The organism is Rhizobium centroccidentale (assembly GCF_030182565.1).
Taxonomy (GTDB): domain Bacteria; phylum Pseudomonadota; class Alphaproteobacteria; order Rhizobiales; family Rhizobiaceae; genus Rhizobium.
The window spans coordinates 57,672-163,026 of sequence record NZ_JAQJCG010000015.1 but is presented as its reverse complement, the minus strand read 5'-3'; the positions used below and the strand labels follow the sequence as shown (position 1 = coordinate 163,026).

Below are 105,355 nucleotides of genomic sequence, written 5' to 3'. Positions count from 1 at the left end.
GGCTGGATACTCGTAAAGCTCCCGCTTCATCGCCCCCGGCATCTGCACCAGCGAAGGCGTGGTTGTGCCCGGCACCATCTGCGGCGTCTCGAAATTCCAGTCCGCGCCGGCGCGCTGGCCTGGAACATAGGCGTAATGCTTCGTCCAATCGCTGATATGATTGCGGTCTGTCGAGCCTTGGGCAAGGCGCACACGCCCCTCTCCCTGCGCAGAAGGAGACGGGCCGGCCCATGAGTTGGCACCGTCGGCAACATGCAGCCGGTGGCTGCCCTCCTCATGCGAAAACCAGTAAAAGAGACCATCTTCCTCGAAGCGGCGGGTCAGGTAATCCAGATCCGTCTCGTTCCACTGCACGGAATAATGCTGCGGTGGCGGTGGCGTCACGACACCGGAAACATCCGGAGCCGGAATGCCGTGTTCGGAAAACAGCGTCTCGACGATATCGATGCTGGTCTTGTCCATCCAGATGCGGCAGTCCGAGCGCTGCGACAGCAGCCACATCTGCGGCTTAATCACCATCGAGTAGGAACGCAGCCCGCGCGTAATTGGCGGTCCTTCCTGAAGTGCGGTGACCAGGCCGTTGAACGGGCGGCGAACGCCATCTCCACCGTCTTCATCCTGCTGGACTTCCAGGGATATATCGATCAGTCGACCGATCAGCTCCTCCGGCTTGATGACTTCACGCTTGGCGCGGACGGAGAGTCGGATGTCGAAAAGCGACGAAACGCCTTCCGTGATCATCACTCGCTCCGGCAGGAGCTGGTCCGTTCCAAGCGGAGATGAAACCCGAAGATTTCGGGTCGCCTGGATGAAATCATTGGCCGAAGGCTGATCGTTCATCTGCGCTTATCCTACGAGTGAGCCTGCCGAGCCTACAGTGCCGGCGCTGCCGATCTGCTGTTTGCGACCGCCAACGAGATAGACGATTTGGAACAGGGTGCCGTTCGGCAGCGTCTCGTGCATGCCCGGCCCGTAAAGCACCTGCGGGGTCAGGATCTTGCCAATATCGGTACGCTTCGGCACCGTGCCAAGCAGATAGGCGCCGCGCGCCATCAGGACGCGCGTTTCGCCATCGCTGACGGAATAATTGAATTGCGCAACGAACACCGAATGATGGTTGGTATCCATTTCGCGGATGATGTGCGCTTCATTGTTGCGCAGCCATCTCTGGAGCCAATGCGTCAGCGACATCTCGTTGGCTTTTTCGGAGAACATCCGGAAAAGCGATGCGGCGGCACCCACGGCCTGGCCGCGTGCCGCGAATTCGCGCGGACCGCTCTGATAGGAAAAATAATCATAGGATGGGCCGCGGCCCGCACGGCGGACGGCCGGAAGATCGGCCTGCTTGACCGGCTCCATCTGCAGCGCCGGCGACGAAACTGAAAAATCTACCATGGCGACCTCGATTAATGGGCGTTTGCCGGCACATGACAATCGCTGCCACCGCAGCGATTTGGTACCGGACACGATTCCGGCGCGCTGATGCCAACGCGCCGGAATGCGATGCTAATGTTAGGCAGCCTTGGTCGTTGCCAGGTCGTAAGACGCGATCATCGGCGACTGCGGGGTCTGCGAGTCGTCGTAAGGCGTGTACTTCACTTCCATCTTGGTGAAGTTGAGCTTGATCGTTTCGACCGGGCGGTCGCCGTTGGAATCGACCGAGTAGCTGGCGATCAGCGTGTTGGTGAGCGTGTACTCGATGTAGGTGTCGCCCGGGTTGCCGGTCGTTACCAGATGGATCACGGCCTGCTTGCCGGTGCGGCCCGAGCATGCTTCCTGGAACAGCTTCGTCGACGAGGAATCGCTGACCTTGGTCAGGATAACTTCCGAAACGGTCGGCTCGGAAGCTTCGCGGTTCGCAGCCGAACCGGCTGACGTCTTCATGTTACGCGAAACATTCCAGTGGATGACTTCGATATCCATCCACTTCTTGTGCTGCTCGTGGGTTGCATCGCCCTGAATTCCGTCGATCTGCAGATAAATCGGCATGCTCTGAACTCTCCTGTTGAGATTTGAATTCGCCCTGTCGCTGCAGGGCGGGGTTACCCTTCCGTCTAATGCCGCATCCGGGCGCTGTGTTCGTCCGGGGCTGCTTTATTCGCCGTGCCGCCTTCCTCGGGGCCAGCGAATTCATGATCGCCCACCGGATTCTCCTCGATGAGAAAGCGGTGATCGTGAAAGCTGATGGTGATGCCGCCAACCTTGCGCCCCGTCGCAACCGCATCGAGGAAAAAGGTCGAAAGCTCTGGCAGAAGATCGCGGCCAATCATGGTTTCGATGGCACGCGCGCCCATCTCGCTCGCCTTGGCGCGGCCGACAAGCGCCTCGCGGGCTTCGGAAGCAAGCGAAACGCTCGTGCCATAGGAGGCGGCGACGCGATCACGGATGCGGCCGATCTGAATGTCGACGATCCCGCTCAGCGTCTCGCCATTCAACGGCATGAAGGGCAGAACGGTCGTGCGGCCGACAAAGGCGGGCTTGAAGTGCTTCTGCAATTCGGGAAGCAGCAGTGCTTCCAGCGCCTCGCCCTCAGGCATGGTTTCCGGATCGGCTGCCAGGGCTGCCAGGAGTTCCGAGCCGGTATTTGCGGTCATCACGATCGTGGTGTTCTTGAAATCGATGTCGCGGCCTTCGCCGTCACGCAGCGTTCCCTTGTCGAAAACCTGGTAAAACACTTCCTGGACGCCCGGATGCGCCTTGTCGATCTCATCCAGTAGCAACACCCCATAGGGGCGACGGCGGACAGCCTCGGTCAACACGCCCCCCTCGCCATAGCCGACATAGCCGGGCGGCGATCCGAGCAGCAGCGAAACCTTATGCTCCTCCTTGAACTCGGACATGTTGATGGTCGTCAGATACTGGCTGCCGCCATAAAGAAGATCGGCCAGCGAAAGCGCCGTCTCGGTCTTCCCGGTTCCTGACATGCCGACGAGCAGGAAGACGGCAGGCGGGCGGCGCGGATCGGAAAGGCCGGCGCGTGCAGACCGCATCGCGGCCGAAATCCGCGCGATTGCATTATCCTGTCCGAGCACACGCTCCTTCAGCCTTGCATCGAGCGTCTTGACGGTCTCGACCTGATCGGACAGCAGTTTGCCGACTGGAATGCCGGTCCAGCGCGCAACGATCCCGGCGATCACTTCCTTGTCGACCACGCGCGGCACCAGCGGCGTTTCACCGGCAACGTCGGCAAGGCTGCGCTCGGCCTGCATGAGGGCTGCGCGAGCGACGTCAACGGACGAGCCGTTGGGCGGGAAGAGAGCGACATTGTCACCGCGCGGGCGAGCGCCATCTTCGGCTTGCGGAGCATTGGGATCGGCGAGCGTGGCTTCGATGCGATCGGCTTCGGCCGACAGCCTGATTTCAGCATCGAGCTTGGCCTGCAACCGCTCGATCTCGCTTGCCACTTCGTGCTTTTCGCTCTTGATGACGGCAAGGCGCTCGAGGATATCCGATGTTGGCGGCTCGGCGGAAAGTGCGGCGGCTTCGACCTCCAGCATCTCCTGCTCGTTGCGCAATCCTTTCAGCGCTTCAGGAACGGTCTGGCGCGCCAGAGAGACAGCGGCTGCTGCGGTATCAATGAGGCTGATTGCCTTGTCGGGCAATTGCCGCGCCGGAATATAGCGAGCCGAAAGGCGAACTGCGGCCGCCAGCGCCTCGTCGCGAATGCGCACCTTGTGATGTGCCTTGAAGCTGCCAACCACACCGCGCAACATGCGGATTGCCGTTTCTTCGTCGGGCTCGAGCACCTGAACGACCTGGAAGCGTCGGGTTAGCGCCGCATCCTTCTCGATGTAGCGTTTGTATTCGCTCCAGGTTGTCGCCGCGATCGTCCTGAGCTCACCGCGCGCCAGCGCCGGCTTCAAAATATTGGCGGCGTCGCCCTGCCCAGCCTGTCCGCCGGCACCGATCAGACCATGCGCCTCGTCGATAAACAGGATGATCGGTTCCACAGAGGCCCGCACGGCCGCGACAACGCCGTGCAAGCGACGCTCGAATTCGCCTTTCACACCGGCGCCAGCCTGCAGCAGGCTGAGATCCAGAAGGAGAATCCGTACCGGCTTCAGCATATCCGGCACGTTGCCGGCGGCAATCTCCAGTGCCAGCGCCTCGGCAACGGCAGTCTTGCCGACACCTGCCTCGCCGACCAGCATCGGATTGTTCTGACGGCGGCGCATGAGGATATCGATGACCTGGCGCAGCTCACGATCACGACCGATGACCGGATCAACACGACCGAGCCTTGCATCCGCCGTCATATCCCGCGTGTACAGGCGCAGGAATTCATTCTCACCGGCAGCGGTAGCGGCTTCGGAATTCTGTGACGGCGAGGATGCGCCGTTCGCAGTGGAAACCGCATTCAACTTTTTTTCGAGCGTGGTGCGATCAATGTTACGCAGCGAAGGTGCCATGCCTCGCGCCATGATTCGCAGCGACTGGTCATCGCTCAGCGCGGTCAGAAGATCCGCGAGGGTGATGCTGTTCCGCCCACATTGAAGCGACGCGACAAGCCACGCCTCGCGCATCAGAGCAAGCAAGTTTTGAGAGAGCACCAACGCGGCACCATCGCCCCTCGGCAAGTCTGCGATGGCGCTATCAAGCTCCGTGCGGAGCGCCGCAGAGGGAACGCTAAGTTCTTCAAACAAAGAGCAAACTTCAGATACATCCAGCAATGATAGTATCCAATGTGCGACATCGACATTTGCATGACGATCACGTGCTGCGAGCGACGCCGCAGCCTCGAGACCGACGCGCAATGCGGGCTCAAGCGTTCTGATCAGACGATTGAGATCGATGTTCGACACCTAGAAGTTTCCTCCTTGTGGTTTCATTTCAACTACACCCTCCAAATCGCGGCAACAACTAGGGCGGTTATTCCCACACGTCCAGATGGACTACAAAGATTTTTTCATGTGGTCAAAAATTGGGATCGTCATAATTCTGTTGCAGAATAGACATGGTTGACAAAGGAATATATCGACCTAACTATCACGCCCTCTAATGATGTAGTTCATGATATGGAGTTAATCCCCTGCTGAACGTTCGCGACATAGAAACTCCACTCGAAGAAAACGCGCCATGCGGAGAAAATGTTCGCGACAATACTTCTACGCGCGAAATATACTATAGAATAAAGGATGCAAGAAACCAGGCTCGCGCTGCAGAACGAGGTATATCGCCAGGCGAAAATATTGGCCTTTCTCCGCTTTGGACAGATGTTAGCAATCTCGGATTGCAGATTATTTCTTCGAAAAGTAAGGATCTCGAAGTATTAGCGTGGCTGGCTGAGGCGGAATTACGTCTGCGCGGTTTCGAAGGGTTGCGGGATGTCTACTATGCAATCGCGTCGCTTTTGGACAAGCATTGGGAGAAATTTCATTCCGTCGGCGCTGACGATATCGAAGAGCGCCTCGCGCCGCTTTCCGGTCTCAATGGCATAGGCGGCGAGGGAACCATCATCCAGGCGATCAGGCTGTCGCCACTCGTTCCGGGCGCGAAATTCGGCCAGTTTTCCCTCTGGGATTTTCAATTGTCGCAACGTCCCAACGAGGTGAAACGGCGTGACGAGCTGAGTCAGGCGGCCCTTGAAGCCGGTACGGCCGCGATGAGTTCGCATCTCGAAATGGTCAATGGTTGCCTTGCTGCTTTTGACCGGCTCGTGTCCGTTCTGAACGAGCGGTGCGGACCGATGGCGCCGCCGAGTTCCAATACGCACAACGTCCTGCAGGAGGCTGCTTTGGCGCTGCGCACTCTTGCTGGCATCGAATCGCAGACGATCGAGAGCGTGGCGGAGCCCCAACAGCAGGAGGGTGCGGGCGAGCAGACGCAAGGCCGTCTCCGGCCCTTGAGCGCCGAACAGATCGGCTCGCGCGAGGAAGCCTTCGAGCTGTTGCTTGCCGTCGCGCGTTACTTCCGCCGCACCGAACCGCACTCCCCGATCTCGATGTCGATCGAGACGATGGTCAGGCGCGGCCGCATGGATTTTTCAGAACTACTGGCCGAATTGCTGCCCGAACAGCAGGCGCGCAATGCCGTGCTGACGGCGGCCGGCATTCAGCTGAAATCGAACAAGAGCGGGTGAGAAATACAACCGATCTTTCGAACTTTTTGCAACCGGCCCTTTCCAAAGTCGAGTTGCGCCACATGTGAAGAGCGAATTTGCCGCTGGCATTGAAGGAGAAATTTTATGGCGAGTGTTCACGAAAAGCTGGAGCGAGTGCGCAAGCCCAGGGTCCACATCAAGTACGAAGTGGAAACCGAAGGCGCCATGGTCGTGAGGGAATTGCCGTTCGTCGTCGGCGTTCTCGGCGATTTCTCGGGCAATCCGACACAACCGCTGAAACCGTTCGGCGAGCGCAAGTTCGTTCAGATCGACCGCGACAATTTCGACGACGTGATGCGCCGCATGACGCCGGGCCTGAACATCTCGGTCGAAAACACGCTCGAGGGCGACGGCTCGCAGCTTCCCGTCTCCCTGAAATTCGAAAGCATGCAAGATTTCGAGCCCGGCTCCGTCGTCAGCCAGGTCCCGGCGCTCAAGGCGCTTCTCGATGCGCGCAACCAGCTTCGCGACCTCATGAGCAAGGCGGATCGCTCGGAAGAGTTGGAGCGACTGCTCGAAGACGTCCTACAGAACAAGGCCGATTTGTCCAAGCTGATGTCGGAGCTCGGATTGGCCGAAAAGCCCGCCGCAAGCTGATCGTCGTCGGCGATCAGCCACTGCCGATCGCCCAAACCCGTTTCAAGCGGCCGGTAGCGACGGATTTCAAGCTCCAACGATATCGCCCGCATTTTCCGCAAGGATCGAAAAATGAGCGCTGAAAGCCAACTGAAGACCAAAGAGGCCGAGTTTGCGCCTGAGGAAAATCTGCTGTCGCAGATCGTGGCCGCAACCCGGCAAACCGAACCCGATCGTGCCCAGGATCTCTTGAGAACGCTGACCGACCAGGCGTTGAAGGGCACGGTCACCTATGACCGCAACCTAACCGTCACGCTCAACAAGGCGATAGCCGAGCTTGACCGGAAAATCTCGCGTCAGCTTGCCGCGATCATGCAGTCACCTGAATTCGCCAAGCTGGAAGGCAGCTGGCGCGGCCTGCAATATCTCGTCAAGAACAGCGAAACCAGCGTCAATCTGAAGATCCGTGTGCTGAACGCCTCCAAGCGCGACGTCTCCAAGGATCTCGCAAAGGCTGTGGAGTTCGACCAGTCGCGACTCTTCAAGTCGATCTACGAAGACGAGTTCGGCACGCCGGGTGGCGAACCCATGGGCGCGCTGATCGGTGACTATGAATTCGACAATTCCTTCGACGACGTGCAGACGCTACAGTCGATTTCGTCGATTGCGGCCGCGGCCTTCGCGCCGTTCATTTCGGCTGCCAGCCCGCGCATGTTCGGCTTTGACGACTATCGCGAGCTTGCCCGCCCGCGCGACCTGGAAAAGATCTTCGAAACGGTCGAATACGCCAAGTGGCGCAGCCTGCGCGAAAGCGAGGATTCGCGCTTCGTGACACTCGCCCTTCCCCGCGTGCTTGCCCGAATGCCCTATGGCCCGAAGACCAATCCGATCGACGACTTTGCTTTCGACGAAACCGATCATTCGAAGACAGGCGAGCTCGATCACAACGCCTACTGCTGGATGAATGCAGCCTACGTGATGGGAACACGGCTGACGGATGCCTTTGCCCAGAGCGGCTGGTGCACGGCGATCCGCGGCGCGGAAAACGGCGGCAAGGTCGAAAACCTGCCGATGCACATCTTCTCGAGCGACGATGGCGACCTCGACCTCAAGTGCCCGACCGAAGTCGGCATTACCGACCGTCGCGACGCCGAGCTCGGCAAGCTCGGTTTCCTGCCGCTCTGCCACTACAAGAACACCGACTATGCCGTGTTCTTCGGCGCACAGACGACGCATAAGCCGAAGCTTTACGACAAGCCCGAAGCGACGGCCAACGCCGCGGTATCCGCCCGCCTGCCCTACATGATGGCTACCTCGCGTTTCGCCCATTATCTGAAGGTCATGGGCCGCGACAAGATCGGCTCCTTCATGGAAGCGCAGGACTGCGAAAACTGGCTCAACCGCTGGATCGCCAACTACGTCAACGCCAATGACGATGCCGGCGAGGAATCCCGCGCCAAATATCCGCTGCGCGATGCCAAGGTGACCGTCCAGGAAGTTCCGGGCAAGCCGGGCTCCTACAACGCCGTCGCCTGGATGCGCCCCTGGCTGCAGATGGAAGAGCTGACCACTTCGCTCCGCATGGTCGCCCGTATTCCGAGCAAGAACTAGGAGAGGTAGCGCGGCGATCTCCTCGCCGCGCACCTTTAGTCAGCGCCATGACCGCGACAACGACGGAACCGAGAGCAGCCTGGCCGCGTCAGGTGCATCGCGTGATCGCCATGATCGACGATGCGCTCAACAGGCAGGTCAATGCCATCCTGCACCACCCCGAGTTCCAGGCAATGGAATCGCGGTGGCGCGGGCTTGCCATGCTTATGCGCCACACCGGCCGATCGGAAGAAGTGAAAGTCAAGATCCTCAGCGTCAGCTGGGCGCAATTGACGCGGCATCTCGAGCGGACGACGGATTTCGACCAGAGCCATCTCTTCGAGCTGATCTACAGCCGCGAGTTCGGCATGCCCGGTGGAGAGCCCTTCGGTCTGCTGATCGGAGACTACGAGCTTTCGCCACAGGGTCCGGCCGGCGGCGATACGATCGGGGCGCTCACTCAGATTGGCATGGCGGCGGCAGCCGCCTTCTGCCCGTTCGTAGCCGCCGCCGCTCCGCAGGCAATCGGTCTGCAGGATTTTGACGAGCTCAATCGCGTCCAGGATTTTTCCTGGCTCGCCTACGATCCCACCCGCATCCGCTGGAACGGGCTCCGCGCCCGAGAGGATTCCCGGTTTTTGGGCCTGGTCGCCCCGCGTATCCTGATGCGTGCGCCCTATGAGGCGTTTTCCCGTGGGCGCGACGATCGGTTCCCGTTCCGCGAAAGCATCGCTGCCGACGGCAGCACCCTGCTTTGGGGCAATGGCGCCTTCGCCTTCGCGATGATCGTCATCCGCAATTTCATCGAATCCGGCTGGTTCGCCGATATTCGCGGCGTGACGCAGGATGCGATCGATGGCGGCATGCTGAGCACGGAGGAACTTGCGCCCTATGATCTCGGCATCGAAAGCAACGGGTTGTCGCAGCAGGCTCCCGTCGAGATACGGCTGACCAGCGGGCAAGAGCAGCAGCTCTGTGAACTCGGTATCGTGCCCGTAGCGACCACCTACCTCTCTTCCTCGGCGATCTTCAATTCCAATCAGTCGCTGCATGCTCCGCCCCATTATTCGAGCGAGCACGCCCGGCAGAATGCCCGCATCGCGGCGATGCTGCAGTATGTGCTCTGCGCCTCGCGCTTCTCGCACTACCTCAAGGTCATCATGCGCGATGACATCGGCAAATTGGCCGATAGAACATCGATCGAACGCAAATTGAATGACTGGCTGTCGACCTATACGCTCGGCAATGACGACGCCGACCTGTCGCTGCGCACGCGTTTCCCGCTGCGTTCGGCTGGCATCAGCGTCGATGAAATTCCCGGCAAGCCCGGCATGTTCGCCTGCACGGTGCGGCTGCAGCCGCATTTTCAGCTCGACGACGTCTCGACAAGTTTTCACCTCATCGCGGAGACCGCGAATGCGACCTACGCGTTCTCCCGCTCCGCCGACGCACCGCAAAGGATGTCCGCATGACGCTCTCCGCCAAGATCGCCGAAGCTCTCAGCGAAAACGCCCTCGATGATGCGATCGAACAGGCGAAGGCACATGTCAAAGCAGCGCCGACGGATAAGGACGGCAGGCATATCCTGATCGATCTCTTGATCCTCGCCGGCGACTACGCTCGCGCCGACGCGCAGTGCAACCTTGCGACGACATTCGCGCCGGAAGATATGATGGGCTTCGCCATGCTGCGCAATCAGCTGCGCGCGATGGCGGCGCGTTCGGCCTGGTTTGACGCGGCGGCCGCTCCGGACTTCCCGAATGGACCGACAGCCCTCGACCAAGCGGCACTGAAGGTAGCGATCGCCCACCGCGACCATGCTTCGGATGCGGCCGCGGCATTGCAATCCCTGGAGGAGATCAGAGGCGAACGGTCGATGCGGTGGAATGGCAAGCTCGTTTCGGACCTTCGCGATCTTGATGATCGCATTCCGCATGCTCTCGAAGTCATCATGACCGGCGGTTCCTATCTGTGGATCGACTTTTCCAGGATTGCGGCCCTCCGTATCGAACCGATCGCCCGCCCCCGCGATCTCGCCTTCCGCAGGGCAGAGCTCGAACTCGTGGACGGTGCAAGCGCCCCCGTGCTCCTGCCTGCAATCTATCACGGCACGACAGGCGCCAAGCTGCTGCTTGGCCGCGAGACCGAATGGGTCGACGAGGCGGCAGGCATTACGACGGGCCGCGGCCAGAAATGTTTCCTGGCAGGCGACGATCTGGTTTCCTTCCACGATCTGAAGTCGCTCGAAGTCGCTCCAACCTCTGCCGAGACGAGGCGTGCCGCCCATGGCTGATCCGTTGGAGCGCTATAGGCCGCGGGAAAGGATCGTCGCGAGGTCGATTATCGATCGACTGATCGACGAGGATCCCGATCGCCTCCAGGATCCGCCGCTGACACCGGCCGAACAGCTGCGCGAACTGCGCGAATGCATTCGCCGCGACCTTGAGGCTCTGCTCAACACGCGCCGCCGCCCGACCGCACCGCCCGCGATCTACGATGAACTGGGTGATGCGCTGGTGTCCTTCGGCGTCGATGGCATGGTCTCGGCAAACCTCGTCACCGATGAAGCCAAGAGCCGTCTCGCTCGTTTGATCGAGCGACGCATCGCGCTGTTCGAAACACGGCTTTCCGACGTGCAGGTAAGCATTCTCCGAAGCCGCGGGAGCGGCGAGCGAGCGCTGAGGCTACGCATCCACGCGACATTCCGCGTGCATGAGGGAATGCCGCCGATCAGTTTTGAATCGACGATCGATCCCTCGACGCAGCGCTTCCTGGTGGAGGCCAATAATGGCTGATGGCTTCCTGCAGCGGTATAATGACGAACTGGCCGCGATCCGCCGGCGTGCCGCGCGTTTTGCCGATGCCTTCCCAAAAATTGCCGGCCGTCTGCGCGTTACCGGCGAGGTCGCGGACGATCCGCATGTCGAGCGCCTCATCCAGAGCTTTGCCTATTCGGCGGCCCGCGTGCGCCAGAAGCTCGACGACGAGTTTCCGGAATTGACGGACGGGCTGCTGGAAACGCTCTATCCGCATTATCTGGCGCCGCTGCCCTCGATGAGCATCGTGCGCTTCACACCAAGCAGCACATTGGCATCCGTTCAAACCGTGCCGCGTCACACCGAAATCTTCGCAGAGCCGATCGGCGGCGAAAGCTGCCGCTTCCGTACGACACAGGATACGCAGGTCGCGCCGATCGAGATCGTCTCGGCTTCGCTGACCGGCCACCCGATCAGCGCGCCGCCGTCTCCTTATACAGGTGCTGCCGGTTGTCTGCGCCTGTCGATCCGGGCGCGGGATGCCAACAAGCCTCTCAGCGAGATCGGCCTCGACAGGCTGCGGCTTCATATCGGTTCGTCCTGGCAGCAGGCCGTCGCCATCCACGAGCTTATCGTCAATCACACGCTCGGCGTCGCTCTTGCCCACCACGCCGACGATCGTGCCCCGATCATGCTGCCGGCCAAGGCATTGCAGGCTGTCGGTTTCGAGCCGGATGAAGCGATCCTGCCCTATCCAAGCTCGAGCTTTACCGGCTATCGTCTGCTGACGGAATTCTTTGCCTTGCCGCAGAAATTCCTCTTCGTCGACATCGCCGGCCTGAAGGCCTGGCGCGGCGAAACGCTGGAAATCTTCCTCTATCTCGATGAAACCAGCGCCAAGCTAGAGCGCGCCATTTCCGCCCGTGATTTCGTCTTGAACGCCACTCCGATCGTCAACCTGTTTCGCCAAAACTGCGAACCGATTGCGCTCGACGGCACACGCACGGAATATCGCGTGCTACCGGACGCCAGGCGGCAGAAGACGCGTGAGATCTATGCGATCGAGAAAGTGGTCGTATCCGCGCGCACCGGGGAGGAGGAACAGTGCCAACCCTTCTTCGGCCGCAGCCTGAAAGGCGGAGCTTCATCGCTTTTCTGGCAGTGCACGCGCCGTTTCGATGCCGACGACCATACCTCGGATATGGAAATCACCTTCGTAGACCGTGCCCGCCGGGCAAGCGGTCCCCTCGACAAGATCGCCAGCATCGACGCGCTGTGCCTCAACCGCGAACTGCCGGAGCAACTGCCTTTTGGCGGCGGTCACCCCTATCTGCAGCTGGCCTCTGGCAGCGAAGCTGTTGGGTCGGTCGAAGCCTTGATGGCGCCTACGCCGTCGGTGCGGATGAATGAGCAGCAAGGACGCAACTGGCGGCTCATGTCGCATCTCCAGCTCAATCATCTTTCCATCTTCGACAATGATGGTGCCGCGCTGAAGGATATTCTGGCGCTCTATGCCTTCAGAGACAGCCGCGAAACCAGGCTGCTTGCCGACGCTCTCGTTCGGGTCGAAGCCAAAAGCTCGATGACGCGGCTTGGCAGCGGCGGGATGGTGACGGGCACAGATATCCGGCTGGAATTCGATCCGGCCGCCATCGACAGGCCCTCGGCTTATCTCTTCGGCGGTGTCCTCGACCGGTTCTTCGGGCTTTACACCTCGATCAATAGTTTCACCCGCCTTTCCATCTCGATGAAGGGGCAATCGAAACCAATAGCTGTCTGGCCGGCCCGCGCCGCTGAACGGCCCTTGTTGTGACGAAGAGGTGATCGCAAGCGATGGACCAGTTCCGGCCAAGTGATAGCGAAATGCTTGCTGCGCTGCTCGAACGCGACCCCGGCCGCTTCGAGCCGTCGACGGCGTTTCGCGTTGCCCAGCACGCAGCTGGCGATCATTTGACAGTGTCCTCACCCGTCGGCGTTTCGCCGGTTCCGCTTGCCGTCAGCGATTTCAAGAGGAAGGGCGCGACAGGATCGGTCAAGGCCAGCATGGCTGGCTTGCTCGGCCCGCTTGGCGCAATGCCCCCAAGTTACAACGAGCTGGTCATCCGCGAACAGCGCAATCGGGCTCATGGCCTCTCGAGCTTCTTCGATCTCTTCACAAGCCGCCTCGCCGAGCTCTTCGTCGATGCAAGCGAGAAATATCGCCTTGCCCGGCGGCTGCGATGGAGCCCGGACAGGAACGGCAATGCCTTCATCAAGACGCTGTTCTCGCTGGCGGGCTTCGGCACGGCGCGGCTGAAGGAAAAGGTTCGCCCCGACGACGAGCTGGTCCTCAGATTTTCCGGTTTCTTTGCGGCACGGACCCGCAATGCGGTCAACCTGCAGGCCATGCTGCAGGAGTTCAGCGGGCTGCCGGTCGCGATCGAATTGTTCAAGGGCAGATGGCTTACCATTCCCGAAAGCGAGCGCAGCCGCATGGGGCCGCCACATGGCGTACAGCTCGGCATCAACTCAATGGCGGGTACAGCAATCCATGATTTCGGCGGCAGCTTCCGTGTCGTTGTCGGGCCTGTCGACTATGAGGATTACCGATCTCTGTCCCCGGACAGCGCCAATATCGATGCGCTGTTTGCCCTGACGCGGCTTTATGTCGATCCCTCGCTCGAGTTCGACATTCAAGTGGTTCTGAAGAAGGAGCATATCCCCTTCTGCCGGCTCGGCGAAAGCGGTGATCCGCCGAGGCTTGGATGGAACAGCTGGGCACGCGTTGCCGTGGCCGATCGCGACAGCGGCGATGCCATCGTCGCAGAGCCACGCAAGGCGCAGGGACAATCCGGCCGGGGAGACCTCCATGCGGCTTGAATTGCGGCAAACAACTGGAGAAGGTTCCAGCAAAGGATGGTTCTTCGAGCGTGGCAAGCGCACGCTTGGGCGGTCGCCGGATTGCGACTGGCAGGTTACCGATCAACAGCGGTCGATCTCGAAGGTTCACTGCGTGATCGAACGCGATCGTGCCGGCTTCCTCCTGCGCGACCAGAGCGCCAACGGGACCCGCGTGGATGGCGTTACCATTCTGGAAGGCGAGACGGCAAGGCTTGCGGATAAATCCAGGATCGCATTCGGCAATATCGCCTTCAACGTCGTCATCACCGGGGAAGCCGACCGCGATATCGAGGATCCGGCAGACGACCTCCGTCTCAGCGATGAAACCATGACGATCTCGTCCATCCTGGCCGACATCGCGCCCGGCGGCAGCGCCGCAACTGGCGTGCTCGGCCAGCGCAGCGGCAACGACTGGATTGGAGCGCTGCCGCAATCGTCAAAAAAGCGCAAGTCGCCAAGCAGGAACGTCGATGTCGGCTGGAATGGCCCGCCCGATGTCAACGGCATCAAGCCGGTACTTCCGGACGATTGGAACTCAGAATTCGAGCTGGGCAGCCAGCTGGAACACGGCGCAGCGACACATGTTTCCGTGGCCGTTGCCCGCAGTTCCGGATCGGAGGCCGCCGAGACTGCCAAAGCGATCATCCCGGCCAACGATATGCGTGTCGCCGATGATGCGGATCAAGGCGCGGACGATACGAGTTTTGCGCTGCAATTCGACCCATTGCGACAGCTTGAAGCGCTCGTCTCGACGCTGGAGCAGACGCTCGACGACGAAGTGTCCATCTTCGGAATTGAAGACAACAGGACTCACTCATCCGCTTCGCTGTTCAGTCGCGAACGGACGGAGCAACTTGCCGATCGTCTTCGATCGCTCATTTCGAGGCAATCCACGCTTAACGCCGGCCTTGAAAACCTTGTTCGCGAGGCGAACCGGATGTTCGAGCCTCGTATGGTCGAGACGCATGTCGATGCTTCCCGACGCAAGGCGCTTTGGCGTGGCGACGGGGATTACTGGAAGGCCTACCGCGCGCAGTTCGAAAGGGGCGGCAAAAGCATTTCAGTCCGTGATCTGCTGGCCGAGGCGTTCAGCGCTTCCGCCGATGGCCGCGACGAAGACGATACCACCAGTTTGGCAGAGAGGACGGGCAACACCCGATGAAGAACGAAAATCGCGTGGCTTGGAGCGAGGGCATGTTCCTTCGCGTGCAGCATTTTCAGCAGGCCGACCGCTGGACGGAACGACTGGTTCGCACGACCGCGCGAGGGCTTGCGCCTTACCCCTGGGGTATTGCAGAAATCGGCATTGATCGCAGCGCGCTCGCGATCGGCCAGTTTGCTTTGTCGAACCTGCGCGGCATCCTGCCCGACGGCACGCCATTCGAGGCGCCTGTTGATGCGGATCTACCGCCCCCTTTGGAACTCGACGATTCAACGAAGAACGCTATCGTCTATCTGGCCCTGCCCAGCCGTCAGCCTGGCAGAGCCGATGTCGCCATGAACGGCAGCGCCGTGCGCAACAGCGTGCGCATCACCGCCTCGCAATACGAGGCACCGGATGCCAATCTGGAGACCGACTTCATGGCACCGATCGATGTTGGCCGCCTGAGCCTGCGTTACCTCAAGACCGGTGACGAACTCGCCGGCTATGATCTTATCGGCCTTGCCCGCATCATCGAGGTTCGCTCCGACCGGGCGGTCATTCTCGATCCGGACTACATCGCCCCTTCGCTGAATTGTGCGGCCGAAGCGCGGCTGAACGAACTCATCACCGAATTGCTCGGCATCGTCCGCCACCGGGCCGAGGCGATCGCCGAACGCATCGGCGATCCCACGGTACGCGGCACTGCGGAAGTGGGCGATTATTTTCTGCTGCATATCCTCAATCGCGCCGACCCCATGCTGCGCCACATTGCGGCAAATGCTTCGCGCATGCATCCGATAAGCTTTTATGAGGAATGCATCCAGCTCGCAGGCGAGCTTGCCACTTTCACCACTGACCGCAAGCGCGCCAGCGACTTTCCGCCCTATCGCCATGATGATCTGAAAGCGACATTTGCAGCTGTTTTCAACGATCTGCGCGCGTCTCTTTCCGCAGTGCTCGAGCAGGCAGCGGTTGCAATCGAACTCATCGAACGCCGTCACGACGTGCGCGTCGGGACCATTAACGACCGCTCGTTGCTCAAGGATGCCGGCTTCGTGCTTGCGGTTCGCGCCGAGATGTCGGCCGAGGATGTGCGACGCAAGCTGCCCGCGCAGATCAAGATCGGACCTGTGGAGCGGATTGCCGAGCTCGTCAATGTCGCGCTGCCCGGCATTCCCGTCCGGCCGCTTCCCGTATTGCCGCGGCAGTTGCCGTACCGGTCCGGCACGATCTACTTCGAACTCGATACGAAGAATCCGCTTTGGAAACAGCTTGATACCTCCGGTGCGATCGCGCTGCATCTTGCGGGCGACTTCCCTGGCCTTGAGATGGAACTGTGGGCTCTCAGAGAATGAACACAACGCGCTCAACACCCTGGCACGAGCTGCCGACGATCATCGAGCTGACCGAGGACGGCGCGCGCAAGAACGAAGCCGCCCGCAAGATGGCCGATATTCTCGATGAAGAGCTGGATAAGCAGCCAAACGACAAATCGGGCAATGCAGCCGGCGGCTGGTCCGTCGATGCGTTGATCCGCGGCTTTCGTTTCGGCGGTGATGATGTTCCGACCATCGTGCGCTCGGCCGCACCATTGCTCAATCTCGCTCACAGCCTGCGCAACGCCGAAGAACAGCCCGACATTGCCGAACTCAGGCGCGTGACGATCGACGCGGTCGGACGTTACGAGCGCGATCTTGCAAGCGCGCGCATCAGCCCGGAACGGGCGCGCGCGGCGCACTATGTCATCTGTGCGACGATCGACGATGTCGTTTTGAGCAAGCCCTGGGGCGTGCGCGCCGGCTGGGCGCGATCCGGCCTGGTTTCGACTTTCCACATGGACGTGACCGGCGGCGATCGGGTTTTTGATCTGCTCGACCATTTCCAGCAGAGCCCGGGTACCAACAAGGACCTGCTGCTTCTCATCTATCTCTGCCTGTCGCTCGCCTTCGAAGGCCGCACGCGCGTTTCGCCGCGCGGATCGCTGGAACTCGGGCGCATCCGTGACAGTCTCTACAAGACTTTGCTCGGTCAATATGGCGTCTTCGAGCGCGAGCTGTCGCCGCATTGGCGCGGCATTTCGGCGCGCCATAAGCCGTTGCGCACCGCTGTTGCGCTTTGGACGATCCTTTCCGTCCTCGCGCTTCTGTTTGCGCTCGGCTACATGTTCTTCACGCTGTCGCTCAACAACGCCTCCGACGCAACATTCGAGCGCCTGGCCAATCTGCCGCCGCGCGATATGCCGAGCGTTCTGATCGACGCGCCCAAGCCGAAAGAAGTCGCACAAACGCCGCCGCCTGTGAGGAAGCAGCCGGAGACACCGCCTCCGGTCAAGGCGCAACCGACGCCGCTGGACAATCTGCTCGCCTTCCTGCAGCCGGAAGTCGACCGCAAGCTGGTCACGCTATCGAATTCCAATGGCAGGCTGCTGGTGCGCATCAACAATTCCGGCCTGTTCGACACGGGCAGCGCCGAAGTCAGCGATAAATTCCGCGATCTCCTCCAGCGTATCGGCGGAGCGTTGGCTTCGGAAAAATTCCGCGCAGTCGTCGTCGGTTATACCGATAATGTGCCGATCCGCACAGCTCAGTTCCCGTCGAACTGGCACCTTTCCGAGGCCCGGGCCCGCGCCGTCGGCGATATCCTTGCAGCCTATACCGGCAAAGATGCCATCCTCACCGAGGGGCGCGCCGACAGCGATCCGCTCGCAAGCAACGACACGGCGGAAGGACGCGAGGCTAACCGCCGGACGGAGATCCTGGTGCTGACCGATCCGACACAACGCCTCGGCGATGCCGCCCTTAATCCGCAAGCAACGCCGCAAACGCCAAGTGCGAATGCACCGGCGACATCTGCGACGACGGGAGGAGCCCGATGAATCCGCTTGGCGCGTTTTATACGCTTCGCTCCTACGTTTCGGCCTATGCCGGCCTCCTCGGCCAGCGCTTCATATCACTGATCTGGGTTGCGGCGATCTGCGTCGTTATCTGGTTCTATGGCTATATGGCCGGCTATGGCAGCTTCAAGCCGCTGGCGAGCGCCACCGCACGGATGATCGCGATCGGCATTATCATTGCCGGCTGGCTGATCTATCTGGTGGTAACAACGCTGCGCGCCCGCAGGCGCGACAAGGCGCTGGTGGACGGCATTGCCGACGATGCCGCCAGCCAACAGGCGGAAGTGGGCGAAATTCATAGCCGCCTGAAGGAAGCCCTGCTGCTTCTGCGCCGTATCAGCAAGAAGCGTTTCGGCTATATCTACGAGCTGCCCTGGTACGTCATCTTCGGTGCACCTGGATCGGGAAAGACGACGGCGCTGACTAATTCGGGGCTGAAGTTCCCGCTCGGCGATGCGATGGGAAGCAATTCCGTGCAGGGCGCTGGCGGCACCCGCAACTGCAATTGGTGGTTTGCCGACGAGGCGATCCTGATCGACACCGCCGGCCGATACACCACGCAGGACGATTTGAACGGTGCATCCAAGGCGGGATGGGAAGGCTTTCTCGGGCTCTTGCGCAAATACCGCCGCTCGCAACCGATCAACGGCGCGCTCGTCACCCTCTCGATCGGCGACCTTCTCGGCCGCGATCACGAAATACAGCTCGAAGAAGTGCGCTCCATTCGCAAACGTCTGTCGGAGCTCGACGAGTTCCTGCATGCGCGCGTGCCCGTCTATGTCGTCCTGACGAAGGCCGATCTCTTGACCGGCTTTGTCGAGTTCTTCGATGGTCTTGCCAAAACCGACCGTGAGCAGGTCTGGGGCACGACCTTTAATCTCGACGAAAGCTATAAGGGCGAGAATCTGCCTGAGCGTTTCATGGAAGAGTTCGCGCTGTTGCAACAGCGGGTCGATGCCATGCTGATCGAACGCCTGCAGCAGGAGCCGAATGTTGAGGTTCGCGGCCGCATTTTCCGTTTCCCGGCAGAGCTTGCCTCCTTGGGAGAGCGTCTGCAGGAGTTGTTGACCGAGCTCTGCGCATCTTCCAACCTCATCGAATCCCCCCTCGTTCGCGGCGTCTATTTCGCCTCCGGCACACAGAGCCGTGAGACGGATACTCCGCGCACCCGGCGCAGCTATTTCCTGTCGCGTCTGTTCAAGGAGGTGATCTTCGGCGAAGCGTCGCTGGTTGCCCGTGACAGGCGCCTGTCCGGCAGGCAAGCCATGATCAGGCGGATTGCTTATGGCGCAGCCGCTATCGCGCTGGCGATCGTCTTCACCGGCTGGACGGCAACCTATTTTCAGAACTCGCGCGCGATCGCTGCAGCCGAACGGCGGATCGACAACTACGAGAAGCTGGCAAGCGGCATTCAGGTTCGCGAGGTGACCGATGCGGATTTCCTGCGGATCCTGCCGGCGCTCGATAATCTGCGCGCAGTCACCAGCGGCTTCGACGAGGCGCGCGTCTGGCCGACGAGTTTCGGCCTCGACCAAGGGGATAAGATCGCCAGCCGCCAGCGCGGAGCCTATCAGCGCGCCTTGAACGCGCTTCTTCTGCCTCGCATGCTCGTCGCACTTCAAAATGAGCTCAAGCAGACATCGAATGTCCAGAAGACTTTCGATGCCTTGAAACTGTACGGCATGCTCGGTGGAATGGGACCGATCGACAAGGATTTCGTCTCTCAGCAATCGGAAGACATGTTTGCAGCGCTTTATCGTGAGGAAGGGCGATCGGCTGCACGCAAGGCACTCCTGGGACATGTCGAGGCGATGGCTGCAGGCGGTCTGCCGCAGATCGAGCTGGACAATGCTTTGATTGCCAAGGCACGGGAGACGATTCACTCGCAAAGTCTTGCAGCCCGAGCCTATGATATCCTCATCCATTCCCGGCAGGCCCGCCAGCTTGATGCCTGGCTTCCCATGGACGCATTCGGGCCGCTCGGAGCCCAGATTTTCCAGCGCAAATCCAAGGCAACGCTGCGGGAGGGCATTCCAGGAATTTTCACGGGTAAGGGCTATCGTGACGTGGTGCTGCCGATGGTCACGACCGCAGCCTCGGAAGCGCTCAAGGAGCAATGGGTTCGCGGCGACAGCGGTGCGGCTCCTTCGGGAATGACCGCTGACGCGATTTCCCAGGCGACGCTGCAGCTTTATTTCGACGCATTCCAGCAGCAATGGTCTTCGTTGCTGGCCGACCTTCAGGTACGCCCGTCGAGCAATCTTGCCGATGCCACCGAGACGGCGCGCATCCTGGCGGCCAATCCAAGCCCCGTGGAGATGGCGCTGAAATCCATAGCAGCCGCCACCGACCTGCGCCCTGTGGCAGGTGCCGAAATTGCCGCGCTTGACGATATTCCGGATGCAGCACTGACTGCCGCCACCACAGGCGCGTTCAGCGCGCCCGATCCTTACGGTCCGTTGCGGGCCGCGCTCGAGGCGAATGCCGCCAATGCGCAACCGACGTCCCAGGATGGTAACGCCAATGGCAGCGACAAGCCGCGCTCCCAGATTCAGAGTCTCCAGCCGATCCTCCAGAATATCTATGGCCAGTTGTCACGCGCAGCGAACTCGACGGCAGAAGTGGCGCGCGTCTTCGACGCCGGTGGCCAGCTCGCCAATGCCAATCAGGATTTGCTACAGCAAGCCCGCGGGCTGCCGGCGCCCGCCGATGCATGGATGGTGGCGGTTGCTGCCGATATAGGCTCGCTGGCGGTCAAGACAGCCCGCGCCCGCATCAACGATCTTTGGGCTGCTGAGGGTGCGGATCTCTGCGCTCGCATCGTTACCGGTCGCTACCCGTTCGACCGAAAATCCAGCCAGGATATCGCCATGGCGGATTTCGTCCGATTGTTCGGACCGCAAGGTCTGTTTCAGTCTTTCTTCAAAAACCGGCTTGACGCATTTGTGGACACGAGCGCCCAACCGTGGGGCTGGCGAGGCACGTTCGGCGGTGACAGCATTCCCAGTCAAGCTATCGCCCAGTTTGAAAATGCCAGCAAGATCGAGCACGCTTTCTTTCCGGCCGGCAGTGAGAAGCCGGCGATATCGATCAATGTTAAGCCCGTAACGCTATCGGATTCGGCCAATGCCGTAATGATAGCCATCGCGGGCGAGCGTGTTTTCTATAATCGCAGCCGAGCAGTGCCGAAATCCATCGCCTGGCCGGCAGCCACCACGGACAGCCAATCCGAAGTCAGGTTCTTTCCCGGAGACTTCCAGCCGGCTATAGCCCAAAGCGGAGACTGGTCGCCTTTCCGCTTGTTCGATGCCGCCGAGGTGACGGTTCAGGCTCCCGATCTCTTCCGGGCGAGATTTGAAGACCAAGGCCGAGAAGCCGAATTCGACGTGCAGTTCGGTTCGGTGCTCAATCCCTTCCGGCTGCAGGCATTGTCCGATTTCAGCTGCCCGGCGCAATTCTGACGGTCCGCCGATGAACGAACCGCTCGCCCGCACTCAATCGCCGATGCAAGTCGACACGATCGGCTTTTTCGGAAAGTTGCCGACGCACGGAGATTTCGTTTCCTCAGCCCTCGGCTCGCGTCTCCAGAGCGAAATCGATCAATGGGTTCACAATGGCCTGATCGCACTCGAAGCAGCATTGGGATCGGATTGGCGCCGGCTGTTTCATGCAACGAGTGCCTGGCGCTTCGTCGTCGGCAAGGGCGTCTGGGCGCCTTCTGCTGTCGCAGGCGTTCTTCTGCCGAGCCGTGACCGCGTCGGCCGAAGTTTTCCTTTGATTATCGCCGCTCAATTGCAGCGCTTTTCCGGACAGCTGCGTGATCTGTGCGAAGACGATAGCTGGTTTACCGCTGCCGAAGCTCTGGCGGAGACCTCTGACAAAGCCGATTTCGAGATGCAACGTTTCGTCGAGGGCATCAAGCGGCTTCGCGCGCCATTCATCGACAAGCGATCGACCACGACACAGCTCGAGACCGTTGGCAATGCCCCGCCACCCGCGTCTCTCTGGTGGCGCATCAATCCCGGCACCCGTCACGGCAAGGGGTTTCGCACGGTGACTGCCCCCGCGGCACAGGATTTCGTCAGGCTCATCACGACAGACGTTCGCAAAGTAGCTGAGACTGCCGAACCAGCCGCACACTCGGCCGCCCCTATTCCGATCGAACCACAACAAAGGACGAAGGCAGCACGGCCAGATTTCGCGATAGCACACAGCCATGCCAGCCATGCCGGAACACGTCTCTCACTGAATGCCGATGCACTCCTTGTGAGTGCAGCACCGCATGTCTACGCTATTGCGGATGGCGTCGGCGATGGCATCGGCGCCATCGAGGCGGCGCGGATCACAACGGGAATCCTCGCCGGCATTCCGCAACGTGAAGCGCTGCCGCTGCTGGTACAGGATATCAAGAGCAAGCTCAGCCATGCCCATGCGATCCTGCGCGCCAAGGCTGCTACCGCCGAACGTGAGCCTCCTATCGCCAGCGTCGTGACCGCAACATTGCTGGATGGCGAGTTTACGGCGATATGGGCGGGAGATGCACGCTGCTATCTGCTGCGCGATGGGATGATGCGGCTGTTGACCCATGACCACATCGACATAGGGTTGCGGCGAACACTTGGCCGAGCTCTGGGGCTGAAGGATCAATTCGTCTCGGAAGCCGTTGGCGACCAGCTTCAAAGCGGCGACCGGCTCCTGCTTGCAAGCGGTCCGCTTTCGCGCACGCTTACCGATCGCGTCATCGCCGAAATCCTGATCGAGACCCCGCTGGAACAAGCCGCCGCGGCGCTGATTCAAGAAGCGCTCATCGCCAATTGCCGCGAGAATGTCAGCGCAATCGTCATCGGCGCGACATGAGTGGGGATGCAAGCGACCAGGGCCTGAAAAGGATTGCGGCCAGCTTTGCTGAGCTACAGCATCTTCTAACCCATGATGGCGATGTCGAACGGCCGAAGGAGATGCGCGATCTGCTGATCGATCGATTGCGCGATGCATTGGACCGGCGCCTGCCTTCCTTGCCCGATAGTGAGCCGGCTTTCATCGCAAATACCTTTCTCGTCGAGGCTATTACGCACAACACCGAACGGACGGAAATCAGCCGATTGCGCCATCGCGATCTCGGCACGCTCCATGCTATGAAAACTATCCCGACGGATCGATCAAGCGAGGCGATCGCCAAAGCTCTGCTGCTGCGTGAGGCAAGCATTGGCATGACGCTTCGCGGTAGCGACCTTGCCTCTGCTCAGTGCGCCATCCGTCTGCCCGATGGACGGCCGGCGTTCATCATGGAATGGGTCGGGCCATCCTTGTCGCAACGATTGGCCGAAGGTTCTCCGTCGGCGGCGGATATCAGGGCGGCGGCGAAATCCATGCTCGTCGGACTGAGTGCGATCCATCACGCCGGTTACGTCCATGGAGATATTTCGCCGGCCAATCTTCTGCTTGGAAATGGTGATCTCAATCGGCTCAAGATCGCCGATTTCGGCACGGCGGTCGAATGTGGAGGCCGATACAGCGATCTCGATATCGCCAAGGCGGTGACGCCAGGCTTCACCGCGCCAGAAGTTTCAAGCAATGTCGCCATGCAATTCAGCGCCGACCTCTTTTCAGCCGGACGCGTCATGAACCTGCTTCTGGAACATTGCGACGAGACCGGGCAATCGATCGCCGCGATAAGGGCAGCCGCCCGGCATCTGGCAGACCCCACTCCTTCCCGGAGGCCGCCAAACGCAATGGCGGCCCTTGCTTTGATAGAGACAGACTAGGTCGAACCCCTATCAGTTCGACGATGAACTGCCCGGCAGCGGGGCAGCAGCCGTCGGCACGCTCTTCTGATAGACGGTCAGCAGCTTGGCAAAATCGACCGTGTCGGCATTGCTGGCGAAAATCGTGTCACCATCCTGCATCTTGAACTGCTGCATCAGCACGAAATTCGAGACTTGCTTAAGGTTGACGCTGTAGATGACCGGCTTGACCGAAACGACAGTCGGCGCACCGGCACTCTTGGCTTGGCTGGATGCAACCTGCGAATAGATCTTCTGGTTCCGGAAAAGATAAAAGTTGCGGGAGTCCGCGCGGTCATCAAGCATGCCGCCAGCGCGGGCAAGCGCCTGCGCCAAGGTGGTCTGGCCGGGTTCCAGCGGGAACTCGCCGACGCTCTTGAAGGCGCCAAGTGCCGTGAAGGTCTGCGACGTGCCATTGACGAATAGCTGATCGCCCGGCAGTAGGCGCACGTTCTGCTTGCTATCCTGAAGGATGCGATCCAGCGGCGCGCTCGCCCTTTGCGATCCTCGGGTCAGCGTCACGGTCGTGTTGGCCGGTGCGGAAGATGCACCGCCGGCAAGGGCGAGGACGTCAAGCACGCGCTCTCCGCGCGCCGTCAGCGGGAAACGGCCGGCAGAACGAACCTTGCCATCGACCGTTACGGCGCTGGACGGCTTGTCGACGACCGTCACGACGGCCTGAGGGTTGACCGAGGAGCCTTTGAGGGCCGTGACGATCTTCGACTGCAACCCTTCCGGGGTCGAATCGATGACGCGCTGTTTGCCGACATAGGGCATGGTGACGAAACCGCGGGAATCCACGGTGAAGCGGCCGAGATTAAGCGATTTGCTCTGCGTGGCGGACAGCAATCCATCCTCGCCGGTATCCAGCACCGTTACGTCGAATACGTCGCCCGGACGCAGACGGGCATCCGAGAAGCCGCCAGAGCGCAGGCTCATAAGCCCCTGATCAGTGGGCGAATAGGACGGCGCAACAGTCTGCGCACCCATCGGAGCTTCGGAGAGCGGCACGACTGGAATCTTCCGCTGCGTATCGGGCATCCTTGCATTGCGAATATTGAGGGCGCTTGGCCCATCAGACGGCCCTGCACAGGCGCTGAGGACAACCAAGGGTAAAATCGCCGCCCATTTCCGCATTCCGGAATCTCCTTCGGATGTTAGAAGCCAAGGAGAAATATCAACCATAAGGCGGGAGGCAATATGCGGAGCTAATAAATAATGAATTGTGACAGTTCGGTTGTTTACCATTGTGTCCAAATGGCAACCGATTGCGGCCGCGCGGGTCAAAACGCTGCTTCTTCGACAGCGTTTGGGAGGCTGTCCTGCACCGAAATATCAGCGCCAATGCGAATCATGGACGGCCGCAGCGATAGGCAACACAGAAAGAAAACGCGCAAACCTTATTGCAATTCGAGCGTGTCGCCCTGCTTCCGCCGACGCTACTTCTACAAGGCACGAGTAACAATTTTTTCGTCGAAATCTTCCACTTTTACGGGTCCTTGCTTCCTCGCGCAAAACGATCACCACATTATTCATTCCCACGCCGAGATTGCCTGACGGTCTCGGACGGCATCTCGCCGAAGGATTGATGGTAAAGCGCTGCGAAGCGGCCCATGTGAGAAAATCCCCAATCGCGCGCGACGTCGGCAACCAACCGCGAATGGTCCGAATCCATCAAGGTTTTGCGCGCACCCTGCAGTCGTATGTTCCGCAAATAGCCAAGAGGCGTTGTGTTCTTGAACTGCTGAAACGCCGCCTGCAAGGACCGCACGCTTGTTCCGGTTTGCCGAGCAATATCGGCCATCCTGATGTCTGCACCGGCATTGGCGTGCATATATTCCATTGCGCGTTTCAACTGCCTCGGGATGGCCGGTGACGCCGGTCGCAGCAATTGTGCCGAATAGTTGTGGGGGACGGTTTCAAGCAAAGCGATCATCATCGTCTGCAGGAGGCTTTCGATGAACGCGGCCGAGGATCGTTCCGCGCCGCCTGCCGCGAGATCCTGCCAGATGAGGTTTGCAAGCGCTGCGATCTGCATCCCTCGCCCCGACATCAGATCGACCGGGCCGGTAAATTTCAGATCCTCTCGAACCGGTGCGTCAAGCAATTCGCTGAGCTGCCGGACCATAGCCGGCTTTTCGAATGCGATGCCCATATGGCCGCGCTGTTCGAACAATGTCAGATGTTCAAAGGATGACATATCGGCCAGCAGGCCCCTGCCCGGCAGCGACTCCAGCTGCCGCCCCTCCGTGTCGATCAGCATCTTGCCCGCGGTGGGCAGATAAAGGCCGTAGGCATCGGGGCCGCCGGACAATTCGACGCTCATGCCGGAATGACATTTGCCACGCCAGATGCTGCAGGAACCTATCGTGTAGTGACGATCCGCCACCGAAATCTTGCCGCGGTCATTGAGAGGCTCGACAATGGCGGGAAACAGAGTTCTCGCATAATGCGCCGTCATCTCCTCGGCATCGGCCTGATCGACTTTGAACACGGAGAGCGTCGCGTAGGTCAAATAATCCTCTCATGTGCCGCATCAGCGGATCATCTTTCAGGCTTCAATTATATTCCTGAAATTAAATCATCGCTCACATTATCGCCCGAAATAACCTCGGATAATAAGCAAAATCAATTCGCCAAACAATAAATATTACAATTGCAACCATATGGATATATAAGCATATCATCGCTATATACATTTTGCTTATACTTATATTATTTCATAATATGATCCGACCTACGGGAGTATATTTTACACCTAAACCAATCCTTCGGTTAATACGTCAATTTTGGCACATGCTGGCGCCAAGCGCCCCGGCATTCCTCAGGTGCCCTTGAGCCTCTTGACGGAATGTTATCGATAACATAGCCTCCTCTCATCGAAGCTTTGGGAGGAGCGGGATGGACGACGAAAAGCTGCTCGAATTTTCCGATATCACCAAGGAATTTGGCGGAACGCGCGCGCTGTCGAACGTATCTCTCGACCTGCGGCGAGGCGAAATTCTCGCGCTTCTCGGAGAGAATGGCGCGGGCAAATCGACGCTCATCAAGACATTGGCCGGCATCTACAAGCCGGATGGCGGGCAGATCCTGTTTCGCGGCAAGCCCTATCATCATCGCCCGCCACAACCCAACCAGCGCCAGCCGGTCGCCTTCATCCATCAGGATCTCGGGCTGATTGAATGGATGACGGTGGGCGAGAATGTCGGCCTTGCGCAGGGCTATTCCTTGCGCGGTAAATTGATCGACTGGCGCGCCACGGAGCGGCGTACCGCCGAGGCACTGAAGCTCGTCGGCTGCGATTTCGATCCGTCGACCCGCGTCCAGGAGCTGACCCGCACGGAAAAGTCGCTGGTCGCCATCGCCCGCGCGCTGGCCGTCGAAGCGGATGTGTTGGTGCTTGATGAACCCACCGCCAGCCTGCCAGCCGATGAGGTCGAGAAGCTTTTTGCCGCCATCCGCCCGCTAAAAGAGCGCGGCGTGGCGATGATCTACGTCTCGCATCGCCTCGACGAGATATTCCGTATCGCCGACCGCGTTGCCGTCTTGCGTGACGGTCAGCTGGTCGGCCAGAAGCCAATTTCCGAGACGACACCGGATGAACTCATCCGCATGATCGTCGGGCGCAAGGCGGACCAGCTGTTCGTCAAGGCAGAAAGAAGCGCTGGGCCTGCGATCGTTTCGGTCAAGGAGCTTTCCTGCCGCGGCGCAGGACCTGTATCCTTCGAGATTCGACAGGGCGAATTGCTTGGTCTCGTCGGCCTGCGCGGTGCCGGCCAGGAACTGATCGGACGCGCGCTGTTTGGTTGCGAGCCATCGCAGGGCAGCGTTCGCTTGAATGGGGCGGCACCTGACCTTTCCAGCACCGTCGCCGCGATGGCTTCAGGTATCGGGTTGATCGCCAGGGATCGGACGGAAGAGTCCGTCGCCATGTCGCTCAGCCTGCGCGAAAACACTTTCCTCAATCCGGGTGCCTCCGGACGAAGCCTGTTTTCGTTCCTGTCTCCACGCCGCGAAGCAGAAGCTGCTTATTCGCTTGGGAGCCGTGTCGGTCTCCGGCCCAACGATCAGAGCCTTGCCATCGAGGCGCTATCCGGCGGCAATCAGCAGAAGGTCGTTGTGGGACGATGGCTGACGACGGGCCGCAAATTGCTCATCGCCGAGGATCCGACTGCCGGCGTCGATGTCGGCGCTAAGGCCGACATCTATCGGCTGATCGCCGAAGCCGTCGAGGCCGGCCTTGCCGTTCTCGTCGTCTCCACGGATTTCGAGGAAATCGCTCACATCTGCCATCGTGCCCTGGTGTTTTCGCGCGGGAGGATCGTGCGCGAACTCAGCGGTACCGACCTTACAACGCCGGCGGTCATCGCCGCCGCATCTGCATCCGAAGCGGCCTGAACCGGAGGAGAACACCATGCAATCGATCGAATCCAACGCGCTCGAGCCGACCCGCGCCGAGCTTTCGGCCATGAGCTTCGGCCAGAAGATCCAGCGTCTGCTGCCCGTCTACGGCCTCGTCATCCTGACGGTCTTCCTGATCCTGCTTTTCTCCATTCTGCTGCCGCAGACCTTCCCGACGATGCTCAACCTGCGTTCGATCATTTCCGACAAGACGATCATCGCCATCCTGTCACTGGCAGCGATGATCCCGATGGCGGCAGGGCGCATCGACCTGACGATCGGCTATGGCATCGTACTCTGGCATGTGTTGGCGATCAGCCTGCAGACAATGTTCGGCCTGCCCTGGCCGGTTGCCGTCCTGATCGTCATCGCGCTTGGTGCGCTCACCGGCTTCCTGAACGGTCTTCTCGTGGAGATCGCCAAGATCGACAGCTTCATCGCGACGCTCGGCACGGGCACAGTCCTCTATGCCATCGCGCTCTGGCATACGGGCGGCCGGCAGGTTGTGGGCATGCTGCCGCAGGGGTTTTATGCACTGAACGGTACGATGGTCTTCGGACTGCCGATCACCGGCATCTATGTTCTGGCGCTTGCCTTCGTCATGTGGATCGTCCTCGAATATCTGCCGATCGGCCGTTACATCTATGCGATCGGCGCCAATCCGAAGGCGGCTGCGCTCAACGGCATCCCCGTCCGCCGCTTCGTCATCGGCGCCTTCGTCACCTCGGGCACCCTTGCCGCCATCGCGGGTGTCCTGCTGGCGTCCAAGCTGCGTATCGGTCAGGCAAGCGTCGGGCTTGAATATCTTTTGCCCGCGCTGGTCGGCGCATTCCTCGGATCAACCACCATCAAGCCGGGCCGCGTCAACGTCTGGGGCACGATGATCGGCGTCATCATCCTGGCGGTCGGCATTGCCGGTATCCAGCAATTCGGCGGCTCCTTCTATGTCGAGCCTCTGTTCAACGGCGTGACCCTGCTCGTTGCCATCGGCATTGCCGGTTACGCGCAACGCCGCCGCAGCCATGCAGGGCGCATGGCACCGGCCCAGGCACCGCAACTTTCCGCCAAGCCGGCGGAGAAATGAAGATCATCTGAAGTTCGAATGTCCAAAGGGAGGAGAAGACATGAACCGTAGACAATTCCTGCAGGTAACAACCGCTGCCCTGGTGCTATGTGCCGGGCAGGCCTATGCCGATCCATTGGCGGATGCGAAGGCTGTCGTCGAGAAATATGCCACGCCGGTCACCAAATGGGACGGACCGACCACGGGGCCGAAGGCGCAGGCCGGCAAAACCATCGTCGTGCTCGCTGGCGACCTGAAGAACGGCGGCATTCTCGGCGTCAGCAACGGTGTCGAGGAAGCAGCAAAGGCGATCGGCTGGGAGGTGAAGGTTCTTGATGGCGCTGGTTCCATCGGCGGCCGCACGGCCGCTTTCGGTCAGGCGATAGCACTGCAGCCTGCCGGCATCATCATCGATGGCTTCGACGCCGTCGAGCAGGCGCCGGCACTGGAACAGGCGAAGGCCGCCAAGATCCCGCTGGTCGCCTGGCATGCCGGTCCGGTGATCGGCCCGGACGACAAGAACGGTCTCTTCGCCAATGTCAGCACCGACGCCATGGAAGTCTCGAAGGCGGCTTCCGACTGGGCCTTCGTCGATGCCAAGGGCAAGCCGGGCGTCATTATCTTCACCGACTCCACCTATGCGATTGCCATCGCCAAGGCGGACAAGATGAAGCAGGAGATCGAAAGGCTGGGCGGCAAGGTGCTCGAATATGTCGACACCCCAATCGCCGAGACGTCGCAGCGCATGCCGCAGCTGACCACCTCGCTGCTGCAGAAATACGGAGACAGCTGGACCCATTCGCTTGCTATCAACGACCTTTATTTCGACTTCATGGGCCCTTCGCTTGCCTCCGCCGGCAAGGGCGGCACCGATGCGCCCATCAATGTCGCTGCCGGCGACGGCTCGCAATCGGCCTATGAGCGCATCCGCGCCGGCCAGTTCCAGAAGGTCACCGTAGCCGAACCACTTAATCTCCAGGGCTGGCAATTGGTCGATGAACTCAATCGCGCTTTCGCCGGCGAGAAATGGTCTGGCTATCTCTCGCCGCTGCACGTCGTGACGGCTGACAATATCCAGTCCGATGGCGGCCCGAAGAACACCTTCGATCCGGATAACGGCTATAAGGACGAGTATAAGAAGATTTGGGGTAAGTGATCCCAGTAACGGGAAGTGGCCTGGCCTAAAGGCCCGGCCACTTAATTCGCTAACAAGACTAAGCTCGACGGCTGCTATCGCGCGCAATCAGTTCAGGCAATATCCTGACATCGGGAACCGGCTGCGTGCCATCGAGAATATCCAGGATCAATTGTGCAGTCCGCTCGCCGATCTCACGCGCAAAGGCGTTGATCGTCGTCAATGTCGGCACGCAGACCTCGCCGATCTCATAATTGCCAAAGCCACCGATGGAAAAGCGCTCGGGCACCGGAATCCCGAGCCGCCGACATTCGGTGAGAGCGCCGTAGGCGGCAAGGTCCGAGACGCAGACGACAGCTTCCGTATCGGGATAGAGTTCGATCAGCTTCGCCATGGCATTGGCGCCTTCCCGCATAGAAATCGGCGGCGATCCAGCCGCGATCAGCCTGGTGGCGTCGAGCCCATGCGCCTGCATGGCAGCAATGAAGCCGAGCCTGCGTTCGCTGCCGCGTGAATCCCGCTGAACGTCACCACCGATGAAGGCGATGCGGCGACAGCCGAGCGCGACGAAATGATCGACCATATCGCGTATGACGGCTCTGTTGGAAAAACCGACATAGTGGCCGATCGGATCGGCCGGCATATCCCAGGTCTCGATCACCGGGATTGCCACGGTCTGCAGGAGTTTACGCGCTCGCTCCGTATGCGTGCCGCCGGTCACGACGATTGCCTGCGGCTTGCGGCGCAGCAGCTGCTCGATTAGCCGCTCCTCCTCTTCGACATCGTAGTTCGTATAGCCGAGCAGGATCTGCATGTCCCGCTTGGACAAGGTGTCCGAGAGGCCACCGACCGTATCGGCGAAGTTGGCATTGTTGATGGAAGGAATGGTGACGGCGACAAAGCCGGACTTTTGCGAACGCAGGTTGGAAGCCGTGCTATCGAAGACGTAGCCCAGCTCCTCCGCCGTTCGCAGGATCGCCTCGCGCGTCTCCGGGCTGACCAGGCTATCGGCCTTGAAGGCGCGCGACACCGTCATCGGAGAAACTCCCATGACGCGGGCTATGTCCGCCATCGTTGGCGTTTTGCGATCGTTACTCATCAATGGCCTATGTTATCGTTACCATCAGAGTAATATGCCTCTTCCCAGAATAGCAAGAGGCCCATTCAGCTATCCCGCCATGCGCGCAAGACGCCACCGGCGCGGCACCTGGGAAAGCGTCCTGCGATGGCGGTCTAAAGCTCAAACTCATGCGCCAGCGTCACATGATGATGGATGCGTCCTTCGAAAAAGCGCGAGAGGACGGCTTCCGTCGCCGCACGCGCCTCGGTGCGCACCGGGCTTGCAAGAGCCTTCTCCACGGCGGCCATGTCCGGATAGTTGACGGCCAAAATCATCGGGAACTCCGGGGCGCCTTCGTCGCGCGCCTCGGCAAAGGTAACCCGCACATCGAGAGCGCCGGGAAACTGTTTCCACTTCGGAAGAATGGTTTCCATGACGGCCGTTCGGAATGCCTCTGCTTCCCCATCCCTGACTTTGCCTTCGAATAATGCGTATCGGGTAATCATCCGGCGATCTCCTTGTTCGGCCCTTTGAAGAATTCCATCAGTGCCGCCTGATCCTCACCGCCAAGCCCGGAAGCCGTCAGCATGCGGTGTATCTCGGCGCAGACCGCCGTCAGCGGCATGGCGGTATTGGTTCGGCGGGCCAGATCCTGAGCGCCGTTCAGATCCTTGACCATGTTGTCGATCCGGCCGGTGCGGCGATAATCCCTGGCGACGTAGCGCGGCATATATTCCTGCAGAATGGCGCTGTCGGCCCGCCCGCCCTTCAGCGCCTGCGGGATTTTCGCGGCATCGACGCCGGCATCGAGCGCCAGTTGCGTCGCTTCCGCGACCGCAAGGAAGTTCAACGCGCAAAGAACCTGATTGATGAGCTTCGTGGTCTGGCCAGCACCGACAGGACCCATATGCGTATAGTTCGAGGCCACATGGCGCAGGACCTGATGCGCATCCGCGACGTCCTGCTCGCTGCCACCGGCCATCAGCGTCAACTGCCCGATCAGGGCCTTCGGTGCTCCGCCGGATAGTGGGCTATCCACCCAGCGCAGCCCCTTTTCTGCCGCTTGAGTAGCAAGTGCCTTGGTGGCATCGGGATCGATCGACGACATGTCGATGATCAGCGTGCCCGCTCTTGCACCCGCGGCAACACCTTCGGGTCCGAAAACAGCGGCATGGACGATCTTCGGCGAATTGAGACTGAGGACGATAAAATCAGAAACGGCAGCTGCTGCCGCTGCACTCGGGGCTGCCGTAGCGCCTTTTGCGGTCAGCACCGCAACCTTCTCCTTGTCGAGATCGAAAACCGTCAGCTGATTGCCGGTCTCCACTAGGCGGGCGCCGATCGCTCCGCCCATAGCGCCGGCGCCGATCAGCGCCACCTTGTTGCTCATGATTACGTCTCCTCCAATGCAATGATGATGGCCGCTACGACTTGATCCAGCGGCTGATCGATATCGACGGTGATCGCCTGCTCGTCGGTGCCCGGCAGCTCGAGCGCGGCAAATTGACTGTCGAGCAAAGCCGGCGGCATGAAGTGATCCCGCCTTGCCTGCAGACGCCTCAGGATCGTTTCCCTTGAACCGGCCAGATGGATGAACGAAACCGGCGCTCCGACCACCTCGCGGATCCGGTCACGATAGATGCGCTTCAGTGCCGAACATCCGATCAATGCCGTTTCATCCGCCAAGGTCAGGCACCGACCGATCTTGTCGAGCCAGGGCCATCGATCGGCATCCGTCAGGGGAATGCCGGCGCTCATCTTGGCGACGTTGGCCGCGGGATGAAGATCATCCCCATCGACATAGATGCCTCCAAGGCGAGCGGCCAGCGCCGACCCGACCGACGACTTCCCACAGCCGCTGACACCCATGATGACGAAGCGGCGCGGCAAAGCGCCATCAAAGCGAAGCCGTGATGCCGCCGTCGACATAGAGCACATGACCGTTGACGAACGAGGAGGCATCGGAAGCAAGGAAGATGCAGGCGCCGACCAATTCATCGACACGACCCCACCGGCCGGCCGGCGTACGCTTTTCCAGCCACGCCGAGAAATCGGCATCGGCAACGAGAGCTGCGTTCAACGGCGTGTCGAAATAGCCTGGCGCGATGGCGTTGCATTGCAGCCCGTACTTCGCCCAATCCGTCGCCATGCCCTTGGTGAGATTGCCGACGGCACCCTTGGTTGCCGTGTATGGGGCAATCGACGGCCGCGCGAGCGCCGTCTGCACGCTTGCGATGTTGATGATCTTTCCGGCGCCGCGCTTGATCATGTGACGGGCGACCGCCTGGCCGACATTGAAGACGCTCGAGATGTTCGTCCGCAGCAGCCGCTCGAAGGCATCGGCGGGAAAATCCTCCAGCGGCGTGCGAAACTGCATGCCGGCATTGTTGACGAGAATATCGATCGCGCCGATATCCGCCTCGAAGGCATCGACGGCCTGACGCGAGGCGTCATGATCGGTGGCATCGAATGGCAGCACATGCACCTTGCCCGCAAAGCCCTCAGCCGCCTTGACAAGCTTTTCCTTGTCGCGCCCGTTGAGCACCAACTCGGCGCCGGCATCCGCCAAGCCGGTGGCGAGCGCAAGCCCGATACCTTGGGAAGAACCCGTCACCAGGGCGCGCCGCCCTTTCAGATCGAAAAGACCGAGAGACATCGTTTCCTCCGTTTTTTATCTCGACATTGGTCGCCTCCCCCGTTTATGTTATCGATAACATTTGATGTCAAGGGAGGATGCATAAGATGAACAAGCCACCGATCCTGCAGATTGGCCCCTACCCGCAATGGGATCAAGAGCCGCTCGACGCAGCGTTTCAGGTTCATCGCTATTTCGAGGCTGCCGACAAGGACAAATTGCTCGCCGAGGTCGGACCATCGATCAGGGGTATTGCGACACGCGGCGAACTCGGTGCCAACCGCGCCATGATCGAGGCCTGCTCCAAACTGGAGATCATTTCGGTCTATGGCGTGGGCTTCGATGCCGTTGATTTGCAAGCCTGCCGCGAGCGCGGCATCCGCGTCACCAACACGCCCGACGTCCTGACCAATGATGTCGCGGATTTGGGAATCGCGATGATGCTCTGCCTGTCGCGCGGCATGATCGGTGCCGAAACGTGGGTGCGTGACGGCAGCTGGGCCGAGAAGGGGCTTTATCCCCTCAAACGCCGCGTCTGGGGACGGCGTGCCGGCGTGCTCGGCCTCGGCCGCATCGGTTTCGAGGTCGCCAAGCGCCTAAAGGGCTTCGATATGCAGATTGCCTATTCGGACGTCGAGGCGAAATCTTACGCATCAGACATGACCTTTGTCGCCGATCCCGTCGAGCTCGCGACAGAATCAGATTTCCTGTTCGTCACGCTCGCCGCTTCCGCCGCGACACGTCATATCGTCGGTCGTAAAGTGATCGAGGCGCTCGGCCCGGAAGGCATGTTGATCAACATCTCCCGCGCGTCCAATATAGACGAAGACGCCCTACTCGACGCGTTGCAAACCGGCAGGCTCGGATCGGCAGCCCTTGACGTCTTCGAAGGCGAGCCAAAGCTCAATCCGCGCTTCCTGACACTCGACAATGTGCTGCTGCAGCCCCACCATGCCTCCGGCACGGTTGAGACGCGCAAGGCCATGGGTCAGCTGGTTCGCGACAATCTCGCCGCTCATTTCGCCGGCCAGACGCTGCCGACACCCGTTCTTTGAGGAGGAAGACATGAAGGCCATCATCGCCCACGCCGCCAAGGATGTGCGGATCGAGGATTATCCCGAGGAAGAACCGGGTGCGGGAGAAGTGAAGCTGAAACTCGCAACTGGCGGCGTCTGCGGCAGCGACCTGCATTACTACCATCACGGCGGCTTCGGCACTGTGCGCCTGAAAGAACCGATGATCCTTGGGCATGAAGTCAGCGCGACCGTCATCGCGCTCGGCTCCGGCGTGCAAGATCTCGAGATCGGTCAGCTCGTTGCCGTCTCCCCCTCGCGCCCCTGCCGGACCTGCCGCTACTGCCTGCAGGGATTACCCAATCAATGCCTCAACATGCGCTTCTATGGCAGCGCCATGCCCTTCCCGCACATCCAGGGTGCGTTCCGCGAGACGCTCGTCGCCGATGCCATCCAATGCGTGCCGGCCGATGGCTTGACGCCGGGTGAAGCGGCCATGGCGGAACCCTTGGCCGTGACCTTGCATGCCACGCGCCGTGCGGGCGAGCTTCTCGGCAAACGCGTTCTCGTCACTGGCTGCGGCCCGATCGGCGTTCTCTCGATCCTGGCCGCACGCCGCGCCGGTGCTGTCGAGATCGTGGCAACTGATCTTTCGGATTTCACCTTGTCGCTTGCCAGGCAAGCGGGTGCAGACAGGGTCATCAATACGAAGGACGAGCCCGAAGCGCTTGCCGCCTATTCCGCCGACAAGGGCACTTTCGATGTGCTCTACGAATGCTCGGGCGCTGCTGCTGCCCTCGCCGGCGGCATTGCCGCGCTGAGACCGCGAGGGATCATCGTCCAGCTTGGTATCGGCGGCGACATGAGCTTGCCGATGTTGGCGATTACGGCCAAGGAACTGGAATTGCGCGGCTCTTTCCGCTTTCACGAGGAGTTTGCCGTCGGCGTCGATCTGATGCGCAAGCGCCTCATCGATGTACGGCCGCTCATTACCCACACGGTACCGCTTGCCGACGCGATCGGCGCCTTCGAGATCGCTTCGGATCGAAGCCGGGCCATGAAGGCGCAGATCGCCTTCAGCTGAACGGACGCGGCGCGAAATCCACTCGATCGAAAGCGAAGATGGATTTCGCGACCGTTCGTTCAATCAAGATCGGCGCCGATCGCTTTGAGCGCGGCGCGGGCAATTTGCTCATCTTGCTCGCCGGACCCCGAACCGACACCGATACCGCCGACAAGCGTGCCGCCGACACGGATTGGCAAGCCCCCGCGCAAACCCGTCATACCGCCATGGGTCGCGATTGCCAGCGGCACGCGCGCATGTTCCGGCAGCGAATGGCTGGCGCCGCCAATCGAAGCAGCCGTCTGGGCCTTGGCAGTGGCGCTTTTCAGCGACTGAAAACGCGAACCGCGCATGCGGAAGCAGCCGAGCGTCACGCCGGATTGATCGACGATGACGATGCATTGCGGCTGGCCCATCGCGGTCGCCGCTGAAATGGCGGCGTTCAACAAGGTCATCACCCCTTCGTCACTCAAGACGCTCGACGTCAAAACGTGGCTCATGCACTATCCTCCTCATTGCGGACTCATTGGGATATGTTATCGATAACAGATCAATCTGCGATCTAACATTATGGGAGGTATTGTCACAATGTCGTTCTTCGAAATCATCGACCCCGCTTTCGGGAAATTCGTTCTTGGCAATGCTCCCGTCAAGCAGATCGCCACCGGTTTCGACTGGGTGGAAGGCCCTGTCTGGTTCGGAGATCTGAACTGCCTGCTCTTTTCGGATATTCCCAACAACCGCATCATGCGCTGGATACCGGGGCTCGGCGCTAGCGTCTTTCGCGAACCGTCGAACTTTTCGAACGGCCATACGCGCGATCGGCAGGGCCGGCTTGTGAGCTGCGAGCACGGGGGCAGACGCGTCACGCGGACCGAATATGACGGCTCGATCACGGTTGTCGCCGACCACTATCAGGGCAAACGCCTGAATTCACCCAACGACGTGATCGTCGCCTCTGATGGCGCCATCTGGTTCACCGATCCGCACTACGGCATTGCGACGGATTATGAAGGATACAGGAGTGAGCAGGAGCTGCCCTGCAATGTCTATCGCGTCGATCCCGACGGCTCCATGCAGGCCGTCCTGACGGATTTCAACTGCCCGAACGGGCTTGCCTTCAGTCCGGACGAGACGAAGCTTTATGTGGCCGATACCGGTCGTATGCATGGTAACGATCCGCAGCATATCCGGGTCTTCAATGTCGGTGAAAACTGGCAGCTGTCCGGCGGAGAGGTATTTCATGCGATTTCACCGGGCTGCGCCGATGGCATGCGCCTTGATAGCGATGGCAATCTCTGGTCGTCAGCGGCCGACGGCGTGCATTGCATCGCCCCCGACGGCCATCTCATGGGCAAGATCCTGGTGCCGGAAACGGTCTCCAACCTCTGCTTCGGCGGCCGCGGCAAGCACAAGCTGTTCATGACTGCGACGACCAGCGTCTATTCGATCTCGCTCAACCGAAGCGGCGCAATTTAACGCCAGGTAGGACCGCATTGCGAAGCGATCCGTAGAGCGGCGCAGCAACAGGGACAGCCTATCGAGGCTTAGGAAAAGCCAGCGATCTTGGGCTGCGTCAACACCGGTAGAAGGTTTATAAACGGAAATGCTGCAACGACAATTGCCAGGATTATCCGGCGATTGTCGCTGTCAGATAATGGGATATCAACGCAAGTCGGCTTGCGGTACGGAACGTGCCGTCACATGTGCAATCGATGCAAGATCGGCCGACAAGGCGCGTTCTTGCCTGCGCGCAGCATCTTGCAGCAGATCCGCCATCCGGGTGACGGATATGCGATCTGCGCGCATGACCTGGCGGATCAGCGGATCTTTAAGAACTTCGGCGATCGTCAAGTCCCTTTGGGTCATGGTTACCTCCTGTTCGCTAGCGCAGAAGATAGACCGCTTAATTAGCAGTGCGATGTCAAAAGCCGGACAAAAACAAGGCAGTTCGTTCAATTTTGTTACAGATTCATTGCAAATCGAACGGAGAGACATATTCCCAAAATACAATAGGACCCTAGTTGTCGGCTGAGGAAGGGTTGATCAATTGCGATCAGCCTTCGTGGGAGGGCCGTTTGCTCAGCGAACGCGCAAGGTTTTTGCAATAATTTAGGCCATAATTTTGCAACTTTTGCGTTTATAGCTCGCGATGCTGGGGGCTCTATAATGTAACACCAACGATCGGCCGCGCGATGTACTCAGATCAGTCCACAGAAGACGAGCGTCTCATCTATCATGCAGATCTTCTCAGCCAGCTCTCCAATCCCAAGCGCCTGGAGGTCTGTATTCATTTATCCGGCCATGAGGAAGATGTGAACAGCCTGGCCAAGAAGCTGGGAATATCGCAATCGGCGCTCAGCCAGCACCTGACCCGCCTGCATCATTCCGGTATCGTGAAAGTGCGCCGCCAGGCGCAGTTCAGATATTATACCTGCGATCATCCGGGCGTCCTTCAGATCCTGAAGACGCTTGCCGGGATTTTCGATGCCGAACTCAAACCGGCGACGGCAAAGACCGGCGACAACGACGATCACGACAAAAAATCATGACATAGGGTCGATTGCCGCTTTGCCGGCTTCGGCCCCCAAATGCGAATTCGGACGTTGACGGATGGCGCAGGCATACTATGGCCCGATTGCAATTGCTCAAACGCCGCGCCTGTTTCCCCATATGATCACGTGCAATTGCGGCAGCACCCTTGCCTCGAACCATCGGTCATTGCCGACCTTTTCCACGAGCCAGCGCATCCGTTCGACGATGCCGTCGATATCGACAAGCGCGTCTTCCGCATCGGCTGGCGGCGGCGTGTGATTGCCGGGTTGCAGATAGACAGGCAGTTGAGGATAGCGAGCGGCCGCTTCCTGCGCATATTGATAATCGAGATCGTCGAATATGACGATCTTCAAAGCGATTTGCGGTCCGTCGCCTGCCATGCGCAGACAGTCGTCGAAGGCGGTCCAGTCCGTCGTCATGCCACTCGAAGGTGGCTTCGGGCTGAGCACCAGCACATCGAGTTCGGCAAACCACTCCTTGGCCAGGCTCCCTTGAGTCTCCAGCGCGAAGCGATATCCCTCCGCACGACCGCGCGCAATCAGCGGGCCAAGCGGTTGAATCGCGGGATTGCCGCCGGAGAGCGAGATGGTGAGCGGCTTGCCGCCGGAAAGCTTCGTCACCTCCTGCCAGATTTCATCGGCCGACATTGGCCGCCATTGATCGCGATAATCGCTGTCGACGGCATGCAGCGTATCGCACCAGGAACAGCGATAGTCGCAGCCGCCGGTGCGAACGAAAATCGTCGGAAGGCCGATCAGGATCCCCTCGCCCTGGATCGTCGGCCCGAAGATCTCGCTGACGCGAATGCGCGCTTCGCTCATGGCCGGTATTCCGCCCAGGTCTTCGGCGTCTCGCTGACCCGCACAGCGGATGCTTCCGGCAATCGTTCCTTGCACCAGTCGTAGAAATGCTTGGCGAGATATTCGGATGTGACGCGATCGTGTCCGAAGACATCGTTTAGATGACGATGATCGAAGGTTTCATCGATATAACGCTTTAACGGCTGTAGCTCATGATAGTCCCGCACGAAGCCGTTCTGATCGAGCTCGGCGGCCGAAAGCTCCACCACGACGATGTAATTATGCCCGTGCATGCGCGCGCACTGATGATCACCGGGCAGATGCGAGAGTTGATGCGAGGCGGAGAAATGGAATTCCTTGGTGATGCGATACATCACTTCACCTCTTCGGTCGAAAAGCCCGATGTCGCAGCAATCCAGAAATCGGCATCCTCGTATTCGGTCGGATCAGCAATGCCGGCGAGATGAAAGGCTTCGCGCCGTTCCACACAGGTGCCGCAGCGCCCGCAATGGTGCTCGCCGCCCTTGTAGCAGGACCAGGTTTCGGCAAAGGGGGTTTCATGCCGGGCACCGTCGGCAACGATATCCGCCTTGGAAATCGTCACATAGGGCGCGTAGAGCGAAACGCTAGCATAGCCGTCGAGCGCATGATTCTGCATCTGCTGGAAGGCGTCGATGAAACCCGGGCGACAGTCGGGATAGATAAAATGATCGCCGCCATGAACCGCGACGGCAACAGCGTCTGCCTTTTGCGCAGCCGCAAGCCCGAAGGCGATCGCCAGCATGATCGCATTGCGGTTCGGCACGACCGTCGCCTTCATGGTTTCCTCGGCATAGTGCCCGTCCGGCACCTCGACATCATCCGTCAGAGCCGATCCGGTCAAATGCTTGCCGATGGCGGTGATGTCGATGATCTCATGCGGCACACTGAGACGCTTGGCGCAGGCGCTGGCGAATTCCAGCTCCTTGCGATGTCGCTGGCCGTAGTCGAAGGAGACGAGTCCGATAAGGTGATGTTCGGCCGCGACCTTATGGGCGAGCGAAACAGAGTCCAATCCGCCGGAGCAGATGACGATAGTCTTCATAATATATGATCCCTTGTTTTGACCGGGTGGGCTGCGACCGGATTTCATGGCTCTTCAAAGCCACGGCCGGCTCCCTAGCAGCAGAACCGGGAGGAAACAAGGCACTCCGCAACATTTCATGGCAACGCGCCGGCGCCTACCGGCACGCTGCGTCTTTCGCGAGGCCGTCAGCTGACACCCGCAAACTTCCCCGAAATATTCAGATCGGGATAGTAACCTGCCGGCTTGCCGCCGACCGTCTGGCCGCCCGTCAGGCTGCCCTGGATCTCGGACCCGAAGAAGGAATAGGGGAAAGTCGCCTGCAGGGCGCTGACCTCGTTCAGGCGCCGCCGTAGTTCGTTCGGTATCGTGAACTCAAGGGCACCAAGATTGTCCTTTAACTGTTCCAGTTTCGTGGCACCGATGATGATCGAGGCAAGGCCAGGTTGGGTCATCGCCCAATTGACGGCCACCTGCGCCATGCTGCGGCCGAGCTCGGTCGCCACCTTCTCCAGCTCGGCTACGATCGCCCAGTTGCGCTCGTTGAATTTCTGGAAGCCTGGATTGGTCGTACCACGCACGGTTTCGAGCCGGCCGGCGGTCTGCCCCTCACTGCTCGGCCGATATTTGCCACTCAGCAGACCGCTCGCAAGCGGGCTCCAGGCCATGATGCCGGCGCCGTAACGCGTTCCGAACGGCACGAATTCATTTTCGATGTTGCGTTCGACCAGCGAATATTCGAGCTGAAGTGCGGAGATCGGCTCGTAGCCGCGATGTTCGGCGACCGCCTGGGCTCTGCTGGCGTACCATGCCGGAACATCGGACAAGCCGACATGCCGCACCTTGCCGGAGCGGACGAGGTCATCGAAGGTTCGCATCACCTCCTCGGGCGGCGTCAGGCGATCCCAGCAATGCATGAGATAGAGATCGAGGTAATCCGTGTTGAGCCGTTTCAACGACCCTTCGACGGCCCGCAGGATATTCTTACGGCCATTGCCGGCAGCATTCGGCGTTTGGGCGGTAAGATTCATGGTGAACTTGGTTGCGATGACGGCGTCGTCGCGAGAGCCACGCTCGGCGATGAACTCACCGAGCCAAGCCTCAGACGTTCCGCCCGTATAGGCATCGGCCGTGTCGAAGAAATTGCCGCCGGCATCGACATAGCCATTGAAGATCGCCCGTGCCGTCTCCTTGTCTGCCCCCCAACCCCATTCCGTTCCGAAGGTCATGGTGCCAAGGGCGAGCCGTGTTACCTTCAATCCGCTATTGCCCAGCGTATAAAATTCCATGCTCATCGCTATGCTCCTCTTTAGCTAACCCGGCGTCTCGACGACCGGCCAGCAATGTGTGATGCGCCCAGAGTCGCTGTTTTCGAGCCATTCGATAAGGTCATATAATTCGCATGCATTATGCGATATGGTGCAGCAATGGATCGCGATCTGCTGACACATTTGCCCATAGTCGCCGCCGTCGCACGCCGCGGAGGATTTGCCGCCGCCGCAAGCGAACTGGGTATGAGCGCATCGGCCGTTAGCCACGCCGTTCGGCTCGTGGAAGAACGGCTCGGCCAACCCCTCTTTGCCCGCACGACGCGCAGTGTGGCGTTGACCGAGTCCGGCAGGAGCCTGATCGCCACCATTACTCCAGCGCTGCAGGACATTCACGACCGCATTGAGCGCATCAAGGCCGTCAAGGGCAGACCAAGCGGCCTGTTGCGAATCAACGCATCGCGCATCAGCCTGCCGCTGGCACTCACCCGCGTGATCGCAGCGATGGCCGAACGCTATCCCGAAGTCGAAGTGGAAATCTTCTCCGATGAAAGGCTGACCGATATCATCTCCGAGGGTTTCGACGCCGGCATTCGCGTCGGCGAAATGATCGCGCAGGACATGGTTGCCGTTCGCCTGACCCCTCCTTTCCGATCCGTCGTCGTCGCCTCGCCCGCATATATCGGGCGTTTCGGGCGTCCAAACACGCTTGCGGATCTCTCCGACCACAATTGTATCGGCTACCGCCTGATCCGCTCCGGAGGCCTCTATCAGTGGGAATTCGTCGAGGATGGGCGGGATGTCGCGGTGGCGGTGAATGGCCAGGCGATCGTCACCGAATCGCATTCGGCTATAGAGTTGGCCATTGCAGGCGTGGGATTGGCCTATGTCTTCGAACCGCTGGTGAAGGCGGAGATCGCATCCGACAGGCTCGTCCACCTTTTAAGCGACTATGCCGTGACGGAAGCAGGCCTTTTTCTCTACTTTCCGCGCCGTGCCGAGCTGGCCCCGAAGCTCAGGGCTTTCATCGACACGGTGCGACAGCTCAATCGCTGAGTCGGCCCCTCGTCTGGGCAAAAAGCGCCATTTGCTTCCCTTCGACATGCTAACGAATGGTCAAATCGCGCAGCCATTGTACCGAATACGCATGAAATGCAGCGCTGGATCGTGATCCAAGTGAATCGCGATTGCCGTCTCCCACCTCACCCGGCAGTCATAGACGGAAAGCTCGCCAATGAGAGGCGCGCGGGGGTCGGGGCATTCATCCTCACCTCCCGTCGGTTCGAGTGGCAGCTTCCCGGTCTGAAAGAGGAACTCGTGCAAGATATTTCGAAGAGAAAGCAGCCAAGCCCCATCGATATCGAAGTCGGCAAACGCATCCGCGCGCAACGGCGCCTGCTGGGCATGAGCCAATCGGCACTTGCCGAAAAACTGGGCCTGACCTTTCAGCAGGTTCAGAAATACGAAAAAGGCGCTAATCGTGTCGGTGCAAGTCGACTGCAACATGTTGCCGACTGTCTTAGTGTCCCGATCTCGCACTTCTTCGAAAATGCAGTCTTCGACAATCCTCTTTCGACCGAGGAAGCAAGAGTGATCCGCAACGACCTCGTCGGCTTCATTTCGTCCGAAGAAGGTATCGAGCTCAACCGAGCCTTTGCAAAGATCAAGGATGTGAGGACCCGCCAGAAGATCGTCGGCCTGCTCAAGTCGCTGGCCTTGACTTAGAGCAACTCCGGAATAAGTGCGCGGCAGCTTTCCGTCCGAATTTACGAACACAGTGATGAAGCGGTTTGGCGGTTCCGTGAAACGCCAAACCGCGTCGGCCTTCATTGCCCAGACAATTCAATGCTTGGCTGTCAGCTTGTAATGCGCGGCGTACGAATGACCTTGAGGAACAAGGCGTTCATTGCGTCGGTGATGCCTTGTGTCGGGCTCACCTCGAAATAGAGGCCGGGTGAGGCGCAAGTCTGCAAATGGGTGCCGATTTGCGATTGGAACGGCGCGATCCATTGATTGTACCAGCCATTTGTCGGCAGGGGAAAATAGGTCGTATAGAGGATTGCGATCTTGATGTTCTGGTTTTTCAACGGCTGACAGAAGGTAGTGTCGAGCGGCTCCTGACAGCGCCCGCCGGTGGTCGGCTTGGTACAAGTGGTGGGCTTGTTGCTGTCGCCGACGCCGTCAGTGACAAGGAAGAGAACCTTCTGACGATCGGAGCTGGTTTTTCCGCTGCCGCCGTTGCCGATAATTGGCGCGAGCTGCGTCAGCATCGTATCGAAACTCGTATCCTGGTCGTTGTTATAGCCTTGTTTGGGAACAGCCATCAGGTCTACCGCACTGGTGGCTTTGCTAACCTGCGTCATATCGGATAAGAGCGGCGATACGTTGGTCAAGCCAATATGGTCGGCGTCGGGACCGAAGGTATAGACGGCCATTCTGTATTGATCAGGTGTTACTCGGTTGTGCACGGCAGTATCGGTCAGCGACTGCGTTGCCTGGCGGACGACGTCGATACGCGTATTGATCTTCAGTACATTCTTCGCAAGATTGTAATAGTCGTTCGTTGAATTTTGAATATGGCATGCAAAGGCGCAGCTATCGGGCGTCTTCGACACCATCGTTTTGATGTCGTCCAAGGTCGCGACAATACCCATGGAAGGTGTATTGTCCAGCAGCATATAGAAATCCATGAAATTCGCCGTCTGATACTGCGCGGATGCCGAACCGCTGACGGGGATGGATGTTTTTCCGATAACCTGGCTCAGCGTCGTCGGCACGTTCGTGGAAAAATTGACCGTCGATGAGACGATATTTCCCGTGCGCGTTACCGCGGCGCTGACGCTGACCGGTATGTTCTGGAGGTCGCTCGAGGCCTGGCCGAGAAAAAGCTTGTTGGCATCGCTCTGACCGATGGTAACGGTGCCGTCGCTCGTCATGGCCATGGCAGCCGCAACCGCCGGAGATGAATCCGCGATTGCACCGACCGCAGCAGCATCGGCGGCATTCTGCAATTCCGTTCTGACGAGCATCGCATTGGTGACATCGAGCGCTAGGCCCCCCACCGCGATCAACGGAACGGCAATCAATGCCGTGGTGATCCCGAAATTGCCCGACCGATCCAGAAACAGCCGTCCCGCGAGCGTGCGCACGACATCAAGCGACTTTGGCGAAATTGTAAATCTCTTCACAAGCAAGCTCTCTACATTACAAGTTGCAGCATCAAAACATTCGTCAAACGAAAGTATTATTACTTTCAAATATACTTATGTATATTATATTCAATAAATATTGAGATTCTCATAAGAGAGAGTTTCCCATTTATACTTACAATATTCAGGAGAAATTTACCAAGAATTCGTAATATATCCGTGGACAATGCAATCACTGGGTGGAAATCGAACGCGATGAATTCTCGCATCCACAAACGAAAAAGACGCGCACAATCAGATACTTCACAAAGAAGACACCTAGCCGGCACGAAGCCGGCGGTTGCAGAAATTGCAATTTCGCGCAAAGTATCTTTACTTGATTTTCAGTGTTTACCTGTGAAAGCAGCAGCCATCGATGTCGGGTTCAGCTGCCCATGTTAAGCATGGCGCCCTGATAGCTATAGTTGGGATCTTTGCGTGCGCGTTCTTTCCTGCATCTTCACGGAACACAATCTGTGGCTCGTTCTTCTCGCAGCGTTCGTCTGCGTCAGCGGCGGATGGATCACCCTCAACCTGCTTCGGCGAGCCGAAAAGACGCGCGACCTTCAACGTGGCGGCTGGATCTTCCTGACCGCCGTGGCTGCCGGTTCGTCGATCTGGTGCACGCATTTCATTGCCATGCTGGCCTATGAGGTCGGCGCGCCGGTCACTTTCGATCCCATCCTGACGATGGCCTCCTTTCTTTTGGCCGCCATCGGCTGTGCCGGCGGTTTTGCGATCGCCTTGTCGCGCCTGCCGCGCATCGCACCGGAATTCGGCGGAGCCGTCGTCGGCCTTGCCATCAGCACCATGCACTATACCGGTATGCTGGCTTATCACGTCGATGGCATCGTTGAATGGAATCAGGGTTATGTTGTCGGCTCCATCGCCCTTTCCGTGATTTTTGCAGCGCTTGCGCTCAATCAGGCGGTACGCCGGCCTTGGCAGTTCTCCCCGGCCGCCGGACTCGCTCTCTTCGTCGTCGCCGTGGTCTCGCTTCACTTTACGGCAATGACGGCCGTATCGGTCACGCCGCTTGCAACTGGCGCTGCGATCGCGGACACCTATGCACTGAAGGCCATGGCGGTTGCCGTTGCCGGCGGCGGATTGCTTATTATCGGTACAGGCGTGGCAAGCTACATGATCGACGAGCGCGCCTCGCGCGAATCCATCGAGAAGCTTCAGCATATGGCCCTCAACGACCTGCTGACGGGCCTGCCCAACCGCAGCAGTTTCGCCGACCATCTGCAGCGCGAGATGGGACATGCCAAGGAAGACGGCGTAAAGCTTGCAGTCATCGGTATCGACCTCGATCGCTTCAAGGAAATCAACGACCTGCGAGGACATAAGGCCGGCGACCAGGCACTGAAGGCGATCGGACGCCGCCTGCTGCGCCTCGTCAGGGACGGCGAGTTCGTCGCCCGTGTCGGTGGTGACGAGTTCGCGGCCGCTAAGCGCTTTCGCGAACAAAGCGAGCTGCTGGATTTCGTAGCCCGGCTGGAGAAAGTCCTGTTTGAGCCCATCCGGATCGACGATTTCGAGACGGTGACAGGCGCCAGCATCGGTGTCGCCGTCTACCCCGACGATGGCGTCGACCAGGAGCGTCTCGTCAGCAATGCCGATCTCGCGATGTATCGCGCCAAAGCCGATATCGGCCGCGCCGTCTGCTTTTATGAATCCAAGATGGATGAAGCGGCCCGTGCCCGCCATACGCTCGCGCAGGACCTGCGCCGCGCTGTCGAGCTGGACCAGCTCGACCTGCACTATCAGGTGCAGACCTCCGTTCGCACCGGGCAGATCTGCGGCTACGAAGTCCTCGTCCGCTGGCATCATCCCGAGCGTGGCTCGGTGCCCCCTTCGGAATTCATCCCCATTGCCGAAGAAAGCGGTACGATCCTTGTCATCGGCGAATGGGTATTGCGCACCGCCTGCAAGGAGGCGGCATCATGGGACCAACCCTACAAGATCGCCGTCAACCTTTCGCCCGTACAGTTCGCTCACGCCGACCTTGCCAAGCTCGTCCACACGATCCTTTTCGAAACCGGCCTGTCGCCGTCGAGATTGGAGCTGGAAATTACCGAATCCACCATCATTGCGGACAAGAGCCGAACACTGCATGTGCTGCGGCAAATCCGGGCTCTTGGCGTGACCGTTGCCATCGACGATTTCGGAACAGGATATTCGTCGCTCGATACGCTCCGCTCCTTCCCCTTCGACAAGATCAAGCTCGATCGCTCCTTCATGAGCGAAGTGGATCACAGCATTCAGGCAAAGGCGATCGTCCGCGCCGTGCTCACGCTCGGCAAGAGCCTGGATATCCCTGTTCTCGCGGAAGGCGTCGAGACCAACCATCAGCTCGAAATCCTCCGGGTCGAGGGCTGCGACGAGGCGCAGGGCTTCTTCCTCGGCCGGCCGAAGCCCGTCGGGCAAATCTTTCAAGTAGAAGCATCGGCAGAGGACGACGAGGCATCGGCTTTTTCCGGCCGGCTTCCGCCCCATCGCATGCGCCGTCGCTAGGAAATTCCACCCCGCGTCGAGGCGATATCTACGGCAATTGTGGGCGCAGACCTGCGCCCTCCTTTACTTAAGCTCGATTTCGTCAGCTGCTGCCGTTCGCAATATCAGATCGAACGATCCGAAACCTCGCCGATCCATTCGCTTGCAAGCTCGACCGTCACAGCTGAGCGGATATCGAGGGCGTTGGCGGCCACGAGAAACTCATAGCGACCGGCGATGGCTCGAAATGCTCCGATCCGCTCGTCGAAATAGCTCAGATCGCGCGGACGAACGACAAGCGAGGCGGTGCCTTTTTCACCCGGCATCAGCCGAAGCTTGGCAAAGGCGCGCAACTCCTTGTCCGGCCGCTCGATAGTGGAAGCAAGCGCGCGCACGTAAAGCTGCACGAGTTCGGAACCGGTTCTATCGCCGGTATTGGTGACCTCGACTGTTACGGTGACACCCTCCGCGCCCATCCTTGTTGCCGAAGCCTGCGCCTCGCCCCAAGAAAATCGCGTATAGCCAAGACCGAAGCCGAAGGGAAACAAGGGCTCGATATCGCGCGTGTCGTGATGGCGATATCCGACGAAAACGCCCTCGGCGTAGCGCACATGTCCATCCTTGCCGGGATAGACGGATGCGTCGCCAACGATTGCGGAATTATCCGACAGGTGTTTCGGAAAGGTCTGCGGCAGGCGCCCGCCGGGCTCGACATCGCCGAAGAGCACATCGGCAACGGCATGGCCGAGCTCCTGGCCGGGATACCACATCTGCAGCACGGCCCGAACCTTGCCGAGCCACGGCATCTCGATGGGGCCACCGGTCTGCAGCACGACAATCGTATTGGCATTGGCGGCCGCCACCCGGTCGATCAATTCCTCTTGCCGGCCCGGCAGGCGCATGTCGGGCAGATCGAAGCCTTCCGTATCCCACTCGCCGTCGCGGCCGACAAAGAGCAGAACGATATCTGCATCGCTTGCCTTTTGGACGGCATCGAGCATGGCCTCTTCGCCAAGCGGCTTCTCCACGCCGAAGCGCACCGCCGTCAGATTGATCCCCTCCTCGGTCGTCGCGGACGAGCAATATTCGACCACCACCTTGTAGCTCTGTCCGGCTTCCAGATGGATGCTTTGCCGCTGCTCGGCATTGGCCGTGCCGAAATAATTGTCTCCTCGAGCCCAGCCGTCATAGCCATTCACGACGAGCTTGCCGTCGACAAAGAGCTTGGCGAGACCCGCATTCGTCATGCCGAATACATGCTCGCCGCTCTCCGTCGGCACATAGGAGGCCGTCATGCGGGCGGAGAATTCGTTGGGATCGAGTTCCGAAGATGGCAGGTCGAACCAGAAGAATTCGCCCTTGCTCGCGGTTTCGGTGGCGATCACCGGTCCTGCAAGCTTGCGGCCTTTAAAATAGTCCACCCGCATCTCGCCGGAGAAGACGCTGATCAGGCGATTGTTGCGGCAGCCGGCGGCATGGTGAATGCTGTTGGCGTTCGATAGTACCTGCCGGATGCCTTCCAATGGGCTGACCCTATAGTGGGCGGCGATCTGGGCGCTGCCCCCACCCATGACACGAGCTTCGGCAGCATTCGGCCCGATAACCGCCACATGCCCGAGCCCGGCCTTGTGCAGTGGCAAGATGCCGTCGTTCTTCAAGAGCACGGCCCCCTCGGCTCCGAGTTGGCGGATCAGAGCGCGATCTTCCAGCAGATCGAGCGCATGCTCGCTCAAATCGGGCGCCTTCTCGAAGGCGCCGACCCGCTCTAGCAATGTCAGAATGCGGCGGGCAGCCTCACGCACCGTTTCCGCCTCGACTTCGCCGTTGCGCACGGCCGCCACCAGCTTTTCGCCACGGTCGCGCGTCGGACCGGGCATTTCGAGATCGAGCCCGGCATTGACGGTCGCCGCCGTCGAATGCGAGCCGAACCAGTCCGACATGACGATGCCGTCGAATCCCCACTCCTCCCGCAAGACTTTGGTCAGCAGCCAGGGATGCTCGCTCGTATAGGTGCCGTTCAGCCTGTTATAGGAGGACATGACGGCCATGACGCCGGCCTTCTTCACAGCCTGCTCGAACGGCGGCAGATAGATTTCGCGAAGGGCGCGTTCGTCGATATCCGACGACATCGTCTGACGCTCGATCTCGGATTCATTGCCTGCAAAATGCTTGATCGTGGCGGCAATACCCTGACTCTGCACGCCCTGGATATAGGCGACGGCAAGCTCGGCCGTCAGCACCGGATCTTCGGAATAGCATTCGAAATTGCGGCCATTCAGGCCGGAGCGGTGAATGTTGACCGTCGGCGCCAACAGCACCGAGGCGCCCTTGCTCTTGGCCTGGCCGGCGAGTGCCACGCCCATTCGTTCGACAAGGGCCGGATTCCATGTCGCACCAAGCGCGATCGCGACGGGAAAACAGGCCGCATTGACGCCGGCAACCAGCGAGCCGGCACCACGGGCTCCGTTCGGCCCATCCGTGACCTTGATCTTCGGGACACCAAGGCGCTCGACCGGCACCGTGGTCCAGAAATCAGCGCCGGACAGCAGCGAAGCCTGTTCTTCAAGCGTCATCCGGTCGAGAATATCGTCGATCATAAAGGCCTCCCGAGCAATTCCGTGGCTGTTCCATCGTCCATCCGCGATGGAGATTCGCATTTAAGACAAACAAATCATAAACACGCCAGATGTTCTTCCGATAGTGGAATATGTGAATGAAATTCCATATCTTTTTTGCCGACATTCAGGTCGTACCCGCTATGGGCACGCTTCGTAACCGATCGGAAATCATAAGTTCGGCACAGGAATGGACGTCCCCGATTGCCGTACCGGTCAAAAGCGCCGGTTCGATAAAATGCGAATAATCTTTTTCCGAATAAATTTGACCGCGTCGGATTTCATGAGCCCAACTCATGGAGCCGAGTATGCGTTCACTTCTCGTCGCTGCAAGCTTTCTCTTCGTCGCCGGCCTGCTGTTTTCGACAGCGACAACGGCAAAACCCGTGGCCAATACCGCCGCGGCACACGCACATCAGTTTGCGCGTGAGGTGACGGAAGCGAGCGTGCCCGTCGGCTGGACGAGCTTCTGTAAGGCGCAGCCAGCCGAATGCGTGGCCGGCCAAAAGAGCGTGGAGTTCGCGGATCTCGATCATGACCGCTGGGAGCAGCTGCAGCAGATCAACAGTCTCGTCAATCATGAGATCGAGGGTGTCGACGACAACGATCATTACGGCATCTACAAGCTCGGCATCATCAACTGGTGGACCTATCCCGATGACGGTGCCGGCAACTGCAATGACTATGTTCTCTTAAAGAAGAAATTGCTCGTCGAAGCAGGTTGGCCACGATCTACCCTGCTGCTGACGGTGGTCCTCGACACCCATAACGAGGGACATCTTGTCCTGATGGCGCGCACGAATGACGGCGACCTCATCCTCGACAATCTCACCGATGCAGTTAAAAACTGGAGCGGAACGGGCTACACTTTCATCAAGCGTCAAACGGCCGATAATCCGAACGATTGGGTTCGGCTGGAATCCGGTCGCACACCCGAAGAGCTTGCCATGATCAGCAAGGCACTGGCGTCTCACTCGCAGTGATTGGCGGCCCAATAGCTGTCGACCAGACCATTGCCGTCCTGATCCAGGATGGCAAAATTGCCAGGGATGACGACGAAGAAGCGTTCTCCGCCCTCCGCGCCGGCGCCGCCATTCGCAGTTTCCGTATCGACACGGCCGCAAACGACGAAGCCCGGCATTCGTTCGCTTGGCTTGGCTGCCAGAATATGGATGGCTGAGGGCGGCACCTCTATGCGCCGCGCGACCGCCGCCTTGGCCAGCGCCGGAACATCCGCCATCGTCGGCAAGGCTTCGCCGGGGGCGGCTGCAAGCAAGATGCTCCCTGCGATCACGAGATGTTGCATCGACATCCTTTCGAAAGCCCGGACCACGGAACGCAACCCTGGACGGCCATATCCCTATGCCTCTACAGCCGAGAGCTGCTTTGATCGAAGTTTATTGTGATTCGTGAGACGGAAGAAGCTTGCGCTCTTGCCTTCGGATAGCGATCGCGTATCAAGATCGTCCCCGCGCAGGGGAATATTTTTGGAAAGCCACTTTGCGAATGCGAACACGCCTGTCGATACTCCCGGCACTCGGTCTTCTTTTTATCTTTGCATTGACGAACGCGGTTTCTGCGCGTGAGCTCGTGCGCGTGCCGCCAGGCAATCGCAACAGCGTTCAGCCACCCATACCCAATACCTCGGTACTGCGGGCTAAGGCCTTCAACACCACCTACGACGAGAAATATCGGAAGATCATCGGCGTGCTTCGCGACGATAAGGAGCTGATGGCCTCGATCAGGAAGGCCGGGCAGACCTACCAGATCGACCCCATCCACATCGTTGGCGCCCTTGTCGGCGAACACACCTACAACATCACGATCGTCAACAGGGTGAAGTCCTACTACGTCAAGGCGCTCGCCTATTCGCAGTCCGATTTCAAGTTCGCCTATAAGGACGTGACGGTCCAGGCCTTCCTGAAGAAGCCGGAATTCGCCCATTGCAATGCCTTCACCGGCAGCGCCGAATTGTGGGAATGCCGTGACGAGACCTGGGACAAGAATTTCCGAGGCAAGGTCGTCGACGGCGTCGCTTACGAAAACATGACGTTCCAGCGCGCCTTCTTCCAGCCTTTCTTTGCCGGCCAGACCTTCGGCCTTGGACAGATCAGCCCTTTGACCGCCCTTGAAGTCACCGATCTCGTCCATGCGACCAGCGGCCTGCCGAAGCTGTCCGTCGACGATCCGCAGGCGATCTATCGCGACATCATGGACCCCGATCGCAGCGTGATCTATATAGCCGCCATCGTAAAGGATGCCATCGACGCCTATCGCGCGGAAGGCTTCGACATCACCGACAATCCCGGCCTGACGGCCACACTTTACAATGTCGGCCAGCCGCGCCGCCGTGCGGCTGCCTTGCGGCAAGCGGCGGATGCTTCGGGCAGTAAGAAACTGCCGGAAGAAAATTATTATGGCTGGCTGGTCAACGACAAATTGCCGGAGCTTCGTGGGCTGCTCGGCAGCGACAATAGCCAGTAAGCCGCCAGACTTTATCCATGAAGAACACCGGTTTGATCAGGCGATCAGGCTGACGCGATCATTGGCAATCTTGTTTTCGGCCCAGCTGCGCTCGCTCTGCCAATCATGCCGCTTCCACCCTTCCCAGCTGAAGCCGCATAGCTTGATGTCCCATTCGGACGCGGGAAACCTTGCGAGGACATAACGGATGCCAAGGAAGCCGGTGCTGGGAAAGACCTTGTGCATGCAGGACCCGGAAATGCCGAGCTCGTCGCAGCCATCCATATAGGTCTGCGGTGGCATGATGCGGATCTCCTTGCCGGCCCTGCCCAGCAACTCGATTGCCTGCATCGTCCAGTCAGCCTTTCGACCCTGCAGACGCTGGAAGATGTTGGGTCGGGGGTGATATTTGCGGATGATATCGGGGTGATAGGCCAGCATGAAGACCTTTGCGGCCTTGAGCGCGGCGTTATCCATGAAACTTGGATCCAAAAGCCGCCGATACAAGATCTTGCTCGAGGCGGCCAGCATGATCATGTCAGTGCGCTCGCCGCTCATGCCTCCGGAAAGGACCGGCTCATTGAAACGCATGACGAATTGCGCCTCGTCCACGATACCGGCGATATCGCGTTCCAGCTTTCCGTTGCCAACAATGATTGCAGTTTTACGCGCCAATACGGTCGTCCAGAAAATATGGGCCGTGCATTAGCAAGCGGTTCTGACAAAGCACTGAACCGTGGATGATGCGGAACTGAAATCCGTCGACCAACCGTTTCCGTGCTCTGGGCGAATTTGATCCGTTTGCCAACAGGCGTATTTGGCGGCATCTGCACAGGGGAACGACAATGAGAGAAGCTTTGCTGGCAGACCACGCCATGTCGCCATAGACTATCGCCTCTCAAGGCCGAGAAGCGGATCGAATGGACAGTCTATGAAGCAATTGGATCGCATGAACTCGACGTCGAACGATTGGGAAGCTGACCCATGGGATGCCCCCGACGAGGTGGCGGACTTACAGTTGGCTGGATTTCAGAAGAGAGCTGCAAAGACGATTATCTGGGCTTCCCTATTCAATGCCGACCATTCGGTATTCGGCATTGAAGCAAGCGACCTTCGCAGCTTAGATGCCGAATTTTATGCGACGTGCGACGGTGAGGACATGCTTTTGATGCGGCTGATTTGGCACGGTTTCCCCGATCCCCCGGAATGGCGGCTGGCGACGCGACCAAGCAATAGAGATGATCTCTCCTGGGCCTCGTGGGGTTATTTTACCGACTTGCCGGAAAGCTGGCAAATACCGGTGTCATCCGGTAATCCCGCATGACAGGCGCTCGGCACGCTCACAAGAAATACCGGAACTTCAACGGCAGCAGAGCCGCGCCGATCGCGCTGGCGTCACCTTTGGTTTCGCTGAGAACCAGCCGCGGTCCCGGCGGTGCGGCGCCATAACGGTGCGGACGCTGCGACGGTAGGCGGGCGCGCGCGATCATCATTCGTCCAAGCTCGGGCGGCAACTGGCCACCGAAGACAATGGCTTGCGGATCGATCACCCCGGCAAGCGTGGCGATCAGACGGTCGAGCATCGGCACGGTCTCGGAAAGCCAGCTCTCGACGCCGGGCCAGGAAGGGTCGAAATTCTGTTTCAGTTCCTCGATGGAGCCTATCTCGACGCCCCTCTCCCGCAATGTGGCGATGAGATATTGCAAAGCTGGCCGGCGCAGCATCTCGTCCGGATCGTAGATGACGCTGAATTCCCCAGCATTGCCGTGGAAGCCCAAATAAGGCCTTCCCTCCAGAACAAGACCGCCGCCAAATCCATAATTGAAGGACAGGTATGCGAAGGTCTTGCACCAGCGCCCCACACCGCGCAGGCTCTCACCGATTGCGCCTGTCGTTGCGTTGTTTTCCAACCAGGCCGGCAATGCGAACACTTGCTCGAGCTCCGGCTGCAGATCGACTAAAGACCAGTCGCGCAGCGGCTCCGGAGCATTGAAGCGACGATCATCGCCGACAAAGAAGCCCGACATGGCAAAGCCAAGTCCGATGAGATTTGCACGCGATATTTCACGGCGCGCCAGGATCGACCCCAGTTTCTCGGCAAGCATTGCCAGCGTTGCCTTGCGATCGGCGGGCACGCCCCTCAACACCTCCTGATCGACGACATCGCAGCCGAAATCGGCGAGCGACAGCGTCACCGCATCGGTATTGACGGAAATACCGACCGAATAGACCGCCTGCCGTTCCAATTCGATCGTCGGGCTCGGCTGCCCGCGTGCGCCCTTGAACGGCGCACCGGCGCGAAGCAAGCCGCGAGCCGTCAGCGCCTGGACGAGACGATGCACGGATTGCTGCGTCAAATTGGTATAGGCAGTAATGGTCGCGCGCGGGATCGGCTCGCGGCTGCGGACAATATCGAGAATGAGGCGCTCGTTCTCGCTTGCCAATGGGGATTTTTCCAGCGCTGCCATGACTGCAATCCCGATACTATGATTCCGACCTAGCCGCTCGCCTGTCCGGGCACAATCCAAATCCCCACCTATTCGCGGCTGCTCGTCATAAATATTACACCTTATGTGTATTAATAGCCATAGCAGCGATCGGCGCCAATACACCGCGTCGGCCATAGCCATTGGCGCTCACATTCGACATCAAACCTCGCATCCGCTCATTCCGCCTGAAAACCGACAGCTCACGAAAGCTTTTCTCATGCATAGCCAGACCGCCATCTCGCCCTCATCCCGCAATGCCGATATTTACGACCTCCTCTCCCTGTCCAATCCAAACATTCTGACGATTGCCCATCGTGGGCTTTGGTCGGCAGCTCCCGAAAATTCATTGGCGGCAATCCGTGCGGCAGCCGAGCTTGGCGTGGAATTCGTCGAAATCGACACGCAGGCGACTGCCGACGGCCATCTCGTCGTCATTCACGACAAGACGCTGGACCGCACCACCTCCGCCGGGGGTGTCGTCGGAGCGAGCAGCTTTGCCACAATCCGCGCGGCCCGACTGCGCGCCGGCGCCGGCGGAGAGATGGCAGCATTGACGGATGAACGCGTTCCCACGCTCGAAGAAGCGCTGGAGGAGGCGCGCGGACGCGTCTTCGTCAATATCGACACGAAATTCCCCCGCGAACTGCCGCAGGTTATCGCTGCAGTGCGGCGGCTGGGTGCTGAGGATCACGTCATCATCAAGTCGGATGTCGAGCCGCAAAGCGGCCGTTTCCCGGTGCTGGACGCCGATTGGTTCGGCTCGATCCCGCATATGCCGATGTTTCCTGTCCGGCCCGGAAAATTCATCGAAGACCTCAGAATGATCGAACCGCTCAAGGCGCCGATGGTCGAAGTGAAATTTACCGACATTGCCGATCTTGCCGCCGGGCGCGAGGAACTGGAGCGTCAAAATATCCGGCTCTGGATCAATACGCTCGATGTCTCCTACAATCTCGACTTCAACGATAGCCGGGCGCTTAGCGACCCTGAAGGCGTATGGGGAGCACTCGTTGACGCCGGCGTCGGCGCCATCCAGACAGACACGAATGTCGAATTCAAGCGGTGGCTCGCGACCAGAAGCGGCAAATAAAGCCCCCTCGGCTTAACGCGCAGACAAGAAGCCCGGGCGGTTTCTCATCGCCCGGGCTTTTGCGTCCTCCGGCGCTGTGAGCAATCTAAAGCGAAGCCTTCGTGCCTGCAGAGGGGGCGTTCTCAGCATCAACCTTACCAATTTTGGTCCTATGAAGGGCAAATGCTGCATCGCAAAGAAAATGATGCGAAAATGAACTAAAACTGACGTGAAAATGAATTGGAAATGTTGACTTAAGGATTCGCTGAACTAGTTCCCGCTCATACGCCGGGGTCCGCCCCATCCATAGCGACCATATGATCCTGTATAATCCTGTGCAGCCATTCCAGCGGTTAAGACGCTGTTATGGCAAGGAATATTCGTGCGGTTAAGAGGTCGCCTCATAGCGCAGTGGGACTTCAGTATCGCATGAGCAGCATCACGGGACGGCTCGTCAAGGGAAGCATGTGGTTAAGCCTGTCTCGAACCATCGTGAACGGGCTTGCAACACTCAGCACCTTCGTACTGGCCCGCTATCTGGCGCCCGCCGACTTCGGCGTGGTTGCTTTGGGCATGACGATCCTCATGATCGTCACGACTGTTACCGAGCTTTCCCTTTCCGAGGCGCTGATCCGCCACGATGCACCGGATGAATCCCATTTCAGTGCTGCCTGGACGCTGAATGCCGCACGCGGGCTGGCGATCTGCATCCTGTTTGCGATCTTTGCCTATCCGGCGGCCGCCCTGTTCAATGAGCCGAGGCTGACGGGTGTCATGTTCGCTCTTGGTATCAGCATGCTGATGGGCGGCCTTACAAATCCGCGGCGCATCATGCTGCAGCGCGATCTGATCTTCTGGCAGGAGTTCGTGCTCGCCGTTTCGCAGAAGTTCGCGGGCTTCGTCGCCTCGGTTGCGATCGCCGTCATCTATCAAAGCTATTGGGCACTAATCGTCGGCACGCTGATCAGCCAGGCGACGAATGTCATCGTCTCCTATCTCGTGCTGCCGTTCCGGCCCAGGATCACTTTCCAGCATATGCGGGAGTTCTTCTCCTTCTCCGCCTGGCTGACCGCAGGCCAGATCGTCAGCACGCTCAACTGGCGCTTCGACTATCTGCTTGTCGGCAAGATGCTTGGCGGCATCCAGCTCGGCTATTATTCGGTCGGCAGCAACCTCGCCATGATGCCGACGCGGGAGGCGACCGCGCCCCTTACCCAGACCATCTATCCGGCTTTTGCTGGCATTCACAACGATCCAGGCAGGCTCGCTGCCGCTTATCAGCGCGTGCAGGCGCTGGTTGCCGCCGTCGCCCTTCCAGCCGGCATCGGCGTTGCCGTGACCGCCGATCCGTTGGTGAGGCTCGCGCTCGGCGACAAATGGGCCCCTGTCATCTTCATCATCCAGTCGCTGGCCTCTGTCTTTGCGCTGCAGACGCTGGGCTCGCTGGTGCAGCCGCTTGGCATGGCCAAAGGCGAGACGCGCGTGCTCTTCGTCCGGGACACGCAGATGTTCTGCCTGCGCGTGCCGATCATGATCGGCGGCCTGCTGCTTTATGGTCTGCCGGGGGTCATTGCCGGCCGCGTCTTCACAGGCCTCTTCAGTACCGCCGTCAATATGATGCTCGTGCGGCGCTTCACCGGCATCAGCGTTGCCAGGCAATTGTCGGTGAACCTTCGGGCACTCGTGAGTGTCGCCATCATGGCGGCAGGCGTCTCGCTCGCCTCGAGCCATCTTGCCTACACGGACGACAAGCTCGTGCTCGTGACGCACCTCGCCATCCTGATCCTGCTTGGCGGCCTGCTCTATTGCGGTTCGACGCTCCTGCTGTGGACGTTGATGAGGCGGCCGGCCGGCCCGGAAACGGAGGTTCGAAACATACTCGGCAAAGTGCTGCCGAGACTTCGTCCTGCCTGAAAACGCGCGGCCGATGTCGGCCGGAGACTGACCTGTCATCTAAACGGGGGAATGGGGAAATGACGTTACAATCAAATCAACAGCTGATCGCGAAACTGGACAATATGATCCACGATTGCCTGAAGGATTACATCAGCAAAGATGAGCCGCTGGCGATCCTCGATTTTCCTGATATCCGCAATTGCGGTGACTCCGCCATTTGGCTCGGCGAAATGGCTTATCTCAACCGGCGATACGGCAAGCGCCCGGCCTATGTCTCGCGAATCGACGACTTCTCGCCCGAGCAACTCGAGCACACCATGCCGACCGGCCCGATCTTCATTCATGGCGGCGGCAATTTCGGCGACATCTGGGATGCGCATCAGGACTTTCGTGAACGGGTTCTGGAACGATTTCCCAATCGGCAGGTGATCCAGTTCCCGCAATCCATCCATTACAAGTCCCAAGCACGGATCGAGGAAAGCGCCCGCGTCATCGGACGCCATAAGCATTTCGTATTGCTGGTGCGCGACGAAGAATCGAAAGAGTTCGCCCATAAGCACTTCGACTGCGAAGTGCGTCTTTGCCCGGACATGGCCTTCAGCATCGGTCCGATCCGGCCGGATGAACCGGAGTTTGACGTCCTTGCCATGTTGAGATCGGATCTCGAGAAGGTCGGAGATGCCAACCTTTCGGCCTATCCTGATATTCCGAAAGAGGATTGGACGACCGAATCCGCCAAGCGTGTACGCATCTCCAAGGCGTTTGGTGCGGCAACGGCTTTGCTCGCCCTCAAGCCGGCCGAGATACGGCTGCGCAAACTCGACGCTGCCGCGCATAACCGGTTGCGGCGGGGCATCCGCCAGATCTCCCGCGGCCGCGCGATCGTCACAGACCGGCTGCATGTCCACATCTGCTCGATCCTGCTTGGACGCCCACATGCCGTGCTGGACAATAGCTACGGCAAGATACGTCGGTTCATGGCGGCATTTTCCGGTGGTACCGATCTCGCCTACCGCGCGACCTCGCTCGAAGACGGTATCGCCTGGGCGCGCCATCAGGCGGCCACGCAATCACTGGCACCAGCTGCCTGACAGGCTGTGACAAGGCAACTCGCCTATCGCGATCCACAATCTCCTCACCGGATGACGAAACCAATCAGGCGAAGGCGCTTTAAGCGCCTTCGCCTGTCGTTTGAGCTCGATCCGGCTGGGAGACGGCCATCCGCGTGGCATGACCTCACTTGAAATCACCCTTAGCGGGCGTTGTACTTCGCATCGACCTCGTTCATGGCCTTGACGTTGCCGGCCGAGCGACCGTTTTCGTCGAAGGTCTGCGCCAGGAAGGCGTCGGCAATCGCCTTGGCGAGTTCGGTGCCGATGACGCGGGCGCCCATGGTGATGATCTGGGCGTTGTTCGAGAGCGCTGCGCGTTCTGCCGAATAGGTGTCATGGGTCAAAGCAGCACGAATGCCCGGCACCTTGTTGGCCGAGATGCAGACGCCGATGCCGGTGCCGCAGACGAGGATCGCCTTGTCATAGGTGCCGTCGATGACGCCGGAGGCGACGCGGTCGGCGAGATTGGCGTAAAACGCATCGGGGCCTTCATCGGTGCGCGATACTTCGCTCACCTCGAAACGCTCCTTCAGATGATCGGCGAGAACCTTGGCGAGACCTTCACCGGCGCTGTCACCAGCAATAGCAAGCTTCATGATATGTCTCCTCAGAGTTTGGCGGCGCACTTGGCGAGGATGTCGAGATAGCCTCCGACGTTCCAGGCGGAGCGGCCGATGAAAAGCCCGTCTACATTCGGGCAGGATATGAGTTCTTCACAGTTTTGCGGATTGACGGATCCGCCGTAGAGGCATGGAATCTTTCGGCCGAGCACCTTTTGCGCGATCGCAATGATCTCGGCCTGGCGCGCATCGGCATAGGAAGGCTCGGCGGGGATCCCCTTTTCGCCGATCGCCCAGACCGGCTCGTAGGCCAGCAGGATTTCAGTCTGCTTCTGGGCGTCGGAGAGCTTCGACAGAGCACCGACGACCTGCTCGCTTAGAATCTCCGTTGCACGGCCGCTTTCGCGATCAGCCAGCGTCTCACCGATGCAAATCAGCGGGATCAGGCCATGACGGACAGCCGCCTCGGTCTTGAGACCGACGGTTTCGTTGGTCTCGCCAAAATACTCGCGACGCTCCGAATGGCCGAGCTCGACGATGTCGAGATTGCAATCCTTCAGCATCAGCGGCGAGATTTCCCCCGTCCAGGCACCCTGATCGGCCCAATGCATGTTTTGGGCACCGACCTTCACGGAGCTTTCCGACAGGATCGACTTGACCTCGCGCACGGCCGTGAACGGCGGAATGATGAAACGCTGAATGCGATCATCGCGCAGGGTATCGGCAGCACGCAGCGCCTCGGCGAAAGCGCGTGCCTCCGCCAGCGTCTTGTTCATCTTCCAGCTCGTGCCGATCCAATAGCGAGGCTTCTCTGTCATGTCATATCCTGGTTCGAGGCGATGGTAAGGGCGATGCCGTCGCGGCGAAATTGCTCGACAATGGCGGCGTCAGGCGTGTGATCGGTAATCACGGCATCGAAATCGCTCAGATCGGCCATCACATGCAGGGCCGTATGCCCAATGCGCTGATGGCTGACGAGGAGGCAGCTTTTTGCCGCCGACGCAATCATCGCCCGCTTCGTGCGCACGACGTTGTCGTCCATATGATAGGCGAGCCTACCGGAAACGGCTGGCGTCGACAGGAAGGCGATATCGGCCCTCAGCCGCGACAGCGCCTCCTCGGTGACGACGCCGAGAAAGGCGTTGAACTTCGCGGAATAGACGCCGCCGAGCGCGATCAGCGTAATGCCGCTTTCGTTCTTCATGCGGTCTATGATCGCGGCATTGTTAGTGATGAGCGTCAGCGGCCGCTTCTGCAACAGCATCTCGCCTAAAACGGCGGCCATGGACCCGTCATTGATCATGACGGTCATGCCGGGCTCGACCAGATCGAGTGCAGCGCGCGCCATGGCGAGCTTTTCGTCATGGCCCTGGCGCTCGCGGAAACGGAAATCGCTTTCGAACTGGGTGCCGGCATCGATGGTCGCGCCGCCGCGAACCTTGCGCAGCACGCCGGCCTGCTCGAGATCATCGAGATCACGGTGGATCGTCATCTTCGATACGGCGAACCGATCCGCCAGATCGTCGAGATCGACGGTCTTATGCTCGATGAGCAGATTGATGATCGATTGCTGGCGCTCTTCCCGTTTCACCTTGCACTCCGACCGTTGGTCCGAAATGGAACTTCGAAAAGTATAACATCAAGATCTAACAATTCAACATTTTTATTGTTACATTGAGGTAAATTCATGTTCTCGCAGGCAGTATCACTCCTCGCTCTTCAACAGTGCCTGCGCTGTTTTCTCGTCCGTGATCAACCCATAGAGACAGCGGCTCTTTAGGACCGCGCGGATGGCCTCGACCTTCGGTAATCCGCCTGATAGTGCCACCAGCCGCTCGCTATTCGTGCGCGGCAAGGAGGCAGACAATGTGCGAGATGTCAGCGTGGTCTCAAGGATATTGCCGTCGGCATCGAAGAAATGGCCGAGAATTTCGCCGACGCCACCGGCCGCAGTGATCTCCTTGATCTCCTTCGGCTCCACCATCCCCGACAAGACGAGCTGTGCATCGGTGTCGACCGTGCCGAGACCGACCAGCTTAAGATCGGCGCCGTTTGCAAGATCGAAGACTTCCTTCACGCCGCGCTGGGCAAGCAGCACGTCGCGGTCTTCGCGGGTATTGGCGAAGAACGGTACCGGCATCACATGCGATTGCATGCCGGTCTTCTCCGCGATGCGATGCATGACGTCATAGGGGTTGGCTGCGTAGTTTCTGGTAAGCCCGCCGAGCAGCGAGACGAAGCGTAAGTCCTTGGCGCTGACGCGCGCCATGTGATGCACGGCAGAGGAGAGCGTTCGCCCGTGGCCGAGGCCGATTACCTTGTTGCTGCCGCCTTCGATCTCACGCCGCAGGAAGCCGGCGCCCGCCTGACCGAGCGCGCGAAACTCGAAGCCTTCTTCGCCGAGATCGGGCGCGACCTCACAATATTGCAGCCCAAACCGTGCCGAAAGCTCGGTTTCGAGCTCGACGCATTCGACGATATCGCCGTCGATCATCACCTTGACGACGCCTTCGGCAACCGCGCGCGCAATCAGGCGATGCGCCTTCACCGAGGGAACGCCGAGACGTTTCGCCACTTCGGACTGCGTCAGCCCGCCGGCATAGTGCAACCAGGCCGCCCGCACGGCGAGCGAAGCATCAGCATCCGTCATCGCCCGTTCCCTTTCAATTCGCTCCGCATAGTCCCTCGCCTGTTCTCTCCAGCCATAGCGCCCCGATCCGGCTACCTCCTCGATATGATTTGGCGTTCAGGGAATCGGCCACCCCACCGGCTAGATATGCAAGTCACCAGCGCCCGTGTCGATATGGGGCGCCCAGAAGGCGATGCTTTCGGCAATCTGCGCGATGACCTGACGATCGTTCGGTTCGCGCTCCTTGAACGACAATTCCAGGCAGATTTCGTTGTCCTTGGCACCACCTTCGGCAAACGCCTTGAGCAATGGTTCGGGCTGGATGCGGCCCTTGGCATTGAACTCCGCCGTGAAGGGGCGATGCCCACCCTTATCCATCAGGCTCTGCTTGATATGGATGATCGGCGAAACCTTCGGCACGGCACGCGCCCAGGCATATGGATCATAATCGTCGGGATTGGACGAGGTGACATCGCCATGGTCGATATCGGCCATCATCCACATCGGGATCGCGAAGGGCGCCTTCGTCAGTCTGTCCTGCAGGGAAAGGCAGGCATCGATCGTCTCGCCGAATTCGCGGCCGATGCTCATCGGCTCCCAGAAGATGTAGGAGAGGCCGGCAGCCCGGGCATGTTCGGCCACCTCGTCCCAGCACTCGATCGCGATCTCGATCAACTCCTCGCGCCGGACCGGGTCGTCATAATCCTTGTAAGTGAAGATTGCGAACTGCGTTCCGACGGAATGACCACCGAGATCGGCGGTGATATCGGCAAAGGTCTTGAACCAGTCGACATAATAGCGGCGAACATCCTTGTCGGGATGGCCGAAATGGTTGAGACGGCCATAAGGACCGGTCATGCCTGAGGTTACGCGAACGCCGGTGCGCTTCAATGCCGCCTGCATGTCGCGCGTCAGGCGGCGAATGACCGGCGCCTGCCAGCTCGGATTGATGAATTCATGCGTCAACTGCAGATCACGGATGCGCAGATCGCGCGCAACCGTCTCGATCAGGTCGGCCGGCTCGGCAAAGCGATTGACAAGCGGGTTGGTGTTGAGTGAAAGCGTCAAGGGCATTTTAGGTCTCCCGGCAAGGTCTGTTGGTTCAGGCGGCCAGCGCCAACTCGGCGTCGAACCATGCCGCGAAATCCGCCTTCTCTTCGGCCGTCATGCGCAGACCCTCCTTGGTGCGACGCATCAGCACGTCTTCGGCCGCCTGCGCCCATTCAGAAGCCACGAGATAGCGAACCTCAGCCTCATAGAGATTGCCGCCGAAATGGCGACCGAGTTCTGCGAGCGACGTCGCATTGCCGACGATCTGCCTGGTGCGGGCGCCATAAAGATGGCCGTAGTGATTGACGAGCGCTCGCGGCATCCAGGGATAGGCCGCCCGCAGGGTATCGGCAAAGGCAACGTAATCGGCATTCGGGATCTCGCCGCCCGGAAGCGTGGCACCCCGCGTCCAGTCGCCGCCCATCTTCGGAAAGAATTTTGCAAGGCGCTGCATCGCGTGCTCGGAAAGCTTGCGGAAGGTGGTGATCTTGCCGCCGAAGACGCTCAGGAGCGGCGCACCGCCAGTCTCATCGAGATCGAAGACATAGTCGCGCGTGACAGCAGACGGGTTGCCCTTGCCATCGTCGAACAGCGGGCGGACGCCGGAGAAACTCTCGAGCACGTCATAGCGGCGGAGCTTCTCCTTGAAATAGCGATTGACCGCGGTGATCAGATAATCGATTTCCTTCTCGTCGGCCTTCACCTCTTCCGGCTTGCCCTCATAGGGAATATCAGTCGTACCGATCAGCGCCTTGTCGCCCTCGTAGGGGTTGATGAAGATCACGCGCTTGTCATGGTTCTGGACGAGATAGGCCTGCTGGCCGGCCCAGAATTTCGGAACGATGATGTGGCTGCCCTTGACGAGCCGGACGCTGCGCTGGCTGTTCGAGCCGACGACACGGCCGATAATGTCGTTGACCCAGGGGCCGGCAGCATTGACCAGCACGCGGGCGCGGACGGTCCGCACCTCGCCGGAACGTTCGTTACGCATTTGAATGAGCCAGTTCCCCTGATCGCGGCGCGCGCTGACGCAAACCGTGCGCGTCAGTATCCGCGCGCCCTTGGCGGAAGCATCGAGAGCGTTGAGAATGACGAGTCGGGCATCATCGACCCAACAGTCGGAATATTCGAAACCCTTGGAATATTGGTCCAGGATCGGCGCCCCTTCCGGATCGCGATGAAGATCGAGCGAGCGGGTACCCGGTAGCTTCTTGCGGCCGCCGAGATGATCGTAGAGGAAGAGGCCAAGACGCACCAGCCATGCGGGACGATCCGTCGGGCTATGCGGCAGTACGAAGCGCATCGGCCAGATGATGTGGCTTGCCGAATTGAGCAGCACCTCGCGCTCGATCAGGGCCTCGCGCACCAGGCGGAATTCGTAATATTCAAGATAGCGCAGGCCGCCATGCACCAGCTTGCCGGAGCGCGAGGACGTACCTTCCGCGAGATCGCCCTTCTCGCACATGATAACCGAAAGGCCGCGCCCAGCCGCATCACGAGCAATGCCGGCACCATTGATGCCTCCGCCGATCACGAAAAGATCAAAGATTTCCGGTTCCATCATCTCATGCTCCTAGGGATGCCCTTGTTCGAATGCTGTGGGCATCATCAATTCAATCTTCAAGAGCGGCGCTCGCCCGCCGCCTTTGTATCGGCTAGTGCCGGGCCAGCTTGTCCCAGGCGGGCGCGAGCGCCTGACGCACGTCCTTGTAGGCATCGAACAGGCGGTCATAGCGTTCGACATTTGCGGGATCGGGCGCCTCGGCCTCGCCCAGCAACGGCGTCACCCAGTCGACAATGCAGCTGTCCATGTCCGGATAGGCACCAATCGCGACGGCGGCCATCATCGCGACACCTGCGGCCCCCGCCTCCTCGCGGTCGGAAATGCGCACCGGCGCCTTGACGGCGGCCGACAGCGAACCACGCAGCGCACGCGAGCGAGCAGCTCCTCCGGTGATGCGCAGTTCCGAAGGCATGTCGCCCATGGCCGCGTAGCAATCGCGCGTTGCCATGCCGAGCCCCTCGACCACGGCCCTCAGCATGTCGGCAAAGCCGTGCCGCGTCGAAAGTCCGGTAAAGCCGGCACGCGCATGTGCATTGACAAAGGGACCGCGCTCGCCGGCCTCGGAAATATAGGGGTGATAGAGAAGGTTCGTCGGACGCGCTTCGGCAAACCACGCATCGATGCGAGGAATAAGGTCGGAATAGGAAACCTCGCTCCCGCCTGCGGACATCAAATCCGCCGCAACCTTGAGAATCCAATCGATATTGATGGTTGCGCCCATGTTCGTCTGGACCTGGGTGACGATACCGGGGATCGGCAAGGCGATGACATATCCCGTCCCCTCTTCGTTGAGCTGGACATCGGGCACCGCCTTGGCGCGCATATGCACGCCGGTCGATCCGATCGTCGAGCAGGCGGCGTTCTGGCCGCCAGTGCGGACGCCGGCGCCAAGTGCGGTCATGACCATATCGACGTAACCCAGGCAGACCGGCGTTCCGGCACGTAAACCGGCGGCCTTGGCCGCAGCCTCCGTCAAGGGATGGCTGATCTCGGTTCCGTCGACAATCTCGGGCAGAAGCGAGCGCCGGCGGGCAAGGCCGAGCGCATCGATGACAACAGGATCATATCGGCGATTGCGGAAATTACCGAAGGTGAAGCTCGCTTCCGATGGATCGGTTGCCCGTATGCCGGTGAGATTCAGGTAGAGCCAGTCCTTGCAATGCAGCGCCGTCTCTGCCCGATCGAGAAGCTCGGGCATGAAGCGGTCCATATGGGCGAGCTGCGCACCCTGCTGGCAGGTATTGAGCCCCGTGCCCGTCGCCTCGAAACGGGCGCGGTTGCCGGCCGTGGCGCTCAGGCGCGTGACGGTGGATGCCGCGCGGGCGTCAAGCCACAGCCAGGCATCACCGACCGGAGCATTGCCGGAGCCGACGAGCCAGGTGCCATCGCCTTGTCCGGTGACCGCGATCGCCGCCGTTCGGGCGGCAAGGTTGCCCACCTTCTCACCAAGGCCGCGCAATGCACTGAGACAATCCGACCACGTCTGGCCGAGCGATTGGGTGACCGATCCGTCTTCTCCCGTCTTATAGCGATTGCGCGCTGAAGCCGAAGCGATCTGCCGTCCGGATAGCTCGAAGGCAACCGCCTTCAGAACCGAGGTACCCGCATCGATCCCGATGATGATCCCGTCGCCTTTAGACATTGCACGCCAGCTCCACCATACGACACCCTGCGGCAGGAGCATCGGCAACCATCACAAACATTTTCATTCCTCCCCACGCGGCCAAGGGCATAATTCTACGCCAGGTCGCATCTATCGTCGCCATCGTACTCCCCACTCCAAGGGAAGGATCGCGAACGAAGCACCGGCGCGCACCCGACATCAGCCACGCAATGGATCCCAAGCATAGCTGCGACCCATCAATCAGCTCGCGGCTTTATAACATAATAATATCGTTGTTACAGTAATATTTTTCTGGCATTGTAATTTTTTTCATATAAAATGGGCGCGGTTGATCGGCGGGCGGCGGCAAGGAAGGACTGCAGCAACGCTTTGGAGGAATACGAATCAACAACCTGGCTCTCGCAGATCGAATCAGGGAGGCTGTTGGGAGGCGTCTCACGATCTCCTTACAATACTTATACATATCAATTTATTATCAAAAAGCTTTAATGCCAAGTCGACCAAAATGATGCCGGTCGGCTAAGCTCGAAATAAAGCCCCTAAAGCGAAAGCTTCGAGTGTGAAAAGGCTGGGAGTGCTGAGGCCCACGGAGGCCGGTCGAATAAAGGGTTTGTTAAATCATGGTTGACACGCTTAAATATTTATAACATATAAAATGCAGAAATTAACATACTTATATCACAAATGTCGCATGGATGCGGCAATTGTGAACCTAAGATGGGCGACTGGAGGAGACAGCCGTCCGCACATTGAGGAGGCTCCTGATGTTGAATTTCCTTTCCGGTGACGGCGCAACCGGAAGCCAAGCGGAGCGCTCAAAGGCGCGAACGCGCAAGCCCCGCTTCCGTTAAGCCGGATCGCGGCACTTTTCTCCCTTTCTTCCATCAGGCACTCCGGCTGACATGCCCAAGGTCGTTTGAACATGAATACGCAAGCTCAATATGCAACTGCCAAGCCGACGGGCTCCAAGCTCAAGATCGTCGCCGGCATCGCCGCGGTGGTGATCGTCATCGGCGCCATCGCTGCCGATACCAAGGTGGTCAAGATCGGCTCCGAACACGACATGCGCGAGCAGGGCTTCCAGCCGGAGACCTATGGCGCCGCCGAATTCCCGAAGGTGCAGACGGATGTCGAGAAGCGCGCCGTCGATGCCGTGACGCTCGCCAATGCGGTTCTGGCCGACAAGAAGGCCGCTGGCGCAAAATACGGCGTTGCTACCACCACCGGACCCGTCCTTCCTGTCTCCTTGACCGGCACCTTCGGCGAGCGCAAGGCCAATCTCAACGAGTTCAAGGTCGACGGCCTGCCTGACGGCGTCACCATACGGGTACAAACAGGCCCTGCGATCAACGGCACCGATCTTCGCGATGCGACGGGCAAGATCGAATTTGGGCAATTTACCAACCAGATCGAATATCAGGACGCCGGCTCCGCCATCAACAACGAGATGAAGAAGGCGACCCTCGGCAGCCTGGACCCCGAAAAGCTCGCGGGCAAGACGGCGACGGTCGTCGGGGTCTTCAAGCTCATCAATCCGAAGAACTGGCTCGTCACCCCGGTAAAGGTCGATGTGAAATGAGCCAGATCCAGCACAATGGCACGACCACGGGCGAAGTCGTTCTCGCCGCCCGCAACGTCGCCAAATCCTATGGCAGCGTCCATGCGCTGAAGGGGGTCAATTTCGATATTCGCCGCGGCGAAGTCACCACCCTCTTCGGTGAAAACGGCGCCGGCAAATCCACCCTGATGAAGATCCTCTCCGGCGTCATCCAGCCGACATCGGGCGAGATCATTCTCGATGGCGCACCGATTTCCTTCGCCTCCTCCACGCATGCGCGCGCCTGCGGCATTTCCATCATCCACCAGGAATTGAGCCTGGCACCCAATCTCAGCGTCCGCGACAACATCTTCATGGGTCGCGAGATCATGAAGGGCGGCGTGGTCGATTTTGCCGAGGAAGAGCGCCAGACCCGGGCGCTGATGGAGGAGCTGGAAGAAAATATCGATCCGCTCACACCCGTCGAGGATCTGCGCCTCGGCCAGCAGCAGATCGTCGAAATCGCTCGCGCCTTGTCGATCAATTCTCGCATCCTGATCATGGACGAGCCGACTTCGGCGCTGAGCGCCAGCGAAGTCGAAGTTCTCTTCAAGGTCATTCGCGATCTGACGAACCGCGGCGTGTCGATCGTCTATATCTCGCATCATCTGGAAGAGGCGCTGCAGATCACCCATCACGCCGTCGTTCTGCGCGACGGCAACATGACCGCCTATGCCGAACGCAAGGACATCGATCTTGAATGGATCGTGCGCAACATGGTCGGCGATAATTTCGACCTCGGCAGCCCGCCGGCAGGCCATAAAATGGGCGATGTGGCGCTGACGATCGACAATCTCACCGTTCCCGGTCCGTCGGGCGCCGCATATAACGCCGTCGACCGTCTGTCGCTTGCGGTTCGCGCCGGCGAGATCGTCTGCATCTACGGCCTGATGGGCGCCGGCCGTACCGAACTGCTCGAATGTGTGGCGGGACGGCTTCGGTCGAGCGGCGGCCGGGTCCTCCTCGGCAACACCGATGTCGGCGGTCTTTCCATTGCCGGCCGGATCGCACAAGGGCTGGTGCTGGTGCCGGAAGATCGCCAGCGCGACGGTCTCGTTCAAACGATGACCGTCGGCTCGAACCTGTCGCTTGCGAGCATCGGCGCTTTCACCAAGGGTCTTTTCACCTCGAGCGGCCGCGAGCGATCGCTGGTCAGCGACTCCATCCGCAAGGTTCATATCAAGACCGACGGCGGCGACGCGGCAATCGGCTCGCTTTCGGGCGGCAATCAGCAAAAGGTCGTCATCGGCAAGATGCTGGCAACCGATCCTCGCGTGATCCTGCTCGATGAGCCGAGCCGCGGTATCGACATCGGCGCGAAGGCTGAGGTCTTCAAGCTGCTCGCCGAGCGCGCCAAGGAGGGGCTGGCGGTGATCTATTCGACGTCGGAAGTCGCCGAGTGCCTGAGCATCGCCCATCGCATCATCGTCATGCACCGCGGCAAGATTTCTGCCGAATTCGGTCCTGATGTCACCAAGGAAAAGATCATGGCCGCCTCGGGCGAAGCAGTGGTCGCGCACTAGCCGCATTCATGGAGCACTGATTATGTCAGTCACGAACATTACAGATAAGAAACCAGTATCCAACGGACAGCGGCGGAATTTCAGTCTCGTGCGGCTGATCCTGGAAGGACGCGCCTTCTTTGCGCTGATCGTCATCATCGCGGTCTTCTCCTTCCTGTCGCCCTACTACTTCTCGCTCAGTAACTTCCTGACCATGGCCTCGCACGTGGCGATTTTCGGCATCCTTGCCATCGGCATGCTGCTGGTCATCCTCAACGGCGGCATCGATCTTTCCGTTGGCTCGACACTTGGCCTTGCCGGCTGTATCGCCGGCTTCCTGATGCAGGGCGTCACGCTGTCGAGCTTCGGCGTTATCCTCTATCCGCCGGTCTGGGCCGTCGTCGTGCTGACCTGCATTCTCGGCGGCGTGGTCGGCGCGGTCAATGGCGTGCTCGTCGCCTACCTGCGCGTTCCAGCCTTCGTCGCTTCGCTGGGCGTCCTTTATGTCGCCCGCGGTATCGCATTGCTGATGACGAACGGCCTGACCTACAACAATCTTGGCGGACGTCCCGAACTCGGCAATACCGGTTTCAACTGGCTGGGCTTCAATCGTCTGGCCGGCGTTCCGATCGGTGTCATCGTCCTTGCCGTGCTTGCGATCATCTGTGGCATCGTGCTCAGCCGCACCGCCTTTGGCCGCTGGCTCTATGCGTCTGGCGGCAACGAGCGCGCTGCCGATCTTTCCGGCGTTCCGGTCAAGCAGGTCAAGATCGCAGTCTATGTGCTTTCGGGCATTTGTGCAGCCATCGCCGGCCTCGTCCTGTCCTCGCAGCTGACCTCGGCCGGCCCGAACGCCGGCACCAGCTACGAGCTGACCGCAATTGCCGCCGTCGTCATTGGCGGTGCCGCATTGACCGGCGGCCGCGGCACGGTGCGCGGCACCATGCTTGGCGCATTCGTCATCGGCTTTCTGGCGGATGGCCTCGTCATCATCGGCGTCTCGGCCTACTGGCAGACAGTCTTTACCGGCGCAGTCATCGTGCTCGCCGTGCTCATGAACAGCATCCAGTACGGACGTCGGACCAAATCCGGCTGACGTTGCATCAAGACTTGTCCCCGGTCGGTGAGATACCGATCGGAGAAAGGACCGCCGGTTCGCCGGCATTACCAGAGCTCATCAAAAGGGAGAGAGACTAATGTTCAAAAAAGGCTTGCGCATCGTCATGGCAGCAGTTGCTGTGGCACCGCTTCTGACTGGGGCCGCATGGGCCGCCGGCCAGATCACCGTCATCGTCAACGATCCGTCCAACCCCTATTGGCTGACGGAAGGGAATATCGCCAAGGCAACCGCCGAGAAACTCGGCTATACAGCCACGGTCGGTGCGCATAAGGGCGATACCAACACCGAGAGCAATCTGATCGATACGGCGATCACCAACAAGTCAGTCGCCATCATCCTCGATCCGGCCAATGCTGATGGCTCGGTCGGTGCAGTCAAGAAGGCCGTTGCAGCCGGCATCCCGGTTTTCCTCGTCAACGCTGAAATCAACCAGGAAGGCCTTGCCAAGGCTCAGCTCGTTTCCAACAACGCCCAAGGTGCGGCGATCGGCGCTCAGCAGTGGGTCGAAGCCGTTGGCGACAAGGGCAATTATGCCGAACTCTTCGGCTCGCCTTCCGACAACAATGCCGCTACGCGCTCGAACGGCTACGAAACCGTTCTGACCCAGTATCCCGACCTGAAGAAGGTTGCGAAGGAAGTTGCCAACTGGGACCGCACCCAGGGCCACAACAAGATGCAGTCGATCCTGCAGGCGCACCCGGACATCACCGGCGTGATCTCCGGCAATGACGAAATGGCGCTTGGCGCGATCGCCGCTCTCAAGGAAGCCGGCAAGCTCGCCAACGTCAAGGTCGGCGGCTTCGACGGCTCGCCGGATGCTGTTGCCGCCATCAAAGCCGGTGAGCTTCAGTACACCGTCCTGCAGCCCGTTGCCGTCTTCTCCGAAGAAGCCGTCAAGCAAGCCGACAGCTTCATCAAGACCGGCAAGACCGGTGCCAAGAGCGAAAAGCAGCTTTTCGATTGCATCCTGATCACCAAGGATAATGTCGACAAGTACACGGCACCCTTCGTTCTGTCCGAGTAATGATATCGGGGGCGCCGCAAACCGGCGTCCCCATTTCTTGACCGCAGTGGGCGGCACCCTGGCTGCACATAAGGCAGAACTTGCAGAAATCCTGACAGCGAACTGTTCTTTATACTTTTTTCCATAGCGTGATGTTCGCTGCAGCAAGCTAATCTCCGCAAGGCTCAATGTCAGAGGCCAAAGTGACAGACAAGACAAGCCCCGTATCATTCCTGCAAGACGAGCTGCCGAGCGACAGCCGGCATTCGCGCCAGATCGCCAGGCGCCAGATGATCGCCGAAGCCGTCATGGCGGAAGGCTCGATGCGCATCGAGGATCTGACCGAACGCTTCGGCATCAGCCTGATGACGGCTCATCGCGATGTCGACGAACTGGTCAGCCGAGGCCTCTTCCGCAAGACGCGTGGCATCGTATCGGCCGCAGCCACCAGCCTGATCGAATCGAGCGACGTCTATCGCGCCAACCGGCAGGCAAGCGAAAAGAAGATGATCGCCGCCGCTGCCATGCAATTCATCGAGCCTGGCCAGGCGATCTTCCTCGACGATTCCACCACCGTTCTGCAGATGGCCGCGCAGCTGCCGGGCAAGGTTCCGCTGACGGCGATCACCAATTCGCTGACATTGATGAATGCGCTGAAGGATATGCACGACGTGACGCTTCTGGCGCTCGGCGGGCAATATTATAATTGGTGCAACGCCTTCATGGGGCGGATGACGATCAACGAAATCAATCGCTTGCGGGCGGATGTGACCTTCATCTCGATGTCGGCCATCATCGACGACGTGGTTTTCCATCAGTCGCCCGAGATCGTCGATATCAAGCGCGCGATGTTCGAAAGCGCCGCCAAGCGCATCTTGCTGATGGATCATACGAAATTCGAACGGCGGGCGCTGCATAGTTTTGCGCATCTGAGCGAATTCGATGTCGTCATCGTCGATGAGAAGACACCCGCAGCCCATCTGGAGCGTATGCGCAACAAAAATATCAACGTTTTCGTCGCCAAAGGCGACAAGGAGCGGTCCTGAGGCTGAAGCCGGCAACGGCCACCTCTTTTCGTTCATGATCAGGAGTCACGGGAATGCCGAGTCTGCTCGGAATTGACAGCGGTTTGACCGTCACCAAAGCCGTCATCTTCGACATTGACGGAACGCCGCTTGCCGTTGCGCGCCGTCGGGTGACCCAGTTCATGCCGAAGGCACGTCATGTCGAGCGGGACATGGACGAACTCTGGAACCAGACGGCCGACGCCATTGCCGAGGCAATCAAGCTCAGCAACCGCCCTGCAAGCGATATCCAGGCGATTGCCGCAACCGCTCATGGCGACGGCATCTATCTGCTCGACAAGGCAAAGAAGCCGCTCGGACGCGCCATTCTTTCGCTCGACAGCCGCGCCGGATCAATCGTCGAACAATGGCTGAAGAGCCATGTTGCCGAAGCATCTTTGAAGCTGACCGGCCAGTTGCCGCATGTCTCGGCCCCATCGGCGCTGCTTGCCTGGATCAAGGTCAATGAGCCCGAGCGCTTTGCTGAAATCGGTCACATTTTGAGCTGCAAGGACTGGCTGCGCTTCTGCCTGACTGGTGTTGCCGGTACCGACCGTACCGAAGCAAGCACCTCCTTCACCGATGTTTCGACGCAGGATTATTCCGCGGATGCCCTGGAGCTTTTCGGCATTGCCGAGGTGACGGGTGCCTTGCCGCCTGTCTCGCGATCCGACGAAATCGTAGGATACGTGACAGAAGCCGTCGCGAAGCGAACCGGCCTTGCCGAAGACACGCCCGTCGTTGCCGGTCTGCATGACGTGACCGCCTCAGCCCTTGGTGCCGGCGGCTATGCGTCCGGTGTCGTCGCCATCATCGCCGGCACCTATTCGATCAACGAGACGCTCTCGTCGGAACCGCGCGTCGACGGCCGCTGGTTCTGCCGCAATGCGATTACACCAGGCCAATGGAACAATATGTCGATCTCGCCTGCATCGTCGGCGAATTATGAATGGTTCCTCGACAAGCTCTGCGCGAGTGAAATTGCAAGCGCCGAAGCAGCGGACCAGTCGATCCATGCCGTGCTCGGTCCCGAGATCGAGGCAGCGTTCAATCGACCATCGAGCGCGCTGTTCCACCCCTATCTCTTCGGCTCGCCCTATGGCGCTAAGGCAAGCGCCAGTTTCTTCGGGCTTGGCGGCTGGCATGATCGCGGCGACATGCTGCGCGCGGTTCTGGAAGGCATCGCCTTCAACCACAAGATCCACGTCGATGCCCTAAGCGACGGTTTTTCCTTCGATCAGGCAAGGCTCGCAGGCGGCGTGTCGCGTAATCCGATCGTTGTGCAGATGTTTGCCGACGTGCTCGGCATGCCCGTTACCGTGACGGAAACCGACGAAGCCGCTGCCTGGGGGGCCGCACTTTGCGCCGGTGCCGGGATCGGCGTCTACGCCGGTCCGCAAAGCGATCCGCGCGATGTCGGCAAGATTGCCAGAACCTATTCTCCGGATCCCGCCCGCACCGCAGATTACCGCATCCGCTACGACCTCTTCCGCGACATCGCTGAAGCGATGACGCCGCTCTGGCCGCGGATCGGCAATCTCTCAACCCAGCACTCCCAAGGCTAGACCGCCACTTGCGTCGCGAAGCCACGGCTATCGCGGCAGTTCACCAGGACAATGACGTTATGACCGATATGGCCGCCGACCTGAAACAACGCTTCTCGCAACTTCAAGACGGAGACATCGATGTCGTCATCCTCGGCGCGGGCGTCAATGGCGCGGGGCTGTTTCGCGATCTGTCACTGCAAGGCGTCAACTGCCTGATCATCGATAAATCGGATTTCGGCTCCGGAACGAGTGCAGCGCCATCCAGGCTGATCCATGGTGGCCTCAAATATCTCGAAACCGGCGAATTCGGCCTGGTCGCACAGTCGGCACTTGAGCGAAACCTTCTGCTCAAGAACGCCCCGCATTATGTCGAAGCACTGCCGACCTTCGTCCCGATCTTCTCATGGACACGCGGCATCTGGGCGGCCCTTCGCACGCTGACGGGCTCGACTACCGCCCCGCGCAGCCGCGGCGCCCTGCTTATAAAGATCGGGCTCGCACTTTACGATTTCTTCGGTTCGCGCAACCGCGTCATGCCGCGCCACCGGTTCCTTTTGAAGCGCCGGGCGCTGAAAGAAATGCCGCATGTCACGCCTGAGATCGTCGCCGGCGGTATCTATTACGATGCCAAGATCAGCCGGCCGGAACGGCTGGTCTATGAACTGGTCAATGACGGACTGGAGGCGAACAAGGCTTCCTTGGCGGCAAATTCGACCCAGCTGGTCTCCGCTGCGGATGGCCTGCTGACCTTCCAGCGTGCGGATGGCTATGCCTTTTCGGTCAAGCCGAAGCTCGTGGTCAATGCTGCCGGCCCATGGATCGATCACGTCAACGCTGCCCTCGGTGCGCCGGCCCATCTGATCGGCGGCACCAAGGGATCGCATATCCTGCTCGATCATCCGGAACTGGTGCGCAGCCTGAACGGCCATATGATCTATTTCGAAGCTGATGATGGCCGCATCTGTCTGGTCTATGGCTATCTCGGCCAGGTGCTTGTGGGATCGACCGATATTCCTTGCGACGATCCAGACAATGTTCGCTGCGAAGAGCCGGAGATCGACTATTTCATCGACAGCGTCAGGTCACTTCTGCCGAGCCTGCGCTTCGACCGCGATCAGGTAACCTACAGCTATAGCGGCATCCGCCCCCTGCCCGCCTCGGACGCCTCGTCGCCGGGCCTGATCAGCCGCGATCACTCCGCACCCGTCTTCGAGCCGCAGCCAGGCCGCCCCTTCCCGATCATCTCGCTGGTTGGCGGCAAATGGACCACATTCCGCGGCTTTGCCGAAGAGGTTTCCGATACCGTGCTGGCTCGCCTTCAAATCCGCCGCAAGACGTCCACGGAGCGGCTTGCGATCGGCGGCGGCCGAGATTTCCCGGTAGACGCCAACGAGCGTGCGAGGTGGATCAAGTCCGTCGCGGCAAAGGCTGGCGTCGAGGCCAGCAGAGCGGATGAGCTGCTCGGCCGATACGGTACGACGGCAGCGGCAATCCTCGCCTATCCTTCAACCTATAGCGACAGCCAGCGCATCAGTGGCGCGCAGCGTTATAGCGCGCTTGAGATCGATTGGATCGCGCGGCAGGAGATGGTCGTGCATCTCTCTGACATCGTCTTCCGGCGTACGACCATGGCGATCGAGGGCCTGCTGACGATCCAGGGCTTGCGCGAAATCGGCGCCATCGCCGCAACAGCCCTGCAGTGGGACGCACAGCGACTGGCCAAGGAGATCGACGATGTCGTTGCATCGCTATCGAAATTCCACGGTCAAACCCTGAGCGAAGAAAGCGTGCGCCGTGCAGCAAGCCCGGCAGCGCGCTGATCATCTAATTCAGGAGAAAATCGGGTCAAGCGAACCGGACTTGTAACGTTTGGCCATTTCGGCAACGGAGAGCGGCTGGATGCGCAAAGCGTGACCGGCCGTGCCAAACTGTTCGAAGCGCTCCTTGCAGAGCTTGGTGAGCGCCGCCATGGCGGGCTTCATATATTTACGGGGATCGAACTCGCTCGGATCTTCCTGCAGCACGCGGCGGATCTGACCCGTCATCGCCATGCGGCCATCGGTATCGATGTTGATCTTGCGCACGCCATTCTTGATGCCGCGCTGGATCTCTTCGATCGGCACGCCCCAGGTCGGCTTCATCTGGCCGCCATATGTGTTGATGATCTCCTGCAATTCCTCAGGCACCGAGGAGGAGCCATGCATGACAAGGTGGGTGTTGGGCAGCTTGCGATGGATCTCTTCGATCACATTCATCGCCAACACAGAACCATCCGGTTTGCGCGTGAATTTATAGGCACCATGCGAGGTGCCCATGGCAATCGCCAGTGCATCGACCTTGGTCTCGCGCACGAATTTCACCGCCTCGTCGGGATTGGTGAGCAACTGATCATGGGAGAGCTTGCCTTCGGCGCCATGACCATCCTCAGCCTCGCCCATGCCGGTTTCCAGCGACCCGAGCACGCCAAGCTCGCCTTCGACGGAAATACCGCCGAGATGCGCCATATCGGTCACCGTCTTGGTCACGCCGACATTGTAGTTCCAATCGGCCGGCGTCTTGGCATCCGCCTTCAGCGAACCATCCATCATGACCGAGGTGAAGCCGGCCTGGATTGCCGTCATGCAGCTCGAGGGATCATTGCCGTGGTCCAAATGCACGCAGACGGGGATATGCGGATAGATTTCCACGACTGCGTCCATCATATGTTTCAGCATGATATCGTTGGCATAGGCTCTCGCGCCTCTCGACGCCTGCATGATTACGGGCGCGTTGACCGCATCGGCCGCTTCCATGATGGCAAGCGCCTGCTCCATATTGTTGATATTGAAAGCCGGAACGCCGTAGCCGTTTTCAGCGGCGTGATCGAGTAACTGCCTTAAGGTGATACGTGCCATTCAACTCTTCCCTGGGTCATGATGGGCGGCTAAGATCGCGTGGATGATGCCATCTGCAGCAAGGCATCCCCACGCGTATATATAACAGCAGAATATGACAAAATCACAGTTTTTATGAGATTTTCTTAGTTTTACAAAAGGAACTCAGTTGAGAACGTGGGGGCAGAGATTACTGTATCTGCGGGACAGATCCGCCGGCGCCGCGGCTCCTAACATATCGTCAACTTGACGCCGACAGCGAGGCATGACTACTCCTTGATAAGCAATCGAAGAATACACGATCAAGTCCGTGTTCCTCGAACTAGTGCTGCATCCCGACCTGCAATTCACTTCCATAAAAACATTGACTGCTCAAGGCTTCGCTGTTTTCTATAGATAAAAAACAGAAACTGGACGGATGTATGAAGGCTGCATGTTGCCTCAGCCAGACGATCCTATTCATCAACATCGAGTATGGGAGGAAAGTGGCGTGAGCTCGCGGATCATCCAGTTTGGCACCAGCCGGTTCTTGCAGGCGCATGCGGCATTCTTCGTGCACGAGGCACGACAATCCGGCCAGGATGCCGGCCCCATTGCCGTCGTTCAGGTCTCAGACGCCAGCAGCCGCAGCGGGCGCGTTGCTGCCTTCGGCAATCCAGAGGGCTATCCCGTCATCATCCGCGGCATGTCGGACGGGCATGCCGTCGATCGCATCGTGCAGGTCACCAGCGTCGATCGCGGTCTCTCCGCAGTCGAACATTGGGAGGAGCTGTCAAGGCTCTTTGCGGAGGATGCCGAATTCGTCATCTCCAACACCGGCGAAACCGGTTACAAGACATGGCCGGAGGAAGACCGCTTCGGCACAAACGGCCAGGTTCCGCGATCTTTCCCCGCCAAGCTTGCCGCGCTCCTCGTCAGACGCTGGCAGGCCTCCGGGCGCCCCATGGTCATCCTTCCTTGCGAACTGATGACGGGCAACGGCCGCGTTCTGAAACAGGCGGTCATCGATTGCGCCCGGCTCAACGATGTGCCGGCTGAATTTTATACGTGGCTCGACGGCCACATCGCCTTCGCCGAGACCCTGGTCGATCGCATCGTTTCCGAGCCGATCGAGCCGATCGGCGCCGTCGCGGAACCTTATGCGCTGTGGGCGATCAAGCGCGCGCCGGGTGTTCGCGCACCATGCCACCACGCAAGCATCGTGCTGACCGACGATCTTGCTCCTTATGAGCGCCTGAAACTGCATATCCTCAATCTCGGCCACACCTTCCTTGCCGAAATCTGGCAGCGCGAAAATCGGCCGGCGGATGAAACCGTGCGCGCCATACTGGCCGACAAAGACATAAGGGCCAGGCTCGATACTCTCTATGAAAGCGAAGTGCTGCCCGGCTTTGCCGCAAACGGCATGGGCGATGAGGCGAAGGCCTATGTCGCAACGACACTCGACCGCTTCCTCAATCCCTTTCTAGACCATCGCATCGCCGACATCAGCCAGCACCACCCCGAAAAGATCGCCCGCCGCATCCACGCTTTTCTGGATTGGGCAGATAAGGCAGGCAACGCGTCAGGCATGGCCACGCTGCGGCAGATAGCGAAGCGCTATCCTTTGGCTGGGGCTACATGACGACGTCCGTTGAGGCAAAGCATCCCAATTAATCTGGACAACAAATTGCCCGTCCACGCAGACGCGCCATCTTACTTGAGAGACCGTTCGACGGGTAATCGACTCAGTGGGTCGATTGCTCTCCGTCAGTGACATTCATTGCAATCGGTTGTCTACAAAGTACCACTGCTCCGGATATTTGCGCACAATCGGTTCGATCATCTGGTTCAAACGGTTTACATCCTCGATGAGCTGACCCTGCGTTTCCGCTGCTTCGAGCCATACGAACGGCTCCATTACTCGGAGCGTGAAATCCGCTCCCTTCTCACGAACGATGTAGAGTGGACATATCAAGGCCTTCGTCCTCCGCGCCATGCGGGCGACGAGCGCATAATTCCCTGCGAGATGGGCTGGCCGGTCGAAAAAAGGCGCCCGGATGTACCCGTTGAAACCCTCGTCACAGAACATCAGCAGGTTGCCGCCATTTTCCAAAATTCTGAGAGCCGGGCGCACGAAGCTGCGGCCGGGTTTCAGAATGCCGAGGCCAGCGCCTTTCCGTAGCCGGTTGACGATATAGTGGCGTGAGCGGCGTTTGGGCGGGTCGTAATTCATGGTGACGTCAAGCCCTATGTCGAGAAGACAATGCCAGAGCACCTCCCAGTTACTGATATGGGGCGCGATGAAGATCACCGGCCCTTTGCTGCAACACTCGACCAGTCCTTCGGTGCCAATCATGCGGACGTGCCGCCGTGCCAGTCTCGGCACGACTGAATATTCCGCCATCTGCCGCCCTTGAGAATCGGCATAAGCCCTGAGAAGCTTCTCGATCTCTGCATCGCCAAGCTCGGGCCTTATCATCTTGAGATTGGCTGCAGCGCGCGCGTAAGCACCCTTGTGGAAGCGGGGTGCCAGCATGCGTCCGAGCCAACCGCCAAGGTCGGAGCAGAGGCTCGCCGGCAATAGCATGAAGGCAAAATAGAGGAAGAGATCTATGGCGTTGTGGACATTCTCGTAAAGCCAATAGCGCAGAAATGCCTTGCGCCGGTCCCGGCCAGCGGCGAAATCGGCAAGGGGCGGAGCTTTCGGAGGCTCATAGGTCCACGCCTTGCGCTTGCCGGCGACGACTTTTTTATCGGTCTCGGTCGTCATCCCCGGCGCCTATGCAATGTCACGGGCATGCCGTCACGGGGACGAAGCGTCAGACGGCATTGTGGCTGGACCTTATGCCCATCCCTGATCCGAACGCGAAAACGCTGAGCCAGGATCGCCAGGCAGAGGATCGCCTCGGTGAGGCCGAATTGCAGACCGGGGCATACGCGTGGGCCGGCGGCGAAGGGAATATAGCTGTAGGGCGCCGGCCGTGCCTCGCCGAGGAAACGCTCTGGATAAAAGCGGTGCGGCTCGGGGAAGAGCGAATCCGTACGATGCAGGATCCATGGCACGATCAGAACTAGCGCCGCCTTGCGGACCCTCACGTCGCCGATCTGGTCCGGCTCGGCCGCCTGGCGTGCCAGGATCGGTACCGGGGGATAGAGGCGCAACGTCTCTTCGATGACCGCGCGGCACCAGTCGAGCTTTGCAACATCATCGATCGAGGGGACCAGATCGCCACAGACAGCCTCGATTTCCGCATGAACCGCCTCCTCTACCCAGGGCGCACCTGCAAGCAGATACCAGGCCCAGGTCAGGGTCGCCGCCGTGGTTTCGTGGCCCGCCATAAAGATGGTGGCAGCCTCGTTGCGAAGCGCCACCACATCGAGTTTCAGCTCGGGATTGCGTTGCTGACGACGGATCAACAGTTCGACCATGGAACTGTTGTCACCCTTGCCGGCCACATGATCTTCGATCACCTGATCGATGATCCGATGAATGCGTTTCACCGATCGGCTCAAGCTCGGCGTCCTGATGATCGGCAAACCCTCATCGAATCCTAGAAAATAGCCGAAATTGACCGAATCGACCAGCGACTGGTAGCTTGCAAAGCCTTCGGTGACCGCATTGGCGCTCTCCTCGCCAAGATCATTGCCGAAGACGCTACGAGAGATGATCTCCGCCGTCAGTCCCGCCATCTCGAACAGGGCGTTGACTTCAGCGCCTTCACCCAGGCTCTGCCATCTATCGGCAAGCTCGCTTGCTGTGCTCTGCATGATCGCGCCAAAGGCCGGCACGCGGTTTTTATGCACGATATCGGAGACCAGCGGCCGACGTTGTTTCCAGGTTTCCTTGTCGGAAATGAACAAGCCGTCGCCCAAAAGATATTCCAGCGCGCGGCGCATCTGCGGCGTCTTACGCTCGAAATTCTCATGGCGTTTGGCCACGACATAACGGATGGCTTCAGGCGAATTGACGATGATGAGCTGGCGGCCCAGAAGCTTGAACTCCGCCACATGCTCGCGATAATCGGCGCGGCGCCAGATCGACAGGAAGTCGCTGCGCGCCTGCAGCATCAGCTTCAACGGCTGGCCGGGTTTCCCGTTATAATAAGCTGCGTGAGCCGGCTCGAAATATCGCGAGGATTGAACGGCGTGTTCGACGATTTCGGTTTTCTGATCAAGCCAGGCCAGCATAGCGGTGCAGAACTTTCGCGCCTTGCGGCCAGAGATGATAAGAGAGCAGTCGGACACGACACATGAACGTGGCCACTATATTCATTTCGCAATCGCGGAAAAGCCCCTGCTTGGCCGAAGTGGAGTCTCTTCCTTCGCGTTGAAATCGGCTGCGCCTAGATTGCTTCCAGCACGAACAGCTCATCCAATGTCTGGCGCCTGCGGATCAATCGATGCGTCTCGCCGTCGATCAGCACTTCTGGCGCATAGAGACGGCTATTGTAGTTCGATGACATGGTTGCGCCGTAAGCACCGGCGCCATGAAACACGAGATAGTCGCCGACATGGGTTTCGGGCAGATCGCGCGTTTCTACCGTGCCATTGTCCGTCTGCGTGAAAACATCTCCCGATTCACAAAGCGGGCCTGCGACGACGGTTGGGAAGAGTGTTCCGGCAGCATCGCGAGGCGTCTTGCCAGGAATGACGGAGATGTGATGGTAGCTACCATACATGGCCGGTCTGGCGAGATCGCTGAAACCCGCATCGACAAGGACGAAGCGGTTGCGGCCCATCATCTTGACGGCCCTGACTTCAGCAAGCAATAGGCCGGAATCGGCGGTCAGGAAGCGGCCCGGCTCGATCTCCAGTCGGATCGGATGGCCGAAATGAGTCTCGATCTCGCGCCGGGCCTTGTCCCAGAGCGAAAAGTAATGAGCAGGGTCGATCTCTTCCTCACCTTCCCTGTACGGCACAGACAGACCGCCGCCGGCGGAGATGGCCTCGATATCGACATCCAGCGCTCGGCAGAAGCCGATCATCGCACCGCAGACACGCTGTAGGTGCCCATAATCGACGCCGGAACCGATATGCATGTGCAACCCGACGAGCGTCAGCGAATATTGCCGCGTCAACGCTACGGCCTCCTGCAATTGCTCGAACCAGATTCCGTGCTTGCTGGTTTCGCCGCCGGTGTTGGTCTTTTTGCTGTGGCCATGCCCGAAACCGGGATTGATGCGCAGCCACACACGATGCCCCGGCGAACGCTCACCCAGTTGATGCAGCATATCGATGGAACCGATATTCACCTCGACCTTGTCGGCAATGACGCGTTCCAACGTCGGTCGGTCGAAGACGTCGGCGGTGAAGACGATCTCCGCATCTCCCGACGCATTGCCGGCAGAAAAACCCGCCCGCATCGCCCGCTCGATCTCGCCAAGCGAAACAGCATCGACACGCACGCCCGCTTTGCGCATCTCTTTCAGGATATGAATGTTCGAACAGGCCTTCTGCGCATAGCGAATGACGTCAAAGGCGGAGAGTTGCGCGATGCGGCGGCGGATCGCGACGGCATCATAGCTCCAGAGCGGCGTTCCATATTCGGCGGCAAGCGCGCTCAGCGTTTCATTGGAAGGGATGGTCATCTTGTCTCGATCGGGTCAGGGCGGGGCGGGAATGGATCAACAATGAATAATAGTATGGGCGGAGCGACCGTGTCACTCCACCCTTTTCTGAATACAAGAGTGCTGCAGCTGGCTAGCGCCCCGCGGTGGCAAGGGCCTTCTCGAGATCGGCAATGATCTCCTTGGCTGAGTGCAGTCCGACGTTCAGGCGGATCGTTCGGTCGCCGACGCCGAAGCGCGCGAAGACGTTGGTCTCCGGCGAGATGCTGAGTGCTGCCTTTGCCGGCACCACGAGGCTTTCCGGTCCGCCCCAGCTGACACCGATGCGAATGAGGCGCAAGGCGTCGACGAAATCGGCCACATCGATGCGGTCCGAAACCTCGAAGGAAAACAGCCCGCCAAAGCCACTGAAGGTGCGCTTTCCGGGATGATCGCCGAGTGCCGGATGCATGACGTTGGTCACATCCGCATGGGCATCTAGCCAGGACGCCACTTCGAGCCCGGCTTCATGATGATGGCGCATGCGGAATGGCAGTATCTCTAAATTACGCAGGACGAGCCATGCCTCGAACGGCGCGAGCTTCGCACCCGTATAGGGGTAGATTTCGCTGTTGATCCGGTCGATATGCGCCTTCGAACCAGTGACCAGACCTGCAACCGTGTCGCTCTGGCCGCCGAGATATTTCGAGGCGGCGTGGATGACGATATCGATACCGACGGAGAGAGGCTTTTGAAAGAGCGGTGTTGCCCAGGAATTGTCGACCATCGTTACGACGCCATGGCGGCGAGCGGCCTCGGCGATCGCAGTCAGATCCTGCAACTCGAAGACCATCGAGGTCGGGTTTTCGAGATAGGCGAGCTTGGCGCCGGGAAGTGCGGCAAGCATAGCCCCCGTATCTGTGCCGTCGATATAGTCGATGACAACGCCGAAGCGCTTCAGGACTTTTTCGAAGAAGCGGAAAGCATCGCTATAGACGTGCCGGACGGTCACAATACGATCGCCGGGTCCGACGAAGGCGAGAACTGCAGCAGCAATTGCACCCATGCCGCTCGAAAAGGCACGCGCCTCTTCCGCGCCTTCCATCTCGGCGATCTTGCGCTCCAGAAGCCGCACGGTCGGATTGTCGCCGCGCGAATAGATCGGCTTCTTCGAACGGCCGGCGAAGACGTCCTCCAGCTCCTTGTAGCTATCGAACAGGAAGAGGGATGTCTGGTAGATCGGCGGCACGGCGGCATCGAAGGGATCATCGCGCGGCGGTATCAGCGTATCGGGAATGGCGTGGCGGTAGGCATCGAATCTCGGCGTCTCGTTCATAGCGTTCCTCTTGGGTCAGGATTGAAGTGTCGATTGGCTAGCAAGGCGGCCGGTTGCATCGGCCGGCAGAATGGCGAGCCATTCCCGCCAGCAGACAAAACCGCCGAGGATGGCAGCAAGGATGGCAGCGGTAGCCACGGCGGCTGAAACGCCGGCAAAGCCCATCCAAAGCGGCAGCAGGAGCAGAAGCGGGATCAGCAGATAGCCCTGCGGCGCAAGCCCCACGAGCGCGGACAGACCCGCCCTGCCCCGCGATTGCAGCATGACGAGCAGGACGGATTGAAAGGCCGCAAGCGGAAAGATCGGAAAGAGGGACCGCAGCCAGGCTGTTGCCTCATCCACGACGTCCTGGCTATCCGTAAACAGGCGCGAGATCGGCTCGGCAGCCAGGAACAGCAGAATAGAATAGAGCAATGCGACCGGTATCGTCACAGCAAGCATGAACCGGATCACGGCTTTCAGGCGCTCGGCATCGCCAGCGCCAAAGGCATGGCTGACGACGCTCTGGGCGCCGAGGCAGAAGCCGAACAACGGAAGCTGTCCCAAAGTCATAAGCCGGATGGCAATCGCCGTTGCGGCGACACCGGTATCGCCACCATGGACAGCGGCCTCCCGCATCAGGACTAGAAAGCCGAGACCTGTGACAATGCTCGTTGCGGCAGCGGGAAGACCGATGCGCGCGATCGGCCAAAGCAGTTGCCAGCATATCGCTCCGCCGGTCACGCTCACCGTTCCCCATCGGCGCAGGAAGTAGACGGCATAGCATGCAAGGGCTGCAAGGGACGACACAATGGTCGCCAGTGCCGCGCCGGACGCGCCGAGCTTGCAGAGGAAGATGAAGACCGGATCGAGAACCGCATTCAAGGCGAAGCTCGCGATCAGCACGATCATCGAGAAGCGTGAATTGCCCTCGGCAATCGCGATGAAATCGCAGATAGCCTGCAAAAGCCCGAGCGTCAGACCGAAAGCAAGCAGCCGCCCATAATCGAGCCCAGGGGCGAGGAGATTGTCGCTGGCGCCAAGTGCGCCGACAAAATCCGGCAGGCCGAGATAGATCAGGATCGACAAGAGGATACCGAGCGGGATCGTCGCCGCGAGCGCTGTCGTTGCGACCGATGCCGCGGCTTTGACATCCCCTTCGCCGAGGTAGCGAGCAAGCAGCGTCGCAAGCCCGATACCGAGCCCCTGACCGGCAGCCGAGACAAGCAGAAACAGCGGCATGACCAGACTGATGCCTGCCAGCACGTCCGGGCCGAGCGTTCCCAGGAAGATCGCGTTGATCGCATGATGGCCGGCACTGGCGGCAAGTCCAGCCACGGCCGGAAGCGCGACCGCCAGAACGAGACGCTTGACGCGCGGATCGTTCATATCGACGGCTGTTTTCATCAGGCGCCTCGCGCCAGCGAGCCAAGGACAGGCTGCCCATCCTCAGTGGACAAGCCGGTGAGATCCGGCAGCAGGAGCCGATCCATGAAGAAGCGCTCGCGCAGGAGCATGACCAGCAGCGCCTTTTTGTGCGGGAACTGAATATGCTTGACCTTGGCGAAGCCGGAACGGTCGAGATTGCGGATCTGCTGGGCGTGATGATGGATCGGCTCGCCGACGATACGGCGGGTGCGCGGATCAGCCAGGAACATGTAGTGCATCAGCGATGGCAGCCAGGCGCTGACGAAGGCCTTTCCGCGGAAATCATCCTCACCAATCGCCACATGCCAGCCGCGGTCGTAGCCGTCGGCGTCATAGTGCGGTCCGATCCTGTCTTCCTTCGCCCAATAGAGTTCGAAGTAACCGAAGGGCACGCCGCCAAAGGTCCCGATCAGCGGCAGAGTGCGGGGATCGGCAAGACGGCCGGCGATGAAATCGCGATGATAGGAAAGATCGCCGCTGTCTTCCCATATGGCGGCGACCCTCGGATCATTCATCCAGCGATGGAAATGCGGAAGATCAGCCTCTATATCGGCGACATGGAAGCCAAGCTGGGTATTCAGCCAGGGAATGAAGCGGCTGTAGACACGGTCGGCGGGCTTCGGCGGCCGCTGCGGATGAAGGGCACCATTCGTCAGGATCGGAAATTCCGGATAGGCCTTGGGCGCACGTCCGAGCCAGGATCTTGCCTGCTGGAAAAAGGATTCCGGCCGCACGATGAGGCGCTCGCCGCTACGTTCGATCGCACCGGTTTCCAGCAGTCGCCTTGCAAGATCATCATCCGCAAGCGCGATCTCGAAGCAAATCAGATGCGGATTGCATGCCAAAATGGCTTCCGACACGGCGTTGACGACATCCTCATCAGAAAGCGGCGGGACCGCCGTCGAGATTGTATCGAAGACCAGGAGATTGGCGGCCGGCCCCGATAGATGGCCTGAGGCCACCTTCACGCCGTGATGCTCGACGCGGAAACTCCCCGGTGCATGCCCTGCCGATATGATGAGCGGCTGGCCGCAGGCAAGCGCGCTGCTCTCAAAGCCCGAGGCCGGCAGCCGCAGATCAAAGGATCTCTCCGCCGCTCTCTCGCTCCTGATCGCCAGGGAAGCATCCATCTTTCATCTCCATATCTTCAGAACCACGCCGGCTGAGATCTGCAGGCCAGACACAGCGTTAATTCTGCGGTGACGAACGACGTCAGCAAAAATTCAAAATATTTTCCAAAAATATTTTTCGAAAATCATCTGAATTTTCCAAAACCCCATTCGTTATGCAGCTACGTCGACGTAATTTTCGGAACATCCGAGTTTATCGACGCCATAAGACATGGATATCGTTCGATTGAACTCAATATTTCTCATAGATATTGAGATGTATACATTATTGTATTTCGATCGATTGGATATGTATTTCACTACATTCAAGGAAAGCGGCGAAGAAATGACTGTCCACGATCGCAACGCCAAGGCAGCAAACGATACGGATTTTCTCGCCAAATGCTCGCTATCGCCGACACAGTCACGTATCTGGCTCTTGTCCGAGACTGGTAACGAAGTCGTCTACGGGCGACAAATACTCGCCATCGCGTTTCCTCCCGTCCCTCTTGCTGTCGCGCATCAGGGGCTGTCAAAGCTATCACGGCAACATCCCCTCATTACCTCGGAATTCGAGGTGAGGGCAGGCGGCGCCGTCCAGCAGATCCTGAGGAACGACCGGTTTGTTGAGATCATCGAGACGAAGTTGACTGCAGGCGAAAACCTGGACGAGGCGCTGACCGCGGCTGCCACGGCAGAACAGGCCCGCCAGATCGACCTTACCGATGGCAATCCGGCCCGCTTCATCCTCCTGACGCAAGAAGGGCGGGCGGCGGGTGCCCTATTCTCTCTCCACGCCATCCTTGCCGACGCTGCTACGCTCGACCTGCTTGCGACGGATTTCCTTCACAACATCGACGGTCATGACCCGGCGGATATCGCAGAGACCGTACTGCCTGACGCCGCTTCCTGGATGATTGCCAATGGCGCACCGCGCCTTGCGGCACCGGAACTGGTCGACTTCTGGTTCCAGCGGCTGACGGCTCAGGAGAACATTGCGTCACTCCCGCCGCAAACATCCGCGGGAAAGAACGCGGTCGACGAGGCCTGGTTCGAGCATATGCTTGAAGTGCCGGTACAATCGTCCGCTGACGCCTCCGGCGACATGCTTGCCGCCCTCGGGATCGCCCTGCGACGCCATACCGGATACGGCGCTCAAAGGATCGGCCTGGTCAAACGTCCGGAAAGGCAGAAAGTTGCCGCCCGCTGCGAGGACGTGTTGATCCTGACGCCGGAACTCGACGGCACCATGACGCTCAAGGACGTTCTAGATACATTCGTCAAGGAAATCGAGACCGTAACTCGGCAATTCCTGCCCTTCGAGGCTCTTGCCGATGCGTTGATAAGACGGGACGAATCCTTCGACACCACCGGCCTCGTCAAGACGCTCCTCGATGTGCGTCCGCCCCTACGTCTCCTGCAAGCAACCTCGAACGAAGTCACGCTGCGCAGCCCCATCGAATCGCCGGCGCGCCGCGATGCCGATCTGGTCGTTACCGTTTCCCCGGCGCCCTTTGGCAAGCTTCGCATCAGCATCGGCTTCGACCCGCAAAAGCATGATCGAAAGCAAATCAAACGCTTCGCCGACGATCTTGCCGTGGCACTTGTACAGCTGCAGGCCGATCCGGGCCTTCAGATCAAACACATCCCCTTCGTGTCGCCGGAGGAATTGGACAGGCTTTCCGCACCCTACCCCGACGCACCCGAAGCGGACGACGGCACGCCGATCCACGAGGTCATCTCCGCGCAGGCGAAAAGGCGGCCGAACGCCTTTGCCGTCGCACAGGGCGAGAAATCCGTGACACATGGGGAACTCGAAGCTGCCGCCAACCGGCTGGCTCATCGGCTGATCGCGATGGGGATCGGCCCGGAAAAGCGCGTGGCTATCGCCCTTGAAAAATCGATCGACGCGATCATCGCCATTCTTGCCGTGCTGAAGGCCGGCGGCGCATTCACGCCGGTCGAGCCGGATCATCCTGAAGCGCGCAATCGTCACATCCTAACGGCCCCGGGCCTCTCGCTCGTCATTTCCCGCGCAAAGCATATCGCCAACCTGCCGAGCGATATCGCGACACCCTATCTCAATCTCGATGTCATCGACCTGTCCACGGAGAGCGCCGACGCGCCGGCAACGATCATTGCCCCACAACAGCTTGCCTATGTGATCTACACGTCGGGCTCGACGGGCGTGCCGAAGGGAGTGGCGGTCGAGCACGGTCCGCTTGCGCATCATTGCAAGGCGACTCTGCGCATTTATGAAATGAGCGAGGAGTCCTGCGAATATCCCGTGCTTCCCTTCACCTCGGACGGCGGCCATGAGCGCTGGATGGTGCCGCTGATGGCAGGCGGCGGTATGGTGCTGACGCAGGACAAGCTTGCCACGCCCGAAGATGCCTTTGCGGCCATGAAGCGGCACGGCGTCAACAATGCCAGCCTTCCGACGAGCTATGTCCGCGGCCTTGCGGAATATGCCGGCGAGAACACCGAAATCCCGCGGCTACGGCTCTATTCCTTCGGCGGCGAGGCGCTGTCGCAGGCGGTGTTCGATATGATCACCGAGAACTTAAAGGCGCAGCTGTTGATCAACGGCTACGGCCCGACCGAAACGATCATGACGCCGATGATCTGGAAGATTCCGGCTGGCACCCGCTTCGAGGGAACGGTCGCGCCGATCGGGCGCGGCGTGGGCGATCGGCGCATCTATGTGCTCGATGCCGACCTCGCGCCCGTTCCGGTCGGCGTGATCGGCGAAATCTATATCGGCGGCAGCGGCCTGGCACGCGGCTATCTCGGCCAACCGGAGCTGACGACGGATCGCTTCATTCCCGATCCCTTCTCGCAAGGCGGCAGGCTCTACAAGTCAGGCGATCTCGGTCGCTGGCGCGAGGACGGCATCGTCGAATTCGCCGGCCGCGTCGATCACCAAATCAAATTGCGCGGCTTCCGCATCGAGCCTGGTGAAATCGAAGCCGTGCTGCGCTCCGATCAGCGTGTCGCCGAAGCGGTTATTCTCCTGCACAATGACGGCGGACGCAGCTCGCTCGTCGCCTATGTGGTGCCGCGCGAAGGCGAGAGCTTGAGCGTGACTGAACTGCGCCGCACCGCCATGACCGCACTGCCCGACTACATGGTGCCGCAGACCATCATGCTGATCGACAGGCTGCCGATGGGGCCGAACAGCAAGCTCGATCGTGCCGCCCTGCCCGCACCGCGCATCGAACGCGAAATGGCGCTACCGGCTAATGACAAGGAAAAAGCAATCCTGGAGGTCTGGAAAGACATCCTCGACATTGGCGATATCGGCGTTACGGAGAATTTCTTCGATATTGGCGGGCAATCGCTGATGGCCGTGCGCATCGTCTCGCGCCTGAAGATGCGCCATCCCGAATGGCCGCTGTCGATCGCCGATATGTTCAACCATCCAACGGTGCGCGATCTGGCACTCGCAATTGACGGCAGCCGCGACGAGACCGGTGTTGACGTCGTCTATCTTCGCCGCAACGGCGACCGGCCGGTGCTCTATTGCTTCCCGGGCCTTCTCGTCAGCACACGCGAATATATGCGGCTTGTCGACTATCTCGGCCCGGAACAGCCGGCGACCGGCTTCATCTGCTATTCGCTGACAGAAACCAAGACGCTGAGTACCCGCGTCGAAGATATCACGGCGCGCTACGCCGAAGCGGTACGCAAAAAGGCCAACGGCCGGCCTTGCGCCTTCCTCGGCTGGTCGTGGGGCGGGCTGCTCGCCTATGAGGCCGCCCGACAGCTCGGCAACGATATCGATCTGCGCATGATCGGCATGGTCGATGTCTGCGACATGGACGAGGAATTTACCGTCGGCATCATGCCGCGCTTCGAGGAAGGCATCCGCGATCGCACTCATGCCGCCGTGCAGAGCTGGCTTGCCACTACGCCGATGCGCGAGGACTGGAAGAGGCTATTTGCCGCCATGAACGAGGAGGTTTACGAACAGTTCCTCCACCATGTCGTCAAGCATAACGTCAAACTGCCGACGGATGGTCCCGATATCGGCTCGGAAGAGCATACGTTTTGGATTCTCATCGACAATGCGATGATCTTCCGAAACTACCGCCTGGAGCAATCCGATTTCCGCATCCATGCCTTTGCGGCCGAGGATTCTCTCACGCGCGCCCTCAACGTCATCGACTGGCGACGCTATTCACCGAATGCCACGGCATCCGAGATCGTCACCGGCACCAACCATTTGACGATCATCGGCAAGACGCCCTTCCACCAGCGTTTCGCCCGGCGGCTCGATCATGCCTTTGCGCCGGCGCCGCTGTCCAAAGACACCGTCAAGTAACCCCCTCTTCGACATCATTCTGGAGCTGCATCATGACATCGCACGTGCTCGACCTCGCCGGGGCCGGTATCGGTCCCTTCAACCTCAGCCTTGCCGCTCAGCTCGATTCCATACCGCAACTTTCCGTCCGCTTCTTCGAGCGACGCGCATCCTTCGCATGGCATCCGGGAATGATGCTGCCGGGCGCAGAAATGCAGACATCCATCCTCAAGGATCTGGTGACGGCCACCAACCCGACAAGTCCGTGGAGCTTCCTCTCCTATCTTGTTGCACATAAACGCTTTTATCAGTTTCTCAATGCGGAATATGAAGCCGTTCCGCGCAAGGAATTCGCAGACTATCTCGGATGGGTCGCGCGCGGGCTGACGTCGCTCCGCTTCGGCGCGAGCGTCCGAGAGGTCCATGCCAATGACGGCTTTTTCTCCATCGCCACCGACGATGGTCCGATCAGCGCCCGCAATCTCTCCGTCGGCGTCGGCAAGATTGCGTCCCGTCCGGCCTGGGCCGAACAGCTGTCCAAATCCATGACCTTCCACAGCAGCGAAGCGACGCAACGTATCGGTGGCGTCAAAGCGCCCCGTGTCGCCGTTATCGGCGGCGGCCAGAGCGGTGCCGAGATCGTCGATGCGCTCCTGGACCTGAACGCCGTTTCGTCCATTCACTGGATCAGCCGCCGGCCAAATTTCGAGCCGCTCGATGCCACGCCATTCACCAACGAGCTCTTCACCCCGGGCTATATGGAGCGTTTCCATGGGCTGCCCGAGGAGCTTCGGCTTATTCATACGCGCCGGCAGGTACTAGCGAGCGACGGGGTTTCCGCCTCCACCTTGAAAAAACTCTATCGCCGGCTCTACGAGCGAAAGCTCGATGCAGGCGGCCACCCCGATCACGGCATATCGCTGCGCCCCTTCCGCAACGTCATCGCGGCCGAGCAGGACGGTCCCGAAATCACGCTGACCATGCGCAACGGCTTCGACGACAGCATCGAAACGCTTGTTGTCGACATGATCGTCTTTGCAACCGGCTATCGCTTTGTCCTTCCGGAGTTCCTGCATTCGCTCGAAAACCGCATCGAGCTCAGCTCCATCGGCGAGCCGGTGCTGGAAAGCGACTTCTCGCTGGCATGGGACGGGCCGCGTGATAACCGCATCTTTGTTCTCAATGCCGGACGCCATAGCCACGGCATTGCCGAGCCGCAGCTCAGTCTTGCCGCATGGCGAAGCGCGGTAATCGCCAACGCATTGCTCGGCCGCCAGCATTTCGATCTCGATCAACTCGATCCCATCGTACAGTGGGAAACGCACGGGCAGCCGTCGAACCTTCCCTCTCACATGGGACAGGCAGCGGAATAGGTGAAGACGGCCCAACCGGGGGAAGAGACAGCGCAGGTAGAGCTTCATAGCCTGCACCTGTCTGACGAGCTTCCCGTACCGGACTCGATTTTGAGCGAGGCAGAAAAAAGCCGTGCCGCAGCATTCAGATCATGCGCGGCGCGGCGCCTTTTCGTTGCCGGACGGGTGCTGTGCCGAAGCGTCATCGCCAATCTGCTTGGCTGCGCCCCGCAAGCACTTTGTCTCGCGATTACCCCTTCCGGCAGGCCCTACCTGCGTGATTACCCCGACATCGACTTCAATCTCTCGCACACGAAAGACCGCGTAGCGCTCGCGATCTGCCGCGGCGGCCGCATCGGCATCGATATCGAGCGCCTCGATGCGTTTTCGGAGAAGGAAGCCTCCGAGATCATGCCGATGATCCTTTCCGAACAAGAACTCAATCAGGTGTATCAATTGCATGGGCGACATCGCCACGATGTTTTTCTCGCCTGCTGGGTTCAGAAGGAGGCTGCGCTGAAAAGCTTCGGCCAAGGTTTTCTGGCCGACCCGCAAAGCGTGATACTGATTCCGGGAAATACAACCCTAGAAGGCAAAAGCCAAATATCGGGCGAAGCGATTTTCATCCATTCCGGCCGGATCAGCGATGAAGAAAGCGGGAATTTTCAATGGGCTATCGCGACATCAATGGCTTCGGCATGGCCGCAATGGCAGCATTACAAAAGCGGGATTTTCTTCTAGATCGGCAAAAAAATTAAAATAAAATCAGGCGGATAAGCCTCGATTTAGGAGATGCTTCACTTTTCGACTCTGCTATCTTGACTATCATTGTCATGTTTTATAGGTTCCCTCTCAAAAAGAGGGGCACACAGAAATGCAACTTTGGATTTCAGCGAGAGCCCGACATGATTGCCACCCATTCGCAGTCGACTTCCAATGAGCAACTCCAAACAGCACTTCACGCCTATCCGAAGCTCCTCTCCGTCGCACGCCGGATCACCGGCTGCATGAGCTTGGCAGAGGATGTGGTGCAAGAGGTTCTCCTGCAGCTGGTCTCCAAACCGCTGAAGGAGGATATAGCGGCACCTGCGCCCTATGTGATGCGCATGGTGCGCAATCTGGCGACGGATCATATGCGGCGACTGCAATATGAGCGCGGCCTTTTCCTTGAGGAGGAAGTCGGCGGCAATACCTCCGCCTATGGAAGTCCCGAGGAACACCTTCACGAAGCCGAAGCCTATAAGGCCTTCCGCTGCACGGTCGAATCCATGCCCGCTAGAACCCGAAAATTCTACGAGGAGCATTACTTCGACGATATCCCTCAGAACATCATTGCCAAGGAGGCTGGCGTGTCCTGCGCCCTCGTTTGCGGCCTTCTGCGAGAGGCGCATTCGCGGTGTCTCGCCGCAATTTCGCTCGAGGCCGATCATGCTTGCGCCGCCGGCAGCGGCCACAGACGAAACCGAACAACACGGGTGCGGGAGATACGGGCCTGATGGTGGTTCGCCACCATCCCCCGCGAGCCGCGCTCCACCGCCAGGAAAGGTAAGCATAGATGCAGGAAGCCATCGAGATAACCAAATCCAAAGGCGTCATCTGTCGTGACATCATGTCGGAATTGACCGACTGGTTTACCGACCCCGCTGTCATCGAAGCCTGCGCCGGCGCGGTGGAGAGCTTGCCGATGTTCGGTTGCGTCGAGGCGAATACCGTGGCCGGATTCGTCTCGCTGCGCGCTCATCCGCCGGCCGCCATGGAGATTGTCGTGATCGCAACCAGACGCCGGCACCATCGCAGCGGCGTGGGCAAGCGATTGCTGGCCGCAGCCGAGACCTTCGCCCGCTCCTCCGATTGCAAGCTCCTGACGGTCAAGACGCTGGCGCCGCGCGGCAGGGACGAACCGCAATATGAAAAGACCCGCGCCTTCTACGATAGAAACGGTTTCATCCGCGCGGAAATATTCCCGACCCTCTGGCGTGAAAGCGATCCGTGCCTCTTCTTCGTCAAGCCATTGACCTCGATAAACTAACCCGGCCACCTGCCGGCTATCGGAATTTCACGAAGCCCGCGCGCTTCAGCAGGAATGATAATGATCATCAAAGACGAAACGATCACCGGAAACGATCAGAGTCACGCAACGGTCTTCACGACGGAAGGCCTGCGTTTCGAGGTCGATGGCAAAACCATTCTTCATCCACTCGACATCAGCTTCAAGGCGGGCGAGATTTCCGGTCTGATCGGCCATAACGGCTCCGGCAAATCCACGCTGATCAAACTGCTGGCCCGACAGATTCAGCCGACCGGCGGGCGCATCCTGTTCGATGGCGTTGCCGCCGGCTCCTACGATATGCGGGCATTTGCGCGCGCCGTCGCTTATCTGCCGCAGGACACCTCATCGGCTGCCGGCATGACCGTCAAGGAGCTTGTCGCCTGCGGGCGCTATCCCTGGCATGGCGCGCTCGGGCGCTTCACCGATCTCGACCGGGAAAAGGTGGAAACAGCGATGAAGCTGACGCATGTCGATGCACTGGCAGGCCGGATGGTGGATACGCTCTCCGGCGGCGAGCGCCAGCGTGTCTGGATCGCCATGCTCGTTGCTCAGGACAGCCGCTGCCTGCTGCTCGACGAGCCGACATCTGCACTCGACATCGCCCACCAGATGGAAATTCTCGGCCTGGTGCGCGAGCTTTGCCGGACGAAGGATCTGAGCGTCATTCTCGTTCTGCACGATATCAATGTCGCGGCACATTTCTGCGATCATCTGCATGCGCTGAAGCAAGGGCGCCTCATTGCGGCAGGCCCGTCGCCGAGCCTCATGAAGGCCGAAACGCTCAATACGATCTACGGCACCAATATGGGCGTCACCGCCCATCCCGTGCATGGAACGCCGCTTGCCTATGTCATCTGAAAGCAGCTTCGAGACCCTGATGCTTTCCCGGCGCACGCTGCTTGCCGCTGCGGCACTTTTTGCCATTCCGCAAGTGGGAGTAGCCGCAGAAACTATATCCGGCCCGATCGTTTCCCTCGATTATGGCCTGGCCTCGACATTGCTGGCGCTCGGCGTCACGCCCGCCGCCATCGCCTCGCTCGCCGATTGGAATACATGGGTCGTCGAACCGAAAATGCCCAATGGCGTCGTCGATCTCGGCACCACAAGCGAGATCAATCTCGAGGTGTTGGCAAGTATCAAGCCGGCGCTGATCCTGACCACGCCCTATCTGGCGCCTTTGAAGACGCAACTGGAGGCGATCGCGCCGGTTCTGGAACTGACGATCTATGCCGAAGGCGGCGAGGCTTTGTCACGCTCCATCGAGGCGACGCGTCGGCTGGCCGACGCCATCGGCCGGCGGCGACAGGCGGAAGAATTCCTTGCCCGGTCGGAACAATTCTTCGATGACCACGCAAACCGCGTCAAAAAGCTCAACCCTCCGCCCTTGGCGCTCATCAATTTTGTCGACGGGCGCCATGCCCGCATCTATTGCGGCGCAGGCCTCTACCAGAACGTCATGACCAGGATCGGCCTCAAAAACGCCTGGACCAGGCCGGGCGATTACTGGGGCTTCGAGACGATCGGGCTGGAGCAATTGGCAACGCTCGATCAAAGCTTGCGTCTGATCGCATTCGAACCGCTGCTTCCGCCCAACGTGCTCGACAATCTGCAGGATAGTCCGCTATGGACCAGCCTTCCCTTTGTCCGAGCCGGACGCGTCTCCGTGCTGCCGGGCACCTTGATGTTCGGCATGGTGCAGGAGGCGCAGCGTTTCGCGCGCATATTGCTTGACCATCTGGAAACATTCGCATGATCCGCACCGAAGCAAATAACGTCCTCGGTGCTCCAGCCGTGGCTCTGACGCTGTTCGTGCTCGCTAGCCTGCTTGCCTGGCATCAACTGGCGCCGGACCTTTCACGCTTGTTCGAGCAGAAAGCAGGTTACGATCCGCAACACCTACTGCTTGTCTATTCGACCCTCCCGAGAATCGTCACCGCCTTGCTGGCCGGTGCCGCACTCTCGCTGTCGGGAAGTCTGCTGCAGCAGGTGCTGCGCAATCCGCTTGCCTCGCCCTCCACACTTGGCATTTCCGCAGGCGCCAATCTTGCGCTTGTTGCCGTCATGCTTGCCTTTCCCGCTCTTCAGGGCCTCAGCCGCGACGCAGTTGCCCTGTTCGGGAGTGCCGCCGCGGCGGCAGTCGTCTTCCTGATCGGCGCAAGACGCGGCTTTTCGCCGTTGGCGCTGGTGCTCGCCGGCTTGATCGTCGGCGTCTGGAGCGGAGCGCTTGCTGCCATTCTCATCTTGATGAACGATCGCTATCTCTCGGGCCTTTTCATCTGGGGCGCCGGATCGCTGGCGCAGCAAAGCTGGACCATTCCGCTATCCCTTCTCCCGAAAATCGCCATCCTGTCTGCCGCGGCCTTGCTGATGGCGCGGCCGCTTGCACTCATGGAACTTGGCGATAGCGGCGCGAGCGGACTTGGCCTGTCGGTCAAGCGCACGCGCATTGCTGCCGTTTGCATTGCAATTGCACTTGCCGCGATCGTCACCAGTGCCGTCGGCGTTATCGGCTTTATCGGCCTCATCGCGCCGCGCATCGCCCAGCTTGCCGGCGCCCGACAGATGAAGAGCCAGCTCATCTGGTCACCCTTCATCGGCGCAGGATTGCTGCTGCTGACCGATGAAGCCCTGGTGCTGCTTTCCGGAGCCTCTTCGACCTTCCTGCCGACGGGTGCCATCACAGCGCTCTTGGGCGCGCCGTTGCTACTCCTGATGCTGCCGCGTTTGAAGACCGTTCAGCGCAGCGCGCCGTCTCCCTCTCAGAATGCGAACCGCGCCTTGCATACGCCGCGCGTACTCTTGCTTGCATCAGTTCCGGCGCTCGTCCTTCTCCTGGCCGCAGCGGTCTTCTTCGGGCGCGCACCGGATGGAACATGGACGCTGCTTGCCTATCTCTATTGGCCCGACGTGCTGCCCTATCGTCTTCCTCGCATCGCCGGCGCCTTTGCTGCGGGTGCCATGCTTGGCGTCGTGGGCGCTATCCTGCAACGGCTCAGCGGCAACGAGATGGCAAGTCCGGAAGTTCTAGGTATTTCGGCAGGCGCCACGCTCGGCGTCACCGCCGCTCTCTTTCTTCTGCCTGCTCCCGGCATGGCCGCTCAACTGGGCTTCGGCGGTATCGGCGCCTTCGCCGTGCTCATCGCCATCTTCCTGTTCGGCATCCGGTCCGGTTTCGCGCCGGAACGGGTACTTCTGACAGGCATCGCGCTCGGAGCCATGCTGGATGCCTTCATCAGCGTGCTGGCCGCGAGCGGCGATCCGCGCGCAATGATCGTGATGCAGTGGATGAGCGGATCGACTTATCTCGTTGATACACCAAAGGCAATCTCTGCGATGATGGCGGCAATAACAGGCCTTGCGCTTGCCTTTCTGGCCCATCGCTGGCTCGACCTGCTGCCGCTTGGAACCCAAGCGGCGCAGGCAATCGGCATTCGCGTCAACTTCGCGCGGGCCTGCCTCTTTGCGCTTGCCGCAGCCATGACCGCAGCCGCTACCCTCGTCGTCGGGCCTTTGAGCTTCATCGGCCTCATGGGGCCGCATCTGGCACGCGAACTTGGCCTGCGGCGCGCTGCACCCCAGCTTACCGGCGCGGCGCTCGCCGGCGGCGGCCTCATGGTGCTCGCAGACTGGTTCGGCCGAATGATCGCCTTTCCCTACCAGATGCCCGCCGGCCTGGTTTCCGCCCTCGTCGGCGCCCCGCTGCTGCTGATATTGTTGATGAAACGGCGCAGAACAGCATAGTCTGACGTAGCAGACGCTCCCGGAGCGCGGCATATATGCAAACGGGATGCTTGCTAGCCGAAAGCGGGCAGTGTGCTTGTGGTGCTGCACGACCTCTTTTAGGAACCAAGCTCAAACCAAAACACTGGCTTCGATCAGACGCGATCCAGGAACTCAAGCACTCGGCTCGTCAACAGTGAGGTTGCACCCGCATCATACGACGGGAGCGAACTGTCGGCGAAATAGTGCTGATCGCCGGGATAAAGAAAAAGCTTCGCGTCCTCGACCTTCGCCACAATCTCTCGGGCGGCATCGATGTCACCCTCGCCTACGAAGATCGGGTCGTTTTCCATTCCGTGAATCTGGACAGGGACTCCATCCGGCCAAGGTCCGAAAGCCCATTCGCCACTGATCGGCAGGCAGGAATGGAAGAAGAGAGCTCCTCGGGCTCCGCGCCGTGTCTGGGCCAGCTTCTGGGCAGGTAGCACGCCGAACGAGAACCCGGCGTACACGAGCGCAGGAGGCAGCTCGTCGGCAACGCCGGCGCCGCGCTCCCGCATATCGTCGAATCCAATCCCCTCGATATAAGCGAGCCCGTCTTCGATGCTCTGGAAAGTCCGCCCGTCGAATAGGTCAGGCGTGTGCACGATGTGACCGGCGCCCCGCAACACATCAGCGAACGCGCGCACACCCGGGGTCAATCCCTGTGCGTGGTGGAACAAAAGGACCTCGGCCATACGGAACCTTCCTCTGGGATGGTCGGGCACATTTTCTGCCAGGCTACAGCCTCATCGCCGCATCGGCAAGAATGTGGATATCCTACGCGATAGCCTCGGGCTGCAAGGTAGCCTTGCTTACAGTAAGGTCGAATTCGGCCGACGAAAGGAGGCTATCGGGCGGAGCGGGCGCCGCGCAAAAACGCAGCGCCCGCGGTAGGCTTACCAGCGATATTTCAACGATGCCGTGATGTTGCGGCCCTGTCCGAGGTAGCAATAGCCCTCGTTGCAGACCGTCAGGCGACGGTTGGCGATGTTGCGGACATCGACGGATGCGATCAGGCCCTTATATTTCTGATCGACCGCTCCGAAGTCGTAGGACACGGCCGCATCCAGATAGACGCTTGCGTCATTCTTGTCGGTGTTGGCCGTGCTGGTATAGGTCTCGCCGGTATAGCGAATGCCGGCGCCGACGGTCAGGCCCTTTGCGGCCGAATCATCCTGGAACGTATAGTTCGACCACAGGCTGGCAATGTTTTGGGGCGTCACCGCCGGTGCATTTCCGGCATTGTCACCCCGCGTGATTTCGGAGTGGTTATAGGCATAGGCGGCAACCACATCCCAGCCATCGGTGATATTTGCCCTGGCTTCCAGTTCGATCCCCTTGTTGGTCACTTCACCGAGCGAGGCATAGATGCCCAACAGCGGATCGACGAGAACCGGCTTGTTCTTCTCCACCAGATGATAGGCGACGGCCGAAAGCAAAATGTCGGTGCCTGGCGGCTGGTATTTTACGCCAAGCTCGTATTGTTCGCCCTTGGTCGGATCGAGGATACTGCCGGAAGCAGACCGCTGTGTGACCGGGTTGAAGGAAGTGGAATAGCTGGTGAAGGGTGCAATGCCATTGTCGAAGAGATAGAGCGCACCAGCCTGGTAAGAAAATGCATTCTTGTTGAAGCTGTCTTTGGTTGTCGTATCAGTGGAGACAATGGTGGTGTCGGTCGACTGCTTCACCCAGGTCTGACGGCCGCCGAGCGTGAAGCGCCACTTGTCGAGTTCGATCTGATCCATGGCGTAGGCGCCGAACTGCTGCAGGCTGGCGTCAACCCGGCTGAAATTATAGGCCGGCGTCGGACCCGATACTCCATAGGTCGGATTGCTTATATCGAAATCATAGGCGGGGCTGGTCGTAGTATCCATCCCGTATGCGAAGGAATCGCTCATACGGGTATAGTCGAGACCGAACAGCATGGTGTGGGCTGCCGGGCCGGTATCGAATTTGGATTCAAGCTGGTTGTCGATCTGGAAGACATTCATCTTGTCGCCGATCGCGGTCGCACCGCGCTGGGCGACGTCTCCGACCCAGCTGTAGGTGCTGAGATAGCGCGACTTCAGATCAAGATGCGAGAAGCGAAGGTTCTGGCGGAAGGTGAAGCCGCCATCGAACTCGTGCTCGAACTGATAGCCGACCTGCTGCTGCTTGGTCCTTTGATAATCGTAATCCGGGTCGCTGTCGCGATAGTCGAGAACATTGCCGTCGGGGCCGATCATTGCGCCGACATTGGCATCCGTTTCCGTGGATTGCGCCGAGCCATAGATCGTGATTTTCGTCGTATCGTCCGGCTTCCAGGTGAAGGACGGCTGGATCAGATAACGATCGTCGCCGATATCGAAATTGGTGTCACCCTTTCGCGCTAAGCCGACAATGCGATACAGCATGCTGTCATCGTCTTGATTGACCCGGCCGCCAAAATCGAACATCGTCTGGGCACGATCCGACGTTCCATAGAGAACACCGACCTCTCGGATCGTCTCTTCCGTCGGCAGTTTCGATATTTTGTTGACGATGCCACCAGGCGATCCGGCGCCATAGAGCACGGACACCGGCCCCTTGATGATCTCGACGCGATCAAGTGCGTAGGGATCGGTCCGGAACATCGCATAATTCATGTAGGGCTGCCGCAACCCGTCTCGGTAATCGCCGTCGGTCGTAACATCATTGCCGCGAATATAGATCTGGTCGAAACGCGGATCGAAGCCATAGGAGCCGGTCTGGACGCCAGCCGAATAACGCACCGCCTCGGTAATGTCCTGCGCACCGCGCTCTTCCAATTCCTTCCTGGTCACCACCGAAACCGAGCGAGGGGTTTCGATGAGGGGCGTATTGATCTTGGTGGCGCCCTGGCTCTTCTTTGCCGCTACGGTCGTATTGTCGCTTGCGTCACTCGATTGGCCACTGACGACGATCGGCGCAAGCTGGGTGGCATTTCCATTGTTCGCATCGGCCGCAGCATCTTGCGCGAAGGCATTTCCACCTAAAGCAAACACTGTCGCAAGTGCGGTGGCGCCGCTTGCAAGATGGAACCTCTTTCGTGTCAAATTGCTGATATAGTTATGGGATTTCTGCTTCATGAGCCCTTCGCGCCTGCCCGTTTCGGAAAAAGATGGCGCAAATTAGTTCGCAGGCGCAGCCGGCGTCAAGAATACATGAGTACAAGAGTCATATTTTTTATTCGTTTCCACTCTCATGTTGCAGAATGGCCCCGGTGGCCGAAAACCGGATTGCGGAAGACACCCGAAATTACGCTTAGCAAAGCTTTTGGCCCGCTTGCCAGATGGCGCCACCAATAATATGAGAGTTTTCATCATCTTTCTGCAAATATCGGCGTGTTGTTCCAGCGCCCCATAATCGGTCAGCCGGAGAGGCCATGTCTCATACATCATCACACAATGCCGCTTCCATTCTGGCGCCGGCCACCCTTCCCGGCTGCACATTCATTGACCTGAAGTTTGACAATGCCGATCATCCGCACAGGATCTTTCTTTATCGCCCGGACAAACCGGCACCGGCGGAGGGTTGGCCGATCCTATACCTGACCGACGGAAACGCCTGTTTTGCGACCGCCGTCGACGCGCTGAAAGTACAGGCGAGCTATCCGAACGGGACCGATGTCGCGGAAGGGGTCATTGTTGCCATCGGCTATCCCACGGACGAGCCATATGACCCGCTCCGCCGCTCATGGGATTTGAGCCCACCGCCCGGGCGCGTCTATCCGCCATTTTTCCCCGATACGCCGGATGTGAAGACCGGCGGCGGCGAACGTTTTCTGGCGCTCATCGAAAACGAGCTCAAGCCGTGGATAGGGCGGCAGGTCCCGGTCGACCGCTCACGCCAGACGCTTTTCGGCCACTCGTTCGGCGGCCTGTTCACGCTGTACGCCCTGTTTTACAAGCCCGATGCCTTCAGCCGCTGGATTTCAGCAAGCCCGGCAATCTACTGGGAAGATGCCGCTATTCTTTCGATGGAGAGAGAATTCCTCGACAGACACAAAGAGCCGCTCGATACGGAACTGCATCTTTCCGCCGGCCAGTATGAAGGCGAAATCCTCGCGCCCTTCCATAAAGGCACCCCCGAAGAGCAAAAACGACAGGAACGGGCAAAGGAAACACGCACGATAGAACTCGCCCGCGACATGGCGGAAAGATGGGCCAAACTGGCGTCATCCACAGGAACAATCACCTTTGAGGAATATGCCGGAGAGAATCACATGTCGGTCCTCCCGGTCGCGCTGAACCGGGCCGTCCAGATCGCATTTCGAAGAAAGAAATCGATCTGATATTCATAGGCTTGCGGCCTAAAGTTGCAGCTTAATCTCCGATTAGGCATCGCCTTTCGTGCATTCAGCGCGAGGGGCGTATTCTATGTGCATTTCTGGCCTCTTACGGCACCACAATCGGCCAAAATTAACCATTGGTTAACCATAACCACCTTTATTTGCTATAGTGAATACAAGGACTTGATTCCAATGATCGTCGCGCAATTTGCCGATGAATGTGACCACACAGGATTGCCGCGATCTAAGAGATGCATTTTTCAAAGACGATAGCGTTGATTATACTGGCCTGCATGGGCGCTGGTTGCTCCACAACCGGCCAAGTTCGCCAATCGATCGGTGTCGAAACGGTCACAAACGACAAGGCGCTGGCTTTTCCGCCACCCGGCGGACCGGCGATCATAAACGTGGTCGAGCGCAGGCATGCCAAGGATGTCGAGCAGACGATCGCGCTTTCCACCTCGTCTTCCGTCTCAGGCCAAAACTTCCTCAAGGTTCAGTTTCTTGGACTAACGGGTTCCAATCCCGGACTCGGAAGTCGGCCGTTCGATACGATCAGCGACCGTGTGATCGCTCGCGAAATGGCGACCGCAGTACCCGGCGTTCGGCTCGCACGCTCGGCAACCTTCGTCCAGAACAATTACGGCCCGTTCGGCTATGCCTCGGGCCAGAGCCGGGCCGGCGATACATGTCTCTACGCCTGGCAGCAGGTGAAGGCCGGCTTTGCGCCAACCCAGGAGCAGCGCAATTTCGGCATGGTACAGGTGCGCATCCGGCTCTGTGACGCTCACGCGAGCGAGCGCCAGCTGTTGAGCACGGTCTATGGCTATACGATTGCCGGCCATTTTGCCGGCGCCGCACTCAACCCTTTTGGCGCGCCGCGTGGCGCGGATGCCGTCCTCGGCAAGCCCGGCGAACCGGTCTATCCAGACGCCACCCCTTATCGTACCGCACCCATCAGCATCGGTTATCAGAACCGCCCCGTCGCACCGCGCCCTACGGTCGTGCGCCGACCGGTCATGATACAGCCCCAGCCGCAGGCGGCGCCAGCTCTGCCGCCGATGATCGGCCCGCGCGTACCGCTGCCGGATGGGCAGACCGATCAACCGCAGACGAATGGTACAGGTGGTGCAAGCTCGATGGCTGCGCCGCCACCTGCAAATACTGCAAGCAATATCGTCGTGCCTTTACCGGACTGTAACGGGGCAACTGGCATATCTCAGGCGTGCCGCTAGCAGGCGGCGCTGCTTGGGGGCGCCAGGATGGCGTCTGGCAATACCTTTGAAGGGACACCGATGCAGACTGCACGCAGCATCTTGATATGGGCCGTGATAGCGCTATGCGGGATCGTGCTGATCACCTTGCCGGTCAACCTTCAAACGCAGCTGATTGCCAGCACGGTAGTCGTCACCCTGATGGCGATCATCAAAATCCTCAAGCGTCAGGGAACTTGGCGGCTGGTGGCCCTCGCCTTCGGCACGGCGATCGTTCTGCGCTATGTCTATTGGCGCACGTCCTATACGCTGCCGCCCGTCAATCAGCCGGAAAACTTCATTCCCGGCCTGCTGCTCTATCTCGCCGAAATGTACAACGTGGCGATGCTGATGCTCAGCCTCTTCATCGTCGCCACGCCTCTGCCGCCGCGCACCAAGCGTGCTTCCGAAACCAAGAACTTCCCGAGCGTCGATGTCTTCGTGCCGTCCTATAATGAAGACACCAATCTTCTGGCCAACACGCTCGCCTCCGCCAAGGCGTTGGACTATCCGGCCGACAAGCTGAGGGTATGGCTGCTTGACGATGGCGGCACGTTGCAGAAGCGCAATTCGACGAAGATTTTGGAATCGCAGGCGGCAATCGCCCGCCATGACGAGCTCAAGCGGCTTTGCGCCGATCTCGATGTCGAATATCTGACGCGCGATCGCAATGAGCATGCCAAGGCCGGCAACCTCAACAACGGCCTCGAACATTCAAACGGCGAATTGATCGCCGTTTTCGATGCCGACCATGCGCCGGCCCGTGATTTCCTGCGCGAAACGGTCGGCTACTTCGAGGATGACCCTAAGCTCTTTCTGGTTCAGACCCCGCATTTCTTCATCAATCCGGACCCGCTGGAGCGCAATCTGCGCACCTTCGACAGCATGCCGAGCGAGAACGAAATGTTCTACGGCATCATCCAGCGCGGCCTCGACAAATGGAATGCAGCCTTCTTCTGCGGTTCGGCCGCCGTGCTCAGCCGCAAGGCGCTGCAATCGCAAAATGGCTTTAGCGGCATCAGCATCACGGAAGATTGCGAAACCGCGCTTGCGCTGCATGGCGCCGGCTGGAACAGCATCTATGTCGACAAGCCGCTGATTGCCGGCCTACAGCCGGCGACTTTCGCAAGCTTCATCGGCCAGCGCAGCCGCTGGGCGCAGGGCATGATGCAGATCCTGCGTTTCCGCTTCCCGCTCTTGAAGCGCGGCCTGACGCTGCCGCAACGGCTCTGCTACATGTCGTCGACGCTGTTCTGGTTGTTTCCGTTTCCGCGCGTCATCTTCTTGTTTGCGCCACTCTTCTATCTCTTCTTCGATCTCGAGATCTTCACGGCATCGGGCAGCGAGTTCCTCGCCTATACGCTTGCCTATATGCTCGTGAACCTGATGATGCAGAACTATCTTTATGGATCGTTCCGCTGGCCATGGATTTCCGAACTCTACGAATACGTCCAGACGGTGCACCTGTTGCCGGCCGTCGTCTCGGTCATGCTCAATCCCCGCAAACCGACCTTCAAGGTCACCGCCAAGGACGAATCCATCGCCGTCAGCCGACTTTCGGAAATCAGCCGTCCGTTCTTCGTCATCTTCGCTGTTCAGATCATCGCGCTGGCGGTCACCATATATCGTATCTATGCGGAGCCTTATAAGGCCGACGTCACGCTCGTCGTCGGCGGCTGGAACATCATCAACCTCGTCCTTTCCGGCTGTGCGCTCGGCGTCGTCTC

General features: G+C 59.6%; 87 protein-coding genes (1 of these 87 running past the window's edge). 49 read left to right on the top strand and 38 right to left on the bottom strand.

Annotation, left to right across the window (positions count from 1 at the left end; all coding sequences use genetic code 11):
* The 4 genes from tssI to tssH form a co-directional block, all read right to left on the bottom strand.
* A partial coding sequence (tssI, locus tag PH562_RS20135; RefSeq protein WP_285175254.1) for a type VI secretion system tip protein TssI/VgrG occupies nucleotides 1-840 on the bottom strand: 840 nt, incomplete at its 3' end.
* Nucleotides 841-846: 6 nt separating this feature from the next.
* A complete protein-coding gene (locus PH562_RS20130; RefSeq protein ID WP_285175253.1) occupies nucleotides 847-1,395 on the bottom strand; it encodes a hypothetical protein in 549 nt (182 codons plus the stop codon).
* A 117-nt stretch (nucleotides 1,396-1,512) separates the two neighbouring features.
* On the bottom strand, nucleotides 1,513-1,989 hold the full coding sequence (locus PH562_RS20125; protein ID WP_069613675.1) for an Hcp family type VI secretion system effector: 477 nt from the start codon (nucleotides 1,987-1,989) through the stop codon (nucleotides 1,513-1,515).
* 65 nt (nucleotides 1,990-2,054) lie between these two features.
* The gene (gene tssH / locus PH562_RS20120) at nucleotides 2,055-4,802 is read right to left on the bottom strand and encodes a type VI secretion system ATPase TssH (RefSeq protein ID WP_285175238.1); all 2,748 of its coding nucleotides are present in this window, start codon (nucleotides 4,800-4,802) and stop codon (nucleotides 2,055-2,057) included.
* Nucleotides 4,803-5,032: 230 nt separating this feature from the next.
* Between tssH and tssA the strand changes: the two genes are divergently transcribed.
* From tssA to PH562_RS20050, 14 genes are all read left to right on the top strand, one after another.
* The gene (tssA, locus tag PH562_RS20115; protein WP_285175268.1) at nucleotides 5,033-6,079 is read left to right on the top strand and encodes a type VI secretion system protein TssA; all 1,047 of its coding nucleotides are present in this window, start codon (nucleotides 5,033-5,035) and stop codon (nucleotides 6,077-6,079) included.
* A gap of 105 nt (nucleotides 6,080-6,184) precedes the next feature.
* Entirely contained in the window at nucleotides 6,185-6,697 is a 513-nt protein-coding gene (gene tssB, locus PH562_RS20110; protein ID WP_285175224.1) for a type VI secretion system contractile sheath small subunit, read from the top strand.
* Between the two features lie 111 nt (nucleotides 6,698-6,808).
* On the top strand, nucleotides 6,809-8,287 hold the full coding sequence (gene tssC, locus PH562_RS20105; RefSeq protein ID WP_113233251.1) for a type VI secretion system contractile sheath large subunit: 1,479 nt from the start codon (nucleotides 6,809-6,811) through the stop codon (nucleotides 8,285-8,287).
* 47 nt (nucleotides 8,288-8,334) lie between these two features.
* Nucleotides 8,335-9,738: a type VI secretion system contractile sheath large subunit gene (gene tssC / locus PH562_RS20100; protein WP_285175220.1), complete on the top strand. Its 1,404-nt coding sequence runs from the start codon at nucleotides 8,335-8,337 to the stop codon at nucleotides 9,736-9,738.
* Nucleotides 9,735-10,559, top strand: coding sequence for a type VI secretion system accessory protein TagJ (locus tag PH562_RS20095; RefSeq protein WP_285175218.1), 825 nt, complete (start codon nucleotides 9,735-9,737; stop codon nucleotides 10,557-10,559). The genes tssC (PH562_RS20100) and PH562_RS20095 overlap by 4 nt, the downstream gene beginning before the upstream one ends.
* On the top strand, nucleotides 10,552-11,061 hold the full coding sequence (tssE, locus tag PH562_RS20090; protein ID WP_285175216.1) for a type VI secretion system baseplate subunit TssE: 510 nt from the start codon (nucleotides 10,552-10,554) through the stop codon (nucleotides 11,059-11,061). Before PH562_RS20095 ends, tssE begins: the two co-directional genes overlap by 8 nt.
* Entirely contained in the window at nucleotides 11,054-12,835 is a 1,782-nt protein-coding gene (tssF, locus tag PH562_RS20085) for a type VI secretion system baseplate subunit TssF (protein WP_285175214.1), read from the top strand. The genes tssE and tssF overlap by 8 nt, the downstream gene beginning before the upstream one ends.
* A gap of 20 nt (nucleotides 12,836-12,855) precedes the next feature.
* Nucleotides 12,856-13,881, top strand: coding sequence for a type VI secretion system baseplate subunit TssG (gene tssG, locus PH562_RS20080; protein WP_285175211.1), 1,026 nt, complete (start codon nucleotides 12,856-12,858; stop codon nucleotides 13,879-13,881).
* Nucleotides 13,871-15,064 carry an FHA domain-containing protein gene (locus PH562_RS20075; RefSeq protein WP_285175208.1) on the top strand — a complete coding sequence of 398 codons (1,194 nt, stop codon included), beginning with the start codon at nucleotides 13,871-13,873 and terminating at the stop codon, nucleotides 15,062-15,064. Before tssG ends, PH562_RS20075 begins: the two co-directional genes overlap by 11 nt.
* Nucleotides 15,061-16,401, top strand: a complete 1,341-nt coding sequence (tssK, locus tag PH562_RS20070; protein ID WP_285175207.1) for a type VI secretion system baseplate subunit TssK — start codon at nucleotides 15,061-15,063, stop codon at nucleotides 16,399-16,401. Before PH562_RS20075 ends, tssK begins: the two co-directional genes overlap by 4 nt.
* Nucleotides 16,398-17,921: a type VI secretion system protein TssL, long form gene (gene tssL / locus PH562_RS20065; RefSeq protein ID WP_285175205.1), complete on the top strand. Its 1,524-nt coding sequence runs from the start codon at nucleotides 16,398-16,400 to the stop codon at nucleotides 17,919-17,921. The genes tssK and tssL overlap by 4 nt, the downstream gene beginning before the upstream one ends.
* A complete protein-coding gene (tssM, locus tag PH562_RS20060) occupies nucleotides 17,918-21,400 on the top strand; it encodes a type VI secretion system membrane subunit TssM (RefSeq protein ID WP_285175203.1) in 3,483 nt (1,160 codons plus the stop codon). The genes tssL and tssM overlap by 4 nt, the downstream gene beginning before the upstream one ends.
* Nucleotides 21,401-21,410: 10 nt before the next feature.
* A complete protein-coding gene (gene tagF, locus PH562_RS20055; protein ID WP_285175201.1) occupies nucleotides 21,411-22,796 on the top strand; it encodes a type VI secretion system-associated protein TagF in 1,386 nt (461 codons plus the stop codon).
* Entirely contained in the window at nucleotides 22,793-23,704 is a 912-nt protein-coding gene (locus tag PH562_RS20050; protein WP_285175199.1) for a protein kinase domain-containing protein, read from the top strand. The genes tagF and PH562_RS20050 overlap by 4 nt, the downstream gene beginning before the upstream one ends.
* Before the next feature lie 12 nt (nucleotides 23,705-23,716).
* On the opposite strand, the gene PH562_RS20045 is transcribed toward PH562_RS20050, so the two are convergent.
* Both PH562_RS20045 and PH562_RS20040 read right to left on the bottom strand, forming a co-directional pair.
* Nucleotides 23,717-24,859 carry a polysaccharide biosynthesis/export family protein gene (locus PH562_RS20045; protein ID WP_350223779.1) on the bottom strand — a complete coding sequence of 381 codons (1,143 nt, stop codon included), beginning with the start codon at nucleotides 24,857-24,859 and terminating at the stop codon, nucleotides 23,717-23,719.
* A gap of 391 nt (nucleotides 24,860-25,250) precedes the next feature.
* Nucleotides 25,251-26,237 (bottom strand): AraC family transcriptional regulator, encoded by a 987-nt coding sequence (locus PH562_RS20040; RefSeq protein WP_285175196.1) that lies wholly within the window; start codon nucleotides 26,235-26,237, stop codon nucleotides 25,251-25,253.
* Nucleotides 26,238-26,623: 386 nt separating this feature from the next.
* Between PH562_RS20040 and PH562_RS20035 the strand changes: the two genes are divergently transcribed.
* From PH562_RS20035 to PH562_RS20025, 3 genes are read left to right on the top strand one after another with little or no spacing between them, the layout of a single operon-like run.
* A complete protein-coding gene (locus PH562_RS20035; protein ID WP_285175191.1) occupies nucleotides 26,624-28,120 on the top strand; it encodes a sugar ABC transporter ATP-binding protein in 1,497 nt (498 codons plus the stop codon).
* Between the two features lie 16 nt (nucleotides 28,121-28,136).
* Nucleotides 28,137-29,207 (top strand): ABC transporter permease, encoded by a 1,071-nt coding sequence (locus PH562_RS20030; protein WP_075855867.1) that lies wholly within the window; start codon nucleotides 28,137-28,139, stop codon nucleotides 29,205-29,207.
* A 40-nt stretch (nucleotides 29,208-29,247) separates the two neighbouring features.
* A complete protein-coding gene (locus tag PH562_RS20025) occupies nucleotides 29,248-30,342 on the top strand; it encodes an ABC transporter substrate-binding protein (RefSeq protein WP_285175183.1) in 1,095 nt (364 codons plus the stop codon).
* 58 nt (nucleotides 30,343-30,400) lie between these two features.
* Here the strand turns inward: PH562_RS20025 and PH562_RS20020 are convergent, their stop codons facing one another.
* From PH562_RS20020 to PH562_RS20000, 5 genes are all read right to left on the bottom strand, one after another.
* Nucleotides 30,401-31,420 (bottom strand): LacI family DNA-binding transcriptional regulator, encoded by a 1,020-nt coding sequence (locus tag PH562_RS20020; RefSeq protein ID WP_285175182.1) that lies wholly within the window; start codon nucleotides 31,418-31,420, stop codon nucleotides 30,401-30,403.
* Nucleotides 31,421-31,554: 134 nt separating this feature from the next.
* Nucleotides 31,555-31,887, bottom strand: coding sequence for a hypothetical protein (locus tag PH562_RS20015; RefSeq protein ID WP_113233234.1), 333 nt, complete (start codon nucleotides 31,885-31,887; stop codon nucleotides 31,555-31,557).
* The gene (locus PH562_RS20010; RefSeq protein ID WP_285175178.1) at nucleotides 31,884-32,771 is read right to left on the bottom strand and encodes an NAD(P)-dependent oxidoreductase; all 888 of its coding nucleotides are present in this window, start codon (nucleotides 32,769-32,771) and stop codon (nucleotides 31,884-31,886) included. Before PH562_RS20010 ends, PH562_RS20015 begins: the two co-directional genes overlap by 4 nt.
* Nucleotides 32,772-32,773: 2 nt before the next feature.
* Nucleotides 32,774-33,310: a gluconokinase gene (locus PH562_RS20005; protein WP_285175176.1), complete on the bottom strand. Its 537-nt coding sequence runs from the start codon at nucleotides 33,308-33,310 to the stop codon at nucleotides 32,774-32,776.
* Entirely contained in the window at nucleotides 33,279-34,037 is a 759-nt protein-coding gene (locus PH562_RS20000; protein WP_285175173.1) for an SDR family oxidoreductase, read from the bottom strand. Before PH562_RS20000 ends, PH562_RS20005 begins: the two co-directional genes overlap by 32 nt.
* A gap of 86 nt (nucleotides 34,038-34,123) precedes the next feature.
* Between PH562_RS20000 and PH562_RS19995 the strand changes: the two genes are divergently transcribed.
* Both PH562_RS19995 and PH562_RS19990 read left to right on the top strand, forming a co-directional pair.
* The gene (locus tag PH562_RS19995) at nucleotides 34,124-35,071 is read left to right on the top strand and encodes a 2-hydroxyacid dehydrogenase (protein WP_113233230.1); all 948 of its coding nucleotides are present in this window, start codon (nucleotides 34,124-34,126) and stop codon (nucleotides 35,069-35,071) included.
* Between the two features lie 10 nt (nucleotides 35,072-35,081).
* Nucleotides 35,082-36,113 carry an L-idonate 5-dehydrogenase gene (locus PH562_RS19990; protein ID WP_285175169.1) on the top strand — a complete coding sequence of 344 codons (1,032 nt, stop codon included), beginning with the start codon at nucleotides 35,082-35,084 and terminating at the stop codon, nucleotides 36,111-36,113.
* Between the two features lie 59 nt (nucleotides 36,114-36,172).
* Here PH562_RS19990 and PH562_RS19985 read toward each other — a convergent pair whose 3' ends face one another.
* Nucleotides 36,173-36,592: a GlcG/HbpS family heme-binding protein gene (locus tag PH562_RS19985; protein WP_285175166.1), complete on the bottom strand. Its 420-nt coding sequence runs from the start codon at nucleotides 36,590-36,592 to the stop codon at nucleotides 36,173-36,175.
* Nucleotides 36,593-36,680: 88 nt separating this feature from the next.
* Here PH562_RS19985 and PH562_RS19980 point away from each other — a divergent pair, with 88 nt between their 5' ends.
* Entirely contained in the window at nucleotides 36,681-37,571 is an 891-nt protein-coding gene (locus PH562_RS19980) for an SMP-30/gluconolactonase/LRE family protein (RefSeq protein WP_285175164.1), read from the top strand.
* A gap of 186 nt (nucleotides 37,572-37,757) precedes the next feature.
* Here the strand turns inward: PH562_RS19980 and PH562_RS19975 are convergent, their stop codons facing one another.
* Nucleotides 37,758-37,961 carry a hypothetical protein gene (locus PH562_RS19975; protein ID WP_113233226.1) on the bottom strand — a complete coding sequence of 68 codons (204 nt, stop codon included), beginning with the start codon at nucleotides 37,959-37,961 and terminating at the stop codon, nucleotides 37,758-37,760.
* A 326-nt stretch (nucleotides 37,962-38,287) separates the two neighbouring features.
* On the opposite strand from PH562_RS19975, the gene nrcR reads away from it, so the two are divergent.
* Nucleotides 38,288-38,644 carry a transcriptional regulator NrcR gene (gene nrcR, locus PH562_RS19970; protein WP_113233225.1) on the top strand — a complete coding sequence of 119 codons (357 nt, stop codon included), beginning with the start codon at nucleotides 38,288-38,290 and terminating at the stop codon, nucleotides 38,642-38,644.
* A gap of 96 nt (nucleotides 38,645-38,740) precedes the next feature.
* Here nrcR and queE read toward each other — a convergent pair whose 3' ends face one another.
* The 4 genes from queE to PH562_RS19950 all read right to left on the bottom strand — a co-directional run bounded on the left by queE (nucleotide 38,741) and on the right by PH562_RS19950 (nucleotide 41,806).
* Nucleotides 38,741-39,469 carry a 7-carboxy-7-deazaguanine synthase QueE gene (gene queE / locus PH562_RS19965; RefSeq protein ID WP_285175159.1) on the bottom strand — a complete coding sequence of 243 codons (729 nt, stop codon included), beginning with the start codon at nucleotides 39,467-39,469 and terminating at the stop codon, nucleotides 38,741-38,743.
* Entirely contained in the window at nucleotides 39,466-39,822 is a 357-nt protein-coding gene (gene queD, locus PH562_RS19960) for a 6-carboxytetrahydropterin synthase QueD (protein ID WP_285175154.1), read from the bottom strand. Before queD ends, queE begins: the two co-directional genes overlap by 4 nt.
* Nucleotides 39,822-40,532 (bottom strand): 7-cyano-7-deazaguanine synthase QueC, encoded by a 711-nt coding sequence (gene queC / locus PH562_RS19955; protein ID WP_285175151.1) that lies wholly within the window; start codon nucleotides 40,530-40,532, stop codon nucleotides 39,822-39,824. Before queC ends, queD begins: the two co-directional genes overlap by 1 nt.
* Before the next feature lie 167 nt (nucleotides 40,533-40,699).
* Nucleotides 40,700-41,806 (bottom strand): aldo/keto reductase, encoded by a 1,107-nt coding sequence (locus tag PH562_RS19950; protein WP_285175148.1) that lies wholly within the window; start codon nucleotides 41,804-41,806, stop codon nucleotides 40,700-40,702.
* Nucleotides 41,807-41,938: 132 nt separating this feature from the next.
* Here PH562_RS19950 and PH562_RS19945 point away from each other — a divergent pair, with 132 nt between their 5' ends.
* Nucleotides 41,939-42,835 (top strand): LysR family transcriptional regulator, encoded by an 897-nt coding sequence (locus PH562_RS19945; protein WP_285175146.1) that lies wholly within the window; start codon nucleotides 41,939-41,941, stop codon nucleotides 42,833-42,835.
* Nucleotides 42,836-43,096: 261 nt separating this feature from the next.
* A complete protein-coding gene (locus tag PH562_RS19940) occupies nucleotides 43,097-43,504 on the top strand; it encodes a helix-turn-helix domain-containing protein (protein ID WP_285175266.1) in 408 nt (135 codons plus the stop codon).
* Nucleotides 43,505-43,635: 131 nt separating this feature from the next.
* On the opposite strand, the gene PH562_RS19935 is transcribed toward PH562_RS19940, so the two are convergent.
* Nucleotides 43,636-44,928 (bottom strand): TadE/TadG family type IV pilus assembly protein, encoded by a 1,293-nt coding sequence (locus PH562_RS19935; protein ID WP_285175264.1) that lies wholly within the window; start codon nucleotides 44,926-44,928, stop codon nucleotides 43,636-43,638.
* Nucleotides 44,929-45,405: 477 nt separating this feature from the next.
* Between PH562_RS19935 and PH562_RS19930 the strand changes: the two genes are divergently transcribed.
* The gene (locus tag PH562_RS19930) at nucleotides 45,406-47,484 is read left to right on the top strand and encodes a putative bifunctional diguanylate cyclase/phosphodiesterase (protein WP_285175143.1); all 2,079 of its coding nucleotides are present in this window, start codon (nucleotides 45,406-45,408) and stop codon (nucleotides 47,482-47,484) included.
* A 104-nt stretch (nucleotides 47,485-47,588) separates the two neighbouring features.
* Here PH562_RS19930 and PH562_RS19925 read toward each other — a convergent pair whose 3' ends face one another.
* Nucleotides 47,589-50,060 carry a beta-glucosidase gene (locus tag PH562_RS19925; protein ID WP_285175140.1) on the bottom strand — a complete coding sequence of 824 codons (2,472 nt, stop codon included), beginning with the start codon at nucleotides 50,058-50,060 and terminating at the stop codon, nucleotides 47,589-47,591.
* Between the two features lie 326 nt (nucleotides 50,061-50,386).
* Here PH562_RS19925 and PH562_RS19920 point away from each other — a divergent pair, with 326 nt between their 5' ends.
* Nucleotides 50,387-51,061 (top strand): transglutaminase-like cysteine peptidase, encoded by a 675-nt coding sequence (locus PH562_RS19920; RefSeq protein ID WP_285175137.1) that lies wholly within the window; start codon nucleotides 50,387-50,389, stop codon nucleotides 51,059-51,061.
* Here the strand turns inward: PH562_RS19920 and PH562_RS19915 are convergent.
* Nucleotides 51,049-51,384, bottom strand: coding sequence for a hypothetical protein (locus PH562_RS19915; protein WP_285175133.1), 336 nt, complete (start codon nucleotides 51,382-51,384; stop codon nucleotides 51,049-51,051). The genes PH562_RS19920 and PH562_RS19915 overlap by 13 nt on opposite strands.
* Before the next feature lie 200 nt (nucleotides 51,385-51,584).
* Between PH562_RS19915 and PH562_RS19910 the strand changes: the two genes are divergently transcribed.
* Nucleotides 51,585-52,562: a DUF1402 family protein gene (locus PH562_RS19910; RefSeq protein ID WP_285175130.1), complete on the top strand. Its 978-nt coding sequence runs from the start codon at nucleotides 51,585-51,587 to the stop codon at nucleotides 52,560-52,562.
* 36 nt (nucleotides 52,563-52,598) lie between these two features.
* Here the strand turns inward: PH562_RS19910 and PH562_RS19905 are convergent, their stop codons facing one another.
* On the bottom strand, nucleotides 52,599-53,216 hold the full coding sequence (locus PH562_RS19905) for a glycosyltransferase family 29 protein (RefSeq protein WP_285175127.1): 618 nt from the start codon (nucleotides 53,214-53,216) through the stop codon (nucleotides 52,599-52,601).
* 256 nt (nucleotides 53,217-53,472) lie between these two features.
* On the opposite strand from PH562_RS19905, the gene PH562_RS19900 reads away from it, so the two are divergent.
* Nucleotides 53,473-53,865, top strand: coding sequence for a hypothetical protein (locus tag PH562_RS19900; RefSeq protein ID WP_285175125.1), 393 nt, complete (start codon nucleotides 53,473-53,475; stop codon nucleotides 53,863-53,865).
* Nucleotides 53,866-53,881: 16 nt separating this feature from the next.
* Here the strand turns inward: PH562_RS19900 and PH562_RS19895 are convergent, their stop codons facing one another.
* The gene (locus PH562_RS19895; protein ID WP_285175122.1) at nucleotides 53,882-55,009 is read right to left on the bottom strand and encodes an ROK family transcriptional regulator; all 1,128 of its coding nucleotides are present in this window, start codon (nucleotides 55,007-55,009) and stop codon (nucleotides 53,882-53,884) included.
* A gap of 238 nt (nucleotides 55,010-55,247) precedes the next feature.
* On the opposite strand from PH562_RS19895, the gene PH562_RS19890 reads away from it, so the two are divergent.
* The 3 genes from PH562_RS19890 to PH562_RS19880 all read left to right on the top strand — a co-directional run bounded on the left by PH562_RS19890 (nucleotide 55,248) and on the right by PH562_RS19880 (nucleotide 59,086).
* On the top strand, nucleotides 55,248-56,120 hold the full coding sequence (locus PH562_RS19890; protein ID WP_285175112.1) for a glycerophosphodiester phosphodiesterase family protein: 873 nt from the start codon (nucleotides 55,248-55,250) through the stop codon (nucleotides 56,118-56,120).
* 408 nt (nucleotides 56,121-56,528) lie between these two features.
* Nucleotides 56,529-58,013 carry a lipopolysaccharide biosynthesis protein gene (locus tag PH562_RS19885; protein ID WP_095436411.1) on the top strand — a complete coding sequence of 495 codons (1,485 nt, stop codon included), beginning with the start codon at nucleotides 56,529-56,531 and terminating at the stop codon, nucleotides 58,011-58,013.
* Nucleotides 58,014-58,072: 59 nt separating this feature from the next.
* The gene (locus tag PH562_RS19880) at nucleotides 58,073-59,086 is read left to right on the top strand and encodes a polysaccharide pyruvyl transferase family protein (protein WP_285175103.1); all 1,014 of its coding nucleotides are present in this window, start codon (nucleotides 58,073-58,075) and stop codon (nucleotides 59,084-59,086) included.
* 161 nt (nucleotides 59,087-59,247) lie between these two features.
* Here the strand turns inward: PH562_RS19880 and derI are convergent, their stop codons facing one another.
* The 7 genes from derI to PH562_RS19845 all read right to left on the bottom strand — a co-directional run bounded on the left by derI (nucleotide 59,248) and on the right by PH562_RS19845 (nucleotide 66,552).
* Nucleotides 59,248-59,703, bottom strand: a complete 456-nt coding sequence (gene derI / locus PH562_RS19875) for a D-erythrulose-4-phosphate isomerase (protein ID WP_285175099.1) — start codon at nucleotides 59,701-59,703, stop codon at nucleotides 59,248-59,250.
* A gap of 11 nt (nucleotides 59,704-59,714) precedes the next feature.
* Entirely contained in the window at nucleotides 59,715-60,485 is a 771-nt protein-coding gene (locus PH562_RS19870) for a triose-phosphate isomerase (RefSeq protein ID WP_285175096.1), read from the bottom strand.
* On the bottom strand, nucleotides 60,482-61,258 hold the full coding sequence (locus PH562_RS19865) for a DeoR/GlpR family DNA-binding transcription regulator (protein ID WP_285175093.1): 777 nt from the start codon (nucleotides 61,256-61,258) through the stop codon (nucleotides 60,482-60,484). The genes PH562_RS19870 and PH562_RS19865 overlap by 4 nt, the downstream gene beginning before the upstream one ends.
* Nucleotides 61,259-61,372: 114 nt before the next feature.
* Nucleotides 61,373-62,317 (bottom strand): sugar-binding transcriptional regulator, encoded by a 945-nt coding sequence (locus PH562_RS19860; protein ID WP_285175091.1) that lies wholly within the window; start codon nucleotides 62,315-62,317, stop codon nucleotides 61,373-61,375.
* Nucleotides 62,318-62,437: 120 nt separating this feature from the next.
* The gene (locus PH562_RS19855; RefSeq protein ID WP_285175089.1) at nucleotides 62,438-63,370 is read right to left on the bottom strand and encodes a sugar phosphate isomerase/epimerase family protein; all 933 of its coding nucleotides are present in this window, start codon (nucleotides 63,368-63,370) and stop codon (nucleotides 62,438-62,440) included.
* A gap of 28 nt (nucleotides 63,371-63,398) precedes the next feature.
* The gene (locus PH562_RS19850; protein WP_285175087.1) at nucleotides 63,399-64,910 is read right to left on the bottom strand and encodes a glycerol-3-phosphate dehydrogenase; all 1,512 of its coding nucleotides are present in this window, start codon (nucleotides 64,908-64,910) and stop codon (nucleotides 63,399-63,401) included.
* 91 nt (nucleotides 64,911-65,001) lie between these two features.
* The gene (locus tag PH562_RS19845) at nucleotides 65,002-66,552 is read right to left on the bottom strand and encodes an FGGY-family carbohydrate kinase (RefSeq protein ID WP_285175084.1); all 1,551 of its coding nucleotides are present in this window, start codon (nucleotides 66,550-66,552) and stop codon (nucleotides 65,002-65,004) included.
* A gap of 904 nt (nucleotides 66,553-67,456) precedes the next feature.
* Here PH562_RS19845 and PH562_RS19840 point away from each other — a divergent pair.
* The 7 genes from PH562_RS19840 (at nucleotide 67,457) to PH562_RS19810 (ending at nucleotide 76,187) form a co-directional block, all read left to right on the top strand.
* The gene (locus PH562_RS19840) at nucleotides 67,457-68,113 is read left to right on the top strand and encodes a DUF2291 domain-containing protein (protein ID WP_113233202.1); all 657 of its coding nucleotides are present in this window, start codon (nucleotides 67,457-67,459) and stop codon (nucleotides 68,111-68,113) included.
* A complete protein-coding gene (locus PH562_RS19835; protein ID WP_285175080.1) occupies nucleotides 68,110-69,654 on the top strand; it encodes a sugar ABC transporter ATP-binding protein in 1,545 nt (514 codons plus the stop codon). Before PH562_RS19840 ends, PH562_RS19835 begins: the two co-directional genes overlap by 4 nt.
* A gap of 22 nt (nucleotides 69,655-69,676) precedes the next feature.
* Complete coding sequence (locus PH562_RS19830) at nucleotides 69,677-70,729, top strand: ABC transporter permease (RefSeq protein WP_285175078.1); 1,053 nt, start codon at nucleotides 69,677-69,679, stop codon at nucleotides 70,727-70,729.
* A gap of 100 nt (nucleotides 70,730-70,829) precedes the next feature.
* Nucleotides 70,830-71,777 carry a D-ribose ABC transporter substrate-binding protein gene (locus PH562_RS19825; RefSeq protein ID WP_069615621.1) on the top strand — a complete coding sequence of 316 codons (948 nt, stop codon included), beginning with the start codon at nucleotides 70,830-70,832 and terminating at the stop codon, nucleotides 71,775-71,777.
* 182 nt (nucleotides 71,778-71,959) lie between these two features.
* The gene (locus PH562_RS19820) at nucleotides 71,960-72,802 is read left to right on the top strand and encodes a DeoR/GlpR family DNA-binding transcription regulator (protein ID WP_285175067.1); all 843 of its coding nucleotides are present in this window, start codon (nucleotides 71,960-71,962) and stop codon (nucleotides 72,800-72,802) included.
* A 53-nt stretch (nucleotides 72,803-72,855) separates the two neighbouring features.
* Nucleotides 72,856-74,385: an FGGY-family carbohydrate kinase gene (locus tag PH562_RS19815; protein ID WP_285175064.1), complete on the top strand. Its 1,530-nt coding sequence runs from the start codon at nucleotides 72,856-72,858 to the stop codon at nucleotides 74,383-74,385.
* A gap of 59 nt (nucleotides 74,386-74,444) precedes the next feature.
* Nucleotides 74,445-76,187, top strand: coding sequence for a glycerol-3-phosphate dehydrogenase/oxidase (locus tag PH562_RS19810; RefSeq protein WP_285175061.1), 1,743 nt, complete (start codon nucleotides 74,445-74,447; stop codon nucleotides 76,185-76,187).
* 9 nt (nucleotides 76,188-76,196) lie between these two features.
* On the opposite strand, the gene fba is transcribed toward PH562_RS19810, so the two are convergent.
* A complete protein-coding gene (gene fba, locus PH562_RS19805; protein WP_285175056.1) occupies nucleotides 76,197-77,261 on the bottom strand; it encodes a class II fructose-bisphosphate aldolase in 1,065 nt (354 codons plus the stop codon).
* Between the two features lie 469 nt (nucleotides 77,262-77,730).
* On the opposite strand from fba, the gene PH562_RS19800 reads away from it, so the two are divergent.
* On the top strand, nucleotides 77,731-78,864 hold the full coding sequence (locus tag PH562_RS19800; RefSeq protein WP_285175053.1) for a mannitol dehydrogenase family protein: 1,134 nt from the start codon (nucleotides 77,731-77,733) through the stop codon (nucleotides 78,862-78,864).
* Nucleotides 78,865-78,999: 135 nt separating this feature from the next.
* Here PH562_RS19800 and PH562_RS19795 read toward each other — a convergent pair whose 3' ends face one another.
* From PH562_RS19795 to PH562_RS19770, 6 genes are all read right to left on the bottom strand, one after another.
* The gene (locus tag PH562_RS19795; protein WP_285175051.1) at nucleotides 79,000-79,992 is read right to left on the bottom strand and encodes a lysophospholipid acyltransferase family protein; all 993 of its coding nucleotides are present in this window, start codon (nucleotides 79,990-79,992) and stop codon (nucleotides 79,000-79,002) included.
* Entirely contained in the window at nucleotides 79,989-81,410 is a 1,422-nt protein-coding gene (locus PH562_RS19790; RefSeq protein WP_285175049.1) for a cytochrome P450, read from the bottom strand. Before PH562_RS19790 ends, PH562_RS19795 begins: the two co-directional genes overlap by 4 nt.
* A 155-nt stretch (nucleotides 81,411-81,565) precedes the next feature.
* Nucleotides 81,566-82,810 (bottom strand): diaminopimelate decarboxylase, encoded by a 1,245-nt coding sequence (lysA, locus tag PH562_RS19785; protein ID WP_285175047.1) that lies wholly within the window; start codon nucleotides 82,808-82,810, stop codon nucleotides 81,566-81,568.
* A gap of 112 nt (nucleotides 82,811-82,922) precedes the next feature.
* Nucleotides 82,923-84,104: a PLP-dependent transferase gene (locus tag PH562_RS19780; protein ID WP_285175044.1), complete on the bottom strand. Its 1,182-nt coding sequence runs from the start codon at nucleotides 84,102-84,104 to the stop codon at nucleotides 82,923-82,925.
* Nucleotides 84,105-84,119: 15 nt separating this feature from the next.
* On the bottom strand, nucleotides 84,120-85,490 hold the full coding sequence (locus tag PH562_RS19775) for an MATE family efflux transporter (protein ID WP_285175041.1): 1,371 nt from the start codon (nucleotides 85,488-85,490) through the stop codon (nucleotides 84,120-84,122).
* Entirely contained in the window at nucleotides 85,490-86,641 is a 1,152-nt protein-coding gene (locus tag PH562_RS19770) for a GNAT family N-acetyltransferase (RefSeq protein WP_285175038.1), read from the bottom strand. The genes PH562_RS19775 and PH562_RS19770 overlap by 1 nt, the downstream gene beginning before the upstream one ends.
* A 325-nt stretch (nucleotides 86,642-86,966) precedes the next feature.
* On the opposite strand from PH562_RS19770, the gene PH562_RS19765 reads away from it, so the two are divergent.
* The 8 genes from PH562_RS19765 to fhuB all read left to right on the top strand — a co-directional run bounded on the left by PH562_RS19765 (nucleotide 86,967) and on the right by fhuB (nucleotide 98,066).
* Complete coding sequence (locus PH562_RS19765) at nucleotides 86,967-90,944, top strand: amino acid adenylation domain-containing protein (protein ID WP_285175035.1); 3,978 nt, start codon at nucleotides 86,967-86,969, stop codon at nucleotides 90,942-90,944.
* A 32-nt stretch (nucleotides 90,945-90,976) separates the two neighbouring features.
* Nucleotides 90,977-92,296 (top strand): lysine N(6)-hydroxylase/L-ornithine N(5)-oxygenase family protein, encoded by a 1,320-nt coding sequence (locus PH562_RS19760; protein ID WP_285175033.1) that lies wholly within the window; start codon nucleotides 90,977-90,979, stop codon nucleotides 92,294-92,296.
* Complete coding sequence (locus PH562_RS19755; protein ID WP_285175029.1) at nucleotides 92,297-93,016, top strand: 4'-phosphopantetheinyl transferase family protein; 720 nt, start codon at nucleotides 92,297-92,299, stop codon at nucleotides 93,014-93,016. It abuts the gene before it with no gap.
* A gap of 164 nt (nucleotides 93,017-93,180) precedes the next feature.
* Nucleotides 93,181-93,771 (top strand): sigma-70 family RNA polymerase sigma factor, encoded by a 591-nt coding sequence (locus PH562_RS19750; RefSeq protein ID WP_285175027.1) that lies wholly within the window; start codon nucleotides 93,181-93,183, stop codon nucleotides 93,769-93,771.
* 59 nt (nucleotides 93,772-93,830) lie between these two features.
* Nucleotides 93,831-94,304, top strand: a complete 474-nt coding sequence (locus tag PH562_RS19745) for a GNAT family N-acetyltransferase (protein ID WP_285175024.1) — start codon at nucleotides 93,831-93,833, stop codon at nucleotides 94,302-94,304.
* Nucleotides 94,305-94,364: 60 nt separating this feature from the next.
* The gene (locus PH562_RS19740; protein ID WP_285175021.1) at nucleotides 94,365-95,183 is read left to right on the top strand and encodes an ATP-binding cassette domain-containing protein; all 819 of its coding nucleotides are present in this window, start codon (nucleotides 94,365-94,367) and stop codon (nucleotides 95,181-95,183) included.
* Nucleotides 95,173-96,078 (top strand): iron-siderophore ABC transporter substrate-binding protein, encoded by a 906-nt coding sequence (locus PH562_RS19735; RefSeq protein WP_483315365.1) that lies wholly within the window; start codon nucleotides 95,173-95,175, stop codon nucleotides 96,076-96,078. Before PH562_RS19740 ends, PH562_RS19735 begins: the two co-directional genes overlap by 11 nt.
* Nucleotides 96,075-98,066, top strand: coding sequence for a Fe(3+)-hydroxamate ABC transporter permease FhuB (gene fhuB, locus PH562_RS19730; RefSeq protein ID WP_285175018.1), 1,992 nt, complete (start codon nucleotides 96,075-96,077; stop codon nucleotides 98,064-98,066). The genes PH562_RS19735 and fhuB overlap by 4 nt, the downstream gene beginning before the upstream one ends.
* A 134-nt stretch (nucleotides 98,067-98,200) precedes the next feature.
* Here fhuB and PH562_RS19725 read toward each other — a convergent pair whose 3' ends face one another.
* Together PH562_RS19725 and PH562_RS19720 are read right to left on the bottom strand one after the other, a co-directional pair.
* Complete coding sequence (locus PH562_RS19725) at nucleotides 98,201-98,782, bottom strand: dienelactone hydrolase family protein (RefSeq protein ID WP_285175016.1); 582 nt, start codon at nucleotides 98,780-98,782, stop codon at nucleotides 98,201-98,203.
* A 201-nt stretch (nucleotides 98,783-98,983) separates the two neighbouring features.
* On the bottom strand, nucleotides 98,984-101,173 hold the full coding sequence (locus PH562_RS19720; protein WP_113228852.1) for a TonB-dependent siderophore receptor: 2,190 nt from the start codon (nucleotides 101,171-101,173) through the stop codon (nucleotides 98,984-98,986).
* Between the two features lie 296 nt (nucleotides 101,174-101,469).
* On the opposite strand from PH562_RS19720, the gene PH562_RS19715 reads away from it, so the two are divergent.
* The 3 genes from PH562_RS19715 to bcsA all read left to right on the top strand — a co-directional run.
* Nucleotides 101,470-102,378: an alpha/beta hydrolase gene (locus PH562_RS19715; RefSeq protein ID WP_113228851.1), complete on the top strand. Its 909-nt coding sequence runs from the start codon at nucleotides 101,470-101,472 to the stop codon at nucleotides 102,376-102,378.
* Between the two features lie 248 nt (nucleotides 102,379-102,626).
* The gene (bcsN, locus tag PH562_RS19710) at nucleotides 102,627-103,610 is read left to right on the top strand and encodes a cellulose biosynthesis protein BcsN (RefSeq protein WP_285175011.1); all 984 of its coding nucleotides are present in this window, start codon (nucleotides 102,627-102,629) and stop codon (nucleotides 103,608-103,610) included.
* A 60-nt stretch (nucleotides 103,611-103,670) separates the two neighbouring features.
* Nucleotides 103,671-105,355: the 5' portion of a UDP-forming cellulose synthase catalytic subunit gene (gene bcsA / locus PH562_RS19705; RefSeq protein ID WP_285175008.1), read on the top strand. The gene runs 505 nt beyond the window's last position; only the first 1,685 of its 2,190 coding nucleotides appear in the window; its start codon is at nucleotides 103,671-103,673; its stop codon lies beyond the right edge, outside the window.

Coding starts and splice junctions, on each gene's coding strand:
- PH562_RS20130 (WP_285175253.1), bottom strand. CDS start 1,395: ATGGTAGATTTTTCAGTTTCGTCGCCGGCGCTGCAGATGGAGCCGGTC.
- PH562_RS20125 (WP_069613675.1), bottom strand. CDS start 1,989: ATGCCGATTTATCTGCAGATCGACGGAATTCAGGGCGATGCAACCCAC.
- tssB (WP_285175224.1), top strand. CDS start 6,185: ATGGCGAGTGTTCACGAAAAGCTGGAGCGAGTGCGCAAGCCCAGGGTC.
- tssC (WP_113233251.1), top strand. CDS start 6,809: ATGAGCGCTGAAAGCCAACTGAAGACCAAAGAGGCCGAGTTTGCGCCT.
- tssC (WP_285175220.1), top strand. CDS start 8,335: ATGACCGCGACAACGACGGAACCGAGAGCAGCCTGGCCGCGTCAGGTG.
- PH562_RS20095 (WP_285175218.1), top strand. CDS start 9,735: ATGACGCTCTCCGCCAAGATCGCCGAAGCTCTCAGCGAAAACGCCCTC.
- tssE (WP_285175216.1), top strand. CDS start 10,552: ATGGCTGATCCGTTGGAGCGCTATAGGCCGCGGGAAAGGATCGTCGCG.
- tssF (WP_285175214.1), top strand. CDS start 11,054: ATGGCTGATGGCTTCCTGCAGCGGTATAATGACGAACTGGCCGCGATC.
- tssG (WP_285175211.1), top strand. CDS start 12,856: ATGGACCAGTTCCGGCCAAGTGATAGCGAAATGCTTGCTGCGCTGCTC.
- PH562_RS20075 (WP_285175208.1), top strand. CDS start 13,871: ATGCGGCTTGAATTGCGGCAAACAACTGGAGAAGGTTCCAGCAAAGGA.
- tssK (WP_285175207.1), top strand. CDS start 15,061: ATGAAGAACGAAAATCGCGTGGCTTGGAGCGAGGGCATGTTCCTTCGC.
- tssL (WP_285175205.1), top strand. CDS start 16,398: ATGAACACAACGCGCTCAACACCCTGGCACGAGCTGCCGACGATCATC.
- tssM (WP_285175203.1), top strand. CDS start 17,918: ATGAATCCGCTTGGCGCGTTTTATACGCTTCGCTCCTACGTTTCGGCC.
- tagF (WP_285175201.1), top strand. CDS start 21,411: ATGAACGAACCGCTCGCCCGCACTCAATCGCCGATGCAAGTCGACACG.
- PH562_RS20050 (WP_285175199.1), top strand. CDS start 22,793: ATGAGTGGGGATGCAAGCGACCAGGGCCTGAAAAGGATTGCGGCCAGC.
- PH562_RS20045 (WP_350223779.1), bottom strand. CDS start 24,859: ATGCGGAAATGGGCGGCGATTTTACCCTTGGTTGTCCTCAGCGCCTGT.
- PH562_RS20035 (WP_285175191.1), top strand. CDS start 26,624: ATGGACGACGAAAAGCTGCTCGAATTTTCCGATATCACCAAGGAATTT.
- PH562_RS20030 (WP_075855867.1), top strand. CDS start 28,137: ATGCAATCGATCGAATCCAACGCGCTCGAGCCGACCCGCGCCGAGCTT.
- PH562_RS20025 (WP_285175183.1), top strand. CDS start 29,248: ATGAACCGTAGACAATTCCTGCAGGTAACAACCGCTGCCCTGGTGCTA.
- PH562_RS20020 (WP_285175182.1), bottom strand. CDS start 31,420: ATGAGTAACGATCGCAAAACGCCAACGATGGCGGACATAGCCCGCGTC.
- PH562_RS20015 (WP_113233234.1), bottom strand. CDS start 31,887: ATGATTACCCGATACGCATTATTCGAAGGCAAAGTCAGGGATGGGGAA.
- PH562_RS20010 (WP_285175178.1), bottom strand. CDS start 32,771: ATGAGCAACAAGGTGGCGCTGATCGGCGCCGGCGCTATGGGCGGAGCG.
- PH562_RS20005 (WP_285175176.1), bottom strand. CDS start 33,310: ATGTCGACGGCGGCATCACGGCTTCGCTTTGATGGCGCTTTGCCGCGC.
- PH562_RS20000 (WP_285175173.1), bottom strand. CDS start 34,037: ATGTCTCTCGGTCTTTTCGATCTGAAAGGGCGGCGCGCCCTGGTGACG.
- PH562_RS19995 (WP_113233230.1), top strand. CDS start 34,124: ATGAACAAGCCACCGATCCTGCAGATTGGCCCCTACCCGCAATGGGAT.
- PH562_RS19990 (WP_285175169.1), top strand. CDS start 35,082: ATGAAGGCCATCATCGCCCACGCCGCCAAGGATGTGCGGATCGAGGAT.
- PH562_RS19985 (WP_285175166.1), bottom strand. CDS start 36,592: ATGAGCCACGTTTTGACGTCGAGCGTCTTGAGTGACGAAGGGGTGATG.
- PH562_RS19980 (WP_285175164.1), top strand. CDS start 36,681: ATGTCGTTCTTCGAAATCATCGACCCCGCTTTCGGGAAATTCGTTCTT.
- PH562_RS19975 (WP_113233226.1), bottom strand. CDS start 37,961: ATGACCCAAAGGGACTTGACGATCGCCGAAGTTCTTAAAGATCCGCTG.
- nrcR (WP_113233225.1), top strand. CDS start 38,288: ATGTACTCAGATCAGTCCACAGAAGACGAGCGTCTCATCTATCATGCA.
- queE (WP_285175159.1), bottom strand. CDS start 39,469: ATGAGCGAAGCGCGCATTCGCGTCAGCGAGATCTTCGGGCCGACGATC.
- queD (WP_285175154.1), bottom strand. CDS start 39,822: ATGTATCGCATCACCAAGGAATTCCATTTCTCCGCCTCGCATCAACTC.
- queC (WP_285175151.1), bottom strand. CDS start 40,532: ATGAAGACTATCGTCATCTGCTCCGGCGGATTGGACTCTGTTTCGCTC.
- PH562_RS19950 (WP_285175148.1), bottom strand. CDS start 41,806: ATGAGCATGGAATTTTATACGCTGGGCAATAGCGGATTGAAGGTAACA.
- PH562_RS19945 (WP_285175146.1), top strand. CDS start 41,939: ATGGATCGCGATCTGCTGACACATTTGCCCATAGTCGCCGCCGTCGCA.
- PH562_RS19925 (WP_285175140.1), bottom strand. CDS start 50,060: ATGATCGACGATATTCTCGACCGGATGACGCTTGAAGAACAGGCTTCG.
- PH562_RS19920 (WP_285175137.1), top strand. CDS start 50,387: ATGCGTTCACTTCTCGTCGCTGCAAGCTTTCTCTTCGTCGCCGGCCTG.
- PH562_RS19915 (WP_285175133.1), bottom strand. CDS start 51,384: ATGCAACATCTCGTGATCGCAGGGAGCATCTTGCTTGCAGCCGCCCCC.
- PH562_RS19910 (WP_285175130.1), top strand. CDS start 51,585: ATGCGAACACGCCTGTCGATACTCCCGGCACTCGGTCTTCTTTTTATC.
- PH562_RS19900 (WP_285175125.1), top strand. CDS start 53,473: ATGAAGCAATTGGATCGCATGAACTCGACGTCGAACGATTGGGAAGCT.
- PH562_RS19895 (WP_285175122.1), bottom strand. CDS start 55,009: ATGGCAGCGCTGGAAAAATCCCCATTGGCAAGCGAGAACGAGCGCCTC.
- PH562_RS19890 (WP_285175112.1), top strand. CDS start 55,248: ATGCATAGCCAGACCGCCATCTCGCCCTCATCCCGCAATGCCGATATT.
- PH562_RS19885 (WP_095436411.1), top strand. CDS start 56,529: ATGAGCAGCATCACGGGACGGCTCGTCAAGGGAAGCATGTGGTTAAGC.
- PH562_RS19880 (WP_285175103.1), top strand. CDS start 58,073: ATGACGTTACAATCAAATCAACAGCTGATCGCGAAACTGGACAATATG.
- derI (WP_285175099.1), bottom strand. CDS start 59,703: ATGAAGCTTGCTATTGCTGGTGACAGCGCCGGTGAAGGTCTCGCCAAG.
- PH562_RS19870 (WP_285175096.1), bottom strand. CDS start 60,485: ATGACAGAGAAGCCTCGCTATTGGATCGGCACGAGCTGGAAGATGAAC.
- PH562_RS19860 (WP_285175091.1), bottom strand. CDS start 62,317: ATGACGGATGCTGATGCTTCGCTCGCCGTGCGGGCGGCCTGGTTGCAC.
- PH562_RS19855 (WP_285175089.1), bottom strand. CDS start 63,370: ATGCCCTTGACGCTTTCACTCAACACCAACCCGCTTGTCAATCGCTTT.
- PH562_RS19850 (WP_285175087.1), bottom strand. CDS start 64,910: ATGATGGAACCGGAAATCTTTGATCTTTTCGTGATCGGCGGAGGCATC.
- PH562_RS19845 (WP_285175084.1), bottom strand. CDS start 66,552: ATGTCTAAAGGCGACGGGATCATCATCGGGATCGATGCGGGTACCTCG.
- PH562_RS19840 (WP_113233202.1), top strand. CDS start 67,457: ATGAATACGCAAGCTCAATATGCAACTGCCAAGCCGACGGGCTCCAAG.
- PH562_RS19835 (WP_285175080.1), top strand. CDS start 68,110: ATGAGCCAGATCCAGCACAATGGCACGACCACGGGCGAAGTCGTTCTC.
- PH562_RS19830 (WP_285175078.1), top strand. CDS start 69,677: ATGTCAGTCACGAACATTACAGATAAGAAACCAGTATCCAACGGACAG.
- PH562_RS19825 (WP_069615621.1), top strand. CDS start 70,830: ATGTTCAAAAAAGGCTTGCGCATCGTCATGGCAGCAGTTGCTGTGGCA.
- PH562_RS19815 (WP_285175064.1), top strand. CDS start 72,856: ATGCCGAGTCTGCTCGGAATTGACAGCGGTTTGACCGTCACCAAAGCC.
- PH562_RS19810 (WP_285175061.1), top strand. CDS start 74,445: ATGACCGATATGGCCGCCGACCTGAAACAACGCTTCTCGCAACTTCAA.
- fba (WP_285175056.1), bottom strand. CDS start 77,261: ATGGCACGTATCACCTTAAGGCAGTTACTCGATCACGCCGCTGAAAAC.
- PH562_RS19795 (WP_285175051.1), bottom strand. CDS start 79,992: ATGACGACCGAGACCGATAAAAAAGTCGTCGCCGGCAAGCGCAAGGCG.
- PH562_RS19790 (WP_285175049.1), bottom strand. CDS start 81,410: ATGCTGGCCTGGCTTGATCAGAAAACCGAAATCGTCGAACACGCCGTT.
- lysA (WP_285175047.1), bottom strand. CDS start 82,810: ATGACCATCCCTTCCAATGAAACGCTGAGCGCGCTTGCCGCCGAATAT.
- PH562_RS19780 (WP_285175044.1), bottom strand. CDS start 84,104: ATGAACGAGACGCCGAGATTCGATGCCTACCGCCACGCCATTCCCGAT.
- PH562_RS19775 (WP_285175041.1), bottom strand. CDS start 85,490: ATGAAAACAGCCGTCGATATGAACGATCCGCGCGTCAAGCGTCTCGTT.
- PH562_RS19770 (WP_285175038.1), bottom strand. CDS start 86,641: ATGGATGCTTCCCTGGCGATCAGGAGCGAGAGAGCGGCGGAGAGATCC.
- PH562_RS19765 (WP_285175035.1), top strand. CDS start 86,967: ATGACTGTCCACGATCGCAACGCCAAGGCAGCAAACGATACGGATTTT.
- PH562_RS19760 (WP_285175033.1), top strand. CDS start 90,977: ATGACATCGCACGTGCTCGACCTCGCCGGGGCCGGTATCGGTCCCTTC.
- PH562_RS19750 (WP_285175027.1), top strand. CDS start 93,181: ATGATTGCCACCCATTCGCAGTCGACTTCCAATGAGCAACTCCAAACA.
- PH562_RS19745 (WP_285175024.1), top strand. CDS start 93,831: ATGCAGGAAGCCATCGAGATAACCAAATCCAAAGGCGTCATCTGTCGT.
- PH562_RS19740 (WP_285175021.1), top strand. CDS start 94,365: ATGATCATCAAAGACGAAACGATCACCGGAAACGATCAGAGTCACGCA.
- PH562_RS19735 (WP_483315365.1), top strand. CDS start 95,173: ATGTCATCTGAAAGCAGCTTCGAGACCCTGATGCTTTCCCGGCGCACG.
- fhuB (WP_285175018.1), top strand. CDS start 96,075: ATGATCCGCACCGAAGCAAATAACGTCCTCGGTGCTCCAGCCGTGGCT.
- PH562_RS19725 (WP_285175016.1), bottom strand. CDS start 98,782: ATGGCCGAGGTCCTTTTGTTCCACCACGCACAGGGATTGACCCCGGGT.
- PH562_RS19720 (WP_113228852.1), bottom strand. CDS start 101,173: ATGAAGCAGAAATCCCATAACTATATCAGCAATTTGACACGAAAGAGG.
- PH562_RS19715 (WP_113228851.1), top strand. CDS start 101,470: ATGTCTCATACATCATCACACAATGCCGCTTCCATTCTGGCGCCGGCC.
- bcsN (WP_285175011.1), top strand. CDS start 102,627: ATGCATTTTTCAAAGACGATAGCGTTGATTATACTGGCCTGCATGGGC.